Source organism: uncultured Bacteroides sp. (genome assembly GCF_910585845.1).
GTDB lineage: Bacteria > Bacteroidota > Bacteroidia > Bacteroidales > Bacteroidaceae > Bacteroides.
This window is the reverse complement of record NZ_CAJUHF010000005.1, coordinates 1-115343: the sequence shown is the minus strand read 5'-3', so window position 1 is coordinate 115343 and position 115343 is coordinate 1. Positions and strand designations below refer to the sequence as shown.

Annotated in this window: 100 protein-coding genes, 2 tRNA genes and 1 pseudogene (1 of these 103 running past the window's edge); 67 read left to right on the top strand and 36 right to left on the bottom strand. The window is 47.6% G+C overall.

Features of this window, described 5'->3' with window-relative positions; all coding sequences use genetic code 11:
* A protein-coding gene (locus QZ323_RS02940; RefSeq protein ID WP_294632631.1) for a hypothetical protein crosses the window boundary here: on the top strand, window positions 1-108 show its end. It extends 612 nt beyond the left edge of the window; the window shows 108 of its 720 coding nt (coding positions 613-720); its start codon lies beyond the left edge, outside the window; its stop codon occupies window positions 106-108.
* Between the two features lie 89 nt (window positions 109-197).
* On the opposite strand, the gene QZ323_RS02935 is transcribed toward QZ323_RS02940, so the two are convergent.
* The 6 genes from QZ323_RS02935 to QZ323_RS02910 all read right to left on the bottom strand — a co-directional run bounded on the left by QZ323_RS02935 (window position 198) and on the right by QZ323_RS02910 (window position 5773).
* Window positions 198-890 carry an SIMPL domain-containing protein gene (locus QZ323_RS02935; protein ID WP_118158768.1) on the bottom strand — a complete coding sequence of 231 codons (693 nt, stop codon included), beginning with the start codon at window positions 888-890 and terminating at the stop codon, window positions 198-200.
* A 13-nt stretch (window positions 891-903) separates the two neighbouring features.
* Complete coding sequence (locus tag QZ323_RS02930; protein WP_294632629.1) at window positions 904-1278, bottom strand: immunoglobulin-like domain-containing protein; 375 nt, start codon at window positions 1276-1278, stop codon at window positions 904-906.
* A 216-nt stretch (window positions 1279-1494) separates the two neighbouring features.
* Window positions 1495-2364: a hypothetical protein gene (locus QZ323_RS02925; RefSeq protein ID WP_294632627.1), complete on the bottom strand. Its 870-nt coding sequence runs from the start codon at window positions 2362-2364 to the stop codon at window positions 1495-1497.
* Between the two features lie 6 nt (window positions 2365-2370).
* Window positions 2371-3687 (bottom strand): WG repeat-containing protein, encoded by a 1317-nt coding sequence (locus QZ323_RS02920; RefSeq protein ID WP_294632625.1) that lies wholly within the window; start codon window positions 3685-3687, stop codon window positions 2371-2373.
* Window positions 3688-4368: 681 nt separating this feature from the next.
* A complete protein-coding gene (locus QZ323_RS02915) occupies window positions 4369-5322 on the bottom strand; it encodes a glycosyltransferase family 2 protein (protein ID WP_294632622.1) in 954 nt (317 codons plus the stop codon).
* Between the two features lie 76 nt (window positions 5323-5398).
* Window positions 5399-5773, bottom strand: a complete 375-nt coding sequence (locus QZ323_RS02910) for a GtrA family protein (protein WP_294632620.1) — start codon at window positions 5771-5773, stop codon at window positions 5399-5401.
* A gap of 117 nt (window positions 5774-5890) precedes the next feature.
* Between QZ323_RS02910 and QZ323_RS02905 the strand changes: the two genes are divergently transcribed.
* The 3 genes from QZ323_RS02905 to QZ323_RS02895 all read left to right on the top strand — a co-directional run bounded on the left by QZ323_RS02905 (window position 5891) and on the right by QZ323_RS02895 (window position 10983).
* Window positions 5891-7603, top strand: coding sequence for a glycosyltransferase family 39 protein (locus QZ323_RS02905; RefSeq protein WP_294632618.1), 1713 nt, complete (start codon window positions 5891-5893; stop codon window positions 7601-7603).
* Complete coding sequence (locus tag QZ323_RS02900; RefSeq protein ID WP_294632616.1) at window positions 7604-8140, top strand: HD domain-containing protein; 537 nt, start codon at window positions 7604-7606, stop codon at window positions 8138-8140. It begins immediately after the preceding gene.
* An 80-nt stretch (window positions 8141-8220) separates the two neighbouring features.
* The gene (locus QZ323_RS02895; protein WP_294632649.1) at window positions 8221-10983 is read left to right on the top strand and encodes a putative LPS assembly protein LptD; all 2763 of its coding nucleotides are present in this window, start codon (window positions 8221-8223) and stop codon (window positions 10981-10983) included.
* 822 nt (window positions 10984-11805) lie between these two features.
* Here QZ323_RS02895 and ung read toward each other — a convergent pair.
* Together ung and asnA are read right to left on the bottom strand one after the other, a co-directional pair.
* On the bottom strand, window positions 11806-12468 hold the full coding sequence (gene ung, locus QZ323_RS02890) for a uracil-DNA glycosylase (protein ID WP_294632614.1): 663 nt from the start codon (window positions 12466-12468) through the stop codon (window positions 11806-11808).
* A 125-nt stretch (window positions 12469-12593) separates the two neighbouring features.
* On the bottom strand, window positions 12594-13631 hold the full coding sequence (gene asnA, locus QZ323_RS02885; RefSeq protein WP_294632612.1) for an aspartate--ammonia ligase: 1038 nt from the start codon (window positions 13629-13631) through the stop codon (window positions 12594-12596).
* A gap of 217 nt (window positions 13632-13848) precedes the next feature.
* Here asnA and QZ323_RS02880 point away from each other — a divergent pair.
* From QZ323_RS02880 to QZ323_RS02860, 5 genes are all read left to right on the top strand, one after another.
* Window positions 13849-13921 (top strand) — tRNA-Arg (locus tag QZ323_RS02880).
* A 605-nt stretch (window positions 13922-14526) separates the two neighbouring features.
* The gene (locus QZ323_RS02875; protein WP_294632610.1) at window positions 14527-14823 is read left to right on the top strand and encodes a YtxH domain-containing protein; all 297 of its coding nucleotides are present in this window, start codon (window positions 14527-14529) and stop codon (window positions 14821-14823) included.
* A 365-nt stretch (window positions 14824-15188) separates the two neighbouring features.
* Window positions 15189-16121 (top strand): manganese catalase family protein, encoded by a 933-nt coding sequence (locus QZ323_RS02870; protein WP_294632609.1) that lies wholly within the window; start codon window positions 15189-15191, stop codon window positions 16119-16121.
* A 370-nt stretch (window positions 16122-16491) separates the two neighbouring features.
* Window positions 16492-16782 carry a YtxH domain-containing protein gene (locus QZ323_RS02865; protein WP_294632607.1) on the top strand — a complete coding sequence of 97 codons (291 nt, stop codon included), beginning with the start codon at window positions 16492-16494 and terminating at the stop codon, window positions 16780-16782.
* Between the two features lie 47 nt (window positions 16783-16829).
* Window positions 16830-17030, top strand: a complete 201-nt coding sequence (locus tag QZ323_RS02860) for a hypothetical protein (protein ID WP_294632605.1) — start codon at window positions 16830-16832, stop codon at window positions 17028-17030.
* Between the two features lie 427 nt (window positions 17031-17457).
* Here QZ323_RS02860 and QZ323_RS02855 read toward each other — a convergent pair whose 3' ends face one another.
* The 4 genes from QZ323_RS02855 to lysS all read right to left on the bottom strand — a co-directional run bounded on the left by QZ323_RS02855 (window position 17458) and on the right by lysS (window position 22605).
* Window positions 17458-18216, bottom strand: a complete 759-nt coding sequence (locus QZ323_RS02855) for an HAD family hydrolase (RefSeq protein ID WP_294632647.1) — start codon at window positions 18214-18216, stop codon at window positions 17458-17460.
* Between the two features lie 178 nt (window positions 18217-18394).
* Entirely contained in the window at window positions 18395-19732 is a 1338-nt protein-coding gene (locus tag QZ323_RS02850; RefSeq protein ID WP_294632603.1) for a glucose-6-phosphate isomerase, read from the bottom strand.
* A gap of 62 nt (window positions 19733-19794) precedes the next feature.
* Window positions 19795-20790, bottom strand: coding sequence for an NAD(P)H-dependent glycerol-3-phosphate dehydrogenase (locus QZ323_RS02845; protein ID WP_294632602.1), 996 nt, complete (start codon window positions 20788-20790; stop codon window positions 19795-19797).
* Between the two features lie 84 nt (window positions 20791-20874).
* A complete protein-coding gene (lysS, locus tag QZ323_RS02840; protein WP_294632601.1) occupies window positions 20875-22605 on the bottom strand; it encodes a lysine--tRNA ligase in 1731 nt (576 codons plus the stop codon).
* A gap of 992 nt (window positions 22606-23597) precedes the next feature.
* Between lysS and QZ323_RS02835 the strand changes: the two genes are divergently transcribed.
* Both QZ323_RS02835 and QZ323_RS02830 read left to right on the top strand, forming a co-directional pair.
* Window positions 23598-24962: an MATE family efflux transporter gene (locus QZ323_RS02835; RefSeq protein ID WP_294632600.1), complete on the top strand. Its 1365-nt coding sequence runs from the start codon at window positions 23598-23600 to the stop codon at window positions 24960-24962.
* A gap of 110 nt (window positions 24963-25072) precedes the next feature.
* Window positions 25073-25702: a cytidylate kinase-like family protein gene (locus QZ323_RS02830; protein WP_294632598.1), complete on the top strand. Its 630-nt coding sequence runs from the start codon at window positions 25073-25075 to the stop codon at window positions 25700-25702.
* Between the two features lie 232 nt (window positions 25703-25934).
* Here the strand turns inward: QZ323_RS02830 and QZ323_RS02825 are convergent, their stop codons facing one another.
* Window positions 25935-27596, bottom strand: coding sequence for a putative transporter (locus QZ323_RS02825; protein WP_294632596.1), 1662 nt, complete (start codon window positions 27594-27596; stop codon window positions 25935-25937).
* Window positions 27597-28023: 427 nt separating this feature from the next.
* On the opposite strand from QZ323_RS02825, the gene mutA reads away from it, so the two are divergent.
* Window positions 28024-29886 (top strand): methylmalonyl-CoA mutase small subunit, encoded by a 1863-nt coding sequence (gene mutA / locus QZ323_RS02820; RefSeq protein ID WP_294632594.1) that lies wholly within the window; start codon window positions 28024-28026, stop codon window positions 29884-29886.
* A gap of 122 nt (window positions 29887-30008) precedes the next feature.
* The gene (gene scpA / locus QZ323_RS02815; protein ID WP_294632592.1) at window positions 30009-32156 is read left to right on the top strand and encodes a methylmalonyl-CoA mutase; all 2148 of its coding nucleotides are present in this window, start codon (window positions 30009-30011) and stop codon (window positions 32154-32156) included.
* A 219-nt stretch (window positions 32157-32375) separates the two neighbouring features.
* Here scpA and QZ323_RS02810 read toward each other — a convergent pair whose 3' ends face one another.
* The gene (locus tag QZ323_RS02810) at window positions 32376-36416 is read right to left on the bottom strand and encodes a DEAD/DEAH box helicase (RefSeq protein ID WP_294632590.1); all 4041 of its coding nucleotides are present in this window, start codon (window positions 36414-36416) and stop codon (window positions 32376-32378) included.
* 187 nt (window positions 36417-36603) lie between these two features.
* Between QZ323_RS02810 and QZ323_RS02805 the strand changes: the two genes are divergently transcribed.
* Together QZ323_RS02805 and QZ323_RS02800 are read left to right on the top strand one after the other, a co-directional pair.
* A complete protein-coding gene (locus QZ323_RS02805; RefSeq protein ID WP_294632589.1) occupies window positions 36604-38754 on the top strand; it encodes a DNA topoisomerase 3 in 2151 nt (716 codons plus the stop codon).
* A gap of 13 nt (window positions 38755-38767) precedes the next feature.
* On the top strand, window positions 38768-40798 hold the full coding sequence (locus QZ323_RS02800; protein WP_294632587.1) for an OmpA family protein: 2031 nt from the start codon (window positions 38768-38770) through the stop codon (window positions 40796-40798).
* Between the two features lie 7 nt (window positions 40799-40805).
* Here QZ323_RS02800 and QZ323_RS02795 read toward each other — a convergent pair whose 3' ends face one another.
* Complete coding sequence (locus tag QZ323_RS02795) at window positions 40806-42164, bottom strand: dipeptidase (protein WP_294632586.1); 1359 nt, start codon at window positions 42162-42164, stop codon at window positions 40806-40808.
* Between the two features lie 28 nt (window positions 42165-42192).
* On the bottom strand, window positions 42193-43269 hold the full coding sequence (aroC, locus tag QZ323_RS02790) for a chorismate synthase (RefSeq protein ID WP_294632584.1): 1077 nt from the start codon (window positions 43267-43269) through the stop codon (window positions 42193-42195).
* Between the two features lie 1307 nt (window positions 43270-44576).
* Between aroC and QZ323_RS02785 the strand changes: the two genes are divergently transcribed.
* The 3 genes from QZ323_RS02785 (at window position 44577) to QZ323_RS02775 (ending at window position 47624) form a co-directional block, all read left to right on the top strand.
* The gene (locus tag QZ323_RS02785) at window positions 44577-45545 is read left to right on the top strand and encodes a DUF4925 domain-containing protein (protein ID WP_294632583.1); all 969 of its coding nucleotides are present in this window, start codon (window positions 44577-44579) and stop codon (window positions 45543-45545) included.
* A gap of 235 nt (window positions 45546-45780) precedes the next feature.
* Window positions 45781-46965 (top strand): ATP-binding protein, encoded by a 1185-nt coding sequence (locus QZ323_RS02780; RefSeq protein ID WP_294632581.1) that lies wholly within the window; start codon window positions 45781-45783, stop codon window positions 46963-46965.
* Window positions 46965-47624, top strand: coding sequence for a hypothetical protein (locus QZ323_RS02775; RefSeq protein ID WP_294632580.1), 660 nt, complete (start codon window positions 46965-46967; stop codon window positions 47622-47624). The genes QZ323_RS02780 and QZ323_RS02775 overlap by 1 nt, the downstream gene beginning before the upstream one ends.
* A 173-nt stretch (window positions 47625-47797) precedes the next feature.
* Here QZ323_RS02775 and QZ323_RS02770 read toward each other — a convergent pair whose 3' ends face one another.
* The gene (locus QZ323_RS02770; protein WP_294632578.1) at window positions 47798-48586 is read right to left on the bottom strand and encodes a porin family protein; all 789 of its coding nucleotides are present in this window, start codon (window positions 48584-48586) and stop codon (window positions 47798-47800) included.
* 14 nt (window positions 48587-48600) lie between these two features.
* On the bottom strand, window positions 48601-49743 hold the full coding sequence (locus tag QZ323_RS02765) for a PCMD domain-containing protein (protein WP_294632577.1): 1143 nt from the start codon (window positions 49741-49743) through the stop codon (window positions 48601-48603).
* Window positions 49744-49877: 134 nt separating this feature from the next.
* On the opposite strand from QZ323_RS02765, the gene QZ323_RS02760 reads away from it, so the two are divergent.
* Window positions 49878-51164, top strand: coding sequence for an L-serine ammonia-lyase, iron-sulfur-dependent, subunit alpha (locus QZ323_RS02760; RefSeq protein ID WP_294632645.1), 1287 nt, complete (start codon window positions 49878-49880; stop codon window positions 51162-51164).
* A 73-nt stretch (window positions 51165-51237) separates the two neighbouring features.
* Here the strand turns inward: QZ323_RS02760 and QZ323_RS02755 are convergent, their stop codons facing one another.
* Window positions 51238-51813, bottom strand: coding sequence for an FKBP-type peptidyl-prolyl cis-trans isomerase (locus tag QZ323_RS02755; protein WP_294632576.1), 576 nt, complete (start codon window positions 51811-51813; stop codon window positions 51238-51240).
* Between the two features lie 562 nt (window positions 51814-52375).
* Here QZ323_RS02755 and ilvD point away from each other — a divergent pair.
* The 5 genes from ilvD (at window position 52376) to ilvC (ending at window position 58452) form a co-directional block, all read left to right on the top strand.
* Window positions 52376-54175 carry a dihydroxy-acid dehydratase gene (gene ilvD, locus QZ323_RS02750; RefSeq protein WP_294632574.1) on the top strand — a complete coding sequence of 600 codons (1800 nt, stop codon included), beginning with the start codon at window positions 52376-52378 and terminating at the stop codon, window positions 54173-54175.
* Between the two features lie 113 nt (window positions 54176-54288).
* Window positions 54289-55983: a biosynthetic-type acetolactate synthase large subunit gene (gene ilvB / locus QZ323_RS02745; RefSeq protein ID WP_294632572.1), complete on the top strand. Its 1695-nt coding sequence runs from the start codon at window positions 54289-54291 to the stop codon at window positions 55981-55983.
* A 58-nt stretch (window positions 55984-56041) separates the two neighbouring features.
* Window positions 56042-56617, top strand: a complete 576-nt coding sequence (gene ilvN, locus QZ323_RS02740; RefSeq protein WP_294632570.1) for an acetolactate synthase small subunit — start codon at window positions 56042-56044, stop codon at window positions 56615-56617.
* A complete protein-coding gene (locus QZ323_RS02735) occupies window positions 56604-57353 on the top strand; it encodes an acyl-ACP thioesterase domain-containing protein (protein WP_294632569.1) in 750 nt (249 codons plus the stop codon). The genes ilvN and QZ323_RS02735 overlap by 14 nt, the downstream gene beginning before the upstream one ends.
* Before the next feature lie 55 nt (window positions 57354-57408).
* A complete protein-coding gene (ilvC, locus tag QZ323_RS02730; RefSeq protein ID WP_294632567.1) occupies window positions 57409-58452 on the top strand; it encodes a ketol-acid reductoisomerase in 1044 nt (347 codons plus the stop codon).
* A gap of 103 nt (window positions 58453-58555) precedes the next feature.
* Here ilvC and QZ323_RS02725 read toward each other — a convergent pair whose 3' ends face one another.
* Window positions 58556-60481 (bottom strand): AAA domain-containing protein, encoded by a 1926-nt coding sequence (locus tag QZ323_RS02725; RefSeq protein WP_294632565.1) that lies wholly within the window; start codon window positions 60479-60481, stop codon window positions 58556-58558.
* A gap of 265 nt (window positions 60482-60746) precedes the next feature.
* Between QZ323_RS02725 and QZ323_RS02720 the strand changes: the two genes are divergently transcribed.
* The 3 genes from QZ323_RS02720 to QZ323_RS02710 all read left to right on the top strand — a co-directional run bounded on the left by QZ323_RS02720 (window position 60747) and on the right by QZ323_RS02710 (window position 63746).
* On the top strand, window positions 60747-61508 hold the full coding sequence (locus QZ323_RS02720) for a DUF1295 domain-containing protein (protein WP_294632564.1): 762 nt from the start codon (window positions 60747-60749) through the stop codon (window positions 61506-61508).
* 143 nt (window positions 61509-61651) lie between these two features.
* A complete protein-coding gene (locus tag QZ323_RS02715; RefSeq protein ID WP_294632563.1) occupies window positions 61652-62875 on the top strand; it encodes an NADH:flavin oxidoreductase in 1224 nt (407 codons plus the stop codon).
* Window positions 62876-62900: 25 nt separating this feature from the next.
* Window positions 62901-63746: an SDR family NAD(P)-dependent oxidoreductase gene (locus QZ323_RS02710; RefSeq protein ID WP_294632561.1), complete on the top strand. Its 846-nt coding sequence runs from the start codon at window positions 62901-62903 to the stop codon at window positions 63744-63746.
* 1206 nt (window positions 63747-64952) lie between these two features.
* Here the strand turns inward: QZ323_RS02710 and pfkA are convergent.
* The 4 genes from pfkA to porQ all read right to left on the bottom strand — a co-directional run bounded on the left by pfkA (window position 64953) and on the right by porQ (window position 68719).
* Entirely contained in the window at window positions 64953-65933 is a 981-nt protein-coding gene (pfkA, locus tag QZ323_RS02705) for a 6-phosphofructokinase (RefSeq protein WP_294632559.1), read from the bottom strand.
* A 125-nt stretch (window positions 65934-66058) separates the two neighbouring features.
* Entirely contained in the window at window positions 66059-66931 is an 873-nt protein-coding gene (locus QZ323_RS02700) for a 4-hydroxy-3-methylbut-2-enyl diphosphate reductase (protein WP_294632557.1), read from the bottom strand.
* Window positions 66932-67014: 83 nt separating this feature from the next.
* The gene (gene cmk / locus QZ323_RS02695) at window positions 67015-67704 is read right to left on the bottom strand and encodes a (d)CMP kinase (RefSeq protein WP_294632555.1); all 690 of its coding nucleotides are present in this window, start codon (window positions 67702-67704) and stop codon (window positions 67015-67017) included.
* Between the two features lie 46 nt (window positions 67705-67750).
* The gene (porQ, locus tag QZ323_RS02690; RefSeq protein ID WP_294632643.1) at window positions 67751-68719 is read right to left on the bottom strand and encodes a type IX secretion system protein PorQ; all 969 of its coding nucleotides are present in this window, start codon (window positions 68717-68719) and stop codon (window positions 67751-67753) included.
* Between the two features lie 205 nt (window positions 68720-68924).
* Here porQ and QZ323_RS02685 point away from each other — a divergent pair, with 205 nt between their 5' ends.
* From QZ323_RS02685 to QZ323_RS02640, 10 genes are all read left to right on the top strand, one after another.
* A complete protein-coding gene (locus tag QZ323_RS02685) occupies window positions 68925-69611 on the top strand; it encodes an energy transducer TonB (protein WP_294632554.1) in 687 nt (228 codons plus the stop codon).
* 87 nt (window positions 69612-69698) lie between these two features.
* Complete coding sequence (locus QZ323_RS02680; protein ID WP_294632552.1) at window positions 69699-70673, top strand: polyprenyl synthetase family protein; 975 nt, start codon at window positions 69699-69701, stop codon at window positions 70671-70673.
* A gap of 12 nt (window positions 70674-70685) precedes the next feature.
* Window positions 70686-71399, top strand: coding sequence for a hypothetical protein (locus tag QZ323_RS02675; protein WP_294632550.1), 714 nt, complete (start codon window positions 70686-70688; stop codon window positions 71397-71399).
* Window positions 71396-72175: a TatD family hydrolase gene (locus tag QZ323_RS02670; protein ID WP_294632548.1), complete on the top strand. Its 780-nt coding sequence runs from the start codon at window positions 71396-71398 to the stop codon at window positions 72173-72175. Before QZ323_RS02675 ends, QZ323_RS02670 begins: the two co-directional genes overlap by 4 nt.
* Before the next feature lie 164 nt (window positions 72176-72339).
* Window positions 72340-72427: transfer RNA gene (locus QZ323_RS02665), tRNA-Ser, on the top strand.
* Between the two features lie 78 nt (window positions 72428-72505).
* On the top strand, window positions 72506-73309 hold the full coding sequence (locus QZ323_RS02660) for a MotA/TolQ/ExbB proton channel family protein (RefSeq protein ID WP_294632546.1): 804 nt from the start codon (window positions 72506-72508) through the stop codon (window positions 73307-73309).
* Window positions 73310-73314: 5 nt separating this feature from the next.
* Window positions 73315-73788, top strand: a complete 474-nt coding sequence (locus QZ323_RS02655; RefSeq protein ID WP_294632545.1) for a hypothetical protein — start codon at window positions 73315-73317, stop codon at window positions 73786-73788.
* A 44-nt stretch (window positions 73789-73832) separates the two neighbouring features.
* Entirely contained in the window at window positions 73833-74426 is a 594-nt protein-coding gene (locus QZ323_RS02650; protein WP_294632544.1) for a biopolymer transporter ExbD, read from the top strand.
* Window positions 74426-74890, top strand: a complete 465-nt coding sequence (locus QZ323_RS02645) for a biopolymer transporter ExbD (protein WP_294632543.1) — start codon at window positions 74426-74428, stop codon at window positions 74888-74890. The genes QZ323_RS02650 and QZ323_RS02645 overlap by 1 nt, the downstream gene beginning before the upstream one ends.
* Window positions 74891-75322: 432 nt before the next feature.
* Window positions 75323-75565, top strand: coding sequence for a hypothetical protein (locus QZ323_RS02640; protein ID WP_005798322.1), 243 nt, complete (start codon window positions 75323-75325; stop codon window positions 75563-75565).
* A 418-nt stretch (window positions 75566-75983) separates the two neighbouring features.
* On the opposite strand, the gene QZ323_RS02635 is transcribed toward QZ323_RS02640, so the two are convergent.
* On the bottom strand, window positions 75984-76391 hold the full coding sequence (locus QZ323_RS02635; RefSeq protein WP_278531186.1) for a hypothetical protein: 408 nt from the start codon (window positions 76389-76391) through the stop codon (window positions 75984-75986).
* A 133-nt stretch (window positions 76392-76524) separates the two neighbouring features.
* Here QZ323_RS02635 and QZ323_RS02630 point away from each other — a divergent pair, with 133 nt between their 5' ends.
* The 15 genes from QZ323_RS02630 to QZ323_RS02560 all read left to right on the top strand — a co-directional run bounded on the left by QZ323_RS02630 (window position 76525) and on the right by QZ323_RS02560 (window position 84939).
* The gene (locus QZ323_RS02630) at window positions 76525-76740 is read left to right on the top strand and encodes a DNA-directed RNA polymerase subunit beta (protein ID WP_117615990.1); all 216 of its coding nucleotides are present in this window, start codon (window positions 76525-76527) and stop codon (window positions 76738-76740) included.
* A 21-nt stretch (window positions 76741-76761) separates the two neighbouring features.
* Entirely contained in the window at window positions 76762-77154 is a 393-nt protein-coding gene (locus QZ323_RS02625) for a hypothetical protein (RefSeq protein WP_294632540.1), read from the top strand.
* 143 nt (window positions 77155-77297) lie between these two features.
* The gene (locus QZ323_RS02620; RefSeq protein ID WP_278531180.1) at window positions 77298-77672 is read left to right on the top strand and encodes a hypothetical protein; all 375 of its coding nucleotides are present in this window, start codon (window positions 77298-77300) and stop codon (window positions 77670-77672) included.
* A gap of 9 nt (window positions 77673-77681) precedes the next feature.
* Complete coding sequence (locus QZ323_RS02615) at window positions 77682-79721, top strand: hypothetical protein (RefSeq protein ID WP_288871490.1); 2040 nt, start codon at window positions 77682-77684, stop codon at window positions 79719-79721.
* Window positions 79722-79759: 38 nt separating this feature from the next.
* The gene (locus QZ323_RS02610) at window positions 79760-80638 is read left to right on the top strand and encodes an AAA family ATPase (protein ID WP_294632538.1); all 879 of its coding nucleotides are present in this window, start codon (window positions 79760-79762) and stop codon (window positions 80636-80638) included.
* Complete coding sequence (locus tag QZ323_RS02605; RefSeq protein WP_294632536.1) at window positions 80638-81264, top strand: AAA family ATPase; 627 nt, start codon at window positions 80638-80640, stop codon at window positions 81262-81264. The genes QZ323_RS02610 and QZ323_RS02605 overlap by 1 nt, the downstream gene beginning before the upstream one ends.
* A gap of 2 nt (window positions 81265-81266) precedes the next feature.
* Window positions 81267-81509, top strand: coding sequence for a hypothetical protein (locus QZ323_RS02600; RefSeq protein ID WP_005798307.1), 243 nt, complete (start codon window positions 81267-81269; stop codon window positions 81507-81509).
* Window position 81510: 1 nt separating this feature from the next.
* Entirely contained in the window at window positions 81511-81807 is a 297-nt protein-coding gene (locus QZ323_RS02595) for a DUF4406 domain-containing protein (RefSeq protein ID WP_005798306.1), read from the top strand.
* 11 nt (window positions 81808-81818) lie between these two features.
* Window positions 81819-82091: a hypothetical protein gene (locus QZ323_RS02590; RefSeq protein ID WP_005798305.1), complete on the top strand. Its 273-nt coding sequence runs from the start codon at window positions 81819-81821 to the stop codon at window positions 82089-82091.
* A gap of 1 nt (window position 82092) precedes the next feature.
* A complete protein-coding gene (locus QZ323_RS02585; RefSeq protein ID WP_234241371.1) occupies window positions 82093-82587 on the top strand; it encodes a hypothetical protein in 495 nt (164 codons plus the stop codon).
* 6 nt (window positions 82588-82593) lie between these two features.
* Complete coding sequence (locus tag QZ323_RS02580; protein ID WP_005798303.1) at window positions 82594-82776, top strand: hypothetical protein; 183 nt, start codon at window positions 82594-82596, stop codon at window positions 82774-82776.
* An 18-nt stretch (window positions 82777-82794) separates the two neighbouring features.
* Window positions 82795-83463, top strand: a complete 669-nt coding sequence (locus tag QZ323_RS02575; protein ID WP_117817375.1) for a DUF3164 family protein — start codon at window positions 82795-82797, stop codon at window positions 83461-83463.
* Window positions 83464-83717: 254 nt separating this feature from the next.
* Entirely contained in the window at window positions 83718-83951 is a 234-nt protein-coding gene (locus QZ323_RS02570) for a hypothetical protein (protein ID WP_117748620.1), read from the top strand.
* Window positions 83948-84508 carry a phage virion morphogenesis protein gene (locus tag QZ323_RS02565; protein WP_008782239.1) on the top strand — a complete coding sequence of 187 codons (561 nt, stop codon included), beginning with the start codon at window positions 83948-83950 and terminating at the stop codon, window positions 84506-84508. Before QZ323_RS02570 ends, QZ323_RS02565 begins: the two co-directional genes overlap by 4 nt.
* A complete protein-coding gene (locus tag QZ323_RS02560) occupies window positions 84505-84939 on the top strand; it encodes a hypothetical protein (RefSeq protein WP_288871475.1) in 435 nt (144 codons plus the stop codon). Before QZ323_RS02565 ends, QZ323_RS02560 begins: the two co-directional genes overlap by 4 nt.
* Before the next feature lie 84 nt (window positions 84940-85023).
* On the opposite strand, the gene QZ323_RS02555 is transcribed toward QZ323_RS02560, so the two are convergent.
* From QZ323_RS02555 to QZ323_RS02505, 11 genes and pseudogenes are all read right to left on the bottom strand, one after another.
* The gene (locus QZ323_RS02555; protein WP_288871474.1) at window positions 85024-85863 is read right to left on the bottom strand and encodes a DNA adenine methylase; all 840 of its coding nucleotides are present in this window, start codon (window positions 85861-85863) and stop codon (window positions 85024-85026) included.
* 66 nt (window positions 85864-85929) lie between these two features.
* Window positions 85930-86172: a hypothetical protein gene (locus tag QZ323_RS02550; protein ID WP_234231052.1), complete on the bottom strand. Its 243-nt coding sequence runs from the start codon at window positions 86170-86172 to the stop codon at window positions 85930-85932.
* A 203-nt stretch (window positions 86173-86375) separates the two neighbouring features.
* Window positions 86376-86861 (bottom strand): hypothetical protein, encoded by a 486-nt coding sequence (locus QZ323_RS02545; RefSeq protein WP_294632521.1) that lies wholly within the window; start codon window positions 86859-86861, stop codon window positions 86376-86378.
* Entirely contained in the window at window positions 86858-88159 is a 1302-nt protein-coding gene (locus tag QZ323_RS02540) for a reverse transcriptase domain-containing protein (protein WP_294632519.1), read from the bottom strand. Before QZ323_RS02540 ends, QZ323_RS02545 begins: the two co-directional genes overlap by 4 nt.
* A gap of 381 nt (window positions 88160-88540) precedes the next feature.
* The gene (locus tag QZ323_RS02535; protein ID WP_271705040.1) at window positions 88541-88774 is read right to left on the bottom strand and encodes a hypothetical protein; all 234 of its coding nucleotides are present in this window, start codon (window positions 88772-88774) and stop codon (window positions 88541-88543) included.
* Window positions 88775-89374: 600 nt separating this feature from the next.
* A pseudogene (locus QZ323_RS14435) lies at window positions 89375-90154 on the bottom strand (phage minor head protein); the annotation flags it as partial.
* Window positions 90155-90837: 683 nt separating this feature from the next.
* Window positions 90838-92148, bottom strand: coding sequence for a DUF935 family protein (locus QZ323_RS02525; RefSeq protein WP_288871469.1), 1311 nt, complete (start codon window positions 92146-92148; stop codon window positions 90838-90840).
* Between the two features lie 4 nt (window positions 92149-92152).
* Window positions 92153-92572, bottom strand: a complete 420-nt coding sequence (locus QZ323_RS02520) for a phage protein Gp36 family protein (RefSeq protein ID WP_119958504.1) — start codon at window positions 92570-92572, stop codon at window positions 92153-92155.
* A 10-nt stretch (window positions 92573-92582) separates the two neighbouring features.
* Window positions 92583-92813, bottom strand: a complete 231-nt coding sequence (locus QZ323_RS02515) for a hypothetical protein (protein ID WP_005798272.1) — start codon at window positions 92811-92813, stop codon at window positions 92583-92585.
* Between the two features lies 1 nt (window position 92814).
* Window positions 92815-94374: a hypothetical protein gene (locus QZ323_RS02510; RefSeq protein ID WP_294632511.1), complete on the bottom strand. Its 1560-nt coding sequence runs from the start codon at window positions 94372-94374 to the stop codon at window positions 92815-92817.
* 7 nt (window positions 94375-94381) lie between these two features.
* Window positions 94382-94846 (bottom strand): terminase, encoded by a 465-nt coding sequence (locus QZ323_RS02505; RefSeq protein ID WP_005798268.1) that lies wholly within the window; start codon window positions 94844-94846, stop codon window positions 94382-94384.
* A gap of 206 nt (window positions 94847-95052) precedes the next feature.
* On the opposite strand from QZ323_RS02505, the gene QZ323_RS02500 reads away from it, so the two are divergent.
* Genes QZ323_RS02500 through QZ323_RS02430 form a run of 15 tightly spaced genes read left to right on the top strand, consistent with a single transcriptional unit; the run spans window position 95053 to window position 115275 of the window.
* Window positions 95053-95988 carry an HK97 family phage prohead protease gene (locus QZ323_RS02500; RefSeq protein WP_288871483.1) on the top strand — a complete coding sequence of 312 codons (936 nt, stop codon included), beginning with the start codon at window positions 95053-95055 and terminating at the stop codon, window positions 95986-95988.
* A 35-nt stretch (window positions 95989-96023) separates the two neighbouring features.
* Window positions 96024-97064, top strand: a complete 1041-nt coding sequence (locus QZ323_RS02495) for a hypothetical protein (protein ID WP_196212488.1) — start codon at window positions 96024-96026, stop codon at window positions 97062-97064.
* Window positions 97065-97069: 5 nt separating this feature from the next.
* Window positions 97070-97534 carry an N-acetylmuramoyl-L-alanine amidase gene (locus QZ323_RS02490; protein WP_288871482.1) on the top strand — a complete coding sequence of 155 codons (465 nt, stop codon included), beginning with the start codon at window positions 97070-97072 and terminating at the stop codon, window positions 97532-97534.
* Window positions 97535-97548: 14 nt separating this feature from the next.
* Complete coding sequence (locus QZ323_RS02485; protein WP_294632506.1) at window positions 97549-98025, top strand: hypothetical protein; 477 nt, start codon at window positions 97549-97551, stop codon at window positions 98023-98025.
* Window positions 97991-98317 carry a hypothetical protein gene (locus QZ323_RS02480; protein ID WP_294632505.1) on the top strand — a complete coding sequence of 109 codons (327 nt, stop codon included), beginning with the start codon at window positions 97991-97993 and terminating at the stop codon, window positions 98315-98317. The genes QZ323_RS02485 and QZ323_RS02480 overlap by 35 nt, the downstream gene beginning before the upstream one ends.
* The gene (locus tag QZ323_RS02475) at window positions 98314-98796 is read left to right on the top strand and encodes a hypothetical protein (RefSeq protein ID WP_278528772.1); all 483 of its coding nucleotides are present in this window, start codon (window positions 98314-98316) and stop codon (window positions 98794-98796) included. The genes QZ323_RS02480 and QZ323_RS02475 overlap by 4 nt, the downstream gene beginning before the upstream one ends.
* A gap of 11 nt (window positions 98797-98807) precedes the next feature.
* Window positions 98808-99296, top strand: a complete 489-nt coding sequence (locus QZ323_RS02470) for a hypothetical protein (RefSeq protein WP_278528771.1) — start codon at window positions 98808-98810, stop codon at window positions 99294-99296.
* Between the two features lie 38 nt (window positions 99297-99334).
* Complete coding sequence (locus QZ323_RS02465) at window positions 99335-99541, top strand: hypothetical protein (protein ID WP_278528769.1); 207 nt, start codon at window positions 99335-99337, stop codon at window positions 99539-99541.
* Entirely contained in the window at window positions 99538-103185 is a 3648-nt protein-coding gene (locus QZ323_RS02460) for a viral A-type inclusion protein (RefSeq protein WP_288839700.1), read from the top strand. The genes QZ323_RS02465 and QZ323_RS02460 overlap by 4 nt, the downstream gene beginning before the upstream one ends.
* 1 nt (window position 103186) lies before the next feature.
* On the top strand, window positions 103187-103651 hold the full coding sequence (locus tag QZ323_RS02455; RefSeq protein WP_288839698.1) for a hypothetical protein: 465 nt from the start codon (window positions 103187-103189) through the stop codon (window positions 103649-103651).
* 21 nt (window positions 103652-103672) lie between these two features.
* A complete protein-coding gene (locus tag QZ323_RS02450; protein ID WP_288839696.1) occupies window positions 103673-107461 on the top strand; it encodes a hypothetical protein in 3789 nt (1262 codons plus the stop codon).
* 16 nt (window positions 107462-107477) lie between these two features.
* Window positions 107478-107783 (top strand): TerB family tellurite resistance protein, encoded by a 306-nt coding sequence (locus QZ323_RS02445; RefSeq protein ID WP_294632501.1) that lies wholly within the window; start codon window positions 107478-107480, stop codon window positions 107781-107783.
* A 4-nt stretch (window positions 107784-107787) separates the two neighbouring features.
* Window positions 107788-108501: a hypothetical protein gene (locus QZ323_RS02440; protein ID WP_288839694.1), complete on the top strand. Its 714-nt coding sequence runs from the start codon at window positions 107788-107790 to the stop codon at window positions 108499-108501.
* Window positions 108502-108503: 2 nt separating this feature from the next.
* On the top strand, window positions 108504-108692 hold the full coding sequence (locus QZ323_RS02435; RefSeq protein WP_288839693.1) for an MFS transporter: 189 nt from the start codon (window positions 108504-108506) through the stop codon (window positions 108690-108692).
* Between the two features lie 25 nt (window positions 108693-108717).
* Window positions 108718-115275 (top strand): hypothetical protein, encoded by a 6558-nt coding sequence (locus tag QZ323_RS02430; RefSeq protein WP_294632500.1) that lies wholly within the window; start codon window positions 108718-108720, stop codon window positions 115273-115275.
* Window positions 115276-115343 lie beyond the last annotated feature (68 nt).

Below are 115343 nucleotides of genomic sequence, written 5' to 3'. Positions count from 1 at the left end.
TTTGAATACCGCAGCAGGAAGCAGGCGGAAGCGTTGGAGCGTGCAAGGCTACTCAATGAACAAGCCGAGCAGTTGAGAAAGGAAGCTGATAAACTGGGTAAGCCGTAATCGGGGTGAAGCCGGAGTAATGAAATGTGAAAATCTTCTTACTCCGGCTGTCTCGTTTTGTTTTGATATGTGATTTTATACTTAACTTACTAATCAACAATTTCAAAACGTACAAGTATGGAATAATTCTTTTTGATAGTGCGAAAGCTGTCGAACGAGGCAGCATTGGAGGACATAACATTACTCTGTGCAAATGAAATGCTGCTTGTATTATTCCCTTCCACAATACGAATTACACTTCCCAGTTTTTTACCTAATGTTTCAACTAAATAAGCGGCTTTTCGCTGTGCGGCTTTCAATGCTTCTATCTTTCCTCTTTGGTGATATGCCAATATATCTTTGTTTTCCAGTTCACCGATACGCATCGTATTAATACCTTTCGTGTCTATGTGCTTGATTATTTCATCTATCTGTTTGAAGTCGGTCAGTGTAATGTCAAATTGCTTGGACACTAAAAAGTCTTGCCCTTGCTTTCGCCAATAATCGCCAATCTCTTGTGTACGGATTGCATCCTGCGTAATACCTGCTTCGGCAAGATTCTTTCGCAACCCTTGTTCTATTTGTGACAATGGTACTTTGGTGTGATATTCTTCGGGCTTAGACTTTCCGTCAAATTCTTCCTTGAAGTATTCACGGATTTCAATGATGTAGTGAATTTTGTCCGGTACGATTTCTATTTCCGATGTACCAGTCACTTCGACATATCGTTCATTAACATCTTGCGCTTGCGCAGTTAGAACCATAAAGAAGACAATAGCGGATAAAAATAATTTTAGTTTCATGATAGTTGAGTATTTATTTGATTTCAAATTCAGCATATAAGTTGATTTCATCTTTTTCTTTAAGTAAGAATGACTTACTTATACGATACTTCCCTTTGGGAAGATGGTAATATTCACCAATAGGAAATCGAAAACAATATAATAAAGGAGCTTCCTTTTTACAGAATGCGTCAGCCTTAACATTTAGCTCAAATTTCTCTTGGGGGATACACCATTGTACCCCATTCCAAATACGTAAACTCCAATCTCGTCCAATCCAAAATTTTTCATTGGTAGGGTTGGTTACAAACACATTGATAACTGCCACATTTTCCCAATATACTTCACTTTCTGTCCACATCTGAAATCCTTGATTTTTATACTTATCTGGTAATTCTTTAGTGACCATAAATTAAATTTAGGTGATTCTAATATTACAGTATCTTTATCTGTTTTATTGTTCTCTTCAATTACGATGTTTGTAGAATCGTCGGAGCTACCGATAATAGCTACTGTATTGTCATCGGTCGCTTTCGGTTGGAAGCGCTTATGTTTATTTGAACAACTCACAATAAATGCACAAAACACAATGATTAGAATGATACTTCCAGCTTTCATAGTGAGATTATTTTACTTCAAACTCTGTATTCATGTATATTTCCAATTGCAATCCTATCTTGTATTTGTCGGGAGATAATTTCCCGGAATTGAATCGTTTCTTGTAATTAGGGTCGGTAATGCGACTGACATTCCATGATACAGGAATGGAAAACAATATTGCTTCTCCTGCTTCCAAACATGCGCAATTCCTCATGTAATCAGATTCATCTCTCGAACCAGAACGGGCAAGTGGATGTACCATATACAATTCATCCGTTCCTACGCTCGGAAAAAACAGGGGTTGTACCGAAAGGTTGGTATGGTTTTCAAACTGTATGCGGATAGAATCGTTATCGGATTCCAATACCCTAAAACTAAAAGCCCCCTGCATCTCTGTTCCTTTCACGGGCTGAATCCCCATGTCTGTTAGGTTGCAATACGTGTAGATATTGGAGAACACGTAAAAGTGGACTTGGTATTTGTTCGGTTTCAACGGATATTTAAACTCGGACATATGAATGTGTTCGGGCAACGTATCGCCTTTAGACAAATCTCTGCCCACGCCAGCAAAGGCAAGATTGTCAATGAAAGGAAACTCTTTCCACTCCCCGCCTTTCCAGTACTTCATCCAATGTAATTCCGGTTCGGCGGTAGGAGCATCTACATTGATTACATCCAACGTAATTCGTTTGGTTGAGGACGAGTAAACGGGTTGTTGAGTACGAATTTTGTAAGCATCCAGATGCGTAACGGAAACATTGGGAAGCCGTTGGATATGTACACGACTTTCGTACTTCTCTATTTCCGACTGTGAAAGAGGAAAATCAATGTTCTGTGCATTCAATTTCAGCGACCAAACGGACAAAAGGACAGATAAGTAAATCAGATTTTTCATACATATCTACTTGTTAATTATTTTATTATTCTTATTTATATAATACCAATTAGAGCTATCCCAGTAATGCTTTTCGCCTTTGGAATCGGGAACTTCTTTGTTTTCACCGGAGAAAGTAACCTTTGCTTTGCCGTTCTCGAATGGGTTAGCAAATTTAAATTGAGGCTTTATGACCACATTACCCAATGAATCGGCAAAACCTACCAATCCATCCTCGTTCATTATACGGAAAAGCCCTTCTTGTATGTAGTCGGGACCATTATCATATTTGAATACATAGAAAAGTTCTTTGCCCGCATTATTGATGCAGATTATTCGAGCGTCCTTTGGCTTGTTCTCATAAACAAAACCTAATTCTTTGATAGTGTCTGTCTGGCAGTATCTGTACTTGCCGTATGGTACAATGGTATCACCCCGTTCATTCAGATAACAGACCGGAACACCCACTTCCAAATAAGGCTCTGTGGTATGGGCGGTCAAGTATTTTCTCCAAATAGGCATTGTGAAATCTGTATATTCAATTGTATATTTCCCATTGATGAATAAAACTTCCCATGGGTATATAGATTTCAGCGTCTCTTTGAAGGCTATTGCCAACGGATGATTGCCATCCTCTATTGTTTCCCGTATAGGTCGCAAGAGGATAAAACGTATGTCGCAATCTTTAAAGTGTCCATCGTTGGTTAGTTGGAAATTTCGTATGACGAAAGTTATCCGCTGGTTTTTATATTTGGGAAAACGATTCCATGGAAATTTGCGAATAATCTCATCCTGTACATCTATTATCTTCAAGCCGGGCTTTTTATAGTTATGATAGGTAGTTGTATTTATCACCTTTCCATTCTTAATACGCAATACGCACTCTGTTTCCATATTACGGTCGAATCCGGAGTGTACATATCTTACCAAATCACCTTTTCCGGCTCGAAATTCGCCGTTTAGCCAACGAGCTTCAACGCTTCCATTCTCATAATAATAAGGTAAAAATGGTGCTTGTAATGCTTCTGCATGGTATATTAACGTAGAATCTTTTCGGCTTGTTTCATCATATACGCATACTTCTATGCGTTGCAAGCAAAGGTAATCGTTCTGTATCTCCCAAAAGGCTGTATATCCTTCCCAATTTCCTGTTGAAACACAATGGTTGTCAGGTATGAAATCCATCAAGCGTTTATATAAAGTGGAATCCATATTTATTGGTTTAGCCATAAAGACCCAACTATCTCCATTGAATGATATAATATCACCCGACAGTCCTGTAGCTTTAGCTTGTAAAAAGAAACAGAGCAACAAGATAATAGTGAAGTAATTTTTAATGCGCATAAACCTTTCTTTTTATAATGAAACTCTTCTCAAAAATAGGAATAAAGAATAACTCCATCAATTTTAGAGTTCTCTTTTTTCATTAGGTTTAAACTAATTAACGTTTAATATTCGAGAAAGGATTTTGGTATGTATTGTAAGTTTAGTCTGTTCTTTTGCCTATATATCCAAAACGAACTAAACTTATTCTTGTTGACAGCAAAATATATATACTGGCGAAAAGAAAAACAGTATTCTTCTTTTCGCCAGTTTTGCTTTTATGGTTAGAGGGCTTTTGTTACCTTTGCACATGAAGCCCACCACAAAGCGATTTCTTCGTTTTTTTGTTACTATTTTGTTACCAGCTATTAGTAATAGGTGGGCTTTTATTTTGATAATCAGATTTATATGATGTTGTATATATAATATGTGGCAGAACCTGTTCAACAGCTACCAGCTTTGGAAGAAAAGAAAGGCGGAGGAGAAAGGCCGATAGTCTGTATGTTCCTGTCTGTTTGGGAGGCGGAGCGCGTTGTGTCGTGCATAGATCCATTCTATATTCATTCCATATCCGTTCCATGTCTGTTCTATACCTGCTCCGTATCAACTCCGTACCTGCTCCATGCTTATAGACACGGAGAAACTATGGATGTGATACGTTTCAGACAAGCGGAAAATATGCCGGAAACAGCGTGTCGCTTCTCAACGTAGCAGCAGTTCTTCTTCGTTGTATCGGGGTCTGTCTTTGACTTCGATATAGATTTTACCGATGTATTCTCCCACAATGCCTAATGCAACCAGGATGATTCCGCCCACGAACCACAAGGAGATCATCAGTGAAGACCATCCCGGAACAGTGTTGTGGTAGAAATAGGCACGCAACGTCCACGCCGTCACACACAGGGCAATCAGGATGAAGATGCAGCCGATCCAGAAAATCATCCGCACGGGCTTCACGGAAAAAGAGGTGATGCCGTCGATAGCGAAATTCAGCATCTTTCTCAGAGGGTATTTGGATTCTCCGGCAAAGCGCTTGTCGCGGTTGTAGTAGACGCATGCTGTCCGATAGCCGATGAGGGGAACCATGCCGCGCAGATACAGGTTACGCTCGCGGAAGCGGCAGAGTTGCCGGACGGCACGTTGGCTCATGAGTCGGTAGTCGGCATGATTGTAAACTGACTTTACTCCCATTGCTTTCATCAGGCGGTAGAAGGCGAGTGCCGTGTTCCGCTTGAAGAAGGTGTCCGTTTTGCGCTCCTTGCGCACGCCGTAGACGATGTCGTACCCCTCTTGGTAGCGGTCAATCATCTCCGGGATGACGTTGATGTCGTCCTGAAGGTCCGCATCGATAGAGACGGCAATGTCGCATCGCTCTATTACGGCTTCCAGTCCGGCGAACAAGGCATTCTGATGTCCTACATTGCCTGCCAGGTTCAGTCCGCAGGCGTATGACGTGTTCTGGTAGAGGTCTTTGATGATGGGCCAGGTCTGGTCTGTACTGCCGTCGTTGACATACAGGATGTAGCTTTCCGGCGAAATCCGTTTTCCGGAAACGAGATTATCTAACAATGTACTCAGTCTTCGATGTGTCTCATGCAACACCGCTTCTTCTTTGTAGCAAGGCACTACGATGGCCAGTGTGGGGGTCTCTTTCATGATAAATGAATATTTCTGCAATATTCGCAAGAAATCCGGAAAAAAGCAAATGATTGCTACGGCTTTTTTCAGGCTGTCATTGCTTTTTAAAAACGAAACGTACCAGCAGGAAGTTGACAGGGATGGCAATGCCGAAGACCGGTATGGGCGCCCATGCTTCCGGAACCCCGATATAGAGGAACAAGTTGAGCAGGAGGATATGCAAAAGATAGTTGCACAGATGCGCACCGCCAAATCCCATCGCCTTTCCCCACGAGGGCTTTCGTCGGAAGGTGAAGTAGGCGCTGAGGTAGAAGTTGGCGACAAAGCTGACAAGGTAGCCGATGGTGTAGGCCATATTCACATACATAAACCACCGGAGAATAGTGTATAATCCGTAATGCATCGCCGTGGCAATGACGCCCACGACGAGGAAGCGCATGAATTCGGGTATTTGTTTCAGTTTTTCCATTCTATCAATTTGAGACGGCAAAGTTAGGTATTGTTACAGAATAATTGTACTTTTGCGGGCAGAAACATTGTATGTGAAGGAAATATTAAAATTGTACAAACAGTATAATAGAGAAATATGCAGGAGAGAAAAAAAGCAGTGTGGTTCCTAATGGTCCTCAGTGCGCTTGTAATTATCCCTTTTCTTGGGGAGACTATTTTTTATTCAAAAGGAGAACCCCGTGAGGCAATCGTGGCCTACACCATGCTGGAAAGCGGGAATTGGGTGCTCCCGTTGAACTACGGTACGGACATTGCCTACAAACCACCCTTCCTCTATTGGTGTATCGCTGCCTTTTCCACTTTGCTGGGAGGCGTCACGGAATTTGCCTCGCGCCTGCCATCGGCGGTATTTTTCTTGGCGATGCTTTGCGTGTTTTTCCGTTTTTTTGCCGAGCGGAAAGGTACGCGGGTTGCTTTTCTGGCGTCTGTGCTGCTCTTGTCTTCTTTCGAGGTGCACCGCGCGGCGGTGGCATGCCGTGTAGACATGGTGCAGGTGTCGCTGATCGTGATGTCGCTCTTGCTGCTCTATCGCTGGGATGAAAAGAAATGTCACTCCGTGCCTTGGCTGGCGATTCTTCTGATGGCATGCGGCACGTTGACAAAAGGTCCGGTCGGTTCGATATTCCCTTGCATGGTGATTGGAGCCTTTCAGTTGATGCGCGGCCGTTCTTTCTGGAAGACGTTCTTGTCGCTTGCCGGTATCGGGGCTCTCTCTTTGGTGCCGTGGCTCGTCTGGATGTGGGCGGCATACCAACAGGGAGGCGCTGAATTTTCCGCATTGATGGCGGAGGAGAACACGGGGCGTTTCTTTGGCAAGATGTCTTATGCATCCCACGAAAATCCACTTTGGTATAATTTCCTCACCCTGATTTGGGGATGGGTTCCTTGGACGCTTGTCCTGCTGATTTCGTTGTTCGGCCTGAAGTGGAAAGAGATGCGTTGGTTGCCCGAGGGAGACACTTTCGGCAGTCGCCTGAAACAGGCTTGGACAAAATTCCGCAACCAGCCTCCTTTGCAACTGTTCATCTGGCTGGCGATTCTGCTTATTTTCATTTTCTATTGTGTGCCGAAGAGCAAACGCAGCGTCTATCTGCTCCCTATATATCCCTTCATGGCAGTGCTTATGGCTGAGTATCTATTGGCCTTGGTTCAGCGTGGGGCGAAGGTCTTTAGGATTTCGGCGATGATTTTTGCCTCTTTGGGCATCCTGCTTACAGTAGTCTTTTTCACAGTTCGCCTCGGGCTGGTTCCGGAGAGTGTCTTCGGGACAGGACGCCATGCGGCAGAGAATGTGGCTTTCATGCATGCATTGCAGACGGTGTCCCTGCCTTTTTCCAAGTGGTTCCTGGTTCTGCTTCCGTTGATAGCGGCGGTCTGCACATGGGTGGGAGTGGCAAAGCGTACCGGTTCCTATTCTTTATTATATAGCATTGCCGGATGCATCCTTTGCATTTTTGTCTCTCTCGATGCGGTCTATCAGCCTACGGTGCTGGCTGTCAAGTCGGATAAGAACCTGGTTAGGCAGATACGGGAAGTGGTTCCTCAGGGCACAGTCTACTCGTATGACGACATGAGCTTCTATTGTGCCAACTATTATATGGGCAATCAGATGCGGCACTTCGAGAAGGAGCTGCCGGCTGAAGGTTTTGTGGTATCATCGGAAAAAGTGAACAAACGGTTGCTGGAGCAGTTTGGTGGTGTGTATGAGTTCGATGAGGTATTCCTCACGGAGAGACGTAGCTGCGACTTGCGTGCCAAGATTTATATGTACAAGTTTAGAAAGAAATAAATGTCACCCCTTACGATAATTGATAAATACTATCCGGAAGATAACGAGCAAAAGCATATCTTGACGGTGCATAGCCGTCTGGTGGCGGAGAAGGCATTGTGGATTGCCCGCCGCCATCCGGAGCTTCAACTGGATGAAGTTTTCTTATATGAAGCTGCCATGTTGCACGACATCGGCATTTTTCAGACCGATGCTCCCGGGATATACTGTTTCGGCGAGCATCCTTATATCTGTCACGGCTATCTTGGAGCTGACTTGATGCGCCGCGAAGGTTATCCGCGGCATGCACTGGTGTGCGAAAGGCATACGGGTGCCGGGCTTTCGCTGGACGACATACTTGCACAAGGCCTGCCTGTGCCTCATCGGGATATGCTTCCGGTCAGTTTGGAAGAACAAGTCATCTGTTTTGCCGACAAGTTCTATTCTAAAACGCATCTGGAACGGGAAAAGAGCGTCGAGAAAGCGCGGAAAAGCCTTTCCGCTTTCGGCACTGCGGGACTTGAGCGCTTCGATCGCTGGTGCGAGCAGTTCTTGTGACATTCTAAATTTCATTAAAAAAGGGAATTATCCGTATAAATTGCGTATTTTTGCCCCTTCAAGCGGAAACTATTAAGTTGATTACGCCATTGAAAGCAAATACATTCATATCATTCATACTATTATTTGTCCTGCTCCTGTCCTCCGGCGAGGTATTCTCGCAACGTCGGCGCGGGAGAATTGTCCCTCCTGTTGCCGGAAGAACAGATAGCCTTCGTGTGGAAGGCGTTCAAAGAGGAGATACCTTGAACAGCGATACCTTGCAAGTGCAGCCAGCCGAAAAAAAGAAGGAACCTTTGGATGCTCCGGTGGTTTATGAAGCTACCGACTCCATCGTCTTCTCTCAAAGCGGTGTAGCAAACCTCTATGGTAGCGGAAAGGTGAACTACCAGCAAATAGAACTGGCAGCTGCCGTGATCACCATGAACATGGATAGCAGTACGGTGTATGCTTACGGGGTGGAAGACACCGTAGGCACGGTGGTTGGGAAACCCGTATTCAAGGATGGCGATACGCCCTACGAAACCAACACCATACGATACAACTTCAAGAGTAAGAAAGGTATCATCAGCAACGTGGTCAGCCAGCAGGGCGAGGGATACGTCACAGGTAATAATGCCAAGAAAGGGGAGAATGACGAATTATATTTGAGGAGCGGACGCTATACCACTTGCGACAATCATGAGCATCCTCATTTCTATATGCAGATGACTTACGCCAAAGTACGTCCGAAGAAGAATGTGGTGACGGGACCTGCTTATCTGGTCATCGAGGATGTGCCGTTGCCCCTTGCCGTTCCCTTTTTCTTTTTCCCTTTTTCCAGCAGCTACTCTTCGGGCTTCATCATGCCGAGTTATATGGACGATTCTGCCCGTGGATTTGGTCTGACGGATGGCGGTTACTATTTTGCTATTAATGACAAGATGGACTTGAAACTCAGGGGCGATATCTTTACGAAGGGATCGTGGGCATTGAATGCTGAATCGAATTATAATGTCCGCTATAAGTATTCGGGGTTGTTTCAGGCTAATTATCAGGTAACCAAGACCGGCGACAAGGGATTGATAGACTATGCTGTGGCGAAAGACTTTAAGATCGTGTGGTCTCATCGTCAAGATCCGAAGGCGAGTCCGAACTCTTCATTCTCTGCCAGCGTGAATTTTTCTTCCAGCAGTTATGAGCGCACTAACATTGGTAACATGTATAACTCGCAAGCCATGACGCAGAACACGAAGACGTCAAGTGTCAGCTATTCACGTAACTTTCCCGACCAGAAACTCTCTATCTCTGCCACGGCTAATATTGCACAGACTATGAGTGACTCGTCCATTGCCGTTACCCTGCCAGACCTGAATATCACGCTGAGCACGATCTTTCCCTTCAAACGGAAGAAGGTGGTAGGCGATGAAAGGTGGTATGAGAAGATCTCCATACGTTACAGCGGACGTTTCTCCAACAGCATCAAGACGAAAGACAACCTGCTCTTTAAATCGAATTTAGTGAAGGACTGGCAGAATGGTATGAAGCACGATATTCCGATCAGTGCCACATTTACCTTGTTAAAGTACTTCAATGTGACACCATCAGTCAAGTATACCGAACGTTGGTACACCCGTAAGATCATGAAGGACTGGGATCCAAATGCAGGTAGAAGTGGGGAAGTGGTGAACACTGATACTATCTACGGTTTCCATCGGGTGTATGACTATAGTGCAAGCTTGGGAGTCAACACGAAAATCTACGGAATGTATAAGCCTTTGTTCATGAAGAAGAAGGAGATACAGATACGTCACGTAATAACTCCTTCCGTCAGCCTCAGTGCGACACCCGACTTCGGCGCCTCACGTTTCGGTTATTACGATACTTATTACAAACTCAATGCTGACGGTACGCAGGATACCATTGTCTATTCTCCGTATGCCGATCAGATGTTCGGTGTGCCGGGACAGGGCAGGTCGGGAAATATCTCATTCCAAATATCCAATAACTTGGAGATGAAGTATAAGGATAAGAATGACTCTATCCGCAAGGTCAGCCTGATTGATGAACTGGGTGCCAGTATTTCCTACAATACGGCGGCGAAGGTGCGGCCATGGAGCAACCTGACACTGAATATGCGTTTGAAGTTGAGCAAGAGCTATACCTTCAGTATGAGTTCGGTATTTGCTACTTATGCATACGAATTTGACAAAAACGGTAATGTGATAACCGGTAACCGGACTGAGTGGTCTTACGGACGCTTCGGGCGTTTTCAGGGATATGGTAACTCGTTCAGTTATACTTTCAACAACGATACGTGGAAGAAATGGAAGGCTTTCTTCACCGGCGAAAAGAAGGACAAAGATAGCGGTGGCAAGCGCAATGACGCAGAAGAGGATAGCGATGAAGACGACGACTTAGGAACTGAAAACGGACCAGTCAAGCGAAAGAAAGAACAGGCTGCTGTTGATGATGACGGTTATCAGGTATTCAAGATGCCTTGGTCTATCAATGTGAGCACCGGATTTAACATAATGGAAGATACATCGAAACCCATCAACAGGAACAGGATGCGTTATCCCTATAAATTCAGTCTGAATGCGCTTAATATCAATGGTAACGTTAAAATCTCCAATAAGTGGGCTATTAATTTCAATTCCGGTTACGATTTCAATGCCAAGAAAATCGTGCAGACCTCTTTCAACATTACACGTGACCTGCATTGTTTCAGTATGTCTGCCAGCGTTTCACCTTTCGGTACGTGGAAGTATTACAGTTTTGTCATTCGTGCCAATGCCAGTATCTTGCAGGACTTGAAGTATGACAAGAAAAGCCAGACACAGACCAATATCAGGTGGTACTAAGAGTTTGGGCGTATATTTTTCGGAAGAATCTGATACTTTGTTACCCGTTGGCGGAATTAAATTAGCGCATATTTGACTCAGCCAATGGGTCTCTTATTTTTATAGTTAATATATCGCAGGATTGTAAGTGTTATGTATTCGGAAATTTGTAGTGGCTAAAGTTCACGTTTGTGTCGCTAAACCTTAGCTTTGTCATGCCAGACCTTAGCTTTGACCAATAGAAGTTTGTGTACATGACTACTACTATAGACCGTGGTGAATACGCGTAACCAGCGTACCGGATACGACAAACCACGGACGGGAATACTGGTAAATAAGTTCCTCTTCTACTACAAGAAGTTTCACCATAAATATTTGTGTATTACACGGTTAACGGATGGGTGAAAGATGTGAGGGATGAAATAGGGTATTTATCTTTAATTGTTATTTTAGTTCGGAGGAATGCATCATAACATTACTTGTTATACTTCATAACATTACTTGTTATGCTCCATAACATTACTTGTTATGAGACATAACATTACTTGTTATGAGACATAAGATATGATGTAATTTCAGTTTAATTCCGCCAACGGCTACTTTGTTATTTCTGTGTATTCTGTATATCTATATTAGTTATAGCCGAGCATCCGTTCGTTAGATAAAGGCATCTACCTTTTGGACATAAAAAAACAAAAAGGCAAAAGAGGAAAGTAAAATCCATTTTTTTGCCTTTTTGGCTATTATGTCCGAAAAAGAAATTAGTAGCAGGCATTCTTGTTCGTTGAATCCAAATAGCGAAGTATTTTCCCTATTACGATGGAGAAGTCGTTTTTTCTGTCTTTACCAGACGATTTCCTGTTCGCCGTGTTCTTTCAGGTAATTGTTCGTTTTACTGAAGTGCTTGTTTCCGAAGAAACCATTGTAAGCGGACAGGGGAGAGGGATGTGCAGAAGAGAGCACCAGATGTTTGTTTCGGTCGATGAAAGCACCTTTGCGTTGTGCGTATGATCCCCAAAGAATGAACACCAGATGCTCGCGTTGCTCGGCAAGGGTACGTATAGCGGCATCGGTGAAGGTTTCCCACCCTCTGTTCTGATGCGAACCCGCCTGATGGGCACGGACGGTCAGTGTGGCGTTCAGCAGCAACACACCTTGTTCGGCCCAGCGTGTCAGATTGCCGGTGGCAGGGGCATCAGCTCCGATATCTTCCTTTATCTCCTTGAATATATTGACCAACGAGGGCGGAAAACGAACGCCATCATTGACGGAGAAGCACAATCCGTGTGCTTGTCCGGGACCATGATAAGGGTCTTGCCCGATGATGACCACTTTGACTTTATCAAAAGGGCATAGGTTGAACGCATTGAATATCAGTTTTCCCGGAGGGTACACCAGATAATGGGTATACTCTTCCCGGACGAAATCTGTCAGTGTACGGAAATAATCTTTCTCAAATTCCGGTGCCAACCGCATTTTCCAACTCTCTTCTATTTGAACATTCATGATTTTGTTGTATTAAAAGTTTCGGTCGCTAAGTTACAATTTAAATCTGTTCTTTCTGAAAAAAGCTCTTGGATTTATTTCCGTTGGTAGCAGAAAAAACTTTTTGAAGAAAATTTAAACAGGCTTTAGATTAAGTAGATATTATGCTCTTTGCATTCTTTGCGCATCTCCTCAGGCCAGATACTGGCTTGTATCTCTCCGATGTGTGCTTTGCGGAGATAGAACATGCAGAGTCTCGACTGACCTATACCACCACCGATAGACAGAGGCAGTGTATCGTTCATCAGGCGTTTGTGGAAGTAGAGTTCCAATCGTTTTTCTTCGCCTTCCTGTTTCAGTTGGCGTTGCATGGCTTTCTTGTCTACGCGGATTCCCATTGATGAGAGTTCGATACTGCGTTGCAATACATCGTCCCATAGCAGGAGATCACCATTCAGTCCGGGAAGCCCGTTCAGTCCCTCGGAGGTATAGTCATCGTAGTCCGGTGCGCGTCCGTCGTGCTTCTTTCCATCACTCAGTTTGCAGCCGATGCCGATGATGAATACTGCGCCGTATTTTTGGGCTATGGCGTGTTCGCGGCATTTGGGCTCCATGTTCGGATAGAGTTGCCGTAGCTCTTCAGCGTGTATGAAGTGTAGTTTCGGAGGCAGACAGGGTTTGATTGCAGGATACATTTCGTACACCATGTATTCGGTACGTATCATGGCTGCATAGATACGGTTTACGATTTCTTTCAGGAACTCTATGTTGCGGTCTTCGGAAGTGATGACGCGTTCCCAGTCCCATTGATCTACGTAGAGGGAGTGCAGATTGCCCAACTCCTCGTCCGAGCGTATGGCATTCATATCTGTGTAAATGCCATATCCGGGCTCGATGCTATATTCCGCCAATGTCAGTCGTTTCCACTTGGCGAGCGAATGTACTACTTCCGCCTGTGCATCTCCCAAGTCTTTGATGGGGAATGACACGGCGCGTTCCACACCGTTCAAGTCGTCATTGATTCCCATGCCTTTCAGTACGAAGAGTGGGGCGGTGACACGTCGCAATCGCAGTTCTGACGAAAGGTTCAGTTGGAAGAACTCTTTGATCTGTTTGATTCCTAATTCCGTTTGTTTTAAGTCCAGTACGGGTTGATAACCTTCTGGTTTTATTAAATAGCTCATATTTTTATACTATATTTTATGCTGTATTTTTGTTCGGCAAATATAGGTATAATATTTATATTTGCATCGTATTTATTCTGATTTGTGAGCAATTTGTTTGTGAATATCCTTTTTGAATTCTCAAAATAACATTTTTTTGTTTTGTTGTTCTCATCACAAAAAAAGATGAATAATTAGGAATATGCCCGATTTTTTTATATTTTTGCCGTTGAATTAAGGCTCCGTAGCTTAGTGAATAGAGCGTCAGATTCCGGTTCTGAAGGTCGTGCGTTTGAATCGCACCGGGGTCACAGAGAGAATCCTTGATAATCAGTAGATTATCGAGGATTTTTTGTTTTTGTAGCTTTGAGGTATGGCTAATTCGCTTACATTCAATCTGATAACTTTCTCTTTTGGGAAATAGAAAGCTGTGTCTGTAGTAATCTGGAGATTATGATTGTTAATATACGCCTTCTTTTTCCATTTTTTTTATAATGCGAGAAATGATGTTAATTCCGTTTTTATACCTCGAACCATTCTTTTCTGTGTTATGTTTCTCTTGTATATGACAGCGACTAAAGTCAGTTACATTACGAATTGTCGATTTATAGAAGAAATATCATAGGGTATATCAGATTGACATAACTGTCTGAGTCTGCATCATTAATTAAGGTATAAAATAGTAGAATTGTTTATTATTAAAATCTTTAGTCATGAAAAGTTTGAATTTTGATTGGCGAGTAAATGCTCGATTTTGTTATCAGAACGATAGATTATTTGTTTTCGAGTATCCGTAGACAGATCCGATTCTGTTGGATAGCCTGATGACTTCAATAGTTAGGAGTTGTCGTACTGCTGTGGATTGTAAAAAGGAAATTGAACTTAATTATTTTAACCGTTTAAAAACAACTTAATTATGGAAAATAGAAATTATAATTTGTGGATCGGCCTGGGAGTAGGTTCGGTTATCGGTGCTTTGGCTTATCGTTTTTCACGTACATCAAAAGCCAAAAAATTGAAAGAAAAAGCATGTGATGCTTTTCATAAGATAGCCGGTCAGGCTGAGAATGTGTTGGATGAAGCCAAAGAGAAAGCAGCGGATGCCGGAGAAGCAGTAGCGGATAAAGTAGCCGACAAGGCTTCCGATTTTGCCGGAAAAGCTGATGACTTCAAAAGTAAAATGCATGCAGTTGCTTCCGAAGCGAGAAAATAAACCAGAATAGGAAACTTGTTGATTATTCATACGCTTATGAGATGGGAAGAAAGCTTGATGCATCAGTTTGCCTCCGATGGTGGAGGGAAAAGCTATAAAGAACTATACCGGATATCGTTGCAGGCATATACCGAGGGCTGTAGTGAGGAAAAAAAGAAAGCCCTTGAAGCATATAGGCTTTGTTGCGGCAGACTGTTTGGGAATAGATGTATGCTGTCTGCCGGAAGCAGGACGGAACGGAAAAAAATATGTGATGCAGATTGCCTCTACATAAGAAAGTATGAATTTGAGTTGTATAAGCTTGGTGGATGTGCGGAAAGTACATCCGAACAAACCTAAATTTTTAACTCCAAATTGAAAAGATTATGTTTTATCATGTAAAAGACTTACAATTCAACGCTCGAGTCTCACGACCCGACCCGCGTTTTGCACGTGTAATGCTTGAGGCATTCGGTGGTGCGAATGGAGAATTGAAATCTGCTTTGCAGTATTTCGTACAGGCTTTCAGCTGCCATAATCCATTTCCGGACAAATATGACATGCTGATGGATATCGCTACAGAAGAATTTGGACATCTGGAGATTGTGGGTGCCACCATCCAGATGCTCTTGGGAAAGGTAAACGGAGAAATGAAAGATGCTCTCGAAGATACGCCTTTGCACACAATGATGAGTGGAAAATCTGCTAAAGAAGAGTTGATTCATCAAGCGTTCACCAACCCGCAATTTCTGGTGGGGGCTCCTGGCAGTCCGGCTTTGACGGACAGCAATGGAAATCCCTGGTGCGCTACTTATGTATCTGCCACAGCAGAACTTACCGTGGATTTGCGTTCCAACATGGCAGGGGAGGCTCGCGCCAAAATTGGTTACGAAAACCTTCTTCAGTTGACAGACGATCCTTTGGTAAAGGAAACGCTCGGTTTCCTCATGGCTCGTGAGGTGACACACTATCAGCAGTTTGAGGCTGCTTTGGAAACAATTCAGCCCAATTTTCCGCCTGGGGTATTTCAAACGTCTCCCAAATACAGCAATCTGTATTTCAATATGTCGAAGGGCAAAGATGCCCGTGGACCTTGGAATGAAGGAGAATGTACACAATTGAAAGAAAATTGGCAATATATAGAAAATCCGCTTGAAGAGGTAAGAAGTACCAATGGATTGCTGGATAGAAAACCGGAAGGTACGGATCGTTCAGAAAAAAGTATTGCTAAGAAAGAGGCTCATTTATCTAAAGAACGCAGCGGGCAAGTTTTGTCGGCTACTCCGGAGAAGGAGATGTCTTGGTGTAAATATCAGTAAAATGAAAAAAAACATCGGCTTATAGCCGTTGTAATTATTAACCATAAACCATTTTAATTATGAACAAGAAAACAGAAAAAAAGCAAGAAGAGGCCAAGAGCACGAAGAAAGTTGCTCAGGTCAAAGAATGTAAGTCTTCAACCTCATGCAAAAAAGCAGGGAAGAAGTGAGTGTTTAAAAACTTAAAATTTGTACAAGGAGGTGTATTATAACTTACCACAGATTACGCGGATTAGCACAGATTTTCTTTAAATCATTAATAGTTAAAACCAAATAATTAACCCCGATAATTTGTGATAATTCTTAGTAATCTGTGGTATATATCAGTGTGTGATGCACCTAACTTAAATTGATTAAATTTGAAATGAGTATGAAAAAAATATTATTTGCAGTTTTAATGTTGACACTGACTGTGTCTTTCACCTCTTGTCGTGATAAAAAAGCGCGGAACGATGTGAAACATCAGGTTGAAAAAGTAAAAGAGGATGTCAATAATGCAGCCGAAAAGGTATCTGACAAAGTTCAGGATGGTGCCGACGCTGTGAAGGATGCATGGAAAGATGCGAAGCAAGATGTCAAGCAAGGTGCCGAAAAGGCCAAGAAAGAGATAAAGGAAGAATATAATGATGTAAAAAAAGAAGTAAATAAGAAATTGGATTGATTCTTATGTCGATATTTACTTCTTAACTATAACATATTGTATACATTATGGTTGGATTTGTAATATGGCTTGTAGGATTGGTACTAACTATCAGAGTGGTTCTAGAAATATGGCGTATTCATGCGCCGATAGAAAGGAGGCTGATAGCTATAGTCCTGGTAGTTCTTACCAGTTGGATAGGACTACTGTTTTATTATTTTTATGGTAAACCCCGTATGGCACAATGGCTGGGCTCTCAGACTTGTTGAGTAGGGTGGGTCGTAATGCCAGAATAGTAGAAATTACTCCTGCCACAGATAGAGCTGTAGCAGGAGTAATTTCTTCTGAGAGGGAGTTTGGATACATCCTCCTTTTCTATTTTTTGACTAATGACTTCCTAATGAATGGAACGGCAATAAATGTTACCATCAGAATATAAGTAAAGCGGAGTCTTTCTTTTTTTCCTCTTATGTTTATTGTGAATATAATGTGTTTTGTTCCGTGCAGAGTGCTTTGTGATCAAAAAACACAGGCGTGGTTCACGTTCTGTGGAGGGTGTAGGTAAAATTAGCCTACACCCTGCCTATACCTTGCTTACACTTTTGTATCTTGTTGATGCACATTAGAATACCTCGGATGGTATAGGTGTGTAGGCAAAAGTGTGCATAAACTCTGGGTAGAGAGAGTTGCTTTTCTTTAAATTTGTGTTGTGTAGCCTGCGATGGGTAATGACATGCTGTCGCGCAAGTTCTCCCAGTTGTCGCAGAATGCTTGCATGGATGGAAACAGGACGTTTGCTCCGGCATCCAGCAATACTTGTCCGTCGATGGGTCCTGTGTTGACAGCAATTGTGAAGATACCTGCTGCCGCTCCGGCTTGCACTCCGAGCGGAGCATTTTCTATCACAATGGCTTCATTGGGTTTTAATCCGCCTTTTTGCAATGCCATCAGGTAAGGTTCCGGATTGGGTTTGCCATATTTCACGTCGAATGCAGTCACCATCAGTTCGCTGCGGAACATTCCGGGAAAGTTGTGCGAGAGGCGGTCCAACAAGGAGCGTTGTCCGGAGCCGGTGACTACCATCGGTGTCAGTCCGTCCGCCTTGATTTTTTGTAGCACTTCCCATGCACCTGGTATACGTTCGGCATCGGGATGGCTGTTGAACTCAATGCTCTTTTCTGCATAAATGTTTTCTATCATTTCGGGAGTGGCATCTTGTCCATATTGCCGTTGGTAGACGATGTTTATGGTTGCAGCACCAGTGCGCCCTTCATGCAGGTACGCTTCTTCGCGGCTCAGGTGAAGTCCGTGACGTTCCATGACCTTGTGCCAGGCATCTGCATGATAAGGCATGGAGTTGAATAGCACGCCGTCCATGTCGAAAAGGACAGCTTTCAACTGGAGGCGGTTGTATCCGTGGGATTGGAGATAATGATTGACAGCTTCTTGAAACATTTGTTGCATGGATATTTATTAAATTTTGAGAGTTGAAAGTCTGCATGCAACGCGATCGCGCATTCGACTTCCAACTCTCATTACTTGACTTTTGATTATGACATGGACTGCCGGTTTCGGCTGTTGCCGTTTCCAGCCTTGCCCTTTCAGTCTTTCTTTCCAGTCAGCCTGCTGTTTTTTACAGTCTTGCTTGGATAGCTTTTGATTCTTCTTCGTATCCAGGCTTGTTCAGCAGTGCGAACATGTTCTTCTTGTATGCTTCTACGCCCGGTTGGTTGAACGGGTTAACCTCCAGCAGATAACCACTTATGCCGCAAGCTATTTCGAAGAAGTATAGCAACTGTCCGATGTTGTATTCATCCAACTTTTCGATGACAATACGCATGTTGGGTACACCGCCATCTACGTGAGCCAGCTGAGTACCGAGTTCTGCCATCTTGTTCACTTCGTCTACGCGCTTGCCTGCCAGGAAGTTCAAGCCGTCTAAGTTAGCTTCATCAGAAGGAACTTCCAACTTGTGGTTTACCTTTTCTACGGAGATTACAGTTTCGTAGATGGTGCGTTCGCCTTCCTGAATCCATTGTCCCATAGAGTGCAGGTCGGTAGAGAAGTCTACGGATGCAGGGAAGATACCTTTGTTGTCTTTACCTTCTGATTCTCCATAGAGTTGTTTCCACCATTCACTTACGTAGTGCAGTTTGGGGCAGAAGTTGACAAGGATTTCGATCTTCTTGCCATTCTTGTAAAGCTCATTGCGTGTAGCGGCATATTGTGCAGCCGGATTCTCGGCAAACGGTACGTTCATGCCACAAACTTTCTCCATATCAGCAGCTCCGGCTACCAGCTTTTCAATGTCGAAACCGGCAACAGCAATCGGTAACAAGCCTACCGGTGTCAGTACAGAGAAACGTCCGCCCACGTTATCGGGAATGATGAATGATTTGTATCCTTCCTTGTCGGCTGTGATACGTGCAGCACCTTTGCGCGCATCCGTAATGGCGACGATGACTTTCTGTGCCATCTCTTTGCCGCGTTGGTCTTCGCATTGTTTTTTCAGCAGACGGAAAGCCAATGCGGTCTCGGTAGTGGTTCCTGATTTAGAAATGTTGATGACACCGAATTTCTTGTCCTTCAGGAATTCAGTCAGTTCATACAGATAGTCTTCGCTGATATTGTGTCCTGCATAGATCATGACAGGGGCATTCTTCTTTTCTTGCAACCAAGTGAAACTGTTTGACAAAGCTTCGATCACTGCGCGTGCGCCGAGATAACTTCCGCCGATGCCGGCAATGATCACTACTTCGCAGTTGTCACGCAGCACTTCGGCTGTGGCTTTCAGTTCGGCAAGGGCTTCAGGGGTGATGGACGAGGGGAGGTGTAGCCAGCCTAAAAAGTCATTACCTTTTCCTGTACCGTTTTCCAGTGCTTCCTGCGCAGCCTTTACCTGAGCTTCGTAAGCGGCAACAGATTCCTTGGAAATGAATCCAAAAGTCTTTTCAATGTTCAAACTAATCATAATATTATAAGTTTTAAGTTTTGGGTACTTAATTCTGAGTATTTCTATCCGATGCCGGATGATTACCGTAGCGAATCAGTCAGCAACTTGATTTCTATCATTGGTGATATGCGCTCGTAGAGGATGTTATAGACGGCATCCAGTATTGGCATATTGACATGATGATGTTTGTTGATTTCTTTGATGCATTTGGTTCCATAGTAGCCTTCGGCAATCATTTCCATCTCTATCTGTGCGCTTTTTACGGAGTAGCCTTTTCCGATCATCGAACCGAATGTACGGTTACGGCTGAAGTTAGAATATCCCGTCACCAGCAGGTCTCCCAGGTAAACGGAATCGTTTACATTTCTGTCCAGCGGATGTACAGTCTGCAAGAAGCGTTTCATCTCTTGCACGGCGTTGGACATCAGTACTGCCTGGAAATTGTCTCCGTATTTCAATCCGCTGCAAATACCGGCAGCGATGGCATATACGTTTTTCAGTACAGAGCTGTATTCAATACCTGCTACATCGTTGCTGACTGAGGTCTTGATGAATGAATTTGCCAAACGTCGGGCGATGGTACAAGCCTTGTCGGTGTCCGGACAGGCGAGGGTGAGGTATGACAGACGTTCCAATGCCACTTCTTCTGCGTGACAAGGACCGGCGAGCACGGCAATGTTTTCGGGTGGAACGCCATATTCTTTGGTGAAATACTCTGATACGATCATGTTGTCATCGGGTACGATTCCTTTGATGGCGGTGATGATGAACTTGTCACGTATCCGTGTTTTCAACTTCTTCAGGTGAGCCTTGAGATAAGGGGAGGGGGTAACGAATATCAGCGTATCGGATTCTTTTACTACATCGTTGATGTTTGAACTGAAATTGATGCGCTTCGTGTCGAATTTGACGCCCGTCAGGTAGGCAGGGTTATGGCCCAGCCGTTTAAAATCGGCTATACGATCATCCCGCCGCATATACCAATTAATCGACTCTGTCTGGGCGAGTACCATTTTGGCAATGGCTGTAGCCCAGCTTCCTCCGCCCATTATGGCTATCTTTCCGGGTAGTTTCATATTGAAATTCATGATTAAAAAAGGAAAAAGGGAAAGGGAAATTCTCTTTCCCTTCTCCTTTTTTCAATCTCACCTATTTAATGTTTAATGTTTAATGTTGCTGATCCAATCAGCAACATCGTTAACTGACGGATTGGTCAGTTCCAGTTTGTACTTCTTGTTGATGCCGCAAATGTCCATGTGTAACTTTTGCGGATTCACGCCTTGCATGTCTTCCACGGTGTTGTAGCCGGCTTTCTGGATAACGGGTACCCACTCTTCGCCGATGCCCAGTTCCACGTATTTGGCAGGTGCGTCTTTGGCTATTGTCTTTTCGGGTCGCATCTGTGGGAAGAAGAGTACTTCTTGGATGAATGCCTTTCCGGTCATCAACATGGTCAGACGGTCGATGCCGATGCCGATGCCTGACGTAGGAGGCATACCGTATTGCAATGCTTTCAAGAAGTCTTGATCAATGAACATCGCTTCGTCATCACCCTTCTCGCTCAGTCGAAGCTGGTCTTTGAAACGCTCTTCCTGATCTATCGGGTCGTTCAACTCGCTATAAGCGTTTGCCAGTTCCTTGCCGTTCACCATCAGTTCGAAGCGTTCGGTAAGTCCCGGTTTGCTACGGTGCATCTTGGTCAGCGGGCTCATTTCTACGGGATAGTCAGTGATGAAAGTGGGCTGTATGAAAGTTCCTTCGCAGAATTCGCCGAATATCTCGTCGATCAGCTTACCTTTGCCCATTGTGTCATCAATCTCCATTTTCAACTCCTTGCATACTTGTCGAATTTCTTCTTCGGTTTTGCCTTCGAGGTCGTAGCCGGTTTTTTCTTTGATGGCCTCTAGGATGGGCAGACGGCGGAAAGGAGCTTTGAAGCTGATGGTTTTTCCGTCGATAGTGGTTTCGGCGCATCCGTTGACTGCAATACAGATACGTTCCAGCAGTTTTTCAGTGAAACTCATCATCCAGTTGTAATCTTTATATTGCACGTACAACTCCATGCAGGTGAATTCCGGATTATGGTTTTTGTCCATACCTTCGTTGCGGAAGTTCTTGCCTATTTCATATACACCTTCGAAACCGCCTACGATCAAACGTTTCAGATAAAGCTCAGTGGCGATGCGCAGATAGAGGTCGATGTCGAGCGAATTGTGGTGTGTGATGAACGGACGGGCGCTTGCACCTCCGGGAATGGATTGCAGGATAGGTGTTTCTACCTCGGTATATCCCGCTTCGTCCAAAACGGCACGCATGGTGCTGATGATTTTCGCACGTTTCAAGAAGGTCTCTTTCACGCCGTCATTCACGATTAGGTCTACATAGCGCTGGCGGTAGCGGAGTTCCGGATCCTCGAACGAGTCGTATGCCACGCCATCTTTATACTTGACAATGGGTAATGGCTTGATACTTTTTGCCAGTACGGTCAGCTTCTTGGCGTGGATGCTGATTTCACCCATTTGTGTGCGGAACACGAAGCCTTCGATGCCGATAAAGTCGCCCAAGTCGAGCAAACGCTTGAACACGGTGTTGTACATTTCCTTGTTCTCTTCGGGGCAAATGTCATCGCGGGTGATATATACCTGGATACGTCCTTTGGAATCTTGCAATTCGATGAAGGACGCTTTGCCCATGACGCGGCGGCTCATCATACGTCCGGCAACGGACACTTGGCGAGGCTCTGCGTCGTCTTTGAATTCAGCTTTGATATCGGTAGAGAAAGCATTGGTTACATACTCTGCTGCGGGATAGGGTTCGATGCCCATCGCGCGAAGTTCATTCATGCTGTTGCGACGAATGATTTCTTGTTCACTTAGTTCTAATACGTTCATTTCGCTATATTTCACTCAATTTGGGGACAAAAATACGAAACATTTTTCAGATAGCGAATCTTTTTATTAAATAAAGCAATCAAAAGCAGGGCTTAGAGCCTGTTTAAATTTTGTTCAGCCTTCTTTTTTGAGCTCTTTTTGAGGCTGTGTCTCATAATAAGTAATGTAATGGAGCATAACAAGTAATGCTATGAAGTATAACAAGTAATGCTATGAAGTATAACATTACTTGTTATGATGCCTTTCATTATATGTTATGATGCATTCCTCCGAACTAAAATAACAATTAAAGATAAATACCCTATTTCATCCCTCACATCTTTCACCCATTCGTTAATCGTGTAATATACAAATGTTTATGGTGAAACTTCTTGTAGTAGAAGAGGAACTCATTTACCAGTATTCCCGCCCGTGGTTTGTCGTATCCGGTACGCTGGTTCCGCGTATTCAACACGGTCTATAGTTGTCATGTACACAAACTTCTATATAGTCAAAGCTAAGGTTTAGCATGACAAAGCTAAGGTTTGGCATGACAAAGCTTAGGTTTAGCGACACAAACGTGGACTTTAGCCACTCCAAATTTCCGGATACATAACACTTGCTATTCTCGCATACTGCTTTTTCACTTTTCAGGTCCTTCAGGATTTACCTAATTATTTGATTAATAAAATATTGGGCTGAAACTAAAGACCAAAAAATAAGGCTGAGACTTCGGCATTTTCTTTCAGGTTTCTTAGTTTCAGAGCAATGTGCTATAAAACAGGTTATTAGTGAATGGCTGAAAGAGCTGAAGAGCAAATTAATGATATAAAAAACAGAAGTAGAGTAATATTTTAATTCCGCCAACAGATTATGTATGTGTACTCATGAAATAGAATTGTGACAGAACAGTGTGAATAGAGTGGTTTATTTGCTAATGCCTGATAATTTGTTTGCCTTCATTCTGAAAATTAAGTACCTTTGCGGTTTCAAAAATTAATTAGGTAATTAGTATGGCTGGACAAAAGACACCCACAGCGTTGGGTACAGAGAGTATAGGAAAACTCTTGATGCAATATGCCGTGCCGGCAATCATCGCCATGACGGCTTCTTCCTTATATAATATGGTAGATAGTATTTTCATCGGCCACGGAGTGGGCACGATGGCCATCTCAGGACTGGCGTTGACTTTCCCGTTGATGAATCTTGCCGCAGCTTTCGGATCGCTGGTGGGCGTGGGGGCTTCGACGTTGATTTCTGTCAAACTGGGACAGAAGGATTATGATACGGCACAGCGTGTGCTGGGTAATGTCTTTGTGCTGAATATCCTACTCGGTGTCTCTTTTACACTGATTGTGCTGGCTTTCCTCGATCCCATTCTTTATTTCTTTGGGGGGAGCGACCAGACAGTCGGCTATGCCAGGGACTATATGCAGATTATCCTGTTAGGAAATGCCGTCACGCATCTCTATTTGGGGCTGAATGCGGTGCTGCGTTCTTCTGGTCATCCGCAGAAGGCGATGTATGCTACTGTGACTACGGTGGTGATCAATACCATACTTGACCCCGTCTTCATCTATGGCTTCAATTGGGGTATCCGTGGCGCTGCCATTGCTACGATTGTGGCGCAGATGATCTCGTTGACATGGCAGCTCAAGCTGTTCAGCAACAAAGAAGAGTTACTACATTTTCATCGGGGAATTTTTCGCCTGAAACGTAAGATTGTTTTCGACTCTTTGGCGATCGGAATGTCTCCCTTCCTGATGAACATGGCGGCTTGCTTCATCGTGATCCTGATCAATCAGGGACTGAAAAAGTATGGCGGAGATTTGGCTATCGGTGCATTCGGCATCGTAAACCGGCTGGTGTTTGTGGTGGTGATGATTGTGATGGGATTGAACCAAGGCATGCAGCCCATTGCTGGTTACAACTTCGGTGCAAGGCAGTATGACCGTGTCAACAAGGTGTTGAAGCTGACCATTATTTATGCTACGGCAGTAACTACCTTCGGATTTCTTGTGGGTATGCTGGTACCCGATTGGGTGGTGGGTATTTTCACGTCGGATACAGAACTGATTGCGCTGTCGTCGAAAGGATTGCGCATTACGGTTATGTTCTTCCCTATCATCGGCTTTCAGATGGTGACGTCCAACTTCTTCCAGAGTATAGGGATGGCAGGTAAGGCGATATTCCTTTCTCTTACGCGTCAGATGTTGATATTGTTGCCATGTCTGCTTATTCTACCCCACTTCTTCGGGGCGGCGGGTGTGTGGTACAGTATGCCAGTGTCTGATGTGCTTGCCAGTTTGATCGCGTTGGTGATGTTGGTGATGCAGTTCCGTAAGTTCAAGGTAGCAGCAGATAAGGGTATCGACTGATCGCTCTACGTGTGGGGTAAAAATGGCGGAATAAAAAAACGTTCATTTTCAACAGATATTCCGTAATAATATTTATATTTGCTATCACTAAATTAATAGATAGTCAAGTTATGAATAGTAAATATGTAGTCAATATAGGTCGTCAGTTGGGTAGTGGCGGACGGGAGATAGGCGAGAAACTTGCTGCCCGTTTGGACATTGGTTTTTATGATAAAGAATTGATCCGACTCGCTTCGGAGGAGAGTGGGCTTTGTCGAGAGTTTTTCGAGAAGGCGGACGAGAGAACCTCGCAAGGTATTATCGGCGGACTGTTTGGTATGCGATTTCCTTTTGTCAGCGATGGGGCGATGCCGACAACAAATTGTTTGAGTAACGATGCTCTGTTCAAGGTGCAGAGCGATGTGATACGGAGGTTGGCGGCAGAGCGGTCTTGCTTGTTTGTGGGGCGTTGTGCCGATTACATCCTGCGCGATCATCCTCGCTGCGTGAATGTATTTATTTCCGGTTCCGATGAAGAACGCATCGGGCGTATTTGCCGTATGTACTCTGTTTCGGAACATACGGCAGAGGAGATGATGGCGAAAGAGGATAAGAAACGTTCTGAATACTATAATTATTATAGTTATAAGATGTGGGGAGCGGCTGCATCCTATCACCTTTGCATAGATTCTTCCATACTGGGGATTGATGCTACGGTGGATTTTGTGGAGCAGTTTGTGAGAAAGAGATTAGGACTGTAAAAAAAAGTATTGATCAGACCTAAAACAAGCAAGCATTGAACAAATCTGAAGTAAGCATTAAGTAAGCTTAAAACAGACTTAAGCAAATCTAAGATTAGGTATAAAGGAAAATATAAAGTAATAAGAAAGCTATCTAAAGCAACTATTAAAGAAGAAAGGCTGCGCAAACAAGGATGATTATCCTTTGCGCAGCCTTTCTTGCTTATTATTCAGTTTTTATTTCCGGTGTCGGTTACATCATTGTTAGTAAGATCATCTGTCCTGCTAAGATACGCAAGAACATCGTTAACGGATAGACTGTGGAGTAACCTACTGCTGGAGCATCGTTACCGGATGCTTGATTGGCGTAAGCCAGTGCAGGAGGGTCTGTATTACTACCGGCAATCAACCCCATCAGGGTAAAGTAGTTTATCTTGCAGTAGAAGCGGGCAATCATACCGATAATAAGCAATGGAATAACAGTGATCAGGAAACCATAGCCCACGTATGACAAGCCGGAACCTTCGACTACCGTTTGTACGAAATGTTCTCCCGCCTCGATACCTACGCTGGCAAGGAAAAGTACTATACCAATCTCACGCAACATCAGGTTAGCGCTCATTGTCGTATAGGTCACTAACTTCATCTTGTGACCGAAACGACCGATAAGGATAGCAACCACCAGCGGACCACCGGCTAGACCAAGCTTCACGGGTGTCGGTATGCCTGGGAAAGCAATAGGAAGGCTGCCCAGCAGGATACCTAAGAAGATACCTACGAAGATGGTCACGATGTTCGGCGTGTCCAGACGTTTCAATTGGTTACCCAGCACGTTGGCAACGCGCTCTACAGCATCTTGCTGACCTACTACCATCACACGGTCGCCCACCTGCAATACTAGATTAGGATCGGCAAATAGGTCCATACCCGAACGGTTGATGCGCGTTACGTTCACTCCATACATACCGCGGAAGTGTAGGCTACCCAGTTTTTTTCCATTGATCTCAGGCTTGGTTACCAATATGCGTCGTGAAATCATCGGCATGTCTTGTTTTTCCCAGTCCATTTGGACTTCTTTTCCGATGAAAGCGGTCACTGCCTCAGCATCTTCTTCGGAACAAACAATGAAGACCTGGTCACCGATGTAGAACCTTGTGTCCTGATAGGGGATGCTGACATGCCCCTCGTGGCGAATACGCGAACATACGAACGGACGCCCCAGAAATTCTTTGATCTGAATCAACTGTTTCCCGTTGATGGATTCGTTGCGTACTTCCAGACTCAGCATGTGCGGCATGTGTTTTAGGTCTGTGCCTTGGGTAGAAAGTTCTTCCTCTTCCTTTTTAAGATTCACGCGGCAGATGTAGCGGATAGCAATGATAGATCCGATAATGCCGACTACACCGAGCGGATAGGCGCAGGCATAACCTAATGCAATTGGGTCGCCTGTGTAGCTCAGCTGATTCAGAGCTTCATTGGCAGCACCTAGACCCGGAGTGTTGGTTACGGCACCGTATAGAATACCTACCATCATCGGAAGCTCTATTCCTCCATCGATGAAGTAGATGGTCAGCGCGACTACGATGTTCAGCGCTACGATGCCTACGGCAAGCATGTTCAGCGTCATTCCGCCTTTCTTGAAAGAAGAAAAGAACGACGGTCCAACTTGCAGACCGATACAGAATACGAATAAAATCAATCCGAACTCACGGATGAAATGCAGGATGTGGGTTTCACCTGTAAAACCAAAATGTCCCATCAGAATACCTGTGAAAAGCACAAAGGTCACCCCCAGTGATATTCCGAAAATTTTGACCTTACCCAGCAGTACACCGACCGATATCACGAATGCATATAAGCATACGATATGGGCGACCGAACTGGGATCCCATAATAAATTCTCAAACCAATTCATAGATACGTTTGTTTATTATTCTTATTTAGTAGTTGAATTTTCGTGCAAAGGTAGCTATTCTATGGGAGGTGGCAAAAGGTTTATAGTTGTTTTTCTTTTAGTTTTTTTAATAAGACTGTTCATGCAGCAGTGTCACATCCGCTTCATATCCGAAACATACCAACTCTGTAAATTCTCCGTAATTATGGTTGGAGCAGATACGGAGCAGGCATGGGGTCGGTACGTTCCGAATATGGTCTTGATATGGCGCGCGTGGAGTTCGGAACCGGAAAAAACGGGTAATATCCTTTCATTATGTCAGTCTATATGCGAATTTTACTTAAAAAAACTTGTTATTATAACTTATTGTTTATATTTGCATATCCTATTTCTTGCAAATGGGATGACGAAGGGATCACTAATAATCTTTTTAATTATTAAATAAACTATGGCAGACAGTAAAGAAAGACTCTTCTCTGACTTTGTCCCCACTTCTACCGAACAGTGGATGGAGAAGGTGACAGCCGACCTGAAAGGTGCTGATTTTGAGAAGAAACTCGTTTGGAAGACAAACGAAGGATTCAAGGTAAAACCTTTCTACCGCATGGAAGACCTCGAAGGGCTGAAGACGACCGATGCGCTTCCTGGTGAATTTCCCTATCTTAGAGGTACCAAGAAAGATAACAATGAGTGGCTGATTCGCCAGGAAATCAAAGTGGAATCTCCTCAGGAGTCCAATGCCAAAGCACTCGATATACTTAATAAAGGTGTCGATTCGTTAGCATTCCGTATAAAGGCGAAAGAACTCAGTGCTGAATACATAGAGACACTGCTTGAAGGCATCTGTGCCGACTGTGTAGAATTGAATTTCTATACCTGCCAGGGGTACGTAGTGGAGCTGGCGGAAATTTTGGTGGCCTATTTCAAGAAAAAAGGCTACGACCTGACGAAACTGAAAGGTTCCATCGGCTACGACTTCTTTGATAAGATGCTTGCTAAAGGCAAGGAGAAAGGTGACATGGTGGCAACTTCCAAATCCTTGATCGAGGCGACTGCCGCCCTGCCCGAATACCGTGTGCTGAACGTGACCGCCTTGACCATGAACAATGCCGGTGCATACATCTATCAGGAATTGGGCTATGCTTTGGCATGGGGTAACGAATACATGCAACAACTGACCGTTGCCGGACTTCCCGCAGCCCTTGTTGCTCGGAAGATCAAATTCAACTTCGGCATCAGTTCCAACTACTTCCTCGAGATAGCCAAGTTCCGTGCCGCACGCATGTTGTGGGCAAACATCGTTGCATCCTATGATGCCGAAGACCGTTGTGCTGCTAAGATGCACGTGCATGCCGAAACATCTACGTTCAATCTCACCCTGTTTGATGCCCACGTGAACCTGCTGCGCACGCAGACCGAGGCAATGAGTGCCGCTCTGGGTGGTGTGGACTCCATGACGGTAACCCCGTTCGACAAAGCCTACGAGGCTCCCAACGATTTCTCAGAACGCATGGCGCGCAACCAGCAATTGCTGCTGAAGGAAGAGTCGCACTTCGACAAGGTGATCGACCCTGCCGCCGGTTCTTATTATATTGAAAATCTGACTGTATCCATCGCCAAGCAGGCTTGGGAACTCTTCCTTGCCGTAGAAGAAGCCGGCGGATTCTATGCCGCAGTGAAGGCGGGGACGGTGCAGGCAGCCGTGAACGAGAGCAACAAAGCGCGTCATGCAGCCGTGGCCAAACGCAAAGAAGTGTTGCTGGGCACCAACCAGTTCCCGAACTTCAGCGAAATGGCTGCTGGAAAGAAACCGCTTGAAGCCACCTGCTGCTGTGGCGGTGGTCATGACACTTGCCAAAAGGATGTTCCGGCATTGAACTTCGATCGTGCTGCCAGCGAGTTTGAGGCTTTGCGTCTCGAGACGGAGGCATCGGGAAAACGTCCGAAAGCCTTTATGCTGACCATTGGAAACCTGGCTATGCGTCAGGCACGTGCCCAGTTCTCCTGCAACTTCCTGGCTTGTGCCGGTTATGAAGTGATCGACAACCTGGGCTTCCCCACAGTGGAAGCCGGTATAGAGGCGGCTATGAATGCCAAAGCCGACATCGTGGTGCTGTGCTCCAGCGATGATGAATATGCCGAATATGCCATCCCCGCTTTCAAGGCTTTGGACGGTCGTGCCATGTTCATCGTGGCAGGTGCTCCCGCCAACATGGAAGAATTGAAGGCGGCCGGTATCGAGAACTTCATTCATGTGCGTGTCAACGTGCTGGAGACATTGAGAGAATATAATAAGAAGTTATTAAGTTAACAAGGGGAGAAGGGAACCTGTTGACCAGTAAACAAGTTGACAAAGGAAGAAAGGAATAAGGAACCAAGAGAAAAAGCAGGTCAACTTACCACCTGAATCCTCGTCAACTAAAAAGAAGTAATATGAGAAAAGATTTCAAGAACTTAGATATATATGCCGCATTCCAGCCCGTGAACGGTGCTGAGTGGCAAAAGGCTAACGGCATCCATGCTGACTGGAAAACGCCGGAACACATCGAAGTGAAGCCTGTTTATACGAAAGAAGACCTCGAAGGCATGGAACATCTGGGCTATGCTGCCGGTCTGCCTCCCTATCTGCGCGGCCCGTACTCAGTGATGTACACGTTGCGCCCCTGGACCATCCGCCAGTATGCCGGATTCTCTACGGCCGAAGAGTCGAACGCATTCTATCGCCGCAACCTGGCTTCCGGTCAGAAAGGTTTGTCCGTAGCCTTCGACTTGGCTACGCACCGCGGTTACGACCCCGACCACGAACGTGTGGTAGGCGACGTAGGTAAAGCCGGTGTGTCTATTTGCTCATTGGAAAACATGAAGGTGCTCTTTGATGGTATTCCCTTGAACAAGATGTCCGTCTCAATGACGATGAACGGTGCCGTGCTTCCGGTGCTTGCCTTCTACATCAATGCCGGCCTGGAGCAAGGTGCCAAACTGGAGGAAATGGCCGGTACGATCCAGAACGATATCCTGAAAGAGTTTATGGTGCGCAACACCTATATCTATCCGCCTGCATTCTCCATGAAGATCATCTCCGACATCTTTGAATATACTTCACAGAAGATGCCGAAGTTCAATTCGATCTCCATCTCCGGTTATCACATGCAGGAAGCCGGTGCTACGGCCGATATTGAGCTGGCCTACACCTTGGCGGACGGTCTCGAATACCTCCGTGCCGGTGTTGCGGCGGGTATCGACATTGATGCTTTCGCTCCGCGCCTCTCCTTCTTCTGGGCTATCGGAACCAACCACTTCATGGAAATAGCCAAGATGCGTGCCGCACGTATGCTGTGGGCGAAGATCGTGAAACAGTTCAATCCGAAGAACCCGAAATCCCTTGCCCTGCGTACCCACTCCCAGACCTCCGGTTGGTCACTGACCGAGCAAGACCCCTTCAACAATGTAGGTCGTACTTGTATCGAGGCTATGGCTGCTGCATTGGGACACACGCAGTCTCTGCATACCAATGCTTTGGATGAGGCGATCGCATTGCCCACCGACTTCTCAGCACGTATTGCCCGCAACACTCAGATTTACATCCAGGAAGAGACGTACATCTGCAAGAATGTCGACCCGTGGGGTGGCTCCTACTATGTAGAGACGCTGACCAACGAATTGGCTCACAAGGCTTGGGAGCTGATTCAGGAAGTAGAAAAGCTGGGCGGTATGGCAAAAGCCATCGAAACCGGTATTCCCAAGATGCGTATCGAAGAGGCTGCCGCACGTACACAGGCACGTATCGACTCCGGTTCGCAGACCATTGTCGGTGTGAATAAGTACAGGTTGGAGAAGGAAGCTCCGATTGACATCCTTGAAATCGATAATACGGCAGTCCGTCAGGAGCAGATAGCCAACCTGAAGGTATTGAAGGAAGGTCGTGACGAGGCCGCTGTGCAGAAAGCACTGGATGCCATCACCAAGTGTGTAGAGACAAAGGAGGGCAACTTGCTCGAACTTGCCGTCGAGGCTGCCCGCGTTCGCGCAACGCTGGGTGAGATCTCCTATGCTTGTGAGAAGATTGTAGGACGTTATAAAGCAGTAATCAGAACTATTTCAGGCGTGTATTCATCAGAGAGTAAGAACGACAGCGACTTCAAGCGTGCCTGCGAGCTGGCAGAGAAGTTCGCAAAGAAAGAGGGACGTCAACCTCGCATCATGATAGCGAAAATGGGACAGGACGGTCATGACCGTGGTGCCAAAGTGGTTGCAACCGGTTATGCCGACTGTGGTTTCGATGTCGACATGGGACCTTTGTTCCAGACACCTGCCGAAGCTGCCCGCGAAGCAGTTGAAAATGATGTTCACGTAGTGGGTGTTTCTTCACTGGCTGCCGGACATAAGACGTTGATTCCGCAGATTATTGACGAACTGAAGAAACTGGGACGCGAGGACATCATCGTCATTGCCGGTGGTGTGATTCCTGCCCAAGATTATGATTTCTTGTACAGGGCCGGCGTAGCTGCCATCTTCGGCCCCGGTTCTCCGGTAGCTAAGGCTGCTTGCCAGATTCTGGAAATCCTGATGGAAGAAGAATAAAAGGATAGACCGAAATATTAAGAAAGGGCGGCATGTATTTACATATCCGCCCTTTCTTATTAAATTATGTTATTAAACATGCTTTTTTTTCTTGGATAATTTGCAAGTTCGCTAAAAGTCCGTACATTTGCACTGTGTTTTTCATAGTATTAGATTTAAGGTTAACAAAGGTTGGAGTACAGCGGTACTCCTTTTTTTATGCCTGTATGTGAAGTATTATCAGTTGTCTTCATCGGTTTCTTCGGTCAGCAATTCCAGCAACTCTTTTTCTGTCAGTTTGTGGCTTATATTGTTGCCTTCTATCAGCGAGTCGGCAAGGTTGCGTTTGGTGTGGTGCAGGCGCAATATCTTTTCCTCGATGGTGTGTTGGGCAATGAGGTGGTAGACGGTCACTTTCTTTTGTTGCCCGATACGGTAGGCGCGGTCGGTAGCCTGTTGCTCGATAGCAGGATTCCACCAAGGGTCCAGGTGAATGACGTAGTTGGCACCGGTCAGGTTCAATCCCAGTCCTCCGGCTTTCAGGCTGATAAGGAACAGCGGGCATTCTCCTTGCTGGAACTGCTTGACCATCTTTTCCCGTTGCTTCATGTTGGTGGAGCCGTCTAGGTAAAGGTACTTTTCGTTTGCTTCGTCAAGTGTCCGGCGTACCAGCTCCAAGAACGAGGTGAATTGGCTGAATATCAGTACACGGTTGTTCCCTTCTTTAATTTCGTTGATGAGGCTGACGAGCATCTGTATTTTGGAGCAGGACGTTCCTAATGCCGGGTTGGTCAGATACATGGCACAGGCGGCCTGGCGCAAACGGGTGATTGCTGCCAGAGTGCTGACATTGACACCGCTTGTCGTCTCAATTTCTTTTTTGGCTTCGAGCCGTAGGGCTTCATATATTGACATTTCTTTTTCGGATAGTTCCACAGGTAGGATGATTTCCATTTTGTCGGGAAGTTCTTCCAATACTTCTGTTTTGGTGCGGCGTAGCATGAAGGGGCTTACGATGCGTTTTAGTTGACGCTGCTTTTCTTTGTTTCCTTCTTGTTCGATGGGGGTGATGTATTTGCGGCTGAACTGTTCGTAACTACCCAACATGCCGGGTGTGATGAATGCAAACAGGTTCCACAGTTCGCTGAGGTGGTTTTGTATGGGTGTACCGGTCAGTATTAGTTTGTTGTCAGCTTGCAAGCGCATGGCTACTTTGGACATTTTGGTATCCCGGTTCTTGATGGTATGGGCTTCATCAAGACAGACGACATTCCATTTTTTCGAGACAAGCGCTTCTTCTTCCGTCACCAAGAGGCCGTAGGTGGAGAGTATCACGCTGCCGCCCGCTTCGGTATCTATCAGTGTCCGGCGGTCGGTGCTTTCATTGAGTATGGATATTTTCAGGGTGGGGGCGAAGCGTTGCAGTTCGTTTCTCCAGTTGGGGATGACCGATGCCGGTGCAATCACAAGCGAGGCTCCTTCATTCGCTTTGTATAGTAAGAAGGCGATGGTTTGTATCGTCTTTCCCAAACCCATGTCGTCGGCGAGACAGGCACCAGCTCCCCAGCTGTTCAGCCGTACGATCCATTGGAACCCGTCTTCCTGGTAGTTACGCAAAGAAGCTTGCAGGGTAGTAGGGACTTCCGGAGCAAGTTTCAAACTTTTCCGTATCTTCTTGCGGAGGGTATCGACCGATTTGTCGCATTCTATTTTCAGTTCTCCTTCCAAGGCTTCGCCTAATAGGCCGGCATTGAAACCGGAGATTTTCATTTTGCCACGTTCTTTGATGGAGAGTGCTTCCAGCTTCTGCAACTGTTTCCGCAACATGTCATCCAGTTTTAGGTAATCTGTTTCGTTCAGCCGGATGTATTTGGCAGGAGCATTCCCTAATATTTCCAACAGTTGGGCCGCACTCAACACGGTTTGTTCGTCTATGCGTATCTCGCCTTCCACTTCAAACCAGTTACCTTTTGCCTTCAGGCTGATACTACAGTCGGAGGAAGATAGAAAAGTGTGTAAATTCAATTTTTTTTCCTCCGGCCATTCTATGAAATAGGTGTCTGGGGCTTGTCGGACAAATTCCAGCATGTCAAGCATCTCATGGATATATAACATATTGTTGCTGAACCCGTTGAAACTTCTGTCGAAGGCATCTTCCATGAAGTTGTTCAGGGCTTCGTAGTTTTTCCATTCTTGAGTGAGTTGCCGTTTCACTTGCAGGCGTTTCCCGTCGGCTTCGTCAAATATGACGGATGCTCCTTTTCCGGGTGCAAATGTTTTCTGTCCGCCCGACAGCGGCCTTACGCAGAAGGTCATGCAGAAACATTCGCTCTCCGGAGCCACTTGCAGGCAGATGCTTGCGCTTCCATTTACGCTCTCTAATGTGGAGCCGTTTTCCAACAAAGGGGAATGTACCTCTACTGTCTTGCTGATTTGGGGCAGGAATGCCTTCAAGGCTTGCTCGGCTTCGGGAGGAAAGGTACCTACATTCATCAGGCGCTTATAGTAGTTCCACTGTTTGTTGGTAATGGGAATTACGGTGTATAGGGTGTCCGATTCCTTCAGTATAATGTGTTCCTTTATACTTCCATTGATTTTGGACAGCGGAATGTTGGATGACACGGCGAATCCTTCCGCGGTTTGGGTGATGTACAAGTATGGTTTCTCTTCTCTGACGGTAACGGGGGTGAAGGGGGCATAATATCCGGTGAACACCCGGTCAGAGCCGACCAGGGCGGGCAGGATGTCTTCTATGGAGAACATATAGCTTTTTCTCTTAAGCAACAGGTTCCAGACTTTATGGTCCGTTTCGTCCATCAGTTTGGAACCTTCTGCTAAGTATCGTGCTTCTGATATGGTCTTTCCGCTGCTCCATGCACCCGATTTCAAGATGCCTTGTTCGCGTATTTCCACGAGGTTTGATCCTCTGATAAGATATGCGATACGTCCCTCTTTGGATCCTTTGCCTGTGTGTTGTTCCTGTTCCTTTTTCAGGATGTTCTCTATTACGATTTCCCAAGGCTGCTTTCGGGGTATGGAAGTCAGGGCGGGAGCATCCCCGTAGGCATCGGCCAGCATCTTCCTTTCTTCTTGTGACAGGGGTAGGTAGGCAGAGAGTTCGTGCCTGTAGATGGCTTGTTGGGGAATTATTTTGCTTTGCCCGTCCGGAATCTCGATGGATTTCAGTCCGAAGTATTTGCAGAACAGATATCCCATGTGCTTGGTAGCAGGGGAAGCGACAAGGTGGTATTTGTCTTCTGTGAATATGTGCTCCACAAGATATGGCTGGGCTTCTACTTTTTCGTTGCAGAAAGCATCTGCGACGATGAGTGCCGACAGCATCTCGGGATTACTCTTTGTGTCATTCTTCTTCAAGAACTGTTCCAGCTTCTTCATGCTGCCGGACGAACCTTCGTGCACGTAGTTCATCATCAGAAAATAGCAGTTCAGGAAGTTGTCGAATATGTTTTTCTCCTTTGCTTCTTTATTGCGTATTTTCAGTGCTTTGTCAAAGAAGGCCGTTGCTTCTTTGTACTTTTGTGCATGCATGGCGCGGACACCTTCGAGTATTATCCCGAACAGGGTTTGCGGCTTTTCCTTCGATGGCGCATATTCTCCGTGCGAATAATATCGATATAAGGCAAGTGCCTCTTTCAACAGTTCCCTATTGGTCGGCGACAACGTTTTCTGTTCGAGCAACATCGGCATCATGTTTTCAGAGTCAAGCAGGTCGTTTTTCTGCATATAGACTAATAAGGAGAGGAATGTATGGCAGAACATTTCTTCGTTCATGCCGGATATCAGTTGCATGAATGAAGGCTCAAAGGCTACGGGAAGCAAGCGGGGAACCAGTTGTAGGAAAGGAAACGTGCCGTTTATCTGTTCCTTTTTCCCTTGGATGTTTGCCTGGAGGTATTGGGAGATACAGGTGGAGAAAGTATTCCGTTTGATTTTCATGTCCTCGAACTCGGCAAACCATTCCGGTTGCTGGGTTATCAGGAAGTGTAGTACGGTGAGATAGGATTCGATGGAAATCTGATATGTATATTTCCTTGTCTGCCAATTATAGTTATATAGAGTTAGGAATGAAAGATTTATCAGTTTTTTGACGCTTTCATCCGGATTTATGTTATGCTTTTGTTGGAGGGAACTGAAAAGAACCAAATGCTTGTCCGTAACTTCGTCGCCTATGTAGGCATAGAAGCATAATAATTTTTTTTCGTAGGGTTTTAATATTTTAATTTGGTTATGGTCAACTTTAAGTATCAGGTTCTTCTGCATGTTGTTGTAATGTTGCTATTAGGGTATATATATACTGGACGAAACAGGTTCTTTTCCAAAGTTTTTGCAAAAATAGTGATTTACTTTATACTTCGTGTCTGTCTGGGATGAAAAAGGTACTTTATGCAAATAAATTTGCTTCTGTTTGTGGATTGCATTACTTTTGCTCCGTTAAAATGAAGATGAAATGATAGTTTGTATTGCCGAAAAGCCCTCTGTGGCACGTGATATAGCCGATGTATTGGGAGCGAAAGAGAAGAAGGACGGATACATCGAAGGAAACGGATACCAGGTGACTTGGACGTTCGGACACCTCTGTACACTGAAAGAACCGCATGAATATACGCCTAACTGGAAAGCATGGAGCTTAGGAAGCCTGCCCATGATACCGCCCCGTTTCGGCATCAAACTGATCAGTAACCCTACTTACGAACGGCAGTTCCACACGATAGAAACCCTTATGCAGAAAGCCGACATGATCATAAACTGTGGTGATGCCGGTCAAGAGGGAGAGCTGATTCAACGTTGGGTGATGCAGAAAGCCGGAGCACGCTGTCCGGTGAAGCGACTATGGATCTCTTCGTTGACGGAAGAGGCTATTCGTGAGGGGTTTGCCAAGTTGAAAGATGCTTCCGACTTCCAGCCCCTGTATGAAGCAGGACTGTCGCGCGCCATCGGCGACTGGCTGTTGGGGATGAATGCTACGCGCCTCTACACCATGAAGTACGGGCAGAACAAGCAGGTGCTTTCCATCGGACGTGTACAGACACCCACGCTTGCGCTTATCGTAAACCGGCAGCTGGAGATACAGAACTTCGTGCCCAAGCAGTATTGGGAACTGAAGACCGTGTACCGCGATACCACCTTCGCCGCCCTCATCAGGAAGAGCGAGGAAGAACTGATTCTGGAAGCAGAAAAGAACAAGGAGGCCATTGCCGCCGGAAAGAAGCCCAAGAAAGAGGAAGAAAACCGGGGAATAGACCCCATCACCAGCCAGGAACAGGGGATGGCTTTGTTGGAACAGATCAAGAATTCTCCCTTTACGATTACGAACGTAACCAAGAAGGAAGGCAAGGAAGCGCCGCCCCGATTGTTCGACCTGACCTCCTTGCAGGTGGAATGTAACAAGAAGTTCGCTTATTCCGCCGATGAGACATTGAAGATTATCCAGTCGCTCTACGAAAAGAAGGTCGCCACTTACCCGCGTGTGGATACTACTTTCCTTAGCGATGATATTTATCCCAAGTGCCCGGGCATACTGAAAGGGTTACGTGATTATGAAGCCTTTACGAAACCTCTGGAAGGAACCGTCCTGCTGAAGTCGAAGAAGGTGTTCGATAATTCCAAGGTCACCGACCACCATGCCATCATTCCCACCGGGCAATATCCTCAGAACCTGACAGACATGGAACGCCGGGTATTCGACCTCATTGCACGCCGCTTCATAGCCGTGTTCTATCCTGATTGTAAGTTTGCTACGACTACGGTGATGGGTGTAGTGGAAGAGATTGAATTTAAGGCTACCGGTAAACAAATTTTGGCTCCGGGGTGGAGAGTTCTCTTCGGCACTCCGGGTGTGCAGTCGCCGGAAGAGAAAGAGGAAAAGGCGGGCGATGAAGAGAAAGTGCTGCCGCAATTTGTAAAGGGCGAGAGCGGACCTCATGTCCCCAGTTTGTATGAGAAATGGACGCAGCCTCCTCGTCCCTATACGGAGGCAACCTTGCTGCGTGCTATGGAGACGGCAGGTAAGTTGGTAGATAACGATGAATTGCGCGATGCGTTGAAAGAGAACGGTATCGGTCGCCCGTCTACCCGTGCTGCCATCATCGAAACGCTCTTCAAGCGGAATTATATCCGCAAGGAGAAGAAGAACCTGATTGCCACACCTACCGGAGTGGAGTTGATTCAGATTATCCACGAAGAATTGCTGAAATCGGCAGAACTGACGGGTATCTGGGAAAAGAAACTGCGCGAGATTGAAAGAAAGACATACAATGCCGCCCAGTTCCTGGAAGAGCTGAAACAGATGGTTTCGGAAATTGTGATGAGTGTGCTTTCCGACAATACGAACCGGCATATCACGATTGAGCAAGCGGTTCAGGAAGCATCGGCCACCGGCAAGAAGCGGGGCGGGAAAACGGCTAAAGAACAAACGGAACCGAAGCCCAAACGGGAAAGCAAACCGCGCAAGAAGAAAACAGAGGCAAAGGCGGATACACCGGTGACGGAAGGACAACCCTGTCCGTTGTGTGGGAAGGGTACAGTGATCAAAGGAAAGACAGCTTACGGATGTTCCGAATGGAGGAGTGGATGCACCTTCCGTAAGCCGTTTGAATAGCTCCCGGTAAGTTATGCGAACGTATATACATAAGTCGTTCTACTCTCTTCTGGTTTGCCTCCTGCTGTTCTCTTCCTGCGGGGCGGGACGGAGCCTGAAGCAAGCGGAACAGAGTTATGCCCAGGGAGAATATTTCGATGCAGCCCGGCATTATAAGCAGGCTTATGCCCGTACCTCCCCAAAAGACCGTCCGCGCCGTGCCGTTCTGGCTTATAAACAGGGCGACTGCTACCGGCGCATAAACTATACGCTGAAAGCCAAAGCGGCTTATGCGAATGCCGTTCGTTACCATTATCTGGACACTGTAGCTCATTTCTACTTGGCAGAGATGCTCCGTAAGAATGGGGAATATGCCGCCGCCATACCTTATTATGAGAACTACCTTACTTATGCGCAACGTCTTTCCGACAACAGGAAGCCCGCAAACATCAGAAAGGAGGTAGCCGACACACTAGCATCGGCAGGACTTGCTTCCTGCCGGCTGGCGCAAGAGTGGAAAAAACATCCCACCCGCCACATCGTGAAGCGTGTTCCGGTCTTCGCCTCCCGCCGTAGCGATTATTCCCCCATGTATGCAGGTGATGATGCCGGGATCTTATACTTCACCTCTACCCGCAATGAAGCGAAGGGGACCGACCTGAACGGCATCACCGGAATGAAGAGTGCCGATATATTCCATTCCAAGCAGAATGAAAAGAAACAGTGGCAGAAGCCTGAGCCGCTTGCTTCCGAAGTGAACAGCGAGTTTGAGGACGGTGCCTGCTCTTTTTCGGCAGACGGCAAGACGATGTATTTCACCCGTTGCCGGACATTGCCCGATGCGCCTGCCTATGCCGAGATTTACGTTTCCCAGCGTGCCGGTGCCGAATGGGGGGCGCCCCAGAAGTGCGTTATAATGAATGATACCCTTTCATCGGTAGCCCATCCGGCTCTCTCTCCGGCAGGCGACTACCTCTATTTTGTATCGGATATGCCGGGTGGTTACGGTGGTTTGGACGTGTGGCGTATCAATGTAACTCGTGACGGCTGGGGGTATGTGGACAATCTGGGTCCCGAAATCAATACCTCCGGTAACGAAATGTTCCCTTCTTTTGCACCGGACGGAACGCTCTACTTCTCTTCCGACGGACATCCCGGAATGGGTGGGTTGGATATCTTCCGTGCAGTCCGGGACACCTTGACCGATAAGTGGCACGTGGAGAATATGCGTTCTCCTGTCAATTCTCCGGCAGATGATTTCGGCATGACCTTCGAACCGGAAGCACCCAATCGGGGTTTCTTTTCTTCCAATCGTGGCGACGCACGGGGATGGGATCATATTTTCAGTTTCGAGTATCCCGAAGTGCATCATGTGCTGAAAGGACTGGTGTACGATAAGGAAGGTGATGCATTACCCAGTGCCCTTGTCACACTGGTAGGCGACGATGGCACTTACCTGAAAATCAATGTCAAGAAAGACGGTACTTTCACCCAGGAGCTGAATCCGGGACACCGTTATGCCTTGTTGGCTTCTTGCCGTGGTTATCTGAACAGCCGGGAAGAGATGCGGACGGAGAATGTGGATGAAAACCGGCACTATCAGTTGGAGTTTGCTTTGGCTTCCATCACCCGCCCGGTACTGATAGAGAATATTTTCTACGAGTTTGACCGTGCCGATCTGACACCAGAGTCTGCCGTGGCTTTGGATGAACTGATAGCCCTGCTGAATGATAATCCGAGCGTCACTATCGAGTTGGCGTCACATTGCGACTATAAGGGGAATGATGATTACAACTTGCGCTTGTCGCAACGTAGGGCGGAATCGGTGGTGCGTTATCTCATCAAAGGAGGCATAGACTCGGAGCGTCTGACTGCCAAGGGATATGGCGAACAACAACCGAAGACGGTCACCAGGTTTACGCTCCAGTCGGCACCCTTCTTGAAAGAGGGGGATGTTTTGACGGAAGAGTTCATAAAAAATCTCCCGCCGGAACAGCAGGAGATTTGTAATGCGGTGAACCGTCGCACGGAGTTCAAAGTCTTGCGGACGACCTATACGAAATGACCGGTTGTCATTCGTAGTTCAAGTGGAATACCGTTACGGCTTCGATTCCTTTCCGTAAGATATCCAGCGGCATGTTCTCATTGGGCGAGTGGATGGCATTTGACTCCAGTCCGAAGCCCATCAGTACGGTCTTGATGCCCAACACCTGTTCGAACGTAGAGATGATAGGTATGCTTCCTCCACGCCGTACGGCAAGCGGCTTTTTCCCGAACGCCTGTTCAAAACCCTTTTCAGCAGCCTGGTAGGCGGGCAGGGTGATGGGGCATACGTATCCTTGTCCGCCGTGCATGGGGGTGACTTTCACCTTCACGGTGTCCGGGGCGATGTTCATGATGTAGTCGGCAAACAGGCGCGATATCTTGTGATGGTCCTGATGGGGTACCAACCGGCAGGAAACTTTTGCCGTTGCTTTAGACGGGAGCACGGTCTTCGAGCCTTCGCCCGTATATCCGCCCCAGATGCCGCAGACATCAAACGAAGGACGGCAGCTGTTGCGTTCCAGTGTACTGTATCCCTTCTCGCCGGACAATGCATTTACACCGATGGCGGCTTTGTATTTCTCTTCATCAAACGGGATATGGGCTATCATGTCGCGTTCTGCCTGGGGCACTTCCTCTACGTCGTCATAGAAACCGGGCACTGTGATGCGTCCGTCTGCGTCTACTACCTGGGAAATTATGCCACACAGTACATTGATGGGGTTGGCAACGGCACCTCCGAAGTGTCCAGAATGCAGGTCACGGTTAGGCCCGGTAACTTCTATCTCCCAGTATGCCAGTCCACGGAGTCCGGTTGTCAGCGAGGGGAGGTCGGCACCCAGCATGCTGGTGTCCGATACCAAGATGACGTCTGCTTTCAGTAACTCTTTATGGGCTTGGCAGAAAGCTTCCAGACTGGGCGATCCGATTTCTTCTTCGCCTTCAAAGATGAATTTGATGTTATGCTTCAACAGACCGTGTTTTACCAGGTATTCGAATGCTTTTACTTGGATGAAGGCTTGTCCTTTGTCATCATCCGCACCGCGTGCCCAGATGCGTCCGTCCCGTATCTCCGGTTCAAAAGGTTCGCTTTTCCACAGTTCCAACGGTTCGGCGGGCATGACGTCGTAGTGGGCATATATCAGTACGGTCTTTGCTGCCGGGTCTACTATCTTCTGCCCGAACACAATCGGATTACCTGCCGACGGCATGACCACAGCTTCATCTGCTCCGGCTTCGAGCAGCAATTGTGCCCAGTGTTCTGCACATGTCAGCATGTAGTGGTGGTGATCCGGTTTCGCACTGATGCTCGGTATACGGATGAGGCTGAAAAGTTCTTCCAGCATTTTGGGTTCGTTCTCTGAGATGTATTTCTGTATTTCGTTCATAATAATATAAGGTGTGATAATTATTCTTTTATAATTGCGTGGTGCGATCTATCAGATAGAAGTCTAATATGGTCAGTGCCGCCATGGCTTCAACGATGGGGACGGCTCGCGGCAATACACACGGGTCGTGGCGTCCACGGGCTTTCAGGGTGGTATCCACGCCGTTAATGTTGACTGTGTGCTGTTCCATGAGCACGGTTGCTACGGGCTTGAATGCTACACGGAAGAAGATATCCTGTCCGTTGCTGATTCCGCCTTGTATGCCGCCTGAGTGGTTGGTGCGGGTTTCGATGTGTCCGCCATTGTTGAAGAAGACATCGTTCTGTTCCGAGCCTTTTTGCTTCAGTCCTTTGAAGCCGTCGCCGTATTCAAATGCCTTGGCGGCATTGATACTGAGCATGCCCGAGGCGAGTGCGGCATGCAACTTGCCGAATACCGGCTGTCCCAGTCCGATGGGGCATCCTTTGATGACACAGGTCACTACGCCGCCGATGGTGTCTCCCTCTTCTTTCACTTTGAGTATCAGTTCTTCCATCTCCTTTGCCTTATCCGGATCCGGGCAGCGGACAGGATTCGTATCGATCAGGCTGAGGTCGTAGGCAGTATAGTTCTCTTCCAGGCGGACCGAGCCTACCTGCGAGGTATAGGCCGTGATGCGTATGCCCAGTTGCCGGAGTGCCAGTTTGGCAAGGGCGCCGGCTACGACGCGTGAGATGGTCTCGCGTGCCGAAGAGCGTCCTCCGCCCCGATGGTCACGGATTCCATATTTCACCTTATATGTATAGTCTGCATGCGAGGGGCGGTACACCTCTTTCATATTGTCGTAGTCGTTGGAGTGCTGGTTTTGGTTCCATACGATGAATCCGATGGGGCATCCGGTCGATTTTCCCTCGAAGATACCCGATAAGAACTCCACTTTGTCTTCTTCCTTCCGTGCAGTGGTGATGGCAGACTGTCCGGGGCGGCGGCGGTTCAGTTCCGCCTGTACGAAATCCATATCAATGCGTATGCCTGCCGGAAATCCATCGATGACGCCTCCGATACCTTTGCCGTGCGACTCTCCGAAGCTGGTCAGGCGGAGGATGTTGCCAAATGAGTTGAACATAATCTTTTGCTTTAAAGGTTTATATATTAGGTTGATTCATGCCAAATCTTTTGCGTAAAAGTGGTTTGGATGCATAAAGATAAAAAATAGTTGTGGATTATTCTGCATCGGAGGGCGGAAATCTTACTTTTTTATTTTTTCAATGCGTCCTGATTGTAGTCTGTTTCGGCTGGACAAGGGTGAAGATAAAGTATTGCTCTACTTCTGCTTTTTTTATATCACTTTTTATCTCTCACATCTTTCACCTTTTTTAATAAATAGTTGGTTTATAGTGTGTTGTGGTGAAACATGGAGCCTAAAGGAGGAAATTGAAGTTTCAACGTTTGGTTTCAGCCGCAAGTTTCAGCTCAATTCTTTGTTAATCCAATTGTTAGTCCAAGGCTGAAAGAACTGAAGGATGAAATGTAGTATGCAAGAAAAGCAGGTGTTTATAGAGGCAGAATGAGAAGTAATGAAAAGCATCATAACATTACTTGTAATGCTACATAACATTACTTGTAATGCTCCATAACATTACTTGTTATACCTCATAACATTATTTGTTATATCTCATAACATTATTTGTTATATCTCATAACATTATTTGTTATATCTCATAACATTATTTGTTATTTCCTTGTCACCTTGTTGCCTTTTTTTTACGAAAGTTGAGCTTGCACTTTGGCGTACCTGAAGGTCACGTTTAGACTGCTAAACCTTAACATTAGATACTTAATCCTCTCTTTTGACCATAAGGACATTTGTTTGTCGTTATTCAAGATGTTTCACCATAAATGTCTGTATAATATATGATTAACGGTTGGGTGAAAGATGTGAGGGATGAAATACGATGTTTTTTGGTTCTTCGTCACTTTTGGGGCAGTTCATGTGTTAAAGCTAGTAAATTTATTGCCTAACAAGGTAATGCTTGTCCTATTGAACATGTGTCTTTTGATAGCTTTAATTTTATTCCCTTAAATAAGCTGGTATAGTCTATAGATAAAGGTGTTTAGTATATTTTACTGCCCCAAAAGTGACGAAGAACCTGTTTTTTCTACTGTATAGTGAAATCTTATCCGTACATTCTATTACATTATGCAGTATTGATTACCTTTACACCGTAATTTAGTCTATCCATTAGGGCGAAATCTCCATAAATAAACAGGAAAAATCGTCCTTCTTCTTAAAAAAAGAACAGCAAAACTTTAGAATAGACCTTGCATGTTGTATTTAAAAGCTGTTACTTTGCACCCGAATTTTTGTATTTATTAAAAATATGTCTTTTCTCGATAGAGTGAGAGAAACAGACTGATTAAATTTAGAAAATTATGAAAAAAAGTTTGTTTTACTTGGTTGCACTGATTTGTTCAGTGAGTTTGTTTACTTCCTGTAAGGATGACGATGATGATATTATCAACAGCCCTTGGACAGGAACTTATGAATTGGCAGATTATACGGCTGTAGATTATACATGGTCTGAGACGGAAGTGAAGAATTGGCCAGCTACAAGTGCATTGTATACAGATTGGCAGTTTACAGGTATCGATGCTTATCCGGAATTTTTGTCTGCATTGTTTAGACATTTGGGAGGAGCTATTTTGCCTCAAGTTTTGAATACAATCACTTTAGATAACAGAGGAAACATTATAGCTGATTATGTCGATAAACCAGAAGTGGTAATGGATCCCAGTTCAATAATGGGTATATTCTTTGGTAGTGGATTTCCTACAGCAAGTGATGTAAAGACTAATTTTGCTACAAGTGGTTTTTCCACTTCTCCTAAGGGGCTTGCTACTTGGAGTGAAAGCAATGGGAAATTTACTGTGAAACTGGATATTCAAGCTATTTTGGGAACTGCAACAGGAGAGGATGTCAGTGGCTTGGGTGATATTATAAATACTGTGTTGAATTCAGATCCTGCCACTATAAAGGCTTTGCTGGGTAATATGCTTGGTGCTGACATTAGCGGCATTCAAGATGCTACTATCAACCAGTTGTTGGGTTGGGTGAAAAACGGTGTCCCCATGAATATAAAGACAGCTGCAAACGGGCATGTTTATATCTATTTGGATAAAAGTGCTTTTGACAATTTGTTTACGTTGCGTGAAACAGGTGAGATTAATGATTTTGGAGATCCGGAAATGATAAATGATTTAATGATTTTGTGGGGGGCATTGAGTAGTGCTGGAATAATACCACAAGAAGCTGTAGCAGCTGGACTTTTCATTAATATGATGGGAGCATACTGGAGCGTTACTACAAGTTTTGAATTGGGATTGGATTTGGTGAAAATCTAAAATAGGATTAAAGGATTTTACTAATTTAATGATATTTGTGCTCGGTATTATATCCAATAGTACCGGGCATGTTTTTTATAGAAATCTGTCTGATATTTAGCATAAGGAAGGCGAAAAGTAGAAAAAATACTTATTTTTTTGCAGTGATAGATGTTTTTTCGTAATATTGTCTTTTGTAAATGTGTGAATGCATGCGAAAAGAGAAAATCAAAGTTCAAAAAATGAGAATGAAAGTATGAACGAATCCATTTATATAAAAGACATAGGACCTCTTCGTCATATTGAATTGGATGACATAAAGCCGCTTACTATTATTATAGGAGAGTCGGCAAGTGGAAAAAGTACATTGATGAAGATACTTGCGCAGTTCCGTTACTTTTATAAGATGGCTGTGATAAGTTCGTGGCTGAAGAACGCTAATGTAAAAGGTACTTATTTTGAAAACGAAGTATCTGAATATTGGAAACGTGCAGGACTGGAAGAAATGTTGAAACCTTCGTCTGCTGTGCTTTATAGGGTCAAAGTCAATGGAAACAGTTATGAGCTCAGTTATAAGAACGGAATTCTATCGGCATTTCCCGTTATACCGAACGAAGACCTGCAATTCTTTAAGATTTCGTTTATCTCAGAGAACCGCAGTGTAATACCCGACTGGAGTAAAAATGGTGCATCCAATGCCGGCTTCGGTGCCAAACTCGGATTTTATTTCCACGAAACATTCCACGATTTTAATAAGGCGACCGACATGCTGCAAGATATTCCTTTGGAACATTTGGCTATGCGTTTGCAGGTAACCAAAGAAGGTGGCAAGAAAAGATATACAATAAAACCGGATGACGGCAGCTATACTCCAATGAAACTGGAGAACGCTTCTTCGGGAGTACAGACTTCTTCATCACTGGTGACTATTTCCCAATATATGGCGCATCATTTCTCGTTTAAGGATGCTTTCAAACGTGCTACTTTCGACTTCCTGTACAATTCTGACAGATTGGAAGAGTTTAATTCCAGCTTTGACATCTCGAAGATGAAAAGATGGGTGCATTTGCATGCAGAAGAGGCGGAACTATGTCTGTTCCCAGATGCACAGCGTGCTTTGGTTGATGCTTTGGTGAAAATTTGCTTCATCAACCATGAGGAAGATCGGCAATTGACGTTGATGGTCACAACTCACAGTCCGTATATCATCAATCACTTGAATGTAATGTTGCGTCGCCACCGATACCATTCGGAGAAGCCTGGCATAGAATCTGAAAAATTGGGCGTATTTCGAATCAAAGACGGTACTTTGCAGGATTTAGTGGGAAGGGACATGCATACGGGAGAGGTCGTTATAAACACACTCGACATGTCCGAAACGATGAGGGATATCTACCAGGAGTATATGGCATTGACCGGAACGGAAGACAGGAAGCTGTGATGAAAGATTTGTTAGAGAAAGACTTTATTAGGCATTATGGTGTTGTCCGGATGGTTAAAGTCAATGCTGTTAGCTATAATGCTGACTTTACCTTGAGTGATGAAAAAGCCTGTATTGCTTGTGTAAAGAAAGGGGTGGATACAGTTTGCAATAAGCACGAGGTGGTTAAGTTTGGATGTGAGGGGAAGGAGGCTATTGTGATAGATTATGAAGGATTCATCAACAGTTTGGCTGGAACCAAGGCGGGAACTGGAAGGAAGTGCGATAATATCGTATATACATCGGACAAGGAAAAATTTTTGTTGAATGAATTGACGTGTTCACAATCCAAATATATAGAGGCATATACTGCAAATGGAAAAGACCAGCCGGGTAAACGTGCTACTGCTGTAAAGCAGCTCAATGAAGCGATAGGTAAATTGTGTGCCGTACCTGCAATAGATACATTTATCCAATCGTTTAATCAAAATGTGGGATTGTTTGCTTATAGATTGAAGCCTATGTCTGCTGTCGAAAAAGAGCAAGACAATAAGGCTGTGGAGGCTATTCGTGATTTTCTTCTACCATTGTCTGCTACTCCAATGATACAGACTGATAAAGGGCTGGATAAAGGGTTTGTATTTGTACAAATGATGTATCCTGATGTCTATTATTTGTGATTTATTATAAATCATCTTATATATTGAATAAAGCAATCCATTTGCACATAAATGTAGTTAAGAATAATATTCAGGTAAATATTTTCTATAAAATAAGAATCTCCTGACTTAGAACTTAAGGCAGGAGATTCTTATTTATGGTTATATGGTTATCTCAATATGTTTCTGACTGTTTAGAACGAATATCCGAATCCCACATTCAGGTAAATGGGATACATAGCGAAAGTAATGGTATTGAAATCTTTCTGGAAAATATCATTCAAGCCCCAAGTCAGGTCAGCGTAAACGTTCAGATGCTTGAAAGCTCGCCATTCTCCGCCGAACTGTATTCCCCATTGGAATTTGCGCAACTCATGAGAAAAGTCGTACGTTGCAACGCTTTCTCCACTGAAATTAACCCGTGAACCGGTTGGGTCAGGAGTGCGAAGATGTCCCTCGTAAACATGTCCAGAGAAATCACCTTCGAGCAGGTAAGACAGGTAAGGACCGGCAACCAATTTCCAGCGGTTGCTGATTTTGTAGTTAGCCAATATGGGAACTGTCAGATAGGAGTTCTTGACTTTGGTCTTGACTCCTCCAGTCCACAGACCTTCCAATTCACCACCGTTATTATTGATAATCTTCATACCATAATTCTTGACTGTGGCTTCTGTGGTCATGTTCTTGTTTTCTAATCGCAGTCCTAAAGTCAATCCCCATACCTTGTTCTTATTCAGCCACTTGGTTGCATTACCTTCGATAGAGATAGCCATGCCGGGAGCATAACTGTCTATTTTGCGTATTTCTTTGGGAAGTGGTAGCGGGGAAGTACCACCGATGCTGAAGCCTGCTTTCAATGAATATTCCCAACCGTGGAGATAAGACTGGATAATGCTCTGCGTCCGATCTTCTTGGGCGTTAGCGCATGTGGTTCCTACTATCGACAATAGTAACGTAATAAAAATAATGCTATATTTCTTCATAATCATTCTCCTTTTTAGTTCTCTTCGCAACTTAGTTCGACTTCATCTATGTATAGTGTGCTTCCTACTGCTCCTTTGAAGTAGTCTCCATATACGCTGGAAGAAAATACTATACCCAGTTTATACTTACCCTCCTGAAGTTTTTGTTCGTTAATCGTCTTGCCATTTTGGGGTTCGAATGGAATTTTAAATTCGGTCCATTGGTCAGTCTCTAATGCATCTTCGGCTTTTAATTGCGCTAAATAGACCAGCTTGTCCGAAGTCCTGGCATTAGTTCCGTCCAACATGAAGGAGTTGTCTTCCGCCTCGTACATGATAGCATAAATGTCAAACCGGTCTTTCTCGCCACTCTGAACTTCTCCGTTCGCAGTGTAGACGGGGCCAGCTTTGTACTTGTAATATCCTTTTAGTTCTTTGGGATGCTTATAGAACTGGAAGCCGAAAGTCGTAGCTTTCAAGGCTCCTTCTTGTCCGGCTAAAGCCTTGCTTACATCAAAGTTGCCGATAAACAGGTTTCCGGCGGCAATATACATCTTCACCATTGCACCGAAACTACCCGTATCTTTGGTCTCCAGTTTGACGCACTTACCGTTGTATCCGCCGCCTACGTGTACGGTAGGATAATCAGTAGGATTATTAGTCATACCGGTCAATGCGAATCCCGGATTACCACTGGACCATTGCAAAACTTTTGATACACCTTGCGAAGTGCTGGGCGCAAATTCATAGAGGATATGATAAGGAGTTTTTTCAGTGTCCAACAGCCTCTCGAAGTGATAGCTGGTAGGCAATTCGGTCGGTTTGATATTGATGGTGTAGGTGGGTTGATATTCCCCGTCTTCAGAGGTCACGGTAAACATGCGTGAGTTACCCTCTTCGCTAAAGTTGTAGAAATTATCACTGTCACCTTCTTTGCTACTGTTTGGCTTGATGGTAGCTCCTTCCGGTAAGGTAAATATTAACTCTTGTTTGGCAAGGTTTGCTCCTTGGTGTACATAGACATCGACTATTTTTTCGTCTGGATTGATATTTGCCAATTGTACATCGGCACCTGTACAACCATCAATGGCAGCTTCAGAATTAAGTGCTTCCTCTTGTATGCAAGAAGACAACACCAGTGTCACGAAGAAATACGAGGTTAGCGTTTTAATCTTCATTTCATTCAGTTTTGGTTATTAATAATGTAAAAACTCGGCCACAAAGTTAAGTTTCTTTTTTTGAAATAGAAGACTTTGCATCCATATTAAAAACATTTTTTCTAAATTTGTCTCCATTAAAAAGAATTATGAAAATGATACCGGACATAGAAAGAAAACAGATTATAGACCTGATACATCGGGAGGTGGTTCCTGCTATTGGGTGTACGGAGCCGATTGCAGTGGCGTTATGTGTGGCTAAAGCGACGGAAACATTGGGAGTGAGACCGGAAACGATCAGCGTACTGCTAAGTGCCAATATCCTGAAAAATGCGATGGGCGTAGGCATTCCGGGAACAGGAATGATAGGTCTGCCCATTGCGGTTGCGTTGGGAACACTGGTCGGAAAATCGGAATACCAGTTGGAAGTACTGAAAGATAGTACCCCTGAAGCAGTGGAAGAGGGGAAACGTTTCATTGAAGAAAAGCGGATACACATATCTTTGAAAGAGAATATCGAAGAGAAATTGTATATCGAAGTCTGTTGCGAAGCCCTCGGCGAACGGGCGGTTGCCGTAATTGCCGGAGGGCATACCTCTTTTATGTATATAGAACGCAATGGAGACATCCTCTTGCAGAAAAAGCATGATGCAGGTAGCAAAGAAGAGGCAGATGCAGTGGAACTGAACTTGCGGAAAGTGTATGACTTTGCCTTGAATGCTCCCTTGGATGAGATCCGATTTATTCTTGAAACCGCCCGCCTGAACAAAGTCGCTGCCGAACGTTCGTTTGAAGGAGAGTACGGTCATTGTTTAGGTAAGATGTTGCGCGGCACTTACGAGCATAAGGTGATGGGTGACAGTGTCTTCTCTCACATCCTTTCTTATACTTCCGGTGCTTGCGACGCCCGCATGGCAGGAGCCATGATTCCCGTAATGAGCAATTCGGGTAGCGGTAATCAAGGAATCTCCGCCACACTTCCTGTACTGGTGTATGCTGAGGAAAACGGAAAGTCGGAAGAGGAACTTATACGCGCCCTGATGTTGAGCCATCTGACAGTGATTTATATCAAGCAGAGCCTGGGACGCCTGTCTGCCTTATGTGGTTGTGTAGTGGCTGCCACCGGTTCCAGTTGTGGCATCACGTGGCTGATGGGTGGAAATTATGAACAAGTGTCATACGCCGTGCAGAATATGATAGCCAACCTGACAGGTATGATTTGTGACGGTGCAAAACCCAGCTGTGCCCTGAAAGTTACTACCGGTGTCTCTACTGCCATTCTCTCCGCCATTATGGCTATGGAAAACCGTTGTGTGACCTCTGTTGAAGGAATCATCGACGAAGATGTAGACCAAAGCATCCGCAACCTCACCAAGATAGGTTCGAAAGGAATGAACGAGACAGACAAGTTAGTACTGGAAATAATGACAACGAAAAACTAACGATTGAGTTAACAATTGACAATTACTCTCTCTTATTCTGTATGGTAATTGTCAATTGTTAATTGTCAATTCTTTAGTGGCATCCGCCTTCGCATCCATGTCCGTGGCTGCCGCATCCGTCGCCACAGTCGTCGCATCCGCAGCAACATCCGCCACCGCTCATCATGCGTGCTACTTCGGCCAATTCTTCGTTGGTTGCCGGACGGTTTTCCACGACTTCGCCCACGAAGTTCAGGTCGCAACCAGCCAACGGGTGGTTCATGTCCATAACTATGATGTCTTCTTTTACTTCTACCACGACGCCATTCACCTGCTGTCCTTCGGAGGTGATCAGAGGAATCAAGTTACCCGCAACGACACGTTTGCTATCGAACTTACCATCCACTTCGAAGATGTGCTTCGGCAGGTCGATCACGTGTTCTTCATCATATTCGCCATACGCATCGGCGCAAGCGATCGTGAAGTCAAACTTATCGCCGGCATTCAGGTCTTTCACTTGATTTTCGAAAGTATCCAAGGTCAGTCCCAAACCGCTGATGAACTGGAACGGATGTTCGGCAGTCGCTTCTTCGGTGAAGTCCTTAGTGTCGTTCTCTATAGCATATAATTTATAGGCTACGGTGATGTACTTGTTTTCTACTGTTTCCATATCTTATTTAATAAATTAGTGTTTTCTTCTTAACCAATTAATGCTTTTTCTCATTAGAAAGTGCCAAAGGTACGAAATAAATCCGGTTCAGTCGATAAAAATTGAAAATAGCGAACCGAAATGGAAAATTTCTTGTCTGCACGGAGAAACTACGGAGAATCTACGGAACAGAAGCGAACAGGATATGGACAGGATAGCGTACAGACCGTGTCCGGAGATAGGTATGTTTGCCTGTTTGGACTTTAGTAAGTGATAAAATCGGATTTTAAGGCAGTTTTTTCTTACGATTAATCATATTTATCTCATTTTTTTCTTCAAATTGTTTGGAGTTTATAAAAAAGCCCTTACCTTTGCAGCACAATTAATGAAAACAATAAAGTCAATCGAATTATGAATCTACATACATCTATTAACCTGGCAGTCTTGCACATTATTCGCGTCGTGGTCTTGGAATCGAGAGCGTGAGAAAGGTTGTTGTATGTATTCGTACGTTAAGATATTCGTTTAAAAGCCTTTCTCACGATGCGTGAGGGAGGCTTTTTGATTAAAAGGAGATTTGAAGATGAAACATCAGTTACGTAGTTCGTTCAGCACGCAAGGTCGTCGTATGGCAGGAGCCCGTGCGCTGTGGGTGGCAAATGGCATGAAGAAAGAACAGATGGGCAAACCCATCATTGCGATAGTCAATTCGTTTACGCAGTTCGTTCCCGGACATGTGCATCTGCATGAGATAGGCCAGCAGGTGAAAGCCGAAATCGAGAAGTTGGGCTGCTTTGCCGCCGAGTTCAATACAATAGCTATTGACGACGGTATAGCGATGGGGCACGACGGTATGCTCTATTCACTTCCCTCGCGCGACATCATTGCCGACAGCGTGGAGTACATGGTGAATGCGCATAAGGCCGATGCGATGGTCTGCATCAGCAATTGCGACAAGATCACTCCGGGCATGCTGATGGCTGCCATGAGGCTGAACATCCCTGCGGTGTTCGTTTCGGGCGGTCCGATGGAGGCGGGCGAATGGAACGGACGGCATCTCGATCTGATCGATGCGATGGTGCAGTCGGCAGACCAGAGCGTGAGCGACGCTGATGTGGCGCAGATAGAACAGCACGCCTGTCCCTCGTGCGGCTGCTGTTCGGGCATGTTTACGGCAAACTCGATGAACTGCCTGAACGAGGCTATCGGGCTTGCACTGCCGGGCAATGGAACCATTGTGGCTACTCATGCCAACCGTGCGCAGCTCTTCAAGGATGCCGCCAAACTAATTGTGGAGAATGCTTATAAATATTATGAAGAGGGAGACGAAAGCGTGCTTCCGCGCAGCATTGCCACTCGTCAGGCTTTCCTGAATGCCATGACGTTGGACATTGCGATGGGAGGGTCGACCAACACTGTGCTCCATCTGCTGGCTGTGGCACACGAAGCGGGCGTCGACTTCAAGATGGATGACATCGACATGCTGTCGCGTAAAACGCCCTGCCTCTGCAAGGTGGCTCCGAACACACAGAAGTATCATGTTCAGGACGTGAACCGTGCCGGTGGCATTATCGCCATTATGGGCGAGTTGGCTCAAGGCGGACTGGTGGATACGGCAGTGAACCGTGTGGACGGCATGACCTTGGGCGAAGCCATCGACAAGTTCGGCATAACCAGCCCGAATGTCTGCGAAGAAGCCATCAAAAAGTATAAGAGTGCCGCCGCCGGAAAGTTCAACTTAGTCTTGGGCTCGCAGGAGGCTTACTATAAAGAACTGGACACTGACCGTGCCGAAGGCTGCATCCGCGACTTGGGACATGCTTACAGCAAAGATGGCGGACTTGCCGTGCTGAAGGGAAACATTGCCCAGGACGGTTGCGTGGTGAAGACGGCAGGTGTAGACGAGAATATCTGGAAGTTCACCGGTCCCGCCAAGGTGTTCGACTCGCAGGAAGCAGCCTGCGAAGGCATTCTAGGCGGAAATGTGGTCAGTGGTGATGTGGTGGTCATCACCTACGAAGGTCCGAAAGGCGGTCCGGGTATGCAGGAGATGCTTTATCCGACCTCGTACATCAAGTCGCGCCATTTGGGCAAGGAGTGTGCGCTGATCACGGACGGACGTTTCAGTGGAGGCACCTCCGGACTGAGTATCGGGCACATCTCGCCCGAAGCGGCCGCCGGTGGCAACATCGGCAAGATTCAGGATGGAGACATCATAGAAATCAACATCCCCGAACGTACCATCAACGTGCGGCTGACGGACGAGGAACTGGCTGCACGCCCGATGACCCCTGTCACCCGCCAAAGGGAAGTATCGAAGAGCCTGAGGGCGTATGCCAGCATGGTAAGCTCGGCAGACAAAGGAGCAGTAAGGCTGATTTAATTGACAATTGATAGTTGACAATTGGTTGTTGGGAATTGATAGGGCATGGTTGATCATGGATATTTACTATTTGATAGCGCATGCTGGAGAGTTTAATTTGAAATAGGAAGATAATGAAAGATATGATAACAGGAGCTGAGGCATTGATGCGTTCGCTGGAACATCAGGGAGTAAAGACTATTTTCGGTTATCCGGGTGGTTCTATTATGCCTGTATTCGATGCCTTGTACGACCATCGGAAGACATTGAATCATATTTTGGTCAGGCACGAGCAGGGAGCAACCCATGCCGCACAAGGTTTTGCACGTGTGTCGGGTGAAGTGGGGGTATGCCTTGTGACCAGTGGACCCGGTGCCACGAACACGATAACCGGTATTGCGGACGCGATGATAGACAGTACTCCGATGGTGGTTATTGCAGGGCAGGTAGGTACCGGATTTTTGGGCACTGACGCTTTTCAGGAAGTAGACCTGGTAGGCATCACGCAACCCATCTCCAAGTGGAGCTACCAGATACGCAATGCGGAAGATGTGGCTTGGGCAGTAGCCCGCGCCTTCTACATCGCAAAGAGCGGACGCCCCGGACCGGTGGTATTGGATTTTGCCAAGAATGCACAGGTCGACAAGACCGAATATACACCTGTCAAATTAGACTATATCCGCAGCTATCAGCCTATACCCGAAATGGATATGCAGGCTGTCGGTCAAGCAGCCGAGCTGATCAATAACGCCCAACGCCCGCTCGTATTGGTGGGGCAGGGTGTCGAACTGGGCGGTGCGCAGCAGGAACTTCGCGCTTTCATCGAGAAAGCAGGTATGCCTGCCGGATGTACCTTGTTGGGACTTTCGGCATTGCCCACCGAGCATCCCCTGAACAAAGGCATGCTGGGCATGCATGGTAACCTCGGACCTAATATCAACACCAACAAGTGTGACGTGCTCATTGCCGTAGGCATGCGTTTCGACGACCGTGTGACCGGAAAGCTGGACACGTACGCCCGACAGGCGAAAATCATCCATTTCGATATTGACCCCGCCGAGATAGACAAGAACGTAAAGACGGATGTCGCCGTGCTGGGCAATTGCAAGGAGACTCTTGCCGCTGTCACCGAATTGCTTAAACCCGCCACCCATCAGGAGTGGCTGGACAGCTTCCGGACTTATGAGGAGGTAGAGAACGAGAAAGTAATCCGTCCCGAACTCCATCCGGCGGGTAAGTCACTGAGCATGGGAGAGGTGGTACGCGCCGTGAGCGAGGCGACGAACAACGAAGCCATATTGGTGACCGACGTGGGACAGAACCAGATGATGTCCGCCCGTTACTTCAAGTTCAGCAAGGAGCGTAGCATTGTCACCTCCGGCGGATTGGGTACGATGGGTTTCGGGCTTCCTGCTGCCGTCGGTGCCACATTCGGTCGCCCCGACCGTACGGTCTGCGTGTTTATGGGCGATGGCGGTCTGCAAATGAACATCCAGGAGTTGGGCACCGTCATGGAACAGAAAGCTCCCGTGAAGATTATCCTGCTGAACAATAACTTCCTTGGCAACGTACGCCAGTGGCAGGCGATGTTCTTCAACCGGCGCTATTCGTTCACTCCGATGGTGAATCCGGACTACATGAAGATAGCTTCCGCCTACGACATCCCTTCGCGACGTGTGACTTCGCGCGAAGAGCTGAAAGGCGCGATAGAGGAGATGCTTGCCACGGACGGACCTTTCCTGCTGGAGGCTTGCGTGATAGAAGAGGGCAATGTGCTGCCGATGACGCCTCCGGGCGGTTCGGTCAACCAGATGCTGTTGGAGTGCTGACATGCCGCTCTTACTGTTTGATTCAACATGCTTAAATCTTCATTTTTTTTCATTTGATATGGATAAGAAACTATATACGATAATCGTTCATTCAGAGAACTTTGCCGGTTTGCTGAATCAAGTGACGGCCGTATTTACCCGCCGCCAAATCAATATCGAGAGCCTGAATGTATCGGCATCCTCCATCAAAGGGGTACATAAGTACACCATCACCGCGTGGACGGACCGGAACACCATCGAGAAGGTGACCACACAGATTTCCAAGAAGATAGACGTGTTGCAGGCGCACTACTTCACCGATGATGAAATCTATCAGCACGAGATTGCACTCTACAAAATCACTACCCCTACGCTGGAGGAGAAACCCGAAGTGTCGAAGGTGATCCGTAAGTACAGTGCGCGTATCGTGGAGGTGAACGCTGTCTTTTCCATCGTAGAGAAGAACGGAATGAGCGAGGAGATCACCAACCTTTATGAAGAACTGCGTGCGCTGGATTGCGTGCTCCAGTTCGTGCGTTCGGGGCGCGTGGCTATCACGACCAGTTGCATTGAGCGCGTAAACGAATATCTGGCGGACCGCGAAGCCAAGTATAATCGGAAAAGAGAGAAGGAGCAGGACAATGGACAGGAATGACAAGATAGGAAAGTATAAATTCGTAGCAGAGCCTTTTCACGTAGATTTCACCGGCAGGCTCACGATGGGCGTGCTGGGCAATCATTTGCTGAACTGCGCCGGTTTTCATGCCAGCGATCGTGGCTTTGGTATCGCTACGCTGAACGAGGACAATTATACGTGGGTGCTTTCGCGCCTTGCCATCGAATTGGACGAGATGCCTTATCAATACGAAGACTTCACCGTCTGGACGTGGGTGGAGAATGTCTACCGCCTCTTCACCGACCGTAACTTCGCCCTGTTCGACAAGGAGGGACGGAAGATAGGCTATGCGCGTTCCGTGTGGGCTATGATCAACCTCAATACCCGCAAGCCTGCCGACCTGCTGGCTCTGCACGGGGGGAGCATCGTGGACTACGTGTGCGACGAACCTTGCCCTATCGAGAAGCCTTCGCGCATCAAGGTCTCCGCTTCCGAGCCGGTAGCCGCACTGAAGGCGAAGTATAGCGACATTGACATCAACGGTCATGTGAACAGCATCCGCTACATAGAGCACATCATGGACCTGTTTCCGATAGAGCAATACCGCGAGCAGCGCATCCGCCGGTTTGAGATGGCTTACGTGGCAGAGAGCTACTATGGCGACGAACTCACCTTCTACAAAGAAGAGGCAGAGGACGGGTCATTCAACATCGAAGTGAGAAAGAACGGCGCAGAAGTGGTCTGCCGTTCGAAAGTGATATTTACAGCGAAATAAATATATTAATTAATTAGGTTGGCGCAAGCCACAAATAAAAACAATTATAAAGAAAATGGCACAGATGAATTTTGGAGGGGTTACAGAGAACGTAATCACTCGTGAAGAATTTCCTTTGGAAAAAGCTCGTGAGATTTTGAAAGATGAGACAATCGCAGTAATCGGCTACGGTGTGCAGGGACCGGGACAGGCATGCAACTTGCGTGACAACGGTTTCAACGTAATCGTCGGCCAGCGTCCGGGCAAGACTTACGAAAAGGCTATAGCAGACGGATGGGTTCCGGGCGAGACATTGTTCGGTATCGAAGAGGCTTGCGAGAAGGGGACTATCATTATGTGTCTGTTGTCTGATGCAGCTGTCATGTCTGTATGGCCTACTATCAAGCCGTATCTGACCGCAGGCAAGGCACTCTACTTCTCTCATGGTTTTGCTATCACGTGGAGCGACCGTACGGGTGTAGTTCCTCAAGAAGATATTGATGTGATCATGGTGGCTCCCAAGGGCTCGGGTACTTCATTGCGTACCATGTTCCTCGAAGGCCGTGGCTTGAACTCTTCTTATGCTATCTATCAGGACGCTACGGGCAAGGCTATGGACAGAACCATTGCATTGGGTATCGGTATCGGTTCAGGTTATCTGTTTGAGACGACGTTCGTTCGTGAAGCTACTTCCGATCTGACCGGTGAGCGCGGCTCGCTGATGGGTGCTATTCAGGGATTGCTACTGGCTCAATATGAAGTGTTGCGTGAAAACGGACATACACCGTCGGAAGCATTCAACGAAACCGTGGAGGAGTTGACACAGTCGTTGATGCCGCTGTTTGCCAAGAATGGTATGGACTGGATGTATGCTAATTGTTCCACTACTGCCCAGCGCGGTGCATTGGACTGGATGACGCCGTTCCACGATGCTATCAAACCGGTGGTTGAGAAACTCTATGCAAGCGTCAAGTCCGGTAATGAAGCTCAGATTTCTATCGACAGTAACTCTAAGCCCGATTACCGCGACAAGCTGAACGAAGAACTCCGCCAGCTGCGCGAGAGCGAAATGTGGCAGACTGCCGTTACCGTTCGTAAGTTGCGTCCGGAGAATAACTGATCCGTATAGTTGGGTATCTGAAATAGAAAGCCTGTTTAATTTCCGTTCAGCGGAGATTAAACAGGCTTTTTGTTTATCGGAAGAAGTTGGCTGTATTCGGGCGTTATGATACACCATCAGCAGTCTGTTCGTTCTCTTGATTATGCTCCGTTGAAATCTCTTTGATATATTCAATCAGTTTCTGATAGAATTTATGCTGTTTCAGCGTGTCGGTATTTCCCAATATCACCAGTTTCATGCGCGCTCGCGTGATGGCTACGTTCATTCGTCGCAGGTCGTTGAGGAAACCTATCTGCCCCTCTTCATTGGCACGCACGAGGCTGATGAATATGACATCCTGCTCCTGTCCCTGAAAGCCGTCTACAGTATTGACGGTGAATAGGCTGCGATAGGGGCGCAGGGCGGCACTGGTCTTTATCTTGTTCCTCAGGTACTGCACTTGCGCCTTGTAGGGCGAGATGATGCCGAAGTCTATCCTTTCGTCCAGAATGCGGTGTCCGCCGATGCGTTGTATATAAGCTTCCAGCTCGTTCAGCAGCAGATGTGCCTCTTCGCGGTTTATGCGCCCGTGGGTCTCACCGACAAACTCCTCTTTGAAGTCCATTTCCGAGGTGTCGATCCAGGTGATGGGGGTATCCCAGTCGAGGATACCTCGATGACGTATTTCGGGGGCGGCTTTCAGCTCTCCGCCATAAAACCACTGTGAAGGGAACTTCATGATTGTCTCATTCATGCGGTACTGGATTTTCAGTAGGGAGACAACGGAAGGTTTGTTTGTGACGATGCGTTCCATTAACGTCTGCTCCAGACCGGCGCGGGCGGCTTCGTAGCATTTTATGGTGGCGGGCAGCTGGCAATGGTCACCGGCAAGCACCACACGGTCCGCCTTTCGGATGGCTATCCAGCAAGCGGCTTCCAGCGCCTGGGCGGCTTCGTCGATGAAGAGAGTGCCGAAACGGCGACCGCTCAATACACGGTGGTTGCTGCTGACAAGGGTGGAGGCGATGACGTGCGCCGAGTCGAAGAGATCGGCATTGATCTGTATCTCCAGCTGGGTGGCACGGTCGCGCAGACGGCTCAGGCGGTTTCGCGCACTTTCGCGCTCTTCGTAACTGCCGCGGCGGCTGTTGGTTTCTCGTATGGCTTTGCGTATGCTCCACAGCTCGGCGTATGCGGGATGTCCTTCAAAGCGGCGTTCGTAGGTGAAAGAGAGCATCTTGTCGTTCACCCGTGTAGGGTTTCCGATGCGCAGGACATTGACGCCCCTGTCCACTAATTTCTCGCTGATCCAGTCTACGGCCGTGTTGCTTTGGGCACAGACCAACACTTGAGGCTCGCGGTGCAAAGTTTCGTAGATAGCTTCTACGAGAGTGGTTGTTTTTCCTGTTCCCGGAGGACCGTGCACAATGGCGACGTCCCGCGAACATAACACTTTGTTTACGGCACTCTCCTGCGTGCTGTTCAGCCAGGGAAAACGTACCGGATACAATTCGCGAAAGCCGGGTTTCAGCGTACCCAACATCGTGTCGCGCAATTCGGCAAGGCGATTTCCCTTGGCATGGAGTACATCGGAGAGGGCTTCGAACATCGTGCGGTAGGAGGTTTCGTCGAAGTAGAGTTGCACACCGAGGTTCTCCGCCGCCTGCACTTCCAAGACGGCACCCGCTCCAGGCATGACGACTACCATCCGCGTCTCGTCGGCATAGCTGACGGTACCTATTGAGGTCATATAACTGATTTTCCCTTCCCACGACTGCCGGAAAAAGCATACGGGGCGTCCGAACTCGAAGTTGTGTTCTATGTCCGTATCTTCGGTACGGGTGATTTCGATGACCAGTTGGTTCAGAGAATTATAGTAACTCCGTCCGGGCGTGGCAGGGTACCAGCAAAGCCCCTTTTTCACCTTGCGCGCCACACCTGTGTTTTCAGTCTGTCGTTTGAATTCTTCTTTCTCGTATTCATATTCCATACGTAGAAGCAGCTCCTGACGTTGCAGGTGGTCGGTCGGAGAGAGTAGCTTGTTATTCATATAGATAATGATAGATGATCACTTATTGTTCTGTTTTTCTGCAAAGGTAGTCAATCTTCTTCTTTACAATTCTCTTTTTCTTCTTTTTTCTATATCTTTGCCTGTTATTAGGTATAAGTTAATCAGTTAATCAGTTAACGAATTAACCAGTTATCCAGTTGACGAGTTGGTAAGTGAGGTAACTGTTTTGGGAACAGTAAAGAGTTTTCTCCTCGTCTCCTCGTCAACTGAAGCCTTGTTTATTAAATCATAAAATTAAGGGTATATGGATAAAGAAACTTTCGATCTGTTTCTAAGTGTGATGAGCCTCATTGCATTGTTTGTTTTTATTGCGCTTTATTTCATCAAGGCGGGTTATGGTATGTTCCGCACATCGTCGTGGGGATTTTCTATCAACAATAAACTGGCTTGGATGCTGATGGAAGCACCGGTGTTCGTGGTGATGGCTGTGCTTTGGTGGCATTCCGACCGCCGTTGTTCGCTTGTGCCGCTAATCTTCTTTCTACTGTTTCAGTTGCATTACTTCCAGCGCTCGTTCATATTTCCTCTGCTGATGAAGGGCAAGAGCCGGATGCCGATTGCTATAATGTTGATGGGTGTACTGTTTAATCTGCTGAACGGCTTCATGCAGGGTGAATGGCTGTTTTATCTGGCTCCTGAAACGCTTTATACAGCTGATTGGCTGACTACTCCCCAGTTTGTCTTGGGAGTATTGTTGTTTTTTACCGGAATGGCTGTCAACTGGCATTCCGATCACATCATCCGCCATTTGCGTAAACCGGGGGATACACGTCATTATCTGCCGTCGAAGGGAATGTACCGTTACGTCACCTCTGCCAATTACTTTGGCGAAATCATGGAATGGGCAGGATGGGCAGTACTGACCTGGTCGCTTTCAGGTCTCGTATTTCTGTGGTGGACTGCCGCCAATTTGGTTCCGCGCGCCAATGCCATCTGGCACCGCTACAAAGAGGAGTTCGGCAATGAAGTAGGGACAAGGAAACGCGTTCTTCCTTTCATCTATTGACAATTGATAATTGATAATTGACAGTTGATAATTGATAGATAAGTGTTGTTGGTTGGTAAGTTTGTCATTTTGAATAGTTAATAACTGTCAGATAATGAATCGTAGAGTAGATTATAAATTATAAATATTAAAATTCAATCTTCATGAGCAAATTGTTTACTCCTGTTACTTTCGGTCCGTTGACCTTGCGTAACCGTACGATTCGTTCGGCTGCGTTCGAGAGTATGTGTCCGGGTAACGTTCCTTCGCAGATGCTGCTCGACTATCATCGTTCCGTAGCAGCCGGAGGAATAGGCATGACTACTGTGGCATACGCGGCAGTCACCCAAAGCGGACTGTCGTTCGACCGGCAATTGTGGATGCGTCCGGAGATCGTTCCTGGCTTGAGGGAACTGACTGACGCCGTGCATGCAGAAGGTGCGGCTGCGTCTATTCAGTTGGGACATTGTGGAAATATGTCGCATAAAAGTATTTGCGGAGTTACTCCCGTGGGAGCGTCTACCGGCTTCAACCTCTATTCGCCGACATTTGTGCGTGGGCTGAGGGCGGACGAACTGCCGGAGATGGCACGCGCCTACGCACGTGCTGTGAATTTGGCGCGTGAATCCGGTTTCGATGCAGTCGAGATACACGCCGGACACGGATATCTGATCTCCCAGTTCCTTTCTCCTTACACCAACCACCGCAAGGACGAGTTCGGCGGAACGTTGGAAAACCGTATGCGCTTTATGGATATGGTGATGGAAGAGGTGATGAAAGCAGCAGGAACCGACATGGCTGTGCTGGTGAAGATGAACATGCGCGACGGTTTCCGCGGAGGCATGGAGATAGACGAGACGATGCAGGTGGCAAAACGTCTGGAACAGTCGGGCGCACATGCACTGGTGTTGAGCGGAGGTTTCGTCAGCAAAGCGCCTATGTACGTGATGCGTGGTCAGATGCCTATCCGTTCGATGACGCACTATATGGATTGCTGGTGGCTGAAATACGGAGTACGGATGGTAGGAAAATGGATGATTCCGACCGTACCTTTCAAGGAAGCCTATTTCCTGGAAGATGCACTGAAGTTCCGTGCTGAAATCAAGATGCCGCTGGTCTATGTGGGCGGTCTGGTCTCTCGCGAGAAGATCGATGAAGTGCTGGACGACGGCTTCGAGGCAGTGCAGATGGCACGTGCATTGCTCAACGAACCAGGTTTTGTCAACCGGATGCGTGCGGAGGAGAAAGCGCGTTGCAACTGCAAGCACAGCAACTACTGCATTGCGCGGATGTATTCCATCGAGATGGCATGCCATCAGCACCTGAAAGAGGAACTTCCTGCCTCTTTGAAAAAGGAAATCAGTGACATAGAAGCTAAAGAAAACTGACACACTTGAATAGAGTATAATCTGTATGAATCAGAAACTTGCAATCATAACTGGGGCAGACGGCGGCATGGGAACAGAGATTACGCGTGCTGTGGCATCTGCCGGATATAAGATAGTCATGGCATGCCGCGATCCGCAGTCGGGAGAGAAAAAGCGACAGATGCTGATGCAGGAAACGGGAAACACGGCTATTGAGGTTTTACCTATAGACCTTGCTTCCTTGTCGTCCGTTGCCGCTTTTGCCGATAAGCTTCTTCAGCGTGGAGAGAAAGTCGCCTTGCTGATGAATAATGCGGGTACACTGGAAACTGCCCGCCGCATCACCGAAGACGGGCTGGAGCGTACAGTCAGCGTCAACTACGTAGGTCCTTATCTGCTCACCCGTAAGTTGTTGCCACTGATGGGCGAGGGGAGCCGCATCGTGAACATGGTATCTTGCACGTATGCCATTGGCAAACTGGATTTCCCGGATTTCTTCCAGCGCGGAAGGAAAGGGGCTTTCTGGCGTATCCCCATCTACGGCAATACGAAACTGGCTTTGTTGCTCTTCACCCTCTCGCTTGCGGAGCGGGTAAAGCAGCAGGGAATCACGGTGAATGCCGCCGATCCGGGCATTGTCTCCACTCCCATCATAACGATGCACATGTGGTTCGATCCGTTGACGGATATCTTTTTCCGCCCATTCATCCGTACTCCCCGTCAGGGAGCGTCGACGGCAATCGGCTTGTTGCTTGACGAAGAGGCTGGCGGACGTACCGGCACGTTCAACTTGAGTAACCATCCGAAAGCACTCTCTTCCAAGTATACAGCCCATAAGCAGATGCAGCAGTTGTGGGAAGAGACGGAACGGATTGTCGCCAAGTTCTTGTAGAATTTGTAAGATTACTATTCTCTCTACCTAAAGTTTGGTTCTTCGTCACTTTTGGGGCAGTAAAATATACTAAACACCTTTATCTATAGACTATACCAGCTTATTTAAGGGAATAAAATTAAAGCTATCAAAAGACACATGTTCAATAGGACAAGCATTACCTTGTTAGGCAATAAATTTACTAGCTTTAACACATGAACTGCCCCAAAAGTGACGAAGAACCAAGTTTATGTGTGTTTTTACCTACACACCTACACCCGATGGGATATTTTATTGTAAACCAGTTTAATATGTGGGTGTAGGTAGGGTGTAGGCATGGTGTAGGCAAAATTTGCCTACACCATGCCTATTCCTCTATTATTATCGTCTATTTTATTGATATTCTTTTGGCTATCCTTTTTGTTTGTCCGAATTCAGCCGTTTCATATCCCTTCATTTTTATCCCTTTTTTGTGTCTTTCTTCTCCCTTTTTCCCTCTTTTTTTCCTCTTTTCTCTCCTTTTTAGGGAGGAAAACTACCGGAATTCCTCTTCTTATCGAGCAACTGTTTCTTTATTTGCCTGCATATCCTGTCTTCAACAAAGTGATTGTGTAACGTAACTACCGTATGATGCTTCGTATAACTACGCGTGTTTATTGTGTTGATGTCCAATGTTATATATATAACTACAGCGTGGAGATGCTGAACCACGATTGTGGAATAGCCGAACCACATCAGTGGAATAGCTGAACCACATCTGTGGAACAGGTGAATCACATCTGTGGAACAGGTGAATCACATCTGTGGAACAGGTGAACCACATCTGTGGTTTATTATTAAACCGCTTTGTTTTATTGATCAACTAACGATGTTATAGCAACAGGGAAGGAGGGTTTTCTTTTCATTCCCTATACCATTGATACACGTACGATACGGATGATAATTTAGTAACAGATTTGAATATATATAGTACATGAAGAGGAGATGATAAAGCAGTGTCCGGAAATAAATCAGAAAGATGTTAAGGGCAATTTACATACTCTTCTTCTGTAATCGCTGTTCCGTGGGATGATTTGATGAAAGCAGTATTCTGATAAAAAGAGCACTCCAAAATCTGAAAATATCTGACTTTGGAGCGCTCTTTTTATAGCTAACTTATCCCTTTTCTTTGAAGGAGACAATGCTTCTTTTCCTTAATAAAGGGGAGGGTAATACTCTTTTCCCCTTTTAGATGGACAATGCCCTCAGGACATTTACCAGTTCCTTCTTGATCGGCTTATCGTTCTTGATTGCTTTGGTGAAGGGTACGTATACCACTTCGTCATGCTCAATACCAATCATAACATTCCGCTGGCCTTCCATGATTGCGTCGATGGCGGCTGCACCAAGTCGGCTGGCAAGGATACGGTCGTGTGCTGTGGGGCTTCCTCCGCGTTGCAGGTGACCGAGGATGGTGACGCGTACGTCATATTGGGGATACTCGTTCTTCACACGTTCGGCATAATGCATTGCGCCGCCAGTCAGTTCGCTTTCGGCTACGAGCACGATACTACTGTTCTTCGATTTCCGGAATCCGTTCTTAATGAACTCTTCCAGTTGGTCCACTTCCGTGTTGAACTCTGGGATGATGGCAGCTTCGGCACCCGATGCTATGGCACCGTTCAGGGCAAGGAAACCGGCATCACGTCCCATGACCTCTACGAAGAACAAGCGCTCGTGGGAAGTGGCAGTATCACGGATTTTGTCTACCGCATCCAGAATGGTGTTTAGGGCAGTGTCGTAACCGATCGTAGTATCCGTTCCGTACAAGTCATTGTCGATGGTGCCAGGCAAGCCGATACAGGGAACATCGAATTCTTGCGCAAAAATACGGGCACCTGTCAGAGAACCGTCGCCACCGATGATTACTAAAGCATCGATGCCCTCTTTCTTCATATTGTCGTAGGCTATCTGTCGTCCTTCGGGAGTGGTGAATTCTTTGCAACGGGCTGTTTTCAGGATCGTACCACCCAATTGTATGATGTTACTAACGTTCTGGCTTTTAAATTCTTTGATTTCGCCGCTTACCAGACCTTTGTATCCTCTGTATATACCTTTTACTTGCAGGCCGTTGTAGATGGCAGTACGCGTAACCGCACGAATAGCAGCGTTCATTCCCGGTGCATCACCACCGGAAGTCAGAATACCTATGCATTTAACTATTCCCATAACAATCTTTTAAGTTTGATGTTAATAATTGCTGCGCCGCAGCTCAGTTTTTGATTGGCAAAGATACGGAAAAGCTGAGGACCTTATTCATATTTAATGTTAATTTGTTGTTCCAATGCGCCTCCTTACCCTTCTTTTAGGCGCGATAGGATGGCTTCGCTTATCTCCTCCATCAGCCATTTCGGAGTGGAGGTAGCTCCGCACACTCCGATGGAAGAGGCTCCCGTCAGCAGGGAGTTGTCTATTTCCTCGGCACTGTCTATCAGGTGGGAATTGGGGTTGACCTTCCGGCATTCACTGAACAACATTTTTCCGTTGGAACTTTTCTTTCCGCTGACGAAGAATATCAGATCGTGTGATGCTGCGAACTTCCGGATGTTCGGAATTCGGTTGGCAACCTGGCGGCAGATCGTATCGTAATATTCGAACGTCACTTCTGGTGAAATGTGCTCTTTGATGTATTCCACTATCTTCCGAAATTCATCCAGCGACTTTGTGGTCTGGGAGTATAGCCGGATGCTTTTGCTGAAGTCAAGTTGCTTTGCCTCTTCCAGTTTTTCGATGACGATGGCTTCTCCGCTGGTTTGCCCTACCAGTCCAAGAACTTCCGCATGGCCGGTTTTCCCATAGATGACGATTTGTTTCTCTTCTTCGTCTTTCTGTGTGTATTCTTGTTTTATTTTTTTTTGCAACCGGAGCACCACCGGACAAGTGGCGTCAATGATTTCAATATTGTTGCGGCGGGCTATTTCGTATGTTTCGGGAGGCTCGCCGTGGGCACGCAGCAAAACTTTGGCGTTGTGCAAGTGGTTGAAGTCGTCGTGATTGATTGTGATGAGGCCCATCTCTTTCAGACGCTCCACTTCGCGGCTGTTGTGTACAATGTCTCCCAAACAGTATAAAGTACCGCCTTTGCTTAGTTCCTCTTCAGCTTTATTTATCGCGGTGACTACACCGAAACAGAAACCGGAACCTTCGTCAATTTCTACTTTTATCATATCTGATTGTTTGAAATACAGTTGATAAACAAAGCCCGGAAAGGACTATGCCTTTTTATTTGTCGGGGCTATGTCTGTTTGCTTTATCCGTTGACAACTCTGTTGAACTGTTCCTGCAACCATTCCTTTTGTTGGGGGATTGTCATGTCGGTATTGTCCAGCAGCAAGGCATCATCTGCCTTACGGAGCGGGCTGACTTCTCGGTTCTGATCGATGTAATCCCGTTGTTTCACGTTCTCCAGAATTTCGTTGAAGCTGGCTTCCTGTCCCTTGGCTTTCAGTTCGTCGTAGCGGCGTTGTGCACGTATCTCGGGCGTAGCCGTTACGAAGATTTTCAGTTCGGCGTCCGGAAATACCGTAGTCCCGATATCCCGTCCGTCCATAACGATTCCTTTGGACTTTCCCATTTCCTGTTGTTGTGCCACCATAGCTTCGCGCACAAAGCCTAAGGCGGCAATGGGGCTTACACGTGAGGAGACGGCTATTCCGCGTATCTTATCTTCTACATTCACCCCGTTCAGGTAAGTGTCCGGACGTCCGGTCTCCTGATTTAGCTGGAATGAGATGCGGATACTGCCAATCTCTTTCTGTAGTCTTTCGGCATCAATCCGTTCACCTTGGAATATCCCGTTCTCTATACTGTACAGTGTGACGGCGCGATACATGGCTCCACTGTCAATGTAGATATAACCTATTTCACGGGCAAGATCCTTTGCCATAGTACTCTTCCCGCAGGAAGAGAATCCATCAATTGCGATCGTTATCTTTTTCATTTTTGAGTTATACTAATTATATATATGTATATGTATTATGTTATAGTTATAAAGCGTATGATAAGTTAAAGACGAGCGAAGACGAACTGACATGGTATTTGGCATACGCCATTCCCACTTTCAGACGTTTCAATTGTATGCCCGTGCCGCAAGCGAAGCCTGCCCAATGGCTGGAACCGTTGATTTTCATCTCTTCACCACGGCGGAAGTTATATCCGGCTGCCAGATAGAAATGGTCGGTAGGAAGAAAATCTATTCCGAGTACGATGTGGTTCAGCAGTTTTTTTCCGAAGCGATTGGCGCCTGTGATGGAGGCACTCCAGTGCGATAGGTCATGCAGAGTGGCGGAAAGACGGAACGGGGCATGGGCTAACCGCTTGCTGAAGCCTAACTGTACGTCGACGGGGAGTTTTTCATGCTGTTCTTCGAAAGCCTTAAGTTGTCCTCCCAAATTGCGGACAACCAGTGAGGCGGAAAAGTCGGATGCCTGATGATAATAATTCAGTCCCAAATCAACACCGATGGCGAACGAAGAGTATCTGTCGTAATGCGAATAGATGAAGTTGGTACGTACGCCGCCACTCCAGTAATCGCTTAAGTCGTAGGTATAGATGCCTGAGATGGAGATGTCCTTGGCGGAAAATGTGCCGATTTCGATATTCTCTTCCGTAGTCTCTTTCAGTTTCCCGTAGTCTGCGTATTGTGCGGTAACTGCCCATGTGGAGCGTTCGCCGACAGTACGTGCAAAAGCTGCTCCGGCAACATGGACTCCGTCCATATAAAGCATATAGTTCAGGCTAAGTGTCTTGTCGGCCACGCAGGAAAGAAGGGCGGGGTTCTGGACAGCCATAGTCGCATCATCCTCTATGATAGAAATGTTTTCTCCGCCCAGTGCGGATGCATGGGCAGAAAAAGGAAGTTTCAGAAATTGGAAGGCGCTCGTTCCATCTTGCGCATGTAGCAAGACAGGGAAAATAGACAATAATAACGCCGTGATAAAAGACTTTTTCAACATTTCATCTAAAATTATTGCCAAAGATACGGGTATTTTTAAAATATCTCGTTACATTTGTGGCACAAAAGCAAAGGAATGCTTTTGGAAGGATAAAAAAAACAAAAAAGGGGGGGATATTGTATTAAAAAAGATAGCACAGTTGGACGCTTTGCAGAAAAAGTACTATATTTGCCCAAAATGAGAAACACGTTAAAATAATTATATTATGGAAATTAAAAAGACGCCTAAAGCAGATTTGGAGAACAAGAAATCGACTTGGATGCTTGTTGGTTATGTTATTGTGCTCGCCTTTATGTTCATAGCATTTGAATGGACGAAGCGCGATATTAAGATTGATACGAGCCAGGCCATTGTTGATCTTGTTTTCGAAGAAGAAATGGTTCCTATTACTGAACAGGAAGAAAAGATCGCTCCTCCGCCTCCTGAGGTAGCTCCGATTAACGAGACTTTGGAAATCGTAGCGGACGATGCTGATGTGGAAGAAACGGTGATTGCCTCTACCGAGGAAACTGGTGCAGCTGTTGAAGTGAAGTATGTACCTGTAACGGTGGTAGAAGAAGAACCGGAAGAGCAGGAAATCTTCGAAGTTGTAGAACAAATGCCTGAATTCCCGAATGGTGGTTTGCAGGGACTTATGCAATTCTTGAGTAAGAATATTAAGTACCCCACTATCGCACAGGAAAACGGTACTCAAGGTCGTGTGACTGTACAGTTCGTTGTAAACAAGGACGGTAGTATCGTAGATGCCAAAGTCATAAGAGGTGTTGACCCCTATCTTGACAAAGAGGCACTTCGTGTGATCGGTGCCATGCCTAAGTGGAAACCGGGTATGCAACGTGGTAAACCGGTACGTGTTAAGTATACGGTGCCTGTAATGTTCAGATTGCAGTAATACATTAATTTATACAGAAGGAGGCTGCCGGGAAAGCAGCCTCTTTTTATTGTATCTATTCTCCTACTTAATTTTTTTATTATCATTATGTTTACAGCTTCCGAGCTCCTCGATAACTTTAATGCTCATATTGCCGATTTGCAATTTACGCGTACTCCTAAAGGTCTGTATGAACCGGTAGAATATGTCTTGTCTATGGGTGGAAAAAGAATCCGTCCGGTATTGATGTTGATGGCATATAATCTGTATCAGGAGGATGTGACCCGCATTTATGCTCCTGCCACTGGTATTGAGGTCTATCATAATTATACTCTTTTGCACGATGATTTGATGGATCGTGCCGATCGCCGTAGAGGAAAAGAAACGGTGCATAAGGTTTGGAATGATAATACGGCTATTCTTTCGGGAGATGCCATGCTGGTACTTGCCTATCAGTTTATGGCGGAATGCCCTCAGGCTTTTCTGAAAGAGGTGATGGCTCTGTTCAGTCTGACAGCCCTTGAGATATGCGAAGGGCAGCAAATGGATATGGAGTTCGAGGAGAGAAACGATGTGACGGAGGAAGAATATCTGGAAATGATCCGTCTGAAGACTGCGGTCTTATTGGCTGCCAGTCTGAAGATCGGTGCCCGTTTGGGAGGGGCTTCCGATGAAGATGCCGAACGTTTGTATGATTTTGGAATGCATATCGGTGTGGCCTTTCAGTTGAAAGATGACCTCTTGGATGTATATGGTGATCCGAAAGTGTTCGGAAAAAATATCGGTGGAGACATCCTCTGCAATAAAAAGACATATATGCTGATAAAAGCGCTGGAACATGCTGATTCCCACCAACGGGAACAACTGGACACCTGGATAAATGCAAAGGACTTTCAGCCGGATGAGAAAATCGCTGCTGTCACAAACCTCTATAATCAGATTGGTGTGAAAGAGATTTGCGAGAATAAAATGTCGGAATATAGTGCCCGTGCAATGGAAAGTCTGGCTGCCGTCCGTATTGCCGAAGAAAAGAAAGAGGAACTGAAAAAGATAATCGATAATTTGATGTATCGGGAAGTGTAGCTTTAGGAAAATATGCCTTATAGAAGATTACCAAATACAGACCAGGCGAGGATACGGGCGTTGAAAGCAGTGGTTTCTAAACAGGATACTTCCAATCTTTATGATTTGCCTGTTTCTTTGAAGACATTGACTGAAGCCCGGAATTTTCTGATAAGATTTGAAGCTGCCCAAACCTATTATGCGCAATGCTTTGAACGGCAGTCTCAGGCAGGGCGCAAGCATCAGGCTAATGTGAAAATGGCGCGCCTGTATATATCTCATTTCATTCAGGTGCTGAATCTGGCCGTGATCCGATCGGAGTTGCGTGTGGCACATAAGGCATATTATGGTTTGCCGGCCGACAGTACAAATGTGCCGGACTTGTCTACTGAACTAACCCTGATAGAGTGGGGAAGGAAAATCATTGATGGAGAGGTCAGACGAACTTCGCAAGGTGGAATCCCTATCTACAATCCTACCATTGCTAAGGTTAGGGTACATTATGATATCTTTGTAGACAGTTACGACAAGCAAAAGAATCTGCAAAACTTGACTGCGCGTAGTTTGGAGACTCTTGCCGCTATGCGTACTACTGCCGATGAGTTGATATTGGATATTTGGAATCAGGTGGAGAAAAAATTCGAGACCGTTTTTCCGAATGAGAAACGATTGGACTTATGCCGTGATTACGGGGTGATCTATTACTATCGTACCGGTGAAAAACAAAAAGAAGAATTAAACGAATGAGATTGATAGATACACACTCACATCTCTTTTTAGAGGAATTTTCAACAGATTTGCCACAAGTGATAGAGCGGGCGCGTGACGCAGGCGTGACCCATATATTTATGCCAAACATTGATAGCACAACGGTTGATGCAATGGTTGCGGTGTGCAACGACTATAAGGGATATTGTTTTCCGATGATTGGACTGCATCCTACTTCGGTAAATTCCAATTATATGGAAGAGCTGGAAGTGGTGGCTCGCGAGTTGAAATCTTCCAAGGGATATGTTGCCATCGGAGAGATCGGTATGGATCTTTATTGGGACAAGACATTCTTGAAAGAACAGCAGTTTGTATTGGACAAACAGATCGGTTGGGCATTAGAATATAACCTTCCAGTAGTGATTCATTGCCGTGACGCTTTTGATTATATATATAAGGTATTGGAACCCTATAAAGGATGCGCCTTGAAAGGCATTTTTCATAGTTTTACGGGTAGCGCGGAAGAAGCCGTTCGAATGTTGGAGTTTTCTGGTTTCTCTATCGGGATAAATGGTGTGGTCACTTTCAAGAAATCCCATCTGCCGGAAGTTTTGCTGGAGATACCCATAGAAAGAATCGTGCTGGAGACAGATTCACCCTATCTGACTCCCGTGCCCAATCGTGGCAAACGGAATGAAAGTGCCAATGTAAAGGATACTTTGAAAAAGGTTGCCGAAGTATATCGGATGTCACCGGAAACCGTGGGAGAAATCACCTCAGAGAATGCTTTAAAAGTGTTTGGAATGCTCAAATAACATTGCAAAGATTTTAAAGTTTATTAATTTTGAGATTTTATTAAAGATAAAACGGGAAGAATGGATGGCAAGAACGAAAAAAAGAATACATTTGTAGCAGAAAACGCTGGCGGTTCGTATTTTTTTTGTAATTTGCAGCCGTTTTAGAAAAGAGATCCTTTTTTGGAGAGATGCTCGAGTGGTTGAAGAGGCACGCCTGGAAAGCGTGTATACCCCTAAAGGGTATCCGGGGTTCGAATCCCCGTCTCTCCGCAAAATAAATAGGGAAGAAAAAACAATAATAAATACAATAAATAATTTAATTAATTAATCTTAAAAATTAGACACACAATGAAAAAGTTATTTGCAATTGTTGCTGTGATGGGAGCCTTGACATTTGGCTCAACTCAACTTGCTCAGGCTCAAGACGCTCCTGCAGCTGAACAAACAGAACAAGCTGCTCCTGCAGCTGTAGCTGACAATGCTGCTCCTGCTACTGTAGATGCTGAAGAAGGCGGTATTCACAAAGAATTGAAAACAAAGTTTATTGAAGGTACTGCATCTTTCATGAGTTTGGTAGCTATCGCATTGGTTATCGGTCTCGCATTCTGTATCGAACGTATCATTTATTTGAGCTTGGCAGAAATCAATACTAAGAAATTTATGGCTGCTATCGAAGCTGCTTTAGAGAAAGGTGACGTTGAATCTGCTAAAGACATCGCACGTAACACAAGAGGTCCTATCGCTTCTATCTACTATCAAGGCTTGATGAGAATTGATCAAGGTATCGATGTAGTAGAAAAGTCTGTAGTATCATACGGTGGTGTACAAGCTGGTTACTTGGAAAAAGGTTGCTCTTGGATCACACTGTTTATCGCCATGTCTCCGTCTTTGGGATTTATGGGTACTGTAATCGGTATGGTGCAGGCATTCGATAAGATCCAACAGGTAGGTGATATCTCTCCGACGGTTGTAGCAGGTGGTATGAAAGTCGCTTTGATTACTACTATCTTCGGTTTGATCGCTGCTTTGGTTCTGCAGGTATTCTACAACTATATTCTGTCTAAGATTGAAGCTTTGACCAGCGAAATGGAAGATTCTTCTATCTCTCTGTTGGATATGGTTATCAAATATAACTTGAAATACAAAAAATAATCAAAATGGCTAAGTTATCTTATAAATTATCATACTATGTACTGTACGCCTTATTTGCTGCTATTATAGTAGTATTGGGTCTGTTCTTCTTCGGTGGAGACGCCCAAGGCGATGCAGTAATGATGGGGGTTGATCCGGAAATGTGGCAACCTGCTTATACTGATGCCTTACTTTATTTGAACTATGCTTTCTTTGCAATTGTTTCAGTATCTGCAGTCATCAGTTTCTTCCACTTTTTGGTTAGTAACCCGAAGGCTTCTATGGGTTCTCTCTATGTATTGGCCGGTTCAATTATCGTGCTTGCCATTACATGGTTTATGGGTAGCCCCGAGAAGTTGGAAATTATCAGTTACGATCGTTCCGATAACGTAGGTTTTTGGGCACAGGCAACTGATATGTTCCTTTATTCTCTTTATACACTCTTCGTTGTTGCCATTGTGTGCATGATGTTGGGTGCTATTAAGAAAAAATTGTCATAACAACTAAAGGTTTGTAAATAGACCTTTTAAAAAAGAAAAGAAAAATGGCAAAAGGAAAAAGAAAATGTCCTGAAGTTAACTCAAGTTCAACAGCGGATATCGCATTCTTGTTGCTGATCTTCTTCTTGATTACGACTTCTATGGATACGGACCGTGGTTTGGCTCGGCGTTTGCCACCGCCGCCTGAGACAGAAGATCATAAGGATGATTCGGATAAAGTCAAGGAGCGTAACGTTATGACTGTTTTCCTGAACATGAACGACCAGTTGATGGCTAATGGAGAATATGTTAACGTAGATCAGTTGAGAACTATGGCAAAAGAATTCATTGCTAACCCGTATAATGATGAATCTAAACCGGAAAAGCATACAAAGGAAATTCAATTCTTTGGCGCTGTACAGGTTACGGAAAAGCATGTAGTTTCTTTGCGTTGCGACCGTACTTCGTCCTATAAAGCCTATTTGGCCGTTCAAAACGAGCTGGTAGCTGCTTACAATGAGTTGAGAGATGAATTAGCTCAGGAAAAGTGGGGAAAAGATTACGCTGCATTGGATGAAGACCAACAAAAAGCAGTTCGTGAAATTTATCCTCAGAAGATTTCTGAGGCAGAACCTAAAAAGTACGGAGAAAAGAAGTAATGGGAAAATTTAATAAGACAGGAAAACGTGAGATGCCTGCATTGAATACTTCTTCTCTGCCTGACCTTATCTTCACTCTGTTGTTCTTCTTTATGATTGTAACGACTATGCGTGAGGTAACGTTGAAGGTTGAGTTTAAGGTTCCGCAAGCTACTGAATTGGAAAAGCTGGAAAAGAAGTCTTTGGTTACGTTTATCTATGTAGGAAAGCCTACTGCCGAGTTCCGTAAGAAACTGGGTAATGAAAGTCGTATCCAATTGAATGACAGTTATGCTGAAGTTGCTGAAATTCAAGACTACATTATTGGTGAACGTGCCAGTATGAAGGAAGAAGACCAACCGCAGATGACTGTATCTTTGAAGGTGGATCAAGATACGAAGATGGGTATTGTAACAGATATCAAAGAAGCTCTTCGTAAAGCTTATGCATTGAAGATTAACTATTCTGCACAGTCTCGTCAGTAAGAAGTTAAATGAATTATCTAAATAGAATGAAGGGTGTCCGTTGAAACGGACACCCTTTGTTTTTTTATGCTTTTTAGTTTGTTGTTTTGGGGCTGATTTATGGGGCACAGAACGAAACGTATATTGAGGGTTGGGAGAAAAAAGGCATCAAACCTATTGATATACAAAAGGTTGTGCAAAATGTGAGTGGATGGCTCTGCAAAACGAAACGTTTACGTGGGTTTAATTTGCAGCTACATTTAGGTGCTTTTTAGGCATACAGATTTGCAGATAGGTTTAATTGGGTTTACATAGGGCTTACATGGTTGATTCGGGTGGGGGAGTGCATGGCAGCTGCGGCTGCTTTTTTTGTGCTTGATTATTTGATATAATGTTGCTTCAATTATTCCATATAATAGTTATTTGGTATATTTGTGCCAAAATATTATTAGTATGGCAAAGGTAATACATGTGCATTTGACGCACGGAATAGAAGGAACAAAGCGGAAAGATTGGTATTTCAGCAGCATTTCGGCGGTTTATACCGTTTTTACAGCTGAGCAGGTGGGTGCAACGAAGAATTATTTGCTGCATGCAGGATTGTCCGGAAACGGTACTATATGCACCAAAAAGGCTATAATAAAGCAATCTACGCTCATTTCTTGCGGGCGTAGTGGAAATGTGTCAGACGAATAATAAGCGGCCAAAAACGCAATAAAAATGGCTTTAGAATGATCCGGTGTGGGGAGGTGGTTATACCTCCCTTTTTTTGTGCTTTAAATCGGTCTTTTTTGATGCTGGACATTCAGGTGGGCATTAAAAGTGGACATTCACTTTTATAGAACTGGACATTCAAAATAGGGTTTTGGCGGTGTGCGATACAGACGTACTAAAATACTATAATTTTAAAAATACCCCTTGTTTTTTATTTAATAGCCCCCCCCTAAAAACCTATCATTTTTCACGCTTTAGTTTTTAAATGCCCAAATATCAGTGTTTTTATACCCATATATGAAGGTAGGGGAGGGGGATTGCTTGGGAGGGGGACATCATGGGGGGTGATAGGGGGTACGCTTCGTTTCCCATCACCGGTGTATGGTAACAGTAAATCCGCCTACCCGACATTTGCAGTACCGGAAATGGACGCATCCGATACATGTTTTTCCTTTTCGATTGTCATTTGCCGGATTCGTTCCTCTAAGCGTCCGATTTCTCTATCTTGTTCCCTGATGATTTCTTCTTTTTCGCGAATTAAGGCAAGGAGAGAGGAGAGTTCGGTTGTTTGTGTTGTTGTAGATGATGTATTATAGTAAATATCACCTTTCCCTGTAAGTAACCAGGTAGGGTTTATATCATTATGTATTTCGATAATTTTCGACACCCATAAACTTGATATATCTGTCCCTTTGCTAATGCATCTTGAAATTACTCCATTTGAGCACCCAATAGCTTGTTCAAGCGCCCTTGTACTGATACCTTTTTCTTTAATTAGGATTGCAATCCTGTCGGAAATGTTCGCCATAAATCGTAAATTATCTACATAAAACTTTTTGGTGTCGAAAATATTCTATATATTTGCAGCGTGTTCAAAAAGGAACACCGCGCCAAATATACAAAAAAGGCGTGTGATTAGCGAATTTTAAGGATTAAAGAAAATGAAAGCAAAAGTAATTATAGCCCAAGCAACAGCTGAGACCGCCGAAACTCTTTACGGGCTGGTCAAGAAGATGGTAGATACAACAGCAATCAAGGCTTATCCCAGTGTAGATTATCAGGCAGTTTTCTTTTCGGCTGATAGATACGACTTAGACTTTGTAAAAAGAGTATTGGCGGATAAGTGCTTTTCTTTCAAAATTGAAGATGCAGAGTAATACAATAAAATAAGTGAGTTTATGACACAGCAAGAATTTATGGAACGGACGGGGATAACCCCTACAGTAGAGGATTTTGATTACATCTGTGCGGTTTATCTGAACACTTCGATGAACAAGGATGAGTTCTGCAAAGATTTCAAGAAACATGGGGACAGCCGGATTATCCGCGATGTTCATGTACGAGTGCTGAACTATGAAATGAAATGTGAACGTCAAAAGGAAGTTATCGACAGCCTGACCGACTTTCTGATTGGCAAGGCACATGCGTATGACGATACCGATTTCCGCAAAGAAGCGGTAAGGCTGGCCGGTGAGGTGGAAGTGGTGAAACGGACCATCGAATTGGGGCTTCCGCTTTGGGATGAAGACAGAAAGATTGTCCTTTCGATGATAGAGGAACAAGGCAAATAGATTCAGGATAACCCAGCGTGACAACCCGGAAGGCGTTAAGAGACGGGTGACGGTGTGGAAAGACACACGGGAGTGCATGGTTCTTGCGCTGGGGTTCGATTCCCCGGACTCCCTCCAATATTAATCATTAAAATAAGTGAGATATGAACAAGAGGTACATTCACATTACGAAAGCTGACCGCGACTTTATCGCAAAGGCGCTCAACGTGACAGAGAAGACTGTTTATAACGCTATCCGGTTTGATGACCGTCGTGGCAACTCCGAACTTTCTGCAAAGATTCGTAAGTTGGCCATGGATCGTGGCGGTATTGTGATGGTTGTTATTCCGGAAATAGAGACTTTCCATGATTATGACAATGTGATGCATCAGTACTGTCCGAACGGTGCCTTAATAGAGCTTGACCGTAAAGACGGCAGTGGGCAGGTAATTTTCAAGGGGGAAACGGTGAAGACTTACGAGCATGTGATGGTTGCTGATATTAACCAAATCCAAGCGTTTGCATCGGCATTGAGATAGGAGGTGGCTATGTTGGTGTATTACGGTAACATACAGTGTATTTCTGCACGCGAGCTCATAGATAAAGGCTATATCACCAAGTCCTGTTATGACAATTGGGTGAACCGTGGCCGTATCAAGGTGGTGCGCCGTGGTGGAGGTGCTGCTGGAAATTGCGCGTTGGTCGCCCTCAATAGTCTGCCTACCGAGTGTCTGGAGCGGGTGAAGGAAGATAACCCCGGTGGAACTGAGCAGGCACTCCGCCACTGGATACTATCAAACTATGTGCTGGATCAGGCTGCAGTAGCTTATTTCTTGGATTGGGCCTCCCATTCTTCCAGCAACAGAGCTACAGACGAACTTGCCCGGAAATATGCGGTGAATGCTTCAGTTCTGAATACTTGTATCAAGCTTTATAACAGAAGCAATGATTACCGCAAACTGATGGGTGAAAAATATAACTGGGACATGATGGCCACTACCATCGAGACCTTACGCAAAGACTTTGGTCATGACCTTCCTGCCAGTACCCTGCGTTTCCGCAAGAAAGTGAACGAATACAAGCAGTATGGTTACGAATGTCTGATAACCGGAAAATTCGGCAACCAGAACAAACGGAAGGTAACTCATATGGACGAACGCCTGGTGATGAGTTTGAAAGTACTTCCCAACCAACCATACGGCAGTGATGTGCATGAAATGTATCTGTCGTTTGTATGCGGTGAGCTGGAAGTATGGGATCTGGAAACAGGAGAGATATTCAATCCGGAAAACTTTACGGATAAGAACGGGGAACCGAAAGAACTGAGCGAAAGCACTATCCGGAACATTCTGAACAACCCGGCAAACCAGCTGCTGATAGAGAAAGCCTTGCGTGGGCGTATGGAATTCTATCATGAGCAAATGCCGCACATGCACCGCCATGGTGGTGAGTTCTCTTTGTCACAAATTACGATGGATGACGTGGATTTGCCGCGTCGGATGAAAGGCGGCGAGTATGTGCATGCCTATTATGCCTATGATGTGGTGAGCCAGTGCCGTATCGGGCTGGCCTACGGACGGGATAAGGATGATGCCTTGGTAGTGGACTGTTTCCGTGATATGTTCCGGCTCATCGAACGCAACGGATGGGGTATTCCAGCCGGTATTGAGGTGGAGCAGCACTTGATGAGCAAGTATAAAGGAGGATTTCTGAAGGCAGGTGAGGTATTTAAGTTTGTGCATTTCTGTGCTCCACAGAATTCACAGGAGAAATATTCTGAAGTTCTGAACGGTGTGTTCAAGACAACCATAGCACATAAGAACCATGAAGGCATTGGCCGCTGGTATGGTAAGGGTGCACGGCGGGTGGACCAGAAGAAAGTGAGCGACAGCAGCAACCACACCTGGGAAGACAGAAAGTATTATACGTTTGAAGAGCTTGTGGCGGATGACCGTCGCGATTGTGAAGAATGGAACAATACGCTTCACCCCAATCAAAAGAAATATCCCGGAATGACCCGTTGGGATGTGCTCGTAGCCAAAATCAATCCGACCCTTCGACCGCTTGATAAACTGACCTTGAGCAGATATATCGGAGAAAAGGTAGATACCAGTATTCGTAGAAATTCCACAGTACGTGTGGCAAATGCGGACTGGTGGCTGAGCGGTCCGGAAGTGCTGGAGCAGCTGGAACCAAACAACCGCAAGGTGACGGCTTACTATCTGCCGGATGAAGAGGGCAAGCCTACGGATGTCTTCCTGTACCAGAACGACCGCTACCTTGACAAGGTTCGTCCGGTAGTGACTTACAACCGGGTGATGGCAGAACAGACCGAAGAAGACCGGGTAGCCTATACAGAGCAGGCTAAGATTGTAAGTCATTTCGGCAAATACCTCAATGACCACGCCATCGGCAAGGTGGGCACCGGTACACCCGATCAGCCAACGGATGATCCGGAAGAGGAACTGGAACTTCCCCCGGTGGAACTATCCGATGATTTGCCAGCCGATTTGTCGGCAGATCCGGAATCTGATTATGAATGGCACTCCGGAATAAGCGAGGCAATGAGAGCCATCAGTGATATGTAAGAACAGAATTAGAACAACATTAAAACAGCGTTAGAATTATGATTACAGAAGCGCAAAAACAGAAGATTATAGTAGCGATAGCCGGCAACCGTGTGAACTATCCCAGTGATGCCAAGCATGCTGCCTCTTTGGGCATCAGTACGTCTGTGTACAGTGCAATCAAAAACGGACAGACAGACAAAGCCCTGAGCGATGCCAACTGGATAAGCATTGCCCGCAAATTAGGGGTAAACCTCCGTGGTGAAATGGAATGGAAAGCAGCCAAGACCCCGACATTTGAATATATCACAGCCCAGCTGGAGTTTTCACAGCAGTCCAGCCTGTCGGGTATCTTGTGCGACATGCCCAATATCGGCAAGACTTTCACGGCACGTTGTTATGTGCAGAGCCACAAGAATGCCGTTTATATCGACTGCTCGCAGGTAAAGACCAAATTGAAGCTGGTACGCAAGATTGCTGCAGAGTTTGGTGTGGACAGTAAGGGAAAGTATTCTGATGTGTATGAAGACCTGGTATATTACCTCCGTTCTATGGAAACCCCGCTTATCATCCTCGATGAAGCAGGCGACCTGCAGTATGAAGCTTTCCTTGAACTGAAGGCCTTGTGGAATGCCACTGAGCGCTGCTGCGCCTGGTATATGATGGGGGCAGACGGATTGAAAGAGAAAATCAACCGGTCCATAGAATGTAAGAAGGTGGGCTATACCGAAATGTTGAGCCGTTATGGTGACCGTTACAGCAAGGTGACTCCGGATGATGGCAAGGAGCGCGAACAGTTCTTGAACAACCAGGCACGTATTGTGGCCAAGGTAAATGCCCCAGCAGGTGCTGATATAGCCCAGATTGTACGGAAGACACGCGGTGGTTTGAGAAGAGTTTATACTGAGATTGAAAAACTTAAAATGACAGCGGAATAATGAAGCGTGCGTACAGTCCGAAGGAAATAGCCGCCAAGAAATGGGTTACTCTGCCGTGGAATGAGAAATGGAGCAAACCTTTCGGGTTCCCGGCAGAGAACGCTTCGTGGTTCATCAGTGGTGCCAGTGCCAGCGGGAAGAGCAGCTTTGTAATGCAGCTTGGAAAGGAACTGTGTAACTATGGGCCGGTGCTGTACATGAGTTACGAAGAGAAAATCAACCAAAGTTTCCAACGGCGTATGGAGTACTTGAAGATGAATGAGGTGCAGGGTAAGTTTCGCGTGGTGACAGAAGGCAGTCTGGAGGAAGTGATTGCCAGACTGAAAAAACCGAAAAGCCCGAAGTTCATCATCATTGATTCCTTCCAGGTGGCCGGATGGGACTATCCGCAGGCTGTGGAACTGATGGAAACCTTTCCGAAGAAATGTTTCATCTGGATCAGCCAGGAAAAGAAGAGCCAGCCAATGGGTGGCGGTGCTGTAAGATTGAAATATATCTGTGATATGAAGATTCGAGTGGTCGGTTATAAAGCTTATTGCCAAGGCCGCGCCATTGGAGACCTAGGAAGCTATTATGTGGTATGGGAAGACGGAATCATTCAAACAAGTAATAATTTACCAAAGTGATTATGGATAATAACGAAAAGGCTTTTGAAAGCTACACCGGAACGGAAGTGTTCCAGATTCTGCTGGACGGAAGTTCCAGCAGGGCAGTGTTGGATGACTGGCTGGAGCGAAACATCCAAAGTGATCTGAAAGTGAGAAGAGCGAAAACGCCCGGTCATGTCGTAATAGAAACGGGTGATGTCTTGTTTGCACGTAATGTGCTGATATGGAATCCAAGTTGTAAAGTCAACATCAAAAAGAAGTGATATGGAAAAAGACAAAGTTTACATCAGTGGGGCAATAGCCCACTACAATATCGATGAGCGCAAAGGTGCGTTCCTCGATGCTGAAAACAGATTGCGTGCTATGGGGTTCAATCCGGTGAATCCATTTAAAAACGGACTTCCGGATGAAGCGCACTGGAGAGAGCACATGCGGGCGGATATACGCCTGTTGCTGGATTGTGAGTATATCTATATGCTGAAGGACTGGGAACTGAGCAAAGGTGCTAAACTGGAACTTGATGTGGCCAGTTCGTGTGGCATTAAAGTATTGTTTGAGTAAAAATGGTCGATATGGGAAAAATAAAAATGGAAACCGGTGTTGTGGTGATGACGTTGACTGCTACGGTATATAGAGGAAATATTCGTGAAATCCAATCTTCACGCATAGGATTTTGCGGGGAGTACAACAAGGAAATACTTTCTAAAATGGGTGCTGAATTCAAAAAGATATTTGCTGGGCAAATTGAGGCTGAATACAAAGCTAAATCAGTGAAGACGGATAAGATAATTTATCGTGTCAGTACCAAATCAACTGAATGTGAAATGATTCTTAATGGCAAATGATATGGCACAGGAAGTAACCAATTTCGCCCGGTTCTATGCATTGTTCAACAAGCTGCCCTGTACAGGAGACCGGGAAGAATTCAAGAAAAGCATTGTGCAGCAGTACACGTGGAACCGGACGGACAGTCTGAAGGAAATGACAGCCAAGGAGTATGAAGCCTGCTGTACGGCTCTGGAGAAGCTGAGCGGACAAGACGAATGGCGACAGAAGCTGCGTGAGGAGCTGCGGCGGAAACGGAGTCTCTGTCTGAACCTGATGCAGAAGCTGGGCATAGATACATCCGACTGGGCACGAATCAATGACTTCTGCAGTAATCCCCGAATAGTCGGCAAGGCGTTCAGACAGATTACGGTGGACGAACTGGATGAACTGGCAGTAAAGCTTCGGTCCATACAACGGAAAGGCGGCTTGAAGCCCAAGAAAGAAAAGCAAACGATTAACCCCGTGAGCATGGTATCACTCATTCAGATTGACCCTGATGCTCCGGCAAACTGATAGGATATGGAAAATAGAAACACAAAGATTTTAGAGAATCTGAAAAAGGAAATCAACCTGCTTGCCTCTGATATGGAGAAGCAAGATGCAGCCGAGTTTTATAGCGAACTGGCTGACTGGGCATACGCCAACGGAGAGGCTATGCTGATGGAAGATGAACCTGAAATGCAGGATTATGAAAACCAATAACCCCAAAAAACAAGAATCATGGAAGAAATGAAACAAACGACCGTGGTAATGACGGCAGAGGAAAAGGCGGAATTTGAAGCCTTCCAGAGAGAAAAAGCAAAGAAAGCGGCAGAGGAAAAAGCCAAGAATGACCGCGAAATGTACAAACAGATGGTGGATGAGGAGATAGCCAACTCCATTCCGGTACTGCTGGGCATCAGTGAGCAGATCAAGGCAAGCAAGCAGACTGTGATGGACAACTTCAAAACCATTCTGGAAATGAAGGCAGACCTTTTCAAGACCAAGGTGAAGGATGACCAGCGCAGCCATACCTTTACTAACAGTGAAGGCGACAAACGAATCACGCTGGGTGTGTATGTGACCGACGGCTATCGTGACACGGTGGAAGACGGTATAGCCATTGTGAAGGAATATATCGAAGGCTTGGCCAAAGATGAAAAGACCAAGGCACTGGTGAGCATGGTGCTTCGTCTGTTGGCCCGTGATGCAAAGGGTACGCTGAAGGCTTCACGCATTGTGCAGCTTCGCAAAGTGGCCATGGAAACCGGAGATGAACGTTTCATTGAAGGTGTACGCATCATTGAGGAAGCCTACCAGCCGGAAGTGAGCAAACAGTTCATCCGTGCTGAAATCAAGAACGAAAACGGAATGTGGAAACCTATCCCGCTGGGAATGACAGAATCATAAATTATAGAACTATGATACAAGAAGTGGAGAAATCTCCGAAAGTAGCCCTGTGCCGTACTTGTCACGGTACAGGTAAAGTAAAGAAAGTTGTAGAATATCCCTCTCGGATCTTTGGAAAGAAGCGAAGAGAAACCGTTGAGGAAGTCTGCAGACAGTGCGAAGGAAGTGGCCGGGTAATGGTAAGCGCAAAAATGACGCTTGACATCCGTCCCTATAAACCTAAAGTAGAACCGTCTATGAACGATTAAACCTATATGGGAAAGCGGCACGGAGTTAGTTATCAGAAGCGTGTAGCAGAAGTAAACAGGATATATGACCATTATGCCAGTCACGGTGTACCGAACCGTGAAATATGGCGGCGGTACATATATCCTGTGTATGCTATTAGTGAGCGTACGTTCTACAATATGCTTAAAGCGTCCGCAGACCCTAAAAACGATTTGCCGGACGATACGGTACAATTGAAATTTAACTTTGACTGGGAATGAACGAAGACGTTAAAAAAGTAGTGGCCCGGATACTGAAAGACATTCAGGTGGAAATGAGCGATGAGTTTGACAAGAACTTTGAGCGGCAGGCTTTTTTCAGTGAGAAATGGCAGCGGCGGAAAAGTCCCATCCGGGATGAAGGCAGAGCCATACTGACAGATACCGGGGCGCTTCGGAAAAGTATTGGGAGTCGGACGACGGAAAACAGCATTACCTTCTTTACTTCTCTGCCCTATGCGGCCATTCATAATGATGGTGGTGAAATAGTGGTGACAGGGCGAATGAAGCGTTTCTTCTGGCATAAGTATTATGAGGCCACCGGGTCGTTCGGGAGAAGGAAGGACGGAAAACTGCGGAAAGACAAACGAAATGCCCGGCTTGATACAGAAGCCGATTTTTGGATGTTCATGGCTTTAAAGAAAGAAGGAAGCACCATCAAGATACCCCGCCGCCGTTTCCTCGGCACATCGCCTGAAGTGGAAAAAGCCGTCCGTGAGATTGTAGAAGAGAACCTAACAGAGTATTTCACCATTGAATATAATATCATAAGAAAATGAGAAAAGAACTTTATCGGCTGCTTTGCAGCGAACTGAAGGCCATTGACCTTATAAAGCACATAGACTTGTGGAACCACAATGTGGAGTTCATCGAGCAGGAAGAGAACTGGGAGCGTCCGGCTGTCTTTGTGGAATTCTGCCCTATACAGTGGAATGCGATTGTTCCCGGTGTGGAATACCGGGCAGAACCTTTAATCAAGCTGCACATCGTGACAGACTGGGAAGGTTCGAGTGCTGATGGAAGTGAGCTGCAGGAAGATGCGCTGAAGGTGTTTGACCTGCCCGGGCTGATTCATGCTCGGATTGCCGGCTTGAGTGGGGAAACCTTTCTGGAACTGGACCTGGTGGAGAGTGATACCAATCACAACCATGAGGAGATTGTGGAAAGTATTGAGGTGTACCAGTGTGTGGCCATCAAGCGGATGCAATAGTCGTCTTTATTAGAAAGGAAAAGCCGTGGACGTATAAATTACCGTCTGCGGCTTTTCTGTTCAATACAGGCAAAGTAAACGCCATCAGGCGGCCTCTTTCTTGTAAAGCATCATATCCGTGTAAGAAGAGCTGTAATTCATGTGAGCATTGAATTCCACCTTTGTGCAGTTTTCAAAAGGATTACCCAAATCCCTATTTCTACCTATCCATTCGCACAACTCCAGAATTGAAGATTTGTTGGAAGTGAAATATACGTATGAATGTCCCTTCAGTACATTTAGCACATCCAGGTAGTCGGCCATATTCCAGTACATGTTATAGGTTCCTACGTCAGTGGACAGATAGGGCGGATCAACAAGAAATACTACCTCAGGAATATCTTTATACCGGTTGAACACTTCCTTGTAATCGCAAGATACGATTTCCAACCCTTCAAGATAGTCCGCACATTCCGGGTAGCCGGTCTTACGTATGTTGTTGTATAAAGCTTCCTTCCGCATATCCTGAACAGACAGTTTGTATTTCATGGAAAACAAAATAGAGGAGGAGAGGGTAATGAAATCCACATATCCGGTAGTTTTTTCTTCCTGCTCGATGCGGCTTAATATTCGTTCACGCAGTTCCCCTTTAATGATTTTATGACGTGGTACGGAATTTCCCACTATTTCGCGAATGTCTGCAAGCAGCTGATTCGTTTGCGGAATGTGCTTCATGCGGAAGCGGTAGTTATCAAAGTCATTATAGATAACAGTAGAGTGGGGCTTGAGGGATTTGGCAATGTGAGACAACAGTCCGGAGCCACCGAACAGGTCAACAAACAATGTTCCATCCGGATATTGCTCCAGCACTTTCATGAATTCCTTGGCGAACATGCGCTTTTGCCCGACAAATGGGAGAGGGGCTGACAGATACATCTTTCTCATACGTTCAATCATTTTTTTCTGCAAATGTAGATCTATCAAACTATATAGAGCATTCCAGCGAATTAATCACACTGTATCGATTGTGCAGTGCTTCCCTAATCGTTTGATAAGGTCGTACACCTTGCGTTCACAGATTCCGTATCTATGGGAAAGTACAGCTACTATATAAGACACTTTTTCACCATTGGTATGCAACTTGTTATATTCATTATATAGTTCTATATATTGTACATCATCGGGACGTATGCCCATGCAATGGCATGTTTTTAAAAGCTCCCTGTTCAATTTTAGTATCTCAATTACTTTCATATCCAGTTAAATTTTGTACATTTGCACTGTCTCACTTATCATTGCGCAGAATAGCGCTTACATAAAAAAAGCCTCTTACTGGCGAACGAGGGTATCTGCCCCCGGTCGTGCCGGTAAGAGGTGCTTTATGTTTAAATGGTAAGTGAGACGACTATTTAACAGGCCGGGGGCTTTTTTTATTCCTCCCCCCGTGGGGAATTCACTCAATCAACCCGATACAATTCCAAGTTGAATACATCTTTCCTTTTCCATCCTTCTGCCAGTGTATGTTGGATGTGTCTGACCGCTTGAACATAGAAGTCCTTCAGTTCATCCAAATTATCAAAGGTATGGTATTTCGGTTGTTCATCCGAACCAAACTTAAATGTCACTGGCAGGGTTTCTCCGCCTGTCTGAACGGCCAAATCGTATGCTGCCTTATAATTGTACTGATTCGCCACAGAAAGCCATACAGGAGCACCCTTATAGGTGAATCCGGACAGGATAGCTGCATCAGTCTGGCTGTTATACCAGGACATAATCAATGTGCGAATTTCCTCGCCGGTAGGTTTATGGTTAAACTCCTCTTCCATGTAGGAGGCAGAGCCGTCCTCTTTCTCCTGCACATCCCAGCGGATGCGCCATTTGTCTTTAACCGGGTTCGTGCATTCCATCAGCGAAACACCGGCACTTCCTTCAACTCTTCTCATGTAAACACGTATTTGGTTCTACCTTTGCCGAAGGTCTCTGTCTTGATGGTCGTTTCAAACGGAAAGCCATCCGGCATTTCTTTCACTTGTGCGAGAATATTCTTCATTTCCTCGCTGTTGGTGAAGAATTTCTTTGCCTCGCCGTTCACTTCGATGGCCACAATACAGCGGTCTTCTCCCTGCTCGGTCTTGATACCGGTCTCAAAATCCTTCACTACAATCGGTAAGTTTACCAGTTCCCGGATGCTTACCACCACTCCGGGAAATCGCTTTTTGCCGTCCTCCGGCTTGTAAGCGACATTCAAGTCTTTAAAACTTCTCATTTCTTTGCCTGTTAATTTTTTAAACAACTTATTACAGTCGGCGTGTTTCGTCATGCCGTAGAAACTGGCAATCAGTTCCCGCCGTCTTTTCCTCGATTTTACCTCGTGCATCTTCCGGGCAAACTTCTGCTTGATACGTTTCCGCAATCTCACATAGTCAGGCCGGATAACATAGCCAAGGAAATCAATGCCTTCTTCTACAGGGAACACCCGTTCATTCGGCTTAATTTCCAAGTCTATTTTCTCCATTTGCCCGTGAATAACATCACGAATCTTCCACAATTCCGCTTTCGTTTTACCGAGTACCAGTCCGTCATCGCAATAGCGGTAGTAATAACGAACCCCGTACCTGTCCTTCAGATAGTGGTCTAAAAATACAGACAGAAGCAGGTTGCCTGCTCCTTGTGAACTGCGCAGTCCAAAGCTGATACCCTCCGGCAGCATTGTCACGAACCGCTCCAGCAGCACCAACAGCCTTTCGTCTTTGAACACCCTGCGGAAGCACCACATAACAAAATCCTGCCGCACATTGTCGTAGAACCTGCGGATGTCAAACTTGTAGGCATACAGCGTGTACTCCGGGTCTTTTTGCAAATCGGTACGTATGCAATTCATCAGATCATGAGTGCCACGACGTTTAATGCTGGCCCCGGTAGTCCGGATATAGCGTTTCTGCAGGTGACGGTCCACCACGTTCATTACGGCATATACTGCGATGCGGTCATACATGGATAAAATCTGCAGGATGCGACTTTTGCCATACTCTTTGATTCCCGTCTCATGGTATCCACCAAGTTGAAACGAACCGTTTTCAATGGCAGCAGTAAGTTCGGATATAACCTTCTCCCTACGGGCAAGCAGTTTTTCCCCTTGAGTGGACTCTTTACGATCGGTTCCACGCAGTACGGCATCGAATGCCTCCGACATATTGGAGTATTCGATGATTTCCTCTATGATGTATCCTTCCCTGCGCATACGGTTTTGCTGTTGGTTTGTAAATACGGAAGATAAGGGCCTTCCTTTCCCCGGGCCTGACTTCTTCGAACTGATAACAGCCTACCAAACTCCACCCGACGCGTGATTTTTCAGCTTTCCACCCTAATGGGTGCTGTTGCTGTGGCTTGCTTCCCTCGGCACCGCATTGGGGACACGTCCCCGGTGCAGTACGCCGATTAATTAGATTTCCAGACGCGAGCCGACATTCGCATTCGTGTTCGAAGCATCGTTATTCGCATTCGCATTCGATACACCGCCATTCGCGTTCGCATTGTTGTACCCGCGATAGACCACACGGACTATCGGGAAGCTCCGCCGGGTACAAAGTTACTGATTTAACAGGCAAAATGAACTAAATCATTACACTATCCACCAAAATATGGCCGACAATATGCCGCCGATGACGGTAAGAGACCAGTCTATCCAGTCCCAAAGTCCGCCTTTCAGTTTGTCTTTGAGTTCCAGACAGGAGGCAGCGACAGCTGCAGCATAGAGTGCTGTCCAAGGTGTGAAGGCCAAAATGCCTACCAACAAACCGCCAATAAGGTGTTTATAGCGGTTGCTTTGTTTGAGAAATTCGATAATTTTGTTCATAACGGTTTGTTTTTAAAAATTGTTTTGTATATTTGCAGCAAGACCCCCGAAAGGGCGCGATAACTTCAAGCTTGTGGGGCAGTTAAAGCTGTGGCATGATTCATGTCATGGCTTTAATTTTTCTATAATACTCGCAATGGAATCTTTCCCTTTGTCATCAGCTGTTATTTTAACCGCTTTGCCTTGATGTATTACATAGCATTCCTTTATTGTGCCTTCTTCAAAGTCTGTAGAGCGCCAGTTTATGTATTTTGCCAATTCAGATACAGGCAATTTTTTATCCTTCATGTGCATATCCAAATCGATAACAACCACTTGGCAACCTTGCTTGATAGCTTTCTTGAATCCGGACTGAATCCCTTTAGGAGATTCTATACCTTTGCGGTCTGCAATCAGACCATTTATCATATATTCCGGGTTCTTTACCCCATGCTCTAAAACGTTCTCCCGGACTTTTATAACCATTTCCGGGAATGATTCGAGCATGGCGTATGCAGCACGAATATTGTCTTGTACTTCCGTTTTATCAGCATCCTTGCTGATTTTTAGTCTATTGCCATATAGCTTATCATTAAAGCATCCCTTATTCTCTTCACAAATACGGATGAACTGGCATGCCTCGCAGAGTTCATTGTCAGGAATAGGATTCTTTGCCAGTTTCAGTTTTCCTTTCGCTATGTCGCAATCCTTACAGTGCTTGATGGTGTATGGGTTATAGTCGGGCATCGTCTTTTGTTCCATGCCTGCATTGAACCGGAACATACCTTTCTTATCAAGTTCCAAAGCTGACTCTCCTCTTGCCATAGCCTCTTCATGATCCGTAGTCGGATACTTGGATTTGCGTACCTGGACTACGGAACAGCGGCAGCCCCATCCGTTAGGCGGATAGAATTCTTCCCAGAACGGGTCTGAAGCCGGGAGTGTAATGCCGGCCATCTCCGCATGGGTGGGACGTACCTTTGCATCCCCGGCCGTGCGGTACTGCAGATAATAGCGGTCGCCGTCCTGCATGAACCGTTCCCATTTGGCCGCCATTTCAGCCGAAGCCTGTACAAAGTTGAATTCAGCCCGTAGATAGTTTGAATTGTATGTTTCGTCGATCTTCCGGACATCATTCAAAAAGCGTTCGAACGTCTTTCTATTGCCGTTCTCATCCAACAAGGAGGGAAAGGCTTCATTCAGTTCATGAAAGGTCTTCAGCCCGGAGAATACATAGTTGGAGCGCTCCAGCCGTTTGCGCATAGCCTCGGACATTTCCACCTGCCGGAATGATCCGTTCAGGACAGAAGAATGAGTCTCTATCATTTTTTGCACATCTTTGTCTGCCATGATGTTAATGGAAAAAGAACTTCCTTCCTGCTGAAAAAAAACTTTCATCATATTCTTGAATTGTTTGCTAATGTCTTCACTTGGCAGACAAACATCTTGGCCGGTTCCATAAGAAAGGAGCCTTTTAATTATATCATTGTCAGATTGGCTAATCCGTGAGAGATTTAATACATTGTTGGAATAGACCTTTCCTCTCATTATTCCTGCATATAATTCAGCTTCCAATTCCCATTGGTCTGTAGCAGCATATATTGAGACTTCTTTTTCAATCAGTGACTTTGTTTCACCGAAAAATCTTTTGTTTTCGCTTTGTTTATTATATTTTTCTTTATTGCAAATAAAATCAATGTAATGACCGAGTTCGTGCAGAATAGGATTATCTTGTGCGGCCCAACCTATTTCTACAGATTTTGCGTCTCTTTTCCAGAAATCATCGTTTAATTTCTTATTGACTTCTATTGTTGGAGTGCCGTCACTCCGGAATTGTGCAAGCGTCCTTTTCTTCATTCGGCCAGATTCTTTAATCACAGGTAACTCTATGCCATGCCTTAAAATAATACGCGCAGCTTCTTCTGCTTTAGCTTTTGCAGTCTTGTCACTAAGAGCACTTGCCCATTTCTTTGCTGAAGTTTCGATGTTTTCCTCGCTTTTGCTCAAGCACAATGATAAATGGGAGTAATTCCTGCCTAAGATTTTAGCATATCGCTGGTGCAGCCCCGAATAATCATCGGGGCTCAGTCGAAAAAACGGGACAGCGTTTCAGCCGGTTTGCCGTCTTTCTTTTTTTTCGGTTCTGTCGGGTCCGGCTCTTCCTTCGGCTCCTTCTCCTCGCACGGAATGCCATATTTTTCCTCAAAGTACTGTGGCTTCACCTTGTAGTGCTGGAGTACCATTTCTTCGTAGGCTTTCTGCTGTTCGGGTGTGTAGTCAATGGAGTAGTCCCAATCAAAGCGCAGCCCTTTGACAGGGAACCCGTGGCGCACCATGCGCGGAATGAGCTGGTTGTTCACTATATCCCGAAGCATATCACAGTCGCTTTCCACAAGGTTTTGGAACACTTCAAGGTGCGTTTCAGACTGTGAGAGGCTGCTTCCGTCCTCGATGGTCATCGTCTGCCCGATGATAAGCTTTGACAGTTCGGAGTTGGCCCGATCGATGCGCTTGTCATAGACATTGAATGCATCTCCCTTGCCGCTTTCCACAAACTCTATTTCGGTTTCCATTCCTGCCACCATAGAGAGGGCGGTTCCGGTTTCACGCAGCATTTGGTCGAGACGGTCAATCTCTTTCTGATCGCGCGAAGTAGTGCGTGCTATACGCATGGGCATTCCGAATATTTCCCCGAAGGTATCCCAAAAGGCCAGCATGTTCTTTTTGGGGATAGTCTGTGAAGCCGCCTTGAGATACAGCCCGAGGTCGTCAGGTCTGCCGGCCTCAATGAGCCAGTCGGAAAAAGGAGGCTGGCGGTAATCTATACCGGTAGTCCAGTCCTGCCCGAGGTCGGTTATGACACGTCCGTACTCAGGAATGACATGTTTGCGCGGAATAAGCTTCACATCCGAATAACAGATGTAGCCGTCGCCGTCAGTGCAAAGGTCGCCCAATTCGATGAGCGAATGCCCCCAGTAGATTGAATCAAGGGCATAGCGCATGAACTGCTTGAACCAGGACTGGTCAAAGAAATGAACCGCTTCCTCGTTCTCATCCCCTTTCATATCCACGATTCTGAACGAACGTGCCATGACAAAACCTCTGCGCTGTTCCACACACCCGGAGAGGTGAAGGTCTATTTCCGCGTCCCGGTAGATGTCGTACAGGCGCTGGCGGCTGGGGCTGTCCACATTGATGGCATACTGCCAGGCATCGCGCCAGTTCTTGATGTCCTTCCGGGTGAGTGCATCGGTGGTGCGTTGCAGGTCGATGACCATTTTCTGCACCCGCTTGATGTCTTTTCCCTTGGCCAGATTAAAATTGCCGTATGGCGTTTGCAGTACGTTTTTCGGTTTACTGGAAAACATACCGCTGAAAAAGTTTTTAATATCCATAGTCCTACCAGTTATGATGAAGCTGCTTCTGACAGCTGTAAACAAATGAATTTCCGGACGGAAGCCCATCTTCTCCGACAGCCAGGGGCAAATCAGGGACAATTTTTCCGGCCTGTATCCCCTCGAGCATTTTTATTGCACGCTCGTAGCGTTCCTTGCGCACCTCGCTTCCCATTTTCTGCGGAACTGACGCGCTCATGTGATAGAGTGCGATGTCGCAGGCGTACGTTACGATGAGCTTGTTACGCTGTTCATCCTGTGCAGAGAAAATGGCCGTACAGTCGTATTTCGAACGCAGATAGCCGGATATTTCCTCCAAAGCCACCGTTTCCGCATCGGCACGGTTTTTGGGGCTTACCTGAGAGATGACCTTCAATGCGTTGTCGCCGATGACAACTTTGTAATCTTCTTCTGTAATGAACATGACTTTACTTTTATTTAGTGATGAACAATGCCATTTTTTCTATATCCCGGATAGTGGTTCCCTTGCGGAAACGGTGGCGGTGAATCAGTTCGCAGATATTCCTTTTGGGGACAACTTTCAGTTTGCCGCCCATATACAGGACATAGTACTTTCTTCCGTAGAGCTTGGCATACTTGCAAGCACGGGCAACGGCACGTTTATAGCGCCATGCAAAAATCATTCTTTTAATCAGCTGTATCATGTTACCATATATTTTTGGCGGTCGGCCTTTTGCCGAACACTGGTTGAAAACTCTCCTGCCTTGAATTGCGCTGCAGCATCCAGATGGCTCCTTCGTCGGCATCCGGTGCATCATCGTGAATACGGCTGCCACGCTCCAGTGCCAAGGTCTGTTCGATTCCGGTCTGCATATCCGGCGATTCTTTCAACTTCTCATTGTAGAATACGAAACCGCGTTCCCATAATGGTGACACCGCTTCGATTCGCTGGAGCTTGTCCGGCTTCTTTCGTTTGTCCGGCATGATGGGCAGTTGGTATCCACGCAGCTTCCCTTCTGCCTCAAACTCATCCAGAATGACATCCTGCATGAAGTTCGCTTCCATAAAGAACTGGACGGCTGCCGTATCGCGTGTACGCTCGTAGAGGTCGTAAAGCCACCGTACCATTCCGGAAACGGTATCCTGCCGAACGTAACAGTCTATAAGGTGCAGTTCCTTCCCAATCTTGCCCCAAAGCCGGCAAGCCTTGTAGTCGTTGGAGGTGGTCGATTTGAAAGAGGGGTCGGTATAGCAGACCAGCATTTCATACTTGGACAGTTTGGGCAGTTTCTTGTAACGAATCCAGTCTGCCCGAAAAATAGTTCCGTCCACGATGGGGTTGTGCATCATCTCCTTTTCCCATGCCCGGTAGCCTACGAAATCCCTGTATTCCTGCGCCTCCTCTTTCGTCCATTTTTCGCGCCATACCGGTTCTCCGTTCTTGTCTATTGCCTTGATGACGGATACATGTACCCCTTTTGTTTTGGTGAGATTGGCCAGCACCGAGTTTTTAGAAATGAGGTTCCCGACCATGATAAAACGCCCCCGGCCCACATCCAGTGCACCAAAAAGGGCTTCTTTCACCCAGTCTGTAATGTCATGCACCCGTTTTTCATTGCGGCACAATTCGTCGTCATCCAAGTCATCGATGACGATGTAGTCCGGACGTGCTTCCCGGTCGCGCAGACCACGCGGAGACTGTCCGCGTCCGCAAGCCAGGAATTTCACCCCGTTGGCTGCCTTGAACTCCCCATCCTGCCAGGAAGCATTTCCCTGCTGCTTGCCGAAGTCGGCAATGATGCGCTGGTTATGTTCCAGTTCTGCCTGAATATCACCCAGCAGACGTGTGGCTGAGTCTTCACTTTTTCCGACCACCACCATGAAGTTGATGAGACGTTTGGGCTGGAACATCAGCCACAGCGGAACAAAAATGTCCATGTGTGTGGACTTGGCATGGCCACGCGGCCACATGAACACCGCCTTCAGGTTGGGTGTGCCTTTTACTTTAGCCGCTGCCGCATTATGGAACGGTGCATTGTGGATGGTACGTATGATTTCCCCGGTGGTTTTGTCACGCAAGGTGAGAAAGTGGGGGAAGTAATATTCACAGAATGCGGCATAGTTACCCTGCAGACGCAGAATACGCCTGTCCTTTTGTGCCGGTGTCTCGCCCGCGAGCAAAGCCGTATCCGTGATGGACTGCACTCTTTTACAGTGTTCCTTCCACTGTTCGTATGCCTGTTTCTTTTCTGCTGCTGTTGCCATGGCCGTTTTATTTTATGCCCATCTGTTCGGTGATATACAGATCCTGGTACTTGTTGATTGCCCTGACCAGTTCCGGAGTCACTTCCGGGTCGATGGTTGAACGGTATTCAATCCATTTGGAGAATGCCATGAACACTTCGATGACATCCACTACATTAGCCTTCTTGTCTAACTTTTCGATCACCGCCGAAAGTTTGGCCAGTTTGTCCCCGAGACCGGCTACAAGTGCAGGGTCGTTTGATTCGTTGACTTGAGTAATGAGTGTATCAATAGTGAGCAGGAGTTTGTTCACCAGTTCCGGACGGGTGACGTTCTTTGCCGCCCTTGCTTCTTTCCATCCGTCAGCCGTGCACCATTTTGAAATGGTGACGCGTGACACGTCCACTTTCTCCGCAATTTCGGTCTGCTCCATACCGGAAAGGAACAGTGAGCGTGCAAGAGATTTTTTCTTTTCGATTTCTGCCTTTGTCATATAATAAAGAATATAGGGTTAAAGGCAGGCTTTGGAGTTCCTTGCACCTGCCCGATTTATTCGCAAAGTTGTCCGCTTATCAGCTTGCAGCCAAAATAATGTGCAACGGTTTCATAGAAGTGTGCAACCATTGCACACTTTTTTGGCTTCCCGGTAAGTGCTCTGTAATATTGCAGCGCCAATGCATAAAGGCGTGGCATGAGAAAATGAGTAAACGTGTAAGAATTTCAAACGACAGCCTGAACAGCTACGGAAGCCGTGTGCTGACATCGGGCATGAGTGTGGAGCAGTATTGCCGAAATCCGGTACTGCTGTACATGCACCAACGCGGGAACGTGATTGGCTATGTGAAGGACCTTCGGGTAGAGGATGGTGAGGTAACCGGGGAACTGGTGTTTGACGAAGCGACCGACCTCAGTAAAAGATGCAAGAAACAGTTTGAATTCGGCAGCCTGAGAATGGTGAGTGCCGGAATAGATATTCTGGAACTGAGTGACCAGCCCGAACATTTGCTGCAAGGGCAGACCAGCCCGACAATAACCAAAAGCAAACTGTATGAGGTATCACTGGTGGACGTAGGTTCCAATGATGATGCCATCGTACTGATGAAGGATGGGAAGCAAATCACATTGGGAAAGGATGGTGATTGTCCTTTGCCACTAATTAATAACCAAAAAACAACAGAAGAAATGGAACTGAAACTTTTAGCCCTTCAATTGGGGCTGCCGGAAACGGCAACGGATGCTGATGTTAATCAAGCCTTAAATGAACTTAAAGCAGCTAAGGCAGAGAATGATTCCCTGAAGCAAGAAAACGGGAAGCTGACTTTGGCCCGTATTACCGGTCTTGTGGAAAAGGCAGTGGTGGAAAAACGTTTGGGAGAAGACAAGAAGACACAGTTTATCGAACTTGGCAAGAAGGTCGGTGTCGATGAACTGAAGAATGTGCTTGATGCCATGCAGCCCCAGGTGAAGATTTCCACTGTATTGAGCTATCAAGGCGGCAAGCAGCAGGCACAGCCGTCCACCTATGCCAAACTGAGCGATGTCCCAAGTGATGCGCTGCTTGAAATGCGCGAGCATAACCCGGAGGAGTACAAGCGCCTGTACAAGGCTGAATACGGCATGACCTGTGAAATTTGAAAACCTTTAAAATGAAGAAAATGGGAAAAATTGTAATGCTTTTGACGGCACTTCTGTTCAATACGCTGACAGGTGTCGTGTGTGCTTCGGTATTGGGATTCTCTCCGGTGGCCGGAGCTGTGGGAATGAATGCGGTGGCAGCCTTTATGGGAATGACCCCGCAGAGTGCTTCAATACTCCGTGAAGGGGTTTATACGGAAATCTGGACAGGGGAACTTGTCAAGGTGCTTCGTGCCGGACTGGAAGGAACCTGGCTGGCGGGAATCCCCGACCAAAGCAGTATCGTGAACAACGATGTGATTCATCTGGTAGAAGTTGGTGTAGATCCGGATGTCTTGATTAACAACAAAACCTATCCGATTGATGTGCAGGCATTGGAGGACAAGGATATTGCCATCAAGTTGGACAAATTCCAGACCAAGGCCACGCCGATTACAGACGATGAGCTTTATGCAATCAGTTATGACAAGACCGCCCGTGTGAAAGAGGGACATGCCAACAGCATCAATGATGCGAAGTTCACCAAGGCAGCCCATGCGCTTTGTGCGAACAAAAATACGGAAACTACTCCGGTGCTTAAGACTACCGGCGAGAAAGATCCGGCTACAAACCGTCTGCGCCTTACCGTGAATGACCTTGTAGAAATGAAGCGTGCCCTTGACAACTTACGCGTACCGTCAGACGGTCGAAGACTGGTGCTTTGTCCCGACCATGTGAATGACCTTCTGCTGACCAGCCAGGCATTCCGTGAACAGTACAATATTGACCGCAACAGCGGCAAGGTAGGTAACCTTTACGGCTTTGAAATCTACGAGTACGGCAACAACCCGCTTTATACTACAGCCGGAGTGAAAAAGGCATTGGGTACAACGGCAGAAGCCGGTGAATTTCCGTGTTCGTTTGCCTTCTACAAACAGCGGGTTTTCAAGGCAACCGGTTCTACCAAGATGTATTATTCCGAGTCAAAGAACGATCCGTTGAATCAGCGTAATCTGATTAACTTCCGCCATTACTTCATCTGTATGCCCAAGAAAGAGGATGCCGGAGTGGTAATGATGAGCGGCTATCAAGCATGATGATTATGGGAAAGTTGAAGTATTTGGTAATTCATTGTACGGCAACTCCGGAGGGGCGTGAGGTATCATCGGCGGACATCCGCAAATGGCATACTTCTCCGGTTGTCCAGGGAGGAAGAGGATGGAAACAGGTTGGTTATACTGACCTGTTCCACCTGAATGGAGGCGTGGAACGTCTGGTAGAAAACAATGAGGATGCACAGGTGAACCATTGGGAAGTGACCAACGGAGCCAAGGGATATAACGGTGTAAGCCGTCACATCGTGTATGTCGGAGGCGTGGAAAAAGATGGTAAGACCCCGAAAGATACCCGCACCGGCTGCCAGAAGAAGGCACTGGAGAAGTATGTGAAGGATTTCCACCGGAAATTTCCTGATGTACGCATTGTTGGACACAATGAACTGGCAGTGAAAGCCTGTCCGAGTTTCGATGTGCAGGAATGGTTGAAAGAAATAGGTATTAATCAATAATAAAACCGGGTGGTATGGACTTGAGCGAATTTATGAACATTATCCTTGGCGGCGGCCTGGTTGGTACGGTGGCGACCATTGGCTCCTTGCGGGCTACTGTGAGAAAAGCGAAAGCGGAAGCGATGAAGGCCGAGGCCGGCGCAGAGGCTATGCGCATAGATAATGCCGAACATGCCACCCGCATTTTGATGGAAAATATTGTAAAACCTCTAAAAGATGAATTCTGTGAAACAAAGAAAGAACTGGCCCGCAATACGCGCGAGATGGCCCGTCTTAGAAAAGCCATTGATACAGCCGGTAACTGTCCTCATCGTGACGATTGCCCTGTGCTTGACAGGTTGCGCGAGTCACCGAAAGAGCATGAATCGGGAAGTCCGGACGGAATCGGCAAGCGCCGACAGCGCGAGCGGAAGCCGACGGGCGGGACTGGTGATGGCGGGGATACCGGCGAGTGCGTTGAAGCTGACAATACCGGTGGACAGCCTCCGTAAGCTACCTGAAGGTGCGGCGTATCGCGGCAAGAGCGGTCAGGCCAATCTGACTGTAGGGACTGACGGTAGCGGTAACCTTGTGGCCGAAGCTTCGTGTGACAGCCTGCAGCAGCTGGTGCTGTGGTATGAAGAAGAGCTGACACGCATTCGGAGCGAGACCCAGAGTGAAACTTCGAATGACGTTCAAATGGAAGAAAAACGCCCTCCGAACCGGATGCGGACGTTTATCACAGGTGTATTGGCCGGCTTATTGGCCGGTGTGTTATTAACCATCAAATTTTATAAACGATGAACAAGAATTTTATTTATGGCATAGCCAGCGTGAAGTTTGGCGAAGCGCTTGTGGGCTACATTGAGAAAGGCAGCTGGGACTGGGGCGGCCAGAAGCCGGAGAGCGTGGACATTGAGGCAGAACAGGTGCCGGATGCCCCGGTACTGACCCTGCTGCAGAAGAACGGCACGGTGAGCCCCACGTTTAACCTGATTCAGCTGGACTACAAGAACCTGAAGGCGGTGCTTGGCGGCAAGCTGAGCCCGAATGACGAAACCCCCACCTCGTGGGAGGCTCCGGAGGAACTGATTCAGCTTTCGGGCAAGTGGGAAATCAAGTTTGTGAGCGGTCAGACGATGACGATACCCAACGGTGTGATTCTGGCCAACCTGGGCGGCAAGCTGACGCTGACAGAAGTGTCGAAGGTAGAATGCCAGCTGAAGATCAACAAGCCAACGGAAGGCGGTGCTCCGTATAAGATTGCCGATTCTGCGGGCTAAAATGGGTGGCGATGGACAACCGATTGGAACAACTGATAGAAATGGAGTGTGCGGATGCGCTGCTGGACAGCGGCGTGTCCGTACCTCTTAAAAGGTGGAAGCTCCCATGGCTGAAACGTCCGTTGGAGGTGCGTGTGACGATGAAGCGTCCGAGACTGCGCGGGCAGATTCTGCTGGCGAGGGAATACCTGAAGATGGGTGTTGAACCTGGCTGGCAGCCGAAGGACAAGACCGAGGAACTAAGCTTTGTAGCGGAACATGGCAAGGCTGTGAGCCGTCTGCTGGCCTATACGGTGTGTCGTGGCTATGTGTCGCGGCATGTGGGCATCGGGGTGACGGCGTGGGTGCTTCGGAACTTTGTGGAGTGGAAGTATCTGATGGCGCTGTTCCGGACGTTTGAGCGGCTGATGGGCACGAAGGATTTTATGCGTATTATCAGCTCGGCGGCGCGGGCGAACCCGATGAGTCCGAGACTGAGCCAGGCAAGAAAGGGGAGTTAAGAACCCGTTATGAAGGTTCCCATAGCCCTTTCGGCTTCGTGTGGCAGGTGGCGAGCGCAACGGGCTGGAGTGTGGACTACATTCTGGACGGTGTGAACTGGCAGACGCTGCTACTGATGCTGAGCGACGCTCCGCGGTATGTTCGGCAGAAGGGAGGCAGCGGAAATAATGATTCCAATACGGGACGCAGCGCCGAGGATGAAGCGAACGATATAGTAGGATTTTTTCAAAGTAAATTGGAATGAGTAAACCGGTAGAAGTTGAATTTTTGATGAAGGACAAACTTACGCCCGGCATGAATAAAGCCGAGCGTGAGGCACTGGAATTGCGTAATACCGTCAGGCTGCTGGAGGCTGAACTGGAGAGGCTGCGCCTTGCCGGGGAAACAGCTGCGCCTAATATAGACCAGAGCGCCAATATCGCGCAGATCCATGCACTGGAGAAGCAGCTTGAGGAATTGCGAAGCCAGTTGAAACTGCTGCAGGAGGAATCAGAATCTGTACAGGTCACCCCTGCAGATGTACCCAATGCACAGCGCCAGTTCAACGGGCTGCACAACAGCATCCAGCAGATGGCTCGTGAAATGCCTTCCTTGGCCATGGGGCCGCAGATGTTCTTCCTGGCTATATCCAACAATCTGCCGATTTTTACGGACGAACTGGCCCGTGCCCGCAAGGAATACGATGAACTGCAGAAGTCTGGCAAGAAAGGCACACCGGTATGGAAGCAGGTTCTTTCCTCACTTTTTTCCTGGCAGACAGCCATGACCACCGGCATCATGCTGCTGGTAATGTATGGTGACGAAATCTGGGATTGGACAAAAAACTTGTTCAGTGCTAAAAAAGGCGTCGATGAATTCAACATCTCGCTGAAGGAAATGACCGAGATAGAGAAGGACGGCCGTGCCCAGATGGTGCGTACCCGCTTTGAGCTGAAATCGGTTATCAATGAAATAAAGAACTTCACCGGAAGCAAGGAACAGGAAAAGACCAAGGTGGAGGAACTGAACCGCAAGTACGGGGAATCTTTCGGGTATTATAAAACACTTTCTGAATGGTATGATACCCTTATCCAAAAGAGCGAGGACTATGTACAGGTTCTGCTGCACCAGGCCAATGTCCAGAACCTTGTAAAAAAAGCTGCAGAAGCCGATGAAGAGGTGAATAAAATCAAGGCGCAGAAACCGGAAGAGGCGGAAAGCGCCATGGGCTTTTTCGGGAAATGGGGACAATATATCATACAGTCCAACATGGCAGAATCCGGGCAGTTCTATGACGCACAGGCTGCCATTAAGAAACATGATCAAGAAGCTTATGACATACTGTTGAAAAATGCCGAAAACAAACGAGACGGTTATCTGAAAAAAGCGGAGGAAGAGGTAAAAAAAGCCGCAGAAGCAGCCAAAAAAGGAAATATCGGTGGGCATACCGACCCTAAGCAGTCCGGGAAGAATCCGGAAGCGGAAGCCAAGCAACGGCTGGCCACAGAGCGCAGGCTGGCGAAGGATCTTGCCGCCCTGCAGGCCGAGAACCGGAAGGAAGAGATAGACCGCATGCAAGCCGGTACCGAGAAGAAACTGGCACAAATCGAATATGACTATAACGCGAGAAAAGAAGAAATTAACCGGCAGGAAGCCGACTGGAAGCGTGAGAACAAGGAAGCCGGTCTTTCCACCGGAGATAACGGACTTACCCGGGAGCAACAGGATGAACTTGAAAAAGCCCGTGCCTCAAACACCGCGTCCCGGAAAAAAGCGGAGGCGGACGTGTACAGGGAAGAGGCGGAAGCCATGCGTGACTATCTGAAGGAATACGGGACCTTCCAGCAGCAGAAACTGGCCATCGCTGAAGAATATGCCGATAAAATCCGCAAGGCACAGTCCCAGGGCGAAAGGCTGACTTTGGAGAAGCAGCGTGATGCGGCTGTGCACAAAGTGGACATGGAAGCCCTTACCCAGAAGATAGACTGGGGAGCAGCGTTCGGGGATTTGACCGGTCTGCTTGCAGACCAGATGAAGAACCTGCTTGGCGAACTTAAACAATATGTCAAGACGGATGAGTTCAAAAAAACGGGAGCCGCAGACCAGCAGGTCGTTTACGATGCCATTGAACGTATTCAAAGCATGCTCCCCGGTGGCAACGGTACATTGGATTTTGCCCGGCTGCAAACGCAGATGCACGCTTTGGGGGATGCCGTAACACGCGTGCAAAATGCGGAACTGCAGCAGGAAGCGGCATTCGCCCGGTTAAAAGCGGCGCAGACCGATTACAACAAGGCTCTTGAAAGTGGTAACCAGGCAGAAATAGAACGTACCAAAATCGCTCTTCAAATGGCCCAATCGTCCAGCGTTTCAGCTGACGAAGAATACCTGAACGCTATCTCTGAAATGAAGGCGCTTGCCGGGGAGGTGAAAAGTGCCTCCCAGGACACGGTTGACGGGTTGAACATGGTATCCGACGGGTTGCACGGTTTTGCAAGCGGAACCTTGCAGGGATCATTTGAAGGAATCCAGAACATGCTTACCGGTCTTTCAAAACTGAATATCGGAGGCAAGGTCGGTGATGCCATCAGTCAGATGTCCGAGACCCTGTCAAGTGCCGGAGTCATCGGGCAGATTATATCGGCCATTCTCTCCATACTGGATTTGCTGAAAGACGGTATCGGCCCGATTATCTCATCATTGATAGACACCATTTTCAATGCGATAACCGGAATACTCGACAATATCCTCAGCGGAGACCTGTTCAAACAGATAGGCGGTTCCCTTGTGAAAGGTCTCGGAGGACTGCTGAACACGGTGTCTTTCGGAGGTTTCAACAAACTGTTTGGCATCGGCGGAAACGCCAAGGAAGTGCAGGCTGCTATTGACCGTCTTACAGACCGGAACGAGAAACTGCAGACTTCCATCGAAGACCTGACCGATACCATCAAGGCAAGCAAGGGGACAAAATCGGTGGAAGCTTACCGGGATGCTTACAAATACCAGAAAGAGACGAATGCAAACTATCTGCAGATAGCGCAGGAACAGGCACGCTACAGCGGTAGTCACCACAGCTGGAACTACTACTGGGGCGGTTTCAACCAAGCACAGATAGACAAACTGAGCGGACAGATTGGCCGCCAGTGGGACGGGAACCTGTGGAGCCTGAGCCCGGAGGAGATGAAGGCGCTGCGCAGCAACGTGGACATGTGGACGCAGATACAGAATACCGGTAAGGGCGGCTATGGCGGGCGACTGACCGAGAAACTGGATGACTACATAGACCAGGCCGGCAAGCTGGAGGAACTGACCGACCAGCTGTATGAAGGGCTGACGGGCATTTCATTCGACGGTATGTACAGCAGCTTCATCGACAACCTGATGAACATGAAGTACGGTGCCAAGGATGCGGCGGAGGATATATCCGAGTACTTCATGCGGGCGATGCTGAGTAACAAGATCGGTGAGATGTACAGCGAAAAACTGAAAGGCTGGTGGGAGAAGTTCGGCAAGGCGATGGAGGACAACGAACTGATCGAGGCGGAACGGAACGCGCTGACCGAAGAGTACATGCAGTATGTGGACGAAGCCCTTGCCCTGCGTGACAACCTGGCGGCAGCCACGGGCTACGACAAGACCGAAGCCGGCGGCACCAGCCAGAGTGCGAAAGCGGGCGGCTTTACGGCCATGACGCAGGACCAGGGGACGAAGCTGGAGGGCATGTTCACCAGCGGGCTGCAGCACTGGAGCAGCATGGACAAACAGCTGGAAAGCGTGGTGGAGAAGATGGACACGGCCGAAGGCCATCTGGCCCGGATAGCCGAGAACACCGGTGTGAGCGCCGGACACCTGGGCGAGCTGAAGGAAGTGATAAAGAAAATGATACGTGACGGACTAAAAGTGAAGTGATATGGGCAATATACTGAGCGGACTGGTGCTGGTGAACGGCACGGACATCTGGACGGAATACGGCGTGTTCCTGGTGGAAGACCGGCGCGGGAGCATGGAGAACCTGACGGCCATTCTGACCCCGAGCAAGGCCAAGAAGGATACCGCCGTGGACATACGGGAAGAGGATGGGGAGAAATACTCGGCAGTTCTTAATCCCAAGAACGAGGCGCGGGACGTGACGCTACACTTTGCGCTGTACAACAAGACCCAGGCAGGCTGGATGAAGCAGTACTTTGCCTTTGTGAATTTCCTGAAGCAGGGAAAGGACGGCTGGCTGGAGATCCGTTTCCCCCAGCTGGACCTGCAACTGCGGGTGAAGTATGCCGACTGTACGAAGTTCACCCCGCTGACCTATCTGTGGACGGAAGGCGTGCATGCCGGAAAGTTCCGGGTAAAGTTCCGGGAACCGAAACCGATTATATAACCATTCAAACGCTATTAGAATATGCTTCTAACGATATATGACAAAGCCGGGAACAAGCGTGCGGATGTGGCCGTGAACGACAGCTCGACGCAAAGCAAGGAGGTACAGGGAGACAATGTGCTTTCCTTGTCGTTCAGCTACTATGATTTTCTGCCCCTGGACGTGAACGACTACACGGACTATCTGGGCGAACGGTACTGGCTGACGGAACGCTACACGCCGCAGCAGGTGAACGAGGGCGAGTGGGACTATGACCTGAAGCTGTACGGCGTGGAGAGCCTGATCAAGCGGTTCCTGGTGCTGGAGACGACGGACGGGGACACGAACCCCCTGTTCACCCTGACAGCCACGCCCCGCGAGCATGTGGCGATGGTGGTGAAAGACATCAATGACGGCATGGGCCACACGACCGACTGGAAGGTGGGTACGGTGGAAGGTACGGAGCTGATCACGATAGACTACGAGGGGATGTACTGCGACGAGGCGCTGAAAGCCATTGCCGAAAAAGCCGGCGGCAAGGTGGAATGGTGGATTGAGGGGCAGACGGTGAACGTGTGCCGCTGCGAGCACGGGGAAGAAATCACCCTTGGCTACGGCAAGGGGCTGACCTCGCTGGAAAGAGACACCGGCAACACGGCCAAGTTCTACACCCGCCTGTTCCCGGTAGGTTCGACCCGCAACATCGATGCGGAGAAATACGGCAGCCCGAGATTGATGCTCCCCGGCGGCAAGAAATACATCGAGCAGGGTGTGGAGGAATACGGCATCTATGACCATTACGAGCAGGATGCCTTCAGTGACATTTATCCCCACCGGGTGGGTACGGTGAGTTCGGTACGCAGCGAGGAGGTGACGGACGATGAAGGGAAGAAATTCACCGTCTATTACTTCCGGGACGGGGGACTGAACTTTGACCCCAACCTGTACGAGCTGGCCGGCGAGACCAAACGTGTGTCGTTCCAGACGGGCGACCTGGCCGGGCTGGGAGAAAGCGATGACCACTACTTTGAGGTGAACTACGACAGTGCGGCAAGGGAATTTGAACTGATTACCATCTGGCCCTACGATGACGACACCCAGCTGCCGGGCGGCAAGCTGGTGCCCCGAGCAGGCGATACCTATATTCTGTGGAACATCCGGATGCCGGATGAGTATTACCGGCTGGCCGAGGAGGAATTTGCGGCAGCGGTTGAGGAGTACAACCGGGACCACTGGCTGGATATTGCCGCCTACAAAGCTCCGACAGACCCGGTGTACATGGAGGAGCACGGCATCGACCTGTTTGTGGGCAGACGGGTGAAGCTGGAGAGCCGGAAGTATTTCCCGGAAAAAGGCTACCGGCAGAGCCGTATCACCAAAATCAGCCGCAAGGTGAACGAACCCGGGCAGATGGACATCGAGATAAGCGATGCGCTGCAGGTGGGCAAGTTCGACAAGGTGACGGACAGCATCGGTGCGCTGAAAAGCTATACGAAATCAAAGACGGAAGGCGCTGCCCTTCCGGACATCATACGAAGCTGGGACAAGACGCTGCCCACGGACAACAACCTGTTTTCCGCGCGGCGCAGCCAGAAAGAGTTTCTGAACAAGAACCAGCCGGACACGGCCAAAGAGCCCATCCGCTTCCTGAAAGGTGTGAGCTTTGGCGAGGCTGCCGGCGGCAAGCCCTGCGGCAGCGTGGACGGTGAGGGCAATGCCGAGTATCTGACTGCCGTGATCCGCGAACTGCTGCGCAGCACGGAGTTTGTGGACGGACTGACCGGTGAGGGCTGGCAGCTGTGGATTGACCAGCTGACGGGACTGACGAACCTGACGGTGGACAAAGTGACTGCCCGGCAAAGCCTGGTGGCGCTGGAACTGCTGATCGAGCAGGTGCGCAGCGTGTGCGGCCAGCTGGTGGTGTCGGCAGCCAACGGCAAGATCAAGGACGTGGTGAAACAGGGCGACAACTACCGCATCGTGTTTGAACAGGAAACGGGCTTTGTGGCCCATGACCTGATGCGCTGTGCGGTTACAGGCGGAACGAAGCTCAAAGCCTACTGGGTGGAGGTGGTCTCGGTGATAGCCGGTGGTGTGCTGGTCCCGGTAAGCGAGTTTGGCGGGGTGAAGCCGGAGGCTGGCGATGAATGCGTGCTGATGGGCAACACGGAAAACCCGCTCCGGCAGAACCTTATATCCATTGCTGCCACGGAGGACGGGCAGCCCCGTATCGACATCCTGGACGGGGTGAAGGCCAAGAACTTCAACGGTTGCCTGCGCTGCCGGCTGGGCAAGCTGGACGGCATCAAGAGCAGCGCTTTCCCGGCAGACAACCAGCCGAAAGGAAACGGCCTGTATGCCGACAACGTGTGGCTGAAGGGTACGTTTGTGCTGATGACGGGCGAGGACATATTGACACGCTTTGAGATAACCGAAGGCAAAATCCATTCGGCCGTGGAAAGTTTGCGCAAGGAAATACGCGAAGACCAGAGCTATCTGGACAACAGCAGTTTTGCCGACGGCATGGACAAATGGAAGACGGGCAGCAAGGCTACGCTGTTCACACTGGGCGGACGCTGGATCTGGGCGAACGGCGGTCCTTACGGTACGAAGCCGGACGGGCATGCCGAGATACGGACCGACGGCAAGGTGCCTTATGCCTATATCCGGAACAATTACATCATGCAGAAACTGGAGGACTTCCGTCTGGTGCCGGAGTACCGGCAGACGAACAGCCAGGGCGAACGGGTGCCCGGCGTGGTGTATCTGTCCTTCAGCTACCGGGTCATCAAGGCCGGACGGTTGAAAATCGAATTTGTGGGTGCTGACAAGACCGGGTTTGAAAACTTCAACATGTTCGGCCATGAAGAAGACCTGCCCGTGGGCGGTGAGAAGATGTTTACGCTGGACGGGCTATGGAACGGAACGGGCGACTTCAAGCTGTCGTTTACGGGCGTGATTTACATTTCGCTGCTGGTATTCTCCACCAACAAGGCGGACGCACTGGCCTATAAGTACCGTACACTGTTCGAACAGAGCGACCGGCTGGTGAAGATTTCAGCGGCGGTGTTTGACAAGGACGGTGAGGCGCTGAAAGAGACCGGGCTGGTGATCAGGCCGGAGGGCTCCGGCTTGTACGCGCAGGACAGCACCGGCAAGGTGGCCCTTATCGGTGTGAGCGTGGAAGGGACCGGGGCGGACGGTGGGAGCGTCGGCAAGATAAAGCTTACCGGTGACGAGATTATACTGGAGGGGTCGGTCACCGCCAACGGATATTTCAAAATACTCAAGGATGGAAGCATCGAAACCCGGAATGCCAAGGTTTACGGAACCATATATGCCGATGACGGGAAGATCGGTGGCTTTACACTTGACGACGGGCGGTTGTACTGGAAAGCCGGTGACTATTTCGGCAATGATTCGCGCAGCCTGAAACTCGGCGTGTCGCAGTCAGATATGGAAGGCATCGTGGATGTGGCTTTCAACGCTGCCACCCAGGGGCGGTTCGGGGTGAAGGCCGTCGGTTCCAATATGGGCGGTGCCGCCATCTATGCCTCCAGCAAATCGGATGGGCTGACCTATCCGATAAGTGCCAACACCTATGCCGGATATTTTGACGGCGGCGTCCATGTGAACGGTGCTGTGTACAGTAATGATATGCTTTCGAACAATTACGGCACGGGATGGACGCTTGGCAGTGACGGTACTTACACATACAGGAAAGGGGTGAGCGGAAATTTTAGATGGATTATAAAAGGTGAATTCGGCATGTCCACGAACTACAATCTTGAGGTGGTTAATGGCATTGTAGTGGGCATGACACACATATAACAAATTCGGTTGAGATATGAAAGTGAATTTTTATGACAGTTTCAATGATTTTGACGGCCTGCCGTTGCAGATCAATGGCGAGATGCAAATTGTCGGCCGTATTGTAGCGCAATGCCTGTTCAACGGGACGGGGATCCGCCCGAGTGGCAACCAGCAGACGGATGCCGACAAGAAATTACGGGCATACCGCCTGTGCATACAGATAATGGATGCCGACGGGGAAATTGATATAACGGCGGAAGACGCGGTATTGATAAAGGAAGCGGTTTCCGGGCTTACCCCGGGGTGCTATTCACAAGTTGTAAAACTGATAGAGGGATAGGCTTATGGCAGAAATGACACAGGAAGAACTGGTCCAGGAAGTGCTGGACCGTGTACTCCAATCTTCTACCGGTGTGGAGGATCTGGAGATTGTCACCTCGCTGGGCGGTGTGAAATCACTGCCAGGGGAGAAGGACGGCAAGATGGTGAACGTACCCCTGGAACTGATTGGGAAACCTGCGAGCGATGCCGCCGCCCGTGCCGAGGCTGCCGCCAAGAAAGCGGAAGGAGCCGTAGCCGGACTGGAGGAAAAGACCCAGGCCGCCACGGAAGCGACCACTAAGGCCAACGAAGCGGCAGGGAAGGCAGAAAATGCCGCAGCCAAGGTGGAACAGACTACGGCAGCAGCCGTCGGCGGGGCTACTGTACGCTTTGCATCATGGATGGAAACAGGCAATGTCTTGCCTGACAAGAGTACCAAACCGGGCGGCAACGTGGTGTATGTGGCCGGTGCCGGGAAGTTCGCCTACCACATGGATTCCACCCTGTACGGGGACTGGGACGTGGCGGGAGTGCCTCCTGCCGGCATGTTCATGAATGCGGACCGGACAGCCATCCTGCCGGACAAGCTTTACCTGCTGGGCGATGCCGTATATACCGGCACGGGAGGCGCTCTGAAACTTCTGGCCTACCGGCATGAGGTGATGAGCGGGGAAGCTTACGAGGCACTGCCGGACAAGGATGCGAATACGCTGTATCTGATTTATGAGGAGGAGTGACGATGATAACCATAGGCGGTAAGGAAATAACGGCTGCGTATGTGGGAAAACGTGCCCTGTCGGCTCTCTATGCCGGTGCAAGGCTGGTATGGTCCGCAATCAGCAGCTGTTTCGGACTTGGATACTGGAAAGGCGACGAGCCGTGGAACGGGTCGGACGCATGGAACGGTAGCAGTAAAACTGATAAATGAATGATTATTATAAAAGGACAGTATTATGGCAAAAAGGAAAATAAGCGGAATCATCAACGCGACTGAACATCCGATGAATCTTGAAACACCATGGAACCAGAAACAGCCGGACGGCACCTATCATGCCTATGCCGGGGACGATGTCGAAGCGTTTCTGAAGAAGGAATTGTCAAACCGTACTCCTACCGAGGAACTGGTGGGCGGCGAGACGAAACCCCCTACATCCGGAACGGTGTTCGATGCAATGGTGGGTACGGTGACGGACGTGGATGTGCAGGACAGCGAGGACGGCACCCAGTACGTGATGACCGTGAAGCAGAAGGACAACCAGGGCGGCGAGAGTTCGAAGGAAGTGCGCTTTTCCAAGTACACCGACGACGACAAGGTGGTGGTGAACATTGACCTGACGGACAGCGGCGGAGCGGGACTTCCCTCCCAGCAGTACCTGGCACTGGGAAGCGGCTTTGTGGTGAAATACTCCGTGGGCGTGGGTACTGCCGGTGGCGGTACGGTGGACGGCTACAGCGACCTGAAAGCCCGCGTGATTGTGAAGCGCGGTTCGACCGTGATCAGTGAGTTCCAGGATGCGGAGTTTGTGGGTGTGACAGCCGGACAGAGCTACACCTTTGACGCATCGCCCTACCTGAAGGATGCCACCGCCTATACCGTGCAGGTGGAGGCGCAGGCTACCTACCAGGGCGGCACGCTGATGAAGACAGCCACGGCCAAGGTGACCATGGTGGCCATGACGCTGGAGACCACCTACTCGGTGGGCAACGGGCTGGCCGACGGCGGATACCGGAACGATGTGAACATCCCCTTTACGGCCAAGGGTACGAGCGGCGAGAAGAACATCTACTACCGTGTGAACGGCGGACAGGCTTTTACCCTCGGTCTTTCGGCCGGCAGCGGGGTGCAGCAGAAGAACGTGACCATCCCGCTGACGCAGATGCAGGAAGGTACGAACGTGGTGGAAGCCTACGCACAGCATGAGAACTCCGGTGTGGTGAGCCAGGTGCATTACATTACGCTGCTGAAGGCAGGTGGAGGTGTGACGGCCTATGCGGGCATGATGTTCAGTCACCGGGCTGCGGGATTCCAGCGTGACTGGAGACACCCGGTGCTGGAGGCAGAGCAGTTCACGGCATGGAGCTTTACGTATGCCGGCTATGACCGCGATGCGTACACGGCCCGCGTGAAAGTGACCAATCAGGGCAGTGTGGTGAAGGAAGACCTGCTGCAGCGCGGCGAGACCGGCAGCTACGGGCGGACGAACGTGAATGTGGAACCGCTGGACTACCGCGTGTCGTGCGGTGATGCCGTGCTTGAGTTGCAGGTGAACACGACATCGCACCCCGACATTGAAGCTACGCTGGCCCCGGATGCGGTGTGTACGTTTGATGCCTTCGGGCGCAGCAACACGGAAAACAACCCGGCCAGCTGGGTGAGCGGTGACAAGCGCATGGAGTTCCGGGACGTGCTGTGGAGCGTGAACGAATACGGGGCTGGAAGCGGCTGGCACAAGGACCGTCTGCTGCTGGCCGGTGGTGCAGGCATGACCCTGACCGCTGACGGTGGGTACCGCCCCTTCAACGAGGCGGACAAACCCGAGGGCTTTGCCATCCGTGACGTGGGCATGACGCTGGAGATAGAATACAGCACGGCCAACGTGACGGACACGAATGCCGAGCTGATAACCTGCCTGGGGCAGCTGGACAACGGCAACCGGTACGGGCTGATTGTGACCCCGGAAGAGGCCAAGTTCCTGACCGGCGTGGTGACCGAGGCGATGGATGCCGGACAGGTGCTGCGCTATGAGGACTCGGTGGGTACGAAGTTCCAGCCGGGCACGAACATCCGCATTACCTACGTGTTCTACCCGAACGTGCAGACGAACGAACAGCGCACGCTGATCGGCTTCTATGTGAACGGTGAAGAATCGGCAGCTTCCAAATGGCTGGACAAGGTGAACTTCAACATCCAGAGCCAGCTGGAGTTCAAGTCAACGGGTGCGGACCTGAACGTGAAGAGCGTGCGCATCTACAACAAGGCGCTGACCTCGGACGAGGTGCTGAACAACTACATCGTGGACCGCAACCACCTGGAGGATGCCGACGGGGAACCGGGCGTGCGCTCGCTGGATGAGGACAACCGCGTGCTGAACGAGGGGGACACGGTGAGCATGGAGAAGCTGATGGGACTGATGAAGAAGCGCCGGAACTCGATTCTGGTACTGATAGGTACGGGTAGCGTGGGCAGTGAGGTGCCGAGCGAGAGCGACACGCTGAACGTGATGGATGCGCTGGCCCAGCTGAACAACAAGAAGGCCAACAAGCTGTGCCGGGAAGTGAGATTCTACAACGGTGAGAACCGGGCGCTGGACTGGATAGCCCGTGACATTTATCTGCGCATCCAGGGTACCAGTTCGGTGAACTATGCCCGCAAGAACCTGCGCTTCTACTTCCAGAAAACAGCCAGCGGATATACGGCACGGATGAGCTACGGCGAGATAGACGGCAACGGGCAGCAGAGCACCCCGACAGCAACGGAGGGCAAGAAGAACCTGTTCCGGCTGCGGGACAACTCGGTGGGTGCGAAACTTGCCTGTGCGAAGTGTGACTTTTCCGACTCCTCCATGACGACCAACACGGGCGGTGCGAAGTTCATTCATGACGGCATGAAGGAAATGGGAATCCTGACCCCGGCCCAACAGTATGCCGCCGACCATGCAGATACGTGCAAGGAAGATATACGCTCGGCCATTGACGGCTTGCCCTGTGACCTGTTTGTGGCCAAGAGTGTGGACGAGGACCTGACCTATTACGGCCAATACAACATGAACAACGAGAAGTCCGACTCCTATCCGATATTCGGCCAGGACAAGACTATCGGCGGCGAGCAATGGGGAACCGGTGACACCCTGAACTACCTGCAGGCGAACGGCGACCAGCCGAAGGAATACCTGCCCATCTGCATCGAGACGCTGAACAACTCGAATGACCTGTGCCTGTTCCGCTGGCTGCCGTCCACGGAGCCCGACCATACGGACTTCATGGATTTCAACTTTGACGGCGGTTTCGAGTTCAACCACCCGAAAGATGTGTTCTGGAACGACGGCGGTGGCGATGCCGAAGAAGAACCGAACATCAAGGAACACTTGGGCACCGGTGACAAATATGACAAGATGTACAAGGCCCTGGACCGCATGATGGGCTTCCTGTACAGATGCGTGAAGGAAACGCCTGCCGGCAAGAATCTGACCTATAACAGGGAGTCGCACACGTTTGACGGGGTGGACTATGAGGATGACGGCAACAGGTTCCCGACCGCGAAATGGGCAAGCCCGACCTTCAGGAAGGAAGCCAGGAAGTATTTCAACCTGCCCAACCTGGCTGCCTACTACTTGTATGTGCAGTTCAACCTGGGCGTGGACCAGCTGGCAAAAAACATGCTGGTGCGGACGTGGGACGGTGTGATGTGGTGGATAACCTATTACGACGGGGACTGCCAGCTGGGTTCGGACAACAAGTCGTTCCTGACCGGTAAGTATGACGACAACCGGCAGACGAAACGCGACGGTGCCTACGTGATGCAGGGGCACAACAGCTGGCTGTGGAACCTGATACTGGGCAATATGGGCAATCTGCTGGAAGAAGTAATGACCAAGGGCGTGAACGGCGGAACCAGCTTCATGAGTGCCTTCAGTATCCAGAAAGCCATTGACCACTTCGATACCGAGCAGATGAAGAAGTGGTGCTCGCGCCTCTATAACAAGTCCGGCATATTCAAGTACGTGTATCCGTTCCTGAACGAAATGCCGGTGGGTGCGGACGGTGCGAAACAGACCTATCCGCAGATCTACGGTCTGAAGGGTTCGCTGAAAGCGCACCGGAACTATTTCATTCAGCGCCGGTACGACCTGAAGCAGGTGGAGTACGGCTATGTATCTACGCTGGGTGCCCAGTTCTACCAGAGTACGGCATCGCTGGATAAGGCTTATAAACTGAAACCGATGCAGTACCGACTGACCATCCCGTACCGTGTGCAATTGTCCACCAGCAACGGCGTACAGGCTGATAGCGGTGTGGTGGATGCGGACGTGCTCCACTCCCTGCAGCTGACCCGTGCCTTCGGTGAGAACGACCCGCTGAAGATTGTGGGTGCGGCCAAAATCAAGGAGCTGGTGTGGCATGAGGATGCGTTCGCCATCGGGTTTAACTTCGGTCTGCTGACCTCGTTGGTAAAACTCGACATGAGCGTGGAGAAAGCCAGCGGGTACCGGAACGGCTCGTTCATGGCTTCGACCAACGGGATGCTGCTGCTGGAAGAGGTGAACATGCGGAACAACCAGCTGGCCCGAAACGGAGACAACGGCAATGTGGCCACCCTGGACCTGAGCTGGCAGGGGCGTCTGAAGAAACTGGATGTGAGAGGTACGGGGCTGACCCGAGTGAAACTGGCCACCGGTGCGCCCGTTGTGCAGTTATGCCTGCCGGACACGATTGAGGAACTGTTCCTGGAGTATCTGACCAAACTGCAGGACAGCGGCCTGGTGCTGGAAGGCATCAACAACGTGCGGGGCTACCGCTATACCAACTGCCCCGGCATCGACGGGTTTGCCATGCTGGAACGCCTGCACCAGGCCAAACTGAACGGCAGCGGCAAGCTGGAGCGCTTTGTGCTGGAGATAGACCGGGAAGACGACGGGAGCCTGCTGAAGAAGTATTTTGACTACGGAACGTATACGCAGACGGGGGCCGTGGATGACCGGCATTCGGGACTGAGGGGCAAGCTGACCCTGACGAAGTATCTGGCTGATGAGGAATTGGAGAAGTATGCCGCCCGTTATCCGGAACTGACCATCAAGCAGCCGCCCTATACGATGATTGAGTTTGACGACAGCGTGGCCGATGATGCCAATGTTTCGAACCTGGACAACAAGACGGGGTACAAATTCGGCAATACGTACAAAATGAGCGGGCATGTGAATGCCATCCTGTCCAAGCGCCACCGCGTATTGGCCAAGGTGACCAAGATGCCCACGAGCCGGAAGGTGGAAATGGCCGGGCAGCAGGTGGAAGTGAACAACCCGGACGGGGAAATAACCTATTTCCCCCTGCATGACGAAAGCTCGAACTTCTATGCCGATGCGGAGGATATGAACGATTGCACGGTGGCGAAGCTGGACGGCAGCGAGGGTGACTGGATGATGTATGAGCCGTTTTACTGGAGCAAAGGCATCAACGACTATCTGAACAACAAGAAGTACGCCTGCTACAGCAGTTATCCGGCGGACGAAATGCCCCCGGTTCCGGACGCGACGATACTGACACTGGATGCCATCAAGGAGACACAGGGCGGCTGGCTGGGTGAACGCAAGATTATGAGCGGAAAGCCTACACTGATGGAATCCTATACGACTGACAAGGCCTATTCGGTATGTAAGGTGGATGTATCCGGCTACAGGCGCGTGCGCTTCCCGAGTGTTCCCGGCACGGGGCTTATCGGCAGTGTGTTTGCTGATGCGGAGGGAAACATCCTGAAGAGTATTGTGGTGCCGACCATCGGCTTGAAATTTGAAGCCGGCATGTATCTGATAGCGGATGTTCCGGAACGTGCAACGGCCCTGCATTTCTCCATCCTGAACACGGCAGAGTTTGACTGGGTGGTGCTGAGCAACAGCGACAAGATAGAGGACATGGAACCGGATTGGGTGGCCAATGAGGAACATCTGTGTGCCGTTGTGGGCAGTTCGGTGGTGGGCAGTAAGCTGCGTGCCTGTATAACCGGAGCTTCGACCACGGCAAGCATGACCTGGACGGACTTCCACTATTACAGCCAGCAGCGGGGTATGCAGCAGATAGATGCGCTGATGCACAGCCGCATCGCGAACCTGAGCTATGCACGGTATGGGCGCAAGGACATGCAGGAACAGTGCGGTTCCGGACAGCATACCAACAACCGAACAACAGGCGGGACGGCAGAACACGGGATGACAGACACCATCGGCTATGATGAAGCGTATGCCATCAACAACAAAATCACGAATTCGCTGATTGACGGCCTGGTTCACCAGTATGCCTGGTATAAGAGCCGGGACGAATACGGACAGGAGACTGTGGTGCAGGTAAACAATATCTGCTGCCTGGGCTACGAGGACATCTACGGCAACAAGTATGACATGATGGACGGCGTGGACCTGCCGAATGACAGCGGCAACCAGGGCAAATGGCGCATTTGGATGCCTGACGGCAGTATCCGTATGGTACAGGGCAAGAAGGACAGCGGTCAGTGGATTACAGGCGTGGCGCATGGCAAGTATATGGACCTGGTTCCGGTAGGTAATTTGAACGGATCATCTTCTACTTACTATACCGACATGTACTGGATAAGCACCGCCACAGTCCGTGTGGTCTATCGCGGGTGCAACAATGCGTACGCGTATGGCGGTGTATCGTATGCGAATGCGTATGACGATGCTTCGTACACGTATGCGAATGTCGGCTCGCGTCTGGCCTTCCGCGGCAAAATCGTCCGGGCGCAAAGCGTGGCAGCGTATAAGGCGATACGCGAGGTGGCGTAAGCGCAAAGCGCCAAAGCGTGGAGCGAAGCGACTAAAACGAAAGAACGGGATTCGGATGGTTTCCGAAT

Excerpts from the sequence above, each read along its gene's own strand:
- QZ323_RS02935 (WP_118158768.1), bottom strand. The coding sequence starts at position 890 with ATGAAACTAAAATTATTTTTATCCGCTATTGTCTTCTTTATGGTTCTA.
- QZ323_RS02930 (WP_294632629.1), bottom strand. The coding sequence starts at position 1,278 with ATGGTCACTAAAGAATTACCAGATAAGTATAAAAATCAAGGATTTCAG.
- QZ323_RS02925 (WP_294632627.1), bottom strand. The coding sequence starts at position 2,364 with ATGAAAAATCTGATTTACTTATCTGTCCTTTTGTCCGTTTGGTCGCTG.
- QZ323_RS02920 (WP_294632625.1), bottom strand. The coding sequence starts at position 3,687 with ATGCGCATTAAAAATTACTTCACTATTATCTTGTTGCTCTGTTTCTTT.
- QZ323_RS02915 (WP_294632622.1), bottom strand. The coding sequence starts at position 5,322 with ATGAAAGAGACCCCCACACTGGCCATCGTAGTGCCTTGCTACAAAGAA.
- QZ323_RS02910 (WP_294632620.1), bottom strand. The coding sequence starts at position 5,773 with ATGGAAAAACTGAAACAAATACCCGAATTCATGCGCTTCCTCGTCGTG.
- QZ323_RS02905 (WP_294632618.1), top strand. The coding sequence starts at position 5,891 with ATGCAGGAGAGAAAAAAAGCAGTGTGGTTCCTAATGGTCCTCAGTGCG.
- QZ323_RS02900 (WP_294632616.1), top strand. The coding sequence starts at position 7,604 with ATGTCACCCCTTACGATAATTGATAAATACTATCCGGAAGATAACGAG.
- ung (WP_294632614.1), bottom strand. The coding sequence starts at position 12,468 with ATGAATGTTCAAATAGAAGAGAGTTGGAAAATGCGGTTGGCACCGGAA.
- asnA (WP_294632612.1), bottom strand. The coding sequence starts at position 13,631 with ATGAGCTATTTAATAAAACCAGAAGGTTATCAACCCGTACTGGACTTA.
- QZ323_RS02875 (WP_294632610.1), top strand. The coding sequence starts at position 14,527 with ATGGAAAATAGAAATTATAATTTGTGGATCGGCCTGGGAGTAGGTTCG.
- QZ323_RS02870 (WP_294632609.1), top strand. The coding sequence starts at position 15,189 with ATGTTTTATCATGTAAAAGACTTACAATTCAACGCTCGAGTCTCACGA.
- QZ323_RS02865 (WP_294632607.1), top strand. The coding sequence starts at position 16,492 with ATGAAAAAAATATTATTTGCAGTTTTAATGTTGACACTGACTGTGTCT.
- QZ323_RS02860 (WP_294632605.1), top strand. The coding sequence starts at position 16,830 with ATGGTTGGATTTGTAATATGGCTTGTAGGATTGGTACTAACTATCAGA.
- QZ323_RS02855 (WP_294632647.1), bottom strand. The coding sequence starts at position 18,216 with ATGTTTCAAGAAGCTGTCAATCATTATCTCCAATCCCACGGATACAAC.
- QZ323_RS02850 (WP_294632603.1), bottom strand. The coding sequence starts at position 19,732 with ATGATTAGTTTGAACATTGAAAAGACTTTTGGATTCATTTCCAAGGAA.
- QZ323_RS02845 (WP_294632602.1), bottom strand. The coding sequence starts at position 20,790 with ATGAAACTACCCGGAAAGATAGCCATAATGGGCGGAGGAAGCTGGGCT.
- lysS (WP_294632601.1), bottom strand. The coding sequence starts at position 22,605 with ATGAACGTATTAGAACTAAGTGAACAAGAAATCATTCGTCGCAACAGC.
- QZ323_RS02835 (WP_294632600.1), top strand. The coding sequence starts at position 23,598 with ATGGCTGGACAAAAGACACCCACAGCGTTGGGTACAGAGAGTATAGGA.
- QZ323_RS02830 (WP_294632598.1), top strand. The coding sequence starts at position 25,073 with ATGAATAGTAAATATGTAGTCAATATAGGTCGTCAGTTGGGTAGTGGC.
- QZ323_RS02825 (WP_294632596.1), bottom strand. The coding sequence starts at position 27,596 with ATGAATTGGTTTGAGAATTTATTATGGGATCCCAGTTCGGTCGCCCAT.
- mutA (WP_294632594.1), top strand. The coding sequence starts at position 28,024 with ATGGCAGACAGTAAAGAAAGACTCTTCTCTGACTTTGTCCCCACTTCT.
- scpA (WP_294632592.1), top strand. The coding sequence starts at position 30,009 with ATGAGAAAAGATTTCAAGAACTTAGATATATATGCCGCATTCCAGCCC.
- QZ323_RS02810 (WP_294632590.1), bottom strand. The coding sequence starts at position 36,416 with ATGCAGAAGAACCTGATACTTAAAGTTGACCATAACCAAATTAAAATA.
- QZ323_RS02805 (WP_294632589.1), top strand. The coding sequence starts at position 36,604 with ATGATAGTTTGTATTGCCGAAAAGCCCTCTGTGGCACGTGATATAGCC.
- QZ323_RS02800 (WP_294632587.1), top strand. The coding sequence starts at position 38,768 with ATGCGAACGTATATACATAAGTCGTTCTACTCTCTTCTGGTTTGCCTC.
- QZ323_RS02795 (WP_294632586.1), bottom strand. The coding sequence starts at position 42,164 with ATGAACGAAATACAGAAATACATCTCAGAGAACGAACCCAAAATGCTG.
- aroC (WP_294632584.1), bottom strand. The coding sequence starts at position 43,269 with ATGTTCAACTCATTTGGCAACATCCTCCGCCTGACCAGCTTCGGAGAG.
- QZ323_RS02785 (WP_294632583.1), top strand. The coding sequence starts at position 44,577 with ATGAAAAAAAGTTTGTTTTACTTGGTTGCACTGATTTGTTCAGTGAGT.
- QZ323_RS02780 (WP_294632581.1), top strand. The coding sequence starts at position 45,781 with ATGAACGAATCCATTTATATAAAAGACATAGGACCTCTTCGTCATATT.
- QZ323_RS02775 (WP_294632580.1), top strand. The coding sequence starts at position 46,965 with ATGAAAGATTTGTTAGAGAAAGACTTTATTAGGCATTATGGTGTTGTC.
- QZ323_RS02770 (WP_294632578.1), bottom strand. The coding sequence starts at position 48,586 with ATGAAGAAATATAGCATTATTTTTATTACGTTACTATTGTCGATAGTA.
- QZ323_RS02765 (WP_294632577.1), bottom strand. The coding sequence starts at position 49,743 with ATGAAGATTAAAACGCTAACCTCGTATTTCTTCGTGACACTGGTGTTG.
- QZ323_RS02760 (WP_294632645.1), top strand. The coding sequence starts at position 49,878 with ATGATACCGGACATAGAAAGAAAACAGATTATAGACCTGATACATCGG.
- QZ323_RS02755 (WP_294632576.1), bottom strand. The coding sequence starts at position 51,813 with ATGGAAACAGTAGAAAACAAGTACATCACCGTAGCCTATAAATTATAT.
- ilvD (WP_294632574.1), top strand. The coding sequence starts at position 52,376 with ATGAAACATCAGTTACGTAGTTCGTTCAGCACGCAAGGTCGTCGTATG.
- ilvB (WP_294632572.1), top strand. The coding sequence starts at position 54,289 with ATGAAAGATATGATAACAGGAGCTGAGGCATTGATGCGTTCGCTGGAA.
- ilvN (WP_294632570.1), top strand. The coding sequence starts at position 56,042 with ATGGATAAGAAACTATATACGATAATCGTTCATTCAGAGAACTTTGCC.
- QZ323_RS02735 (WP_294632569.1), top strand. The coding sequence starts at position 56,604 with ATGGACAGGAATGACAAGATAGGAAAGTATAAATTCGTAGCAGAGCCT.
- ilvC (WP_294632567.1), top strand. The coding sequence starts at position 57,409 with ATGGCACAGATGAATTTTGGAGGGGTTACAGAGAACGTAATCACTCGT.
- QZ323_RS02725 (WP_294632565.1), bottom strand. The coding sequence starts at position 60,481 with ATGAATAACAAGCTACTCTCTCCGACCGACCACCTGCAACGTCAGGAG.
- QZ323_RS02720 (WP_294632564.1), top strand. The coding sequence starts at position 60,747 with ATGGATAAAGAAACTTTCGATCTGTTTCTAAGTGTGATGAGCCTCATT.
- QZ323_RS02715 (WP_294632563.1), top strand. The coding sequence starts at position 61,652 with ATGAGCAAATTGTTTACTCCTGTTACTTTCGGTCCGTTGACCTTGCGT.
- QZ323_RS02710 (WP_294632561.1), top strand. The coding sequence starts at position 62,901 with ATGAATCAGAAACTTGCAATCATAACTGGGGCAGACGGCGGCATGGGA.
- pfkA (WP_294632559.1), bottom strand. The coding sequence starts at position 65,933 with ATGGGAATAGTTAAATGCATAGGTATTCTGACTTCCGGTGGTGATGCA.
- QZ323_RS02700 (WP_294632557.1), bottom strand. The coding sequence starts at position 66,931 with ATGATAAAAGTAGAAATTGACGAAGGTTCCGGTTTCTGTTTCGGTGTA.
- cmk (WP_294632555.1), bottom strand. The coding sequence starts at position 67,704 with ATGAAAAAGATAACGATCGCAATTGATGGATTCTCTTCCTGCGGGAAG.
- porQ (WP_294632643.1), bottom strand. The coding sequence starts at position 68,719 with ATGTTGAAAAAGTCTTTTATCACGGCGTTATTATTGTCTATTTTCCCT.
- QZ323_RS02685 (WP_294632554.1), top strand. The coding sequence starts at position 68,925 with ATGGAAATTAAAAAGACGCCTAAAGCAGATTTGGAGAACAAGAAATCG.
- QZ323_RS02680 (WP_294632552.1), top strand. The coding sequence starts at position 69,699 with ATGTTTACAGCTTCCGAGCTCCTCGATAACTTTAATGCTCATATTGCC.
- QZ323_RS02675 (WP_294632550.1), top strand. The coding sequence starts at position 70,686 with ATGCCTTATAGAAGATTACCAAATACAGACCAGGCGAGGATACGGGCG.
- QZ323_RS02670 (WP_294632548.1), top strand. The coding sequence starts at position 71,396 with ATGAGATTGATAGATACACACTCACATCTCTTTTTAGAGGAATTTTCA.
- QZ323_RS02660 (WP_294632546.1), top strand. The coding sequence starts at position 72,506 with ATGAAAAAGTTATTTGCAATTGTTGCTGTGATGGGAGCCTTGACATTT.
- QZ323_RS02655 (WP_294632545.1), top strand. The coding sequence starts at position 73,315 with ATGGCTAAGTTATCTTATAAATTATCATACTATGTACTGTACGCCTTA.
- QZ323_RS02650 (WP_294632544.1), top strand. The coding sequence starts at position 73,833 with ATGGCAAAAGGAAAAAGAAAATGTCCTGAAGTTAACTCAAGTTCAACA.
- QZ323_RS02645 (WP_294632543.1), top strand. The coding sequence starts at position 74,426 with ATGGGAAAATTTAATAAGACAGGAAAACGTGAGATGCCTGCATTGAAT.
- QZ323_RS02640 (WP_005798322.1), top strand. The coding sequence starts at position 75,323 with ATGGCAAAGGTAATACATGTGCATTTGACGCACGGAATAGAAGGAACA.
- QZ323_RS02635 (WP_278531186.1), bottom strand. The coding sequence starts at position 76,391 with ATGGCGAACATTTCCGACAGGATTGCAATCCTAATTAAAGAAAAAGGT.
- QZ323_RS02630 (WP_117615990.1), top strand. The coding sequence starts at position 76,525 with ATGAAAGCAAAAGTAATTATAGCCCAAGCAACAGCTGAGACCGCCGAA.
- QZ323_RS02625 (WP_294632540.1), top strand. The coding sequence starts at position 76,762 with ATGACACAGCAAGAATTTATGGAACGGACGGGGATAACCCCTACAGTA.
- QZ323_RS02620 (WP_278531180.1), top strand. The coding sequence starts at position 77,298 with ATGAACAAGAGGTACATTCACATTACGAAAGCTGACCGCGACTTTATC.
- QZ323_RS02615 (WP_288871490.1), top strand. The coding sequence starts at position 77,682 with ATGTTGGTGTATTACGGTAACATACAGTGTATTTCTGCACGCGAGCTC.
- QZ323_RS02610 (WP_294632538.1), top strand. The coding sequence starts at position 79,760 with ATGATTACAGAAGCGCAAAAACAGAAGATTATAGTAGCGATAGCCGGC.
- QZ323_RS02605 (WP_294632536.1), top strand. The coding sequence starts at position 80,638 with ATGAAGCGTGCGTACAGTCCGAAGGAAATAGCCGCCAAGAAATGGGTT.
- QZ323_RS02600 (WP_005798307.1), top strand. The coding sequence starts at position 81,267 with ATGGATAATAACGAAAAGGCTTTTGAAAGCTACACCGGAACGGAAGTG.
- QZ323_RS02595 (WP_005798306.1), top strand. The coding sequence starts at position 81,511 with ATGGAAAAAGACAAAGTTTACATCAGTGGGGCAATAGCCCACTACAAT.
- QZ323_RS02590 (WP_005798305.1), top strand. The coding sequence starts at position 81,819 with ATGGGAAAAATAAAAATGGAAACCGGTGTTGTGGTGATGACGTTGACT.
- QZ323_RS02585 (WP_234241371.1), top strand. The coding sequence starts at position 82,093 with ATGGCACAGGAAGTAACCAATTTCGCCCGGTTCTATGCATTGTTCAAC.
- QZ323_RS02580 (WP_005798303.1), top strand. The coding sequence starts at position 82,594 with ATGGAAAATAGAAACACAAAGATTTTAGAGAATCTGAAAAAGGAAATC.
- QZ323_RS02575 (WP_117817375.1), top strand. The coding sequence starts at position 82,795 with ATGGAAGAAATGAAACAAACGACCGTGGTAATGACGGCAGAGGAAAAG.
- QZ323_RS02570 (WP_117748620.1), top strand. The coding sequence starts at position 83,718 with ATGGGAAAGCGGCACGGAGTTAGTTATCAGAAGCGTGTAGCAGAAGTA.
- QZ323_RS02565 (WP_008782239.1), top strand. The coding sequence starts at position 83,948 with ATGAACGAAGACGTTAAAAAAGTAGTGGCCCGGATACTGAAAGACATT.
- QZ323_RS02560 (WP_288871475.1), top strand. The coding sequence starts at position 84,505 with ATGAGAAAAGAACTTTATCGGCTGCTTTGCAGCGAACTGAAGGCCATT.
- QZ323_RS02555 (WP_288871474.1), bottom strand. The coding sequence starts at position 85,863 with ATGAGAAAGATGTATCTGTCAGCCCCTCTCCCATTTGTCGGGCAAAAG.
- QZ323_RS02550 (WP_234231052.1), bottom strand. The coding sequence starts at position 86,172 with ATGAAAGTAATTGAGATACTAAAATTGAACAGGGAGCTTTTAAAAACA.
- QZ323_RS02545 (WP_294632521.1), bottom strand. The coding sequence starts at position 86,861 with ATGAGAAGAGTTGAAGGAAGTGCCGGTGTTTCGCTGATGGAATGCACG.
- QZ323_RS02540 (WP_294632519.1), bottom strand. The coding sequence starts at position 88,159 with ATGCGCAGGGAAGGATACATCATAGAGGAAATCATCGAATACTCCAAT.
- QZ323_RS02535 (WP_271705040.1), bottom strand. The coding sequence starts at position 88,774 with ATGAACAAAATTATCGAATTTCTCAAACAAAGCAACCGCTATAAACAC.
- QZ323_RS02525 (WP_288871469.1), bottom strand. The coding sequence starts at position 92,148 with ATGGATATTAAAAACTTTTTCAGCGGTATGTTTTCCAGTAAACCGAAA.
- QZ323_RS02520 (WP_119958504.1), bottom strand. The coding sequence starts at position 92,572 with ATGTTCATTACAGAAGAAGATTACAAAGTTGTCATCGGCGACAACGCA.
- QZ323_RS02515 (WP_005798272.1), bottom strand. The coding sequence starts at position 92,813 with ATGATACAGCTGATTAAAAGAATGATTTTTGCATGGCGCTATAAACGT.
- QZ323_RS02510 (WP_294632511.1), bottom strand. The coding sequence starts at position 94,374 with ATGGCAACAGCAGCAGAAAAGAAACAGGCATACGAACAGTGGAAGGAA.
- QZ323_RS02505 (WP_005798268.1), bottom strand. The coding sequence starts at position 94,846 with ATGACAAAGGCAGAAATCGAAAAGAAAAAATCTCTTGCACGCTCACTG.
- QZ323_RS02500 (WP_288871483.1), top strand. The coding sequence starts at position 95,053 with ATGAGTAAACGTGTAAGAATTTCAAACGACAGCCTGAACAGCTACGGA.
- QZ323_RS02495 (WP_196212488.1), top strand. The coding sequence starts at position 96,024 with ATGCTTTTGACGGCACTTCTGTTCAATACGCTGACAGGTGTCGTGTGT.
- QZ323_RS02490 (WP_288871482.1), top strand. The coding sequence starts at position 97,070 with ATGGGAAAGTTGAAGTATTTGGTAATTCATTGTACGGCAACTCCGGAG.
- QZ323_RS02485 (WP_294632506.1), top strand. The coding sequence starts at position 97,549 with ATGGACTTGAGCGAATTTATGAACATTATCCTTGGCGGCGGCCTGGTT.
- QZ323_RS02475 (WP_278528772.1), top strand. The coding sequence starts at position 98,314 with ATGAACAAGAATTTTATTTATGGCATAGCCAGCGTGAAGTTTGGCGAA.
- QZ323_RS02470 (WP_278528771.1), top strand. The coding sequence starts at position 98,808 with ATGGACAACCGATTGGAACAACTGATAGAAATGGAGTGTGCGGATGCG.
- QZ323_RS02460 (WP_288839700.1), top strand. The coding sequence starts at position 99,538 with ATGAGTAAACCGGTAGAAGTTGAATTTTTGATGAAGGACAAACTTACG.
- QZ323_RS02455 (WP_288839698.1), top strand. The coding sequence starts at position 103,187 with ATGGGCAATATACTGAGCGGACTGGTGCTGGTGAACGGCACGGACATC.
- QZ323_RS02450 (WP_288839696.1), top strand. The coding sequence starts at position 103,673 with ATGCTTCTAACGATATATGACAAAGCCGGGAACAAGCGTGCGGATGTG.
- QZ323_RS02445 (WP_294632501.1), top strand. The coding sequence starts at position 107,478 with ATGAAAGTGAATTTTTATGACAGTTTCAATGATTTTGACGGCCTGCCG.
- QZ323_RS02440 (WP_288839694.1), top strand. The coding sequence starts at position 107,788 with ATGGCAGAAATGACACAGGAAGAACTGGTCCAGGAAGTGCTGGACCGT.
- QZ323_RS02435 (WP_288839693.1), top strand. The coding sequence starts at position 108,504 with ATGATAACCATAGGCGGTAAGGAAATAACGGCTGCGTATGTGGGAAAA.
- QZ323_RS02430 (WP_294632500.1), top strand. The coding sequence starts at position 108,718 with ATGGCAAAAAGGAAAATAAGCGGAATCATCAACGCGACTGAACATCCG.